This window comes from Stenotrophomonas sp. (assembly GCF_050737575.1).
Classification (GTDB): Bacteria; Pseudomonadota; Gammaproteobacteria; order Xanthomonadales; family Xanthomonadaceae; genus Stenotrophomonas.
On the sequence record NZ_JBOHXW010000001.1, the window covers coordinates 285,083 to 399,887 of the forward strand.

The 114,805-nt window shown below is 63.0% G+C and carries 103 protein-coding genes and 5 tRNA genes (1 of these 108 only partly in view); 43 read left to right on the forward strand and 65 right to left on the reverse strand.

Annotation, left to right across the window (positions count from 1 at the left end; all coding sequences use genetic code 11):
- Nucleotides 1-195: 195 nt before the first annotated feature.
- The 12 genes from ACREP4_RS01330 (at nt 196) to ACREP4_RS01385 (ending at nt 9,585) form a co-directional block, all read left to right on the forward strand.
- Nucleotides 196-1,998, forward strand: a complete 1,803-nt coding sequence (locus tag ACREP4_RS01330; RefSeq protein ID WP_431594409.1) for a DUF885 domain-containing protein — start codon at nt 196-198, stop codon at nt 1,996-1,998.
- A gap of 321 nt (nt 1,999-2,319) precedes the next feature.
- Nucleotides 2,320-2,763, forward strand: a complete 444-nt coding sequence (locus ACREP4_RS01335) for a hypothetical protein (protein WP_431594410.1) — start codon at nt 2,320-2,322, stop codon at nt 2,761-2,763.
- A gap of 26 nt (nt 2,764-2,789) precedes the next feature.
- On the forward strand, nt 2,790-3,152 hold the full coding sequence (locus tag ACREP4_RS01340; RefSeq protein ID WP_431594411.1) for an excalibur calcium-binding domain-containing protein: 363 nt from the start codon (nt 2,790-2,792) through the stop codon (nt 3,150-3,152).
- 173 nt (nt 3,153-3,325) lie between these two features.
- The gene (locus ACREP4_RS01345) at nt 3,326-3,625 is read left to right on the forward strand and encodes a hypothetical protein (protein ID WP_431594412.1); all 300 of its coding nucleotides are present in this window, start codon (nt 3,326-3,328) and stop codon (nt 3,623-3,625) included.
- A gap of 179 nt (nt 3,626-3,804) precedes the next feature.
- Nucleotides 3,805-4,203, forward strand: a complete 399-nt coding sequence (locus tag ACREP4_RS01350; RefSeq protein ID WP_431594413.1) for a nuclear transport factor 2 family protein — start codon at nt 3,805-3,807, stop codon at nt 4,201-4,203.
- A 59-nt stretch (nt 4,204-4,262) separates the two neighbouring features.
- The gene (locus tag ACREP4_RS01355) at nt 4,263-4,685 is read left to right on the forward strand and encodes a GNAT family N-acetyltransferase (protein ID WP_431594414.1); all 423 of its coding nucleotides are present in this window, start codon (nt 4,263-4,265) and stop codon (nt 4,683-4,685) included.
- Between the two features lie 148 nt (nt 4,686-4,833).
- The gene (locus ACREP4_RS01360; protein WP_431594415.1) at nt 4,834-5,229 is read left to right on the forward strand and encodes a GFA family protein; all 396 of its coding nucleotides are present in this window, start codon (nt 4,834-4,836) and stop codon (nt 5,227-5,229) included.
- 56 nt (nt 5,230-5,285) lie between these two features.
- The gene (locus ACREP4_RS01365; protein ID WP_431594416.1) at nt 5,286-7,514 is read left to right on the forward strand and encodes a CocE/NonD family hydrolase; all 2,229 of its coding nucleotides are present in this window, start codon (nt 5,286-5,288) and stop codon (nt 7,512-7,514) included.
- A 61-nt stretch (nt 7,515-7,575) separates the two neighbouring features.
- Complete coding sequence (locus ACREP4_RS01370; RefSeq protein ID WP_431594417.1) at nt 7,576-7,959, forward strand: hypothetical protein; 384 nt, start codon at nt 7,576-7,578, stop codon at nt 7,957-7,959.
- A gap of 47 nt (nt 7,960-8,006) precedes the next feature.
- Nucleotides 8,007-8,345 (forward strand): tRNA-binding protein, encoded by a 339-nt coding sequence (locus ACREP4_RS01375; protein ID WP_431594418.1) that lies wholly within the window; start codon nt 8,007-8,009, stop codon nt 8,343-8,345.
- 94 nt (nt 8,346-8,439) lie between these two features.
- Entirely contained in the window at nt 8,440-8,871 is a 432-nt protein-coding gene (locus tag ACREP4_RS01380) for an iron chaperone (protein WP_431594419.1), read from the forward strand.
- Nucleotides 8,872-9,072: 201 nt separating this feature from the next.
- On the forward strand, nt 9,073-9,585 hold the full coding sequence (locus ACREP4_RS01385; RefSeq protein WP_431594420.1) for a DUF1993 domain-containing protein: 513 nt from the start codon (nt 9,073-9,075) through the stop codon (nt 9,583-9,585).
- A gap of 92 nt (nt 9,586-9,677) precedes the next feature.
- Here ACREP4_RS01385 and ACREP4_RS01390 read toward each other — a convergent pair whose 3' ends face one another.
- Both ACREP4_RS01390 and ACREP4_RS01395 read right to left on the reverse strand, forming a co-directional pair.
- Complete coding sequence (locus ACREP4_RS01390; RefSeq protein WP_431594421.1) at nt 9,678-11,510, reverse strand: ABC transporter ATP-binding protein; 1,833 nt, start codon at nt 11,508-11,510, stop codon at nt 9,678-9,680.
- Between the two features lie 104 nt (nt 11,511-11,614).
- Nucleotides 11,615-13,192: a serine hydrolase gene (locus ACREP4_RS01395; protein ID WP_431594422.1), complete on the reverse strand. Its 1,578-nt coding sequence runs from the start codon at nt 13,190-13,192 to the stop codon at nt 11,615-11,617.
- Nucleotides 13,193-13,300: 108 nt separating this feature from the next.
- Between ACREP4_RS01395 and ACREP4_RS01400 the strand changes: the two genes are divergently transcribed.
- From ACREP4_RS01400 to ACREP4_RS01410, 3 genes are all read left to right on the forward strand, one after another.
- Complete coding sequence (locus ACREP4_RS01400; RefSeq protein ID WP_431594423.1) at nt 13,301-13,732, forward strand: VOC family protein; 432 nt, start codon at nt 13,301-13,303, stop codon at nt 13,730-13,732.
- Between the two features lie 168 nt (nt 13,733-13,900).
- A complete protein-coding gene (locus ACREP4_RS01405) occupies nt 13,901-14,728 on the forward strand; it encodes a DUF72 domain-containing protein (protein ID WP_431594763.1) in 828 nt (275 codons plus the stop codon).
- A 46-nt stretch (nt 14,729-14,774) separates the two neighbouring features.
- Nucleotides 14,775-15,701 (forward strand): DMT family transporter, encoded by a 927-nt coding sequence (locus tag ACREP4_RS01410; RefSeq protein ID WP_431594424.1) that lies wholly within the window; start codon nt 14,775-14,777, stop codon nt 15,699-15,701.
- On the opposite strand, the gene ACREP4_RS01415 is transcribed toward ACREP4_RS01410, so the two are convergent.
- From ACREP4_RS01415 to ACREP4_RS01435, 5 genes are all read right to left on the reverse strand, one after another.
- Entirely contained in the window at nt 15,702-16,862 is a 1,161-nt protein-coding gene (locus ACREP4_RS01415) for an AAA family ATPase (RefSeq protein WP_431594425.1), read from the reverse strand.
- 79 nt (nt 16,863-16,941) lie between these two features.
- Nucleotides 16,942-18,006 carry a sensor domain-containing diguanylate cyclase gene (locus ACREP4_RS01420; RefSeq protein ID WP_431594426.1) on the reverse strand — a complete coding sequence of 355 codons (1,065 nt, stop codon included), beginning with the start codon at nt 18,004-18,006 and terminating at the stop codon, nt 16,942-16,944.
- A gap of 90 nt (nt 18,007-18,096) precedes the next feature.
- Nucleotides 18,097-18,819 carry a pseudouridine synthase gene (locus ACREP4_RS01425; RefSeq protein WP_431594427.1) on the reverse strand — a complete coding sequence of 241 codons (723 nt, stop codon included), beginning with the start codon at nt 18,817-18,819 and terminating at the stop codon, nt 18,097-18,099.
- Between the two features lie 53 nt (nt 18,820-18,872).
- Nucleotides 18,873-20,483, reverse strand: a complete 1,611-nt coding sequence (locus tag ACREP4_RS01430) for a GGDEF domain-containing protein (protein WP_431594428.1) — start codon at nt 20,481-20,483, stop codon at nt 18,873-18,875.
- Nucleotides 20,484-20,875: 392 nt separating this feature from the next.
- A complete protein-coding gene (locus ACREP4_RS01435; RefSeq protein WP_431594429.1) occupies nt 20,876-22,831 on the reverse strand; it encodes a DEAD/DEAH box helicase in 1,956 nt (651 codons plus the stop codon).
- A 187-nt stretch (nt 22,832-23,018) separates the two neighbouring features.
- Here ACREP4_RS01435 and ACREP4_RS01440 point away from each other — a divergent pair, with 187 nt between their 5' ends.
- Nucleotides 23,019-23,294 carry an RNA-binding S4 domain-containing protein gene (locus ACREP4_RS01440; protein WP_431594430.1) on the forward strand — a complete coding sequence of 92 codons (276 nt, stop codon included), beginning with the start codon at nt 23,019-23,021 and terminating at the stop codon, nt 23,292-23,294.
- 140 nt (nt 23,295-23,434) lie between these two features.
- Here the strand turns inward: ACREP4_RS01440 and ubiM are convergent, their stop codons facing one another.
- The 3 genes from ubiM to ACREP4_RS01455 form a co-directional block, all read right to left on the reverse strand.
- A complete protein-coding gene (gene ubiM / locus ACREP4_RS01445; RefSeq protein ID WP_431594431.1) occupies nt 23,435-24,613 on the reverse strand; it encodes a 5-demethoxyubiquinol-8 5-hydroxylase UbiM in 1,179 nt (392 codons plus the stop codon).
- A gap of 385 nt (nt 24,614-24,998) precedes the next feature.
- Nucleotides 24,999-25,544, reverse strand: coding sequence for a DUF4019 domain-containing protein (locus ACREP4_RS01450; protein ID WP_431594432.1), 546 nt, complete (start codon nt 25,542-25,544; stop codon nt 24,999-25,001).
- 79 nt (nt 25,545-25,623) lie between these two features.
- Nucleotides 25,624-26,757: a hypothetical protein gene (locus ACREP4_RS01455; RefSeq protein ID WP_431594433.1), complete on the reverse strand. Its 1,134-nt coding sequence runs from the start codon at nt 26,755-26,757 to the stop codon at nt 25,624-25,626.
- Nucleotides 26,758-26,922: 165 nt separating this feature from the next.
- On the opposite strand from ACREP4_RS01455, the gene ACREP4_RS01460 reads away from it, so the two are divergent.
- The 3 genes from ACREP4_RS01460 (at nt 26,923) to ACREP4_RS01470 (ending at nt 30,375) form a co-directional block, all read left to right on the forward strand.
- Entirely contained in the window at nt 26,923-28,386 is a 1,464-nt protein-coding gene (locus tag ACREP4_RS01460) for an AlkA N-terminal domain-containing protein (RefSeq protein ID WP_431594434.1), read from the forward strand.
- 1 nt (nt 28,387) lies between these two features.
- Nucleotides 28,388-28,894, forward strand: coding sequence for a methylated-DNA--[protein]-cysteine S-methyltransferase (locus ACREP4_RS01465; RefSeq protein WP_431594435.1), 507 nt, complete (start codon nt 28,388-28,390; stop codon nt 28,892-28,894).
- Between the two features lie 230 nt (nt 28,895-29,124).
- A complete protein-coding gene (locus ACREP4_RS01470) occupies nt 29,125-30,375 on the forward strand; it encodes an ectonucleotide pyrophosphatase/phosphodiesterase (protein WP_431594436.1) in 1,251 nt (416 codons plus the stop codon).
- A 150-nt stretch (nt 30,376-30,525) separates the two neighbouring features.
- Here the strand turns inward: ACREP4_RS01470 and ACREP4_RS01475 are convergent, their stop codons facing one another.
- Nucleotides 30,526-31,434 carry a DnaJ C-terminal domain-containing protein gene (locus tag ACREP4_RS01475; RefSeq protein WP_431594437.1) on the reverse strand — a complete coding sequence of 303 codons (909 nt, stop codon included), beginning with the start codon at nt 31,432-31,434 and terminating at the stop codon, nt 30,526-30,528.
- Nucleotides 31,435-31,562: 128 nt separating this feature from the next.
- Entirely contained in the window at nt 31,563-31,994 is a 432-nt protein-coding gene (locus ACREP4_RS01480; RefSeq protein WP_431594438.1) for an Hsp20/alpha crystallin family protein, read from the reverse strand.
- 149 nt (nt 31,995-32,143) lie between these two features.
- Here ACREP4_RS01480 and ACREP4_RS01485 point away from each other — a divergent pair, with 149 nt between their 5' ends.
- Nucleotides 32,144-32,626, forward strand: coding sequence for a peroxiredoxin (locus ACREP4_RS01485; protein WP_431594439.1), 483 nt, complete (start codon nt 32,144-32,146; stop codon nt 32,624-32,626).
- A 220-nt stretch (nt 32,627-32,846) separates the two neighbouring features.
- Here ACREP4_RS01485 and ACREP4_RS01490 read toward each other — a convergent pair whose 3' ends face one another.
- The 10 genes from ACREP4_RS01490 to arsH all read right to left on the reverse strand — a co-directional run bounded on the left by ACREP4_RS01490 (nt 32,847) and on the right by arsH (nt 46,713).
- Nucleotides 32,847-34,937 carry a M13 family metallopeptidase gene (locus ACREP4_RS01490; RefSeq protein ID WP_431594440.1) on the reverse strand — a complete coding sequence of 697 codons (2,091 nt, stop codon included), beginning with the start codon at nt 34,935-34,937 and terminating at the stop codon, nt 32,847-32,849.
- A 313-nt stretch (nt 34,938-35,250) separates the two neighbouring features.
- Nucleotides 35,251-36,207 carry an MBL fold metallo-hydrolase gene (locus tag ACREP4_RS01495; protein ID WP_431594441.1) on the reverse strand — a complete coding sequence of 319 codons (957 nt, stop codon included), beginning with the start codon at nt 36,205-36,207 and terminating at the stop codon, nt 35,251-35,253.
- Between the two features lie 149 nt (nt 36,208-36,356).
- Nucleotides 36,357-37,499, reverse strand: a complete 1,143-nt coding sequence (locus ACREP4_RS01500) for an MFS transporter (protein ID WP_431594442.1) — start codon at nt 37,497-37,499, stop codon at nt 36,357-36,359.
- A 57-nt stretch (nt 37,500-37,556) separates the two neighbouring features.
- Nucleotides 37,557-38,345 carry a DeoR/GlpR family DNA-binding transcription regulator gene (locus tag ACREP4_RS01505; RefSeq protein WP_431594443.1) on the reverse strand — a complete coding sequence of 263 codons (789 nt, stop codon included), beginning with the start codon at nt 38,343-38,345 and terminating at the stop codon, nt 37,557-37,559.
- Between the two features lie 164 nt (nt 38,346-38,509).
- Nucleotides 38,510-38,689, reverse strand: a complete 180-nt coding sequence (locus tag ACREP4_RS01510; protein WP_431594444.1) for a hypothetical protein — start codon at nt 38,687-38,689, stop codon at nt 38,510-38,512.
- Between the two features lie 11 nt (nt 38,690-38,700).
- Nucleotides 38,701-38,970, reverse strand: a complete 270-nt coding sequence (locus ACREP4_RS01515) for a PAAR domain-containing protein (RefSeq protein WP_431594445.1) — start codon at nt 38,968-38,970, stop codon at nt 38,701-38,703.
- Nucleotides 38,967-40,547 (reverse strand): type VI lipase adapter Tla3 domain-containing protein, encoded by a 1,581-nt coding sequence (locus ACREP4_RS01520; protein ID WP_431594446.1) that lies wholly within the window; start codon nt 40,545-40,547, stop codon nt 38,967-38,969. The genes ACREP4_RS01515 and ACREP4_RS01520 overlap by 4 nt, the downstream gene beginning before the upstream one ends.
- Before the next feature lie 89 nt (nt 40,548-40,636).
- Nucleotides 40,637-42,622: a T6SS effector phospholipase Tle3 domain-containing protein gene (locus ACREP4_RS01525; RefSeq protein ID WP_431594447.1), complete on the reverse strand. Its 1,986-nt coding sequence runs from the start codon at nt 42,620-42,622 to the stop codon at nt 40,637-40,639.
- A 169-nt stretch (nt 42,623-42,791) separates the two neighbouring features.
- A complete protein-coding gene (locus ACREP4_RS01530) occupies nt 42,792-45,497 on the reverse strand; it encodes a type VI secretion system Vgr family protein (protein ID WP_431594448.1) in 2,706 nt (901 codons plus the stop codon).
- 475 nt (nt 45,498-45,972) lie between these two features.
- The gene (arsH, locus tag ACREP4_RS01535) at nt 45,973-46,713 is read right to left on the reverse strand and encodes an arsenical resistance protein ArsH (protein ID WP_431594764.1); all 741 of its coding nucleotides are present in this window, start codon (nt 46,711-46,713) and stop codon (nt 45,973-45,975) included.
- Between the two features lie 23 nt (nt 46,714-46,736).
- Between arsH and ACREP4_RS01540 the strand changes: the two genes are divergently transcribed.
- The 4 genes from ACREP4_RS01540 to arsB are packed head-to-tail and all read left to right on the forward strand — an operon-like array spanning nt 46,737 to nt 49,088.
- Nucleotides 46,737-47,057, forward strand: coding sequence for an ArsR/SmtB family transcription factor (locus tag ACREP4_RS01540; RefSeq protein WP_431594449.1), 321 nt, complete (start codon nt 46,737-46,739; stop codon nt 47,055-47,057).
- A gap of 11 nt (nt 47,058-47,068) precedes the next feature.
- Complete coding sequence (gene arsN2 / locus ACREP4_RS01545; RefSeq protein ID WP_431594450.1) at nt 47,069-47,506, forward strand: arsenic resistance N-acetyltransferase ArsN2; 438 nt, start codon at nt 47,069-47,071, stop codon at nt 47,504-47,506.
- Nucleotides 47,507-47,518: 12 nt separating this feature from the next.
- A complete protein-coding gene (locus ACREP4_RS01550) occupies nt 47,519-48,037 on the forward strand; it encodes an arsenate reductase ArsC (RefSeq protein ID WP_431594451.1) in 519 nt (172 codons plus the stop codon).
- A gap of 13 nt (nt 48,038-48,050) precedes the next feature.
- A complete protein-coding gene (gene arsB / locus ACREP4_RS01555; protein ID WP_431594452.1) occupies nt 48,051-49,088 on the forward strand; it encodes an ACR3 family arsenite efflux transporter in 1,038 nt (345 codons plus the stop codon).
- A 50-nt stretch (nt 49,089-49,138) separates the two neighbouring features.
- Here the strand turns inward: arsB and ACREP4_RS01560 are convergent, their stop codons facing one another.
- Nucleotides 49,139-50,356: an MFS transporter gene (locus tag ACREP4_RS01560; RefSeq protein WP_431594453.1), complete on the reverse strand. Its 1,218-nt coding sequence runs from the start codon at nt 50,354-50,356 to the stop codon at nt 49,139-49,141.
- Nucleotides 50,357-50,429: 73 nt separating this feature from the next.
- Between ACREP4_RS01560 and ACREP4_RS01565 the strand changes: the two genes are divergently transcribed.
- Nucleotides 50,430-51,227, forward strand: coding sequence for an AraC family transcriptional regulator (locus tag ACREP4_RS01565; protein ID WP_431594454.1), 798 nt, complete (start codon nt 50,430-50,432; stop codon nt 51,225-51,227).
- Between the two features lie 114 nt (nt 51,228-51,341).
- On the opposite strand, the gene ACREP4_RS01570 is transcribed toward ACREP4_RS01565, so the two are convergent.
- From ACREP4_RS01570 to gpmA, 5 genes are all read right to left on the reverse strand, one after another.
- Nucleotides 51,342-52,874, reverse strand: a complete 1,533-nt coding sequence (locus ACREP4_RS01570; protein WP_431594455.1) for a serine hydrolase domain-containing protein — start codon at nt 52,872-52,874, stop codon at nt 51,342-51,344.
- A gap of 74 nt (nt 52,875-52,948) precedes the next feature.
- Nucleotides 52,949-53,761: a helix-turn-helix domain-containing protein gene (locus ACREP4_RS01575; protein WP_431594456.1), complete on the reverse strand. Its 813-nt coding sequence runs from the start codon at nt 53,759-53,761 to the stop codon at nt 52,949-52,951.
- A gap of 139 nt (nt 53,762-53,900) precedes the next feature.
- Nucleotides 53,901-54,806: an alpha/beta hydrolase gene (locus ACREP4_RS01580; protein ID WP_431594765.1), complete on the reverse strand. Its 906-nt coding sequence runs from the start codon at nt 54,804-54,806 to the stop codon at nt 53,901-53,903.
- A gap of 253 nt (nt 54,807-55,059) precedes the next feature.
- Nucleotides 55,060-55,752 carry an alpha/beta hydrolase gene (locus ACREP4_RS01585; RefSeq protein WP_431594457.1) on the reverse strand — a complete coding sequence of 231 codons (693 nt, stop codon included), beginning with the start codon at nt 55,750-55,752 and terminating at the stop codon, nt 55,060-55,062.
- Nucleotides 55,753-55,935: 183 nt separating this feature from the next.
- Nucleotides 55,936-56,685, reverse strand: coding sequence for a 2,3-diphosphoglycerate-dependent phosphoglycerate mutase (gene gpmA, locus ACREP4_RS01590; RefSeq protein WP_431594458.1), 750 nt, complete (start codon nt 56,683-56,685; stop codon nt 55,936-55,938).
- A gap of 106 nt (nt 56,686-56,791) precedes the next feature.
- Between gpmA and nfi the strand changes: the two genes are divergently transcribed.
- From nfi to ACREP4_RS01610, 4 genes are all read left to right on the forward strand, one after another.
- On the forward strand, nt 56,792-57,442 hold the full coding sequence (gene nfi, locus ACREP4_RS01595; RefSeq protein WP_431594459.1) for a deoxyribonuclease V: 651 nt from the start codon (nt 56,792-56,794) through the stop codon (nt 57,440-57,442).
- A 123-nt stretch (nt 57,443-57,565) separates the two neighbouring features.
- Nucleotides 57,566-58,426, forward strand: a complete 861-nt coding sequence (locus ACREP4_RS01600; RefSeq protein ID WP_431594460.1) for a pirin family protein — start codon at nt 57,566-57,568, stop codon at nt 58,424-58,426.
- A gap of 369 nt (nt 58,427-58,795) precedes the next feature.
- On the forward strand, nt 58,796-59,515 hold the full coding sequence (gene aqpZ, locus ACREP4_RS01605) for an aquaporin Z (protein ID WP_431594461.1): 720 nt from the start codon (nt 58,796-58,798) through the stop codon (nt 59,513-59,515).
- A gap of 235 nt (nt 59,516-59,750) precedes the next feature.
- A complete protein-coding gene (locus ACREP4_RS01610; RefSeq protein WP_431594462.1) occupies nt 59,751-60,218 on the forward strand; it encodes a hypothetical protein in 468 nt (155 codons plus the stop codon).
- A 162-nt stretch (nt 60,219-60,380) separates the two neighbouring features.
- Here the strand turns inward: ACREP4_RS01610 and ACREP4_RS01615 are convergent, their stop codons facing one another.
- Entirely contained in the window at nt 60,381-61,229 is an 849-nt protein-coding gene (locus tag ACREP4_RS01615; protein ID WP_431594463.1) for a pirin family protein, read from the reverse strand.
- A gap of 237 nt (nt 61,230-61,466) precedes the next feature.
- Between ACREP4_RS01615 and ACREP4_RS01620 the strand changes: the two genes are divergently transcribed.
- Nucleotides 61,467-63,533, forward strand: coding sequence for a carbon starvation CstA family protein (locus ACREP4_RS01620; RefSeq protein WP_431594464.1), 2,067 nt, complete (start codon nt 61,467-61,469; stop codon nt 63,531-63,533).
- On the forward strand, nt 63,533-63,757 hold the full coding sequence (locus ACREP4_RS01625) for a YbdD/YjiX family protein (protein WP_431594465.1): 225 nt from the start codon (nt 63,533-63,535) through the stop codon (nt 63,755-63,757). The genes ACREP4_RS01620 and ACREP4_RS01625 overlap by 1 nt, the downstream gene beginning before the upstream one ends.
- A 172-nt stretch (nt 63,758-63,929) precedes the next feature.
- On the opposite strand, the gene guaA is transcribed toward ACREP4_RS01625, so the two are convergent.
- The 12 genes from guaA to ndk form a co-directional block, all read right to left on the reverse strand.
- Complete coding sequence (gene guaA, locus ACREP4_RS01630; protein ID WP_431594466.1) at nt 63,930-65,495, reverse strand: glutamine-hydrolyzing GMP synthase; 1,566 nt, start codon at nt 65,493-65,495, stop codon at nt 63,930-63,932.
- Nucleotides 65,496-65,599: 104 nt separating this feature from the next.
- Entirely contained in the window at nt 65,600-67,057 is a 1,458-nt protein-coding gene (guaB, locus tag ACREP4_RS01635; protein WP_431594467.1) for an IMP dehydrogenase, read from the reverse strand.
- A gap of 262 nt (nt 67,058-67,319) precedes the next feature.
- Complete coding sequence (gene folD / locus ACREP4_RS01640; protein WP_431594468.1) at nt 67,320-68,204, reverse strand: bifunctional methylenetetrahydrofolate dehydrogenase/methenyltetrahydrofolate cyclohydrolase FolD; 885 nt, start codon at nt 68,202-68,204, stop codon at nt 67,320-67,322.
- A 75-nt stretch (nt 68,205-68,279) separates the two neighbouring features.
- Nucleotides 68,280-70,124, reverse strand: a complete 1,845-nt coding sequence (locus tag ACREP4_RS01645) for a monovalent cation:proton antiporter-2 (CPA2) family protein (protein WP_431594469.1) — start codon at nt 70,122-70,124, stop codon at nt 68,280-68,282.
- 104 nt (nt 70,125-70,228) lie between these two features.
- Nucleotides 70,229-71,368, reverse strand: a complete 1,140-nt coding sequence (gene moeB / locus ACREP4_RS01650; RefSeq protein WP_431594470.1) for a molybdopterin-synthase adenylyltransferase MoeB — start codon at nt 71,366-71,368, stop codon at nt 70,229-70,231.
- 205 nt (nt 71,369-71,573) lie between these two features.
- Entirely contained in the window at nt 71,574-72,974 is a 1,401-nt protein-coding gene (gene der, locus ACREP4_RS01655; protein ID WP_431594471.1) for a ribosome biogenesis GTPase Der, read from the reverse strand.
- A 12-nt stretch (nt 72,975-72,986) separates the two neighbouring features.
- On the reverse strand, nt 72,987-74,183 hold the full coding sequence (gene bamB, locus ACREP4_RS01660) for an outer membrane protein assembly factor BamB (protein ID WP_431594472.1): 1,197 nt from the start codon (nt 74,181-74,183) through the stop codon (nt 72,987-72,989).
- Nucleotides 74,183-74,824 carry a YfgM family protein gene (locus ACREP4_RS01665; RefSeq protein WP_431594473.1) on the reverse strand — a complete coding sequence of 214 codons (642 nt, stop codon included), beginning with the start codon at nt 74,822-74,824 and terminating at the stop codon, nt 74,183-74,185. Before ACREP4_RS01665 ends, bamB begins: the two co-directional genes overlap by 1 nt.
- A gap of 55 nt (nt 74,825-74,879) precedes the next feature.
- On the reverse strand, nt 74,880-75,728 hold the full coding sequence (locus tag ACREP4_RS01670) for a helix-turn-helix domain-containing protein (protein ID WP_431594474.1): 849 nt from the start codon (nt 75,726-75,728) through the stop codon (nt 74,880-74,882).
- 6 nt (nt 75,729-75,734) lie between these two features.
- Nucleotides 75,735-76,547 carry a type IV pilus biogenesis/stability protein PilW gene (locus ACREP4_RS01675; RefSeq protein WP_431594475.1) on the reverse strand — a complete coding sequence of 271 codons (813 nt, stop codon included), beginning with the start codon at nt 76,545-76,547 and terminating at the stop codon, nt 75,735-75,737.
- The gene (gene rlmN, locus ACREP4_RS01680; protein ID WP_431594476.1) at nt 76,525-77,730 is read right to left on the reverse strand and encodes a 23S rRNA (adenine(2503)-C(2))-methyltransferase RlmN; all 1,206 of its coding nucleotides are present in this window, start codon (nt 77,728-77,730) and stop codon (nt 76,525-76,527) included. Before rlmN ends, ACREP4_RS01675 begins: the two co-directional genes overlap by 23 nt.
- Before the next feature lie 25 nt (nt 77,731-77,755).
- Entirely contained in the window at nt 77,756-78,181 is a 426-nt protein-coding gene (gene ndk, locus ACREP4_RS01685; RefSeq protein ID WP_057628193.1) for a nucleoside-diphosphate kinase, read from the reverse strand.
- Nucleotides 78,182-78,392: 211 nt separating this feature from the next.
- Here ndk and ACREP4_RS01690 point away from each other — a divergent pair, with 211 nt between their 5' ends.
- The 3 genes from ACREP4_RS01690 to ACREP4_RS01700 all read left to right on the forward strand — a co-directional run bounded on the left by ACREP4_RS01690 (nt 78,393) and on the right by ACREP4_RS01700 (nt 82,741).
- The gene (locus ACREP4_RS01690) at nt 78,393-79,046 is read left to right on the forward strand and encodes a TetR/AcrR family transcriptional regulator (protein ID WP_431594477.1); all 654 of its coding nucleotides are present in this window, start codon (nt 78,393-78,395) and stop codon (nt 79,044-79,046) included.
- A gap of 34 nt (nt 79,047-79,080) precedes the next feature.
- Nucleotides 79,081-81,453 (forward strand): 3-hydroxyacyl-CoA dehydrogenase/enoyl-CoA hydratase family protein, encoded by a 2,373-nt coding sequence (locus tag ACREP4_RS01695; protein ID WP_431594478.1) that lies wholly within the window; start codon nt 79,081-79,083, stop codon nt 81,451-81,453.
- A 79-nt stretch (nt 81,454-81,532) separates the two neighbouring features.
- On the forward strand, nt 81,533-82,741 hold the full coding sequence (locus tag ACREP4_RS01700; RefSeq protein ID WP_431594479.1) for an acetyl-CoA C-acyltransferase: 1,209 nt from the start codon (nt 81,533-81,535) through the stop codon (nt 82,739-82,741).
- A gap of 352 nt (nt 82,742-83,093) precedes the next feature.
- Here the strand turns inward: ACREP4_RS01700 and ACREP4_RS01705 are convergent.
- From ACREP4_RS01705 to ACREP4_RS01720, 4 genes are all read right to left on the reverse strand, one after another.
- Nucleotides 83,094-83,169, reverse strand: a tRNA-Glu gene (locus tag ACREP4_RS01705).
- Nucleotides 83,170-83,220: 51 nt separating this feature from the next.
- Nucleotides 83,221-83,296: transfer RNA gene (locus ACREP4_RS01710), tRNA-Ala, on the reverse strand.
- A 131-nt stretch (nt 83,297-83,427) separates the two neighbouring features.
- Nucleotides 83,428-83,503, reverse strand: a tRNA-Glu gene (locus tag ACREP4_RS01715).
- Nucleotides 83,504-83,557: 54 nt separating this feature from the next.
- Nucleotides 83,558-83,633: transfer RNA gene (locus ACREP4_RS01720), tRNA-Ala, on the reverse strand.
- A gap of 234 nt (nt 83,634-83,867) precedes the next feature.
- On the opposite strand from ACREP4_RS01720, the gene ACREP4_RS01725 reads away from it, so the two are divergent.
- Nucleotides 83,868-84,263, forward strand: a complete 396-nt coding sequence (locus ACREP4_RS01725) for a DUF4124 domain-containing protein (protein WP_431594480.1) — start codon at nt 83,868-83,870, stop codon at nt 84,261-84,263.
- A 93-nt stretch (nt 84,264-84,356) separates the two neighbouring features.
- Nucleotides 84,357-85,364 (forward strand): C13 family peptidase, encoded by a 1,008-nt coding sequence (locus tag ACREP4_RS01730; protein ID WP_431594481.1) that lies wholly within the window; start codon nt 84,357-84,359, stop codon nt 85,362-85,364.
- A 112-nt stretch (nt 85,365-85,476) separates the two neighbouring features.
- Here ACREP4_RS01730 and ACREP4_RS01735 read toward each other — a convergent pair whose 3' ends face one another.
- The 11 genes from ACREP4_RS01735 to hisS all read right to left on the reverse strand — a co-directional run bounded on the left by ACREP4_RS01735 (nt 85,477) and on the right by hisS (nt 96,389).
- The gene (locus ACREP4_RS01735) at nt 85,477-87,003 is read right to left on the reverse strand and encodes a calcineurin-like phosphoesterase C-terminal domain-containing protein (protein ID WP_431594482.1); all 1,527 of its coding nucleotides are present in this window, start codon (nt 87,001-87,003) and stop codon (nt 85,477-85,479) included.
- A gap of 369 nt (nt 87,004-87,372) precedes the next feature.
- Nucleotides 87,373-88,011, reverse strand: coding sequence for a bifunctional phosphoribosyl-AMP cyclohydrolase/phosphoribosyl-ATP diphosphatase HisIE (hisIE, locus tag ACREP4_RS01740; RefSeq protein ID WP_431594483.1), 639 nt, complete (start codon nt 88,009-88,011; stop codon nt 87,373-87,375).
- Nucleotides 88,001-88,777 carry an imidazole glycerol phosphate synthase subunit HisF gene (hisF, locus tag ACREP4_RS01745; RefSeq protein ID WP_431594484.1) on the reverse strand — a complete coding sequence of 259 codons (777 nt, stop codon included), beginning with the start codon at nt 88,775-88,777 and terminating at the stop codon, nt 88,001-88,003. Before hisF ends, hisIE begins: the two co-directional genes overlap by 11 nt.
- The gene (gene hisA / locus ACREP4_RS01750) at nt 88,771-89,505 is read right to left on the reverse strand and encodes a 1-(5-phosphoribosyl)-5-[(5-phosphoribosylamino)methylideneamino]imidazole-4-carboxamide isomerase (protein ID WP_431594485.1); all 735 of its coding nucleotides are present in this window, start codon (nt 89,503-89,505) and stop codon (nt 88,771-88,773) included. The genes hisF and hisA overlap by 7 nt, the downstream gene beginning before the upstream one ends.
- Nucleotides 89,502-90,104 carry an imidazole glycerol phosphate synthase subunit HisH gene (gene hisH / locus ACREP4_RS01755; protein ID WP_431594486.1) on the reverse strand — a complete coding sequence of 201 codons (603 nt, stop codon included), beginning with the start codon at nt 90,102-90,104 and terminating at the stop codon, nt 89,502-89,504. The genes hisA and hisH overlap by 4 nt, the downstream gene beginning before the upstream one ends.
- Nucleotides 90,101-91,174: a bifunctional histidinol-phosphatase/imidazoleglycerol-phosphate dehydratase HisB gene (gene hisB, locus ACREP4_RS01760; protein WP_431594487.1), complete on the reverse strand. Its 1,074-nt coding sequence runs from the start codon at nt 91,172-91,174 to the stop codon at nt 90,101-90,103. Before hisB ends, hisH begins: the two co-directional genes overlap by 4 nt.
- Nucleotides 91,171-92,253 (reverse strand): histidinol-phosphate transaminase, encoded by a 1,083-nt coding sequence (gene hisC, locus ACREP4_RS01765; protein WP_431594488.1) that lies wholly within the window; start codon nt 92,251-92,253, stop codon nt 91,171-91,173. Before hisC ends, hisB begins: the two co-directional genes overlap by 4 nt.
- Entirely contained in the window at nt 92,250-93,545 is a 1,296-nt protein-coding gene (gene hisD / locus ACREP4_RS01770) for a histidinol dehydrogenase (protein ID WP_431594489.1), read from the reverse strand. The genes hisC and hisD overlap by 4 nt, the downstream gene beginning before the upstream one ends.
- On the reverse strand, nt 93,542-94,453 hold the full coding sequence (hisG, locus tag ACREP4_RS01775; RefSeq protein WP_431594490.1) for an ATP phosphoribosyltransferase: 912 nt from the start codon (nt 94,451-94,453) through the stop codon (nt 93,542-93,544). Before hisG ends, hisD begins: the two co-directional genes overlap by 4 nt.
- Before the next feature lie 9 nt (nt 94,454-94,462).
- Nucleotides 94,463-94,789 (reverse strand): YerC/YecD family TrpR-related protein, encoded by a 327-nt coding sequence (locus ACREP4_RS01780; RefSeq protein ID WP_431594491.1) that lies wholly within the window; start codon nt 94,787-94,789, stop codon nt 94,463-94,465.
- 193 nt (nt 94,790-94,982) lie between these two features.
- Complete coding sequence (gene hisS / locus ACREP4_RS01785; protein ID WP_431594492.1) at nt 94,983-96,389, reverse strand: histidine--tRNA ligase; 1,407 nt, start codon at nt 96,387-96,389, stop codon at nt 94,983-94,985.
- A 110-nt stretch (nt 96,390-96,499) separates the two neighbouring features.
- On the opposite strand from hisS, the gene ACREP4_RS01790 reads away from it, so the two are divergent.
- Complete coding sequence (locus ACREP4_RS01790; protein WP_431594493.1) at nt 96,500-97,258, forward strand: Crp/Fnr family transcriptional regulator; 759 nt, start codon at nt 96,500-96,502, stop codon at nt 97,256-97,258.
- Between the two features lie 421 nt (nt 97,259-97,679).
- Here the strand turns inward: ACREP4_RS01790 and ACREP4_RS01795 are convergent, their stop codons facing one another.
- The 3 genes from ACREP4_RS01795 to ACREP4_RS01805 form a co-directional block, all read right to left on the reverse strand.
- Nucleotides 97,680-98,582 carry a DUF2971 domain-containing protein gene (locus tag ACREP4_RS01795; RefSeq protein WP_431594494.1) on the reverse strand — a complete coding sequence of 301 codons (903 nt, stop codon included), beginning with the start codon at nt 98,580-98,582 and terminating at the stop codon, nt 97,680-97,682.
- A 70-nt stretch (nt 98,583-98,652) separates the two neighbouring features.
- Nucleotides 98,653-99,606, reverse strand: a complete 954-nt coding sequence (locus ACREP4_RS01800; RefSeq protein ID WP_431594495.1) for a hypothetical protein — start codon at nt 99,604-99,606, stop codon at nt 98,653-98,655.
- Nucleotides 99,607-99,850: 244 nt separating this feature from the next.
- The gene (locus tag ACREP4_RS01805) at nt 99,851-101,044 is read right to left on the reverse strand and encodes a hypothetical protein (RefSeq protein ID WP_431594496.1); all 1,194 of its coding nucleotides are present in this window, start codon (nt 101,042-101,044) and stop codon (nt 99,851-99,853) included.
- 490 nt (nt 101,045-101,534) lie between these two features.
- On the opposite strand from ACREP4_RS01805, the gene istA reads away from it, so the two are divergent.
- The 4 genes from istA (at nt 101,535) to ACREP4_RS01825 (ending at nt 105,463) form a co-directional block, all read left to right on the forward strand.
- Nucleotides 101,535-103,070, forward strand: coding sequence for an IS21 family transposase (gene istA / locus ACREP4_RS01810; RefSeq protein ID WP_431594497.1), 1,536 nt, complete (start codon nt 101,535-101,537; stop codon nt 103,068-103,070).
- Between the two features lie 14 nt (nt 103,071-103,084).
- A complete protein-coding gene (istB, locus tag ACREP4_RS01815) occupies nt 103,085-103,828 on the forward strand; it encodes an IS21-like element helper ATPase IstB (protein ID WP_431594498.1) in 744 nt (247 codons plus the stop codon).
- 261 nt (nt 103,829-104,089) lie between these two features.
- Complete coding sequence (locus tag ACREP4_RS01820) at nt 104,090-104,584, forward strand: hypothetical protein (RefSeq protein ID WP_431594499.1); 495 nt, start codon at nt 104,090-104,092, stop codon at nt 104,582-104,584.
- 93 nt (nt 104,585-104,677) lie between these two features.
- Nucleotides 104,678-105,463 carry a hypothetical protein gene (locus ACREP4_RS01825; protein ID WP_431594500.1) on the forward strand — a complete coding sequence of 262 codons (786 nt, stop codon included), beginning with the start codon at nt 104,678-104,680 and terminating at the stop codon, nt 105,461-105,463.
- A gap of 520 nt (nt 105,464-105,983) precedes the next feature.
- Here the strand turns inward: ACREP4_RS01825 and thrC are convergent.
- From thrC to ACREP4_RS01855, 6 genes are all read right to left on the reverse strand, one after another.
- The gene (gene thrC / locus ACREP4_RS01830; protein WP_431594501.1) at nt 105,984-107,285 is read right to left on the reverse strand and encodes a threonine synthase; all 1,302 of its coding nucleotides are present in this window, start codon (nt 107,283-107,285) and stop codon (nt 105,984-105,986) included.
- Nucleotides 107,286-107,357: 72 nt separating this feature from the next.
- Entirely contained in the window at nt 107,358-108,293 is a 936-nt protein-coding gene (locus tag ACREP4_RS01835) for a homoserine kinase (RefSeq protein ID WP_431594766.1), read from the reverse strand.
- Nucleotides 108,294-108,298: 5 nt separating this feature from the next.
- Complete coding sequence (gene thrA / locus ACREP4_RS01840) at nt 108,299-110,794, reverse strand: bifunctional aspartate kinase/homoserine dehydrogenase I (RefSeq protein WP_431594502.1); 2,496 nt, start codon at nt 110,792-110,794, stop codon at nt 108,299-108,301.
- A 487-nt stretch (nt 110,795-111,281) separates the two neighbouring features.
- Nucleotides 111,282-112,226: a DMT family transporter gene (locus ACREP4_RS01845; protein ID WP_431594503.1), complete on the reverse strand. Its 945-nt coding sequence runs from the start codon at nt 112,224-112,226 to the stop codon at nt 111,282-111,284.
- A 32-nt stretch (nt 112,227-112,258) separates the two neighbouring features.
- On the reverse strand, nt 112,259-112,990 hold the full coding sequence (locus ACREP4_RS01850) for an AraC family transcriptional regulator (protein ID WP_431594504.1): 732 nt from the start codon (nt 112,988-112,990) through the stop codon (nt 112,259-112,261).
- 144 nt (nt 112,991-113,134) lie between these two features.
- A tRNA-Arg gene (locus ACREP4_RS01855) sits at nt 113,135-113,211 on the reverse strand.
- 337 nt (nt 113,212-113,548) lie between these two features.
- Between ACREP4_RS01855 and ACREP4_RS01860 the strand changes: the two genes are divergently transcribed.
- Nucleotides 113,549-114,130, forward strand: coding sequence for a hypothetical protein (locus ACREP4_RS01860; protein ID WP_431594505.1), 582 nt, complete (start codon nt 113,549-113,551; stop codon nt 114,128-114,130).
- 90 nt (nt 114,131-114,220) lie between these two features.
- A protein-coding gene (locus ACREP4_RS01865) for a polysaccharide biosynthesis/export family protein (protein WP_431594506.1) crosses the window boundary here: on the forward strand, nt 114,221-114,805 show its 5' portion. The gene runs 522 nt beyond the window's last position; only the first 585 of its 1,107 coding nucleotides appear in the window; the start codon lies at nt 114,221-114,223; its stop codon lies off the right edge, out of view.

Consider the following 114,805-nt stretch of genomic DNA (forward strand, 5'->3'; position numbering starts at 1 on the left):
GCCAGCATAGCGACAAGCCTGAATACGAACGCTAAGAAAGCGTGGATGGTGTCGTTGCCAGCCGGGCGACAGGCGCACCGGCTGTTGCAGGAGCGCCAACCGCCCGCTTCGGCAAGGTGTGCCCAACCAACGGCATGTGCGACGGCGGCGCGCTCCGCCTATGCTCGGGGATTACCCAAGATCCCAGGATTACCGATGCGCAAGCACCTGCTCGCCGCCGCCCTGCTGGCCAGCCTTGCCGGCTGCCAGAGTGGCGAAGCTCCCAACGCCCCCACCGCTGCTGCCGAACAGGCCGGCCAGGGCCAGGCCGATGCACAGTTCGCCGAACTGTCGAAGAAGGCGCTGGATACGTGGATGCAGCTGTCCCCGGTCGGCGCCACGCAGATTGGTGACCACCGTTTCGACAGCCAGCTCGACGACCTGAGCGCGGCCGGTCAGCAGAAGAGCCTGGACGCAAGCAAGGCGCTGTTGGCCGATCTGGAAAAGATCGACATCAGCAAGCTCGGCCGCGAGAACCAGGTGGATGCCGCCATCCTGCGCAACCAGCTGCAATCGGATATCTGGAACAACGAAACCCTGCAGTCCTGGAAGTGGGACCCACAGACCTATAACGGCCTGGCCGGCAGTGCCATCTATGGCCTGATGGCGCGCGAGTTCGCACCGCTGCCCGAGCGCCTGAAGTCGGCGACGGCGCGTATCGAGCAGATTCCGCAGATCTTCGCCGCCGCACGCACCAACCTGGACCCGGCACGCGTGCCGAAGATCCACGCCGAAACCGTGTCCAAGCAGAACCGCGGCATCCTCAGCCTGGTGGACACCTTCATCGTGCCCAACATCGGCCAGCTTGAGGCCGCCGACCAGGAGCGCCTGAAGACCGCCATCGGCAATCTGACCAAGGCCGTCGAAGAACAGCAGACGTGGCTGGACAACACCCTGGTGCCGAACGCCAAGGGCGAGTTCCGCATCGGCGCGGAAAAATACGACCAGAAGCTGAAGTTCTCGCTCAACTCCTCGCTGTCGCGCGCCGAGATCGGCGAGCGCGCGCGTGCCGAGCTGAGCCGCGTGCGCACCGACATGTACGGCATCGCCCAGGTGGTGTTGAAGGACAAGCCGGGCGCTCCGGAAATGCCGGCCAACCCGACCGATGCGCAGCAGCAGAAGGCCATCGAAGCCGCGCTTGAACTGGCCTATGCCGACAAGCCGGCCCGCGACAAGGTCGTCGAAGATGCCAAGACCGCGCTGGACCAGTCCACCGAGTTCGTCCGCAAGCATGACCTGATGACGCTGCCGGATGCACCGGTGGACATCATCCTGATGCCGGAATTCCAGCGCGGCGTGGCCGTGGCCTATTGCGATTCGCCGGGCCCGCTGGACAAGAACCTGAAGACCTTCTACGCGGTCTCGCCGATTCCGGACGACTGGAACGACAAGCAGGTCGATTCGTTCCTGCGCGAATACAACAGCCGCATGATCCACCTGCTTTCCATCCACGAAGGCACGCCGGGTCATTACCTGGAAGGCTGGCATTCGGGCAAGTTCCCGTCGACGCTGCGCGCCGTGCTGCGTTCGGGTCTGTTTGCCGAAGGCTGGGCCGTGTACACCGAGCGCATGATGCAGGAACAGGGTTACCTGGATAACGACCCGCTGTTCCACCTGGTGCAGCTGAAGTTCTACCTGCGCACGATTGCCAATGCCATCCTCGACCAGGGTGTGCACGTGGACAACTGGAGCCGCGAGCAGGCCATGCACCTGATGACCCACGACGCCTTCCAGCAGGAAAGCGAAGCCTCGGGCAAGTGGATCCGCGCCCAGCTCACCTCGGCGCAGCTGCCGACCTACTTCGTCGGTGCGCAGGAGCACTTCGACAGCCGCAAGGCCGTGGAAGAAAAGCAGGGCGCCAACTTCAACCTGAAGGCGTACCACGACCAGATGCTGTCCTACGGCGCACCGCCGGTGCGTTTCGCACGCCAGCTGATGTTGGATCAGCCGATCGAATGATTGATCGCTTGCTGACGTTTGAGTGATGCAGAAGCCCGGGATTTCCCGGGCTTTTGTTTTATCAGCGGGCGCGGACTGCGATATCGGGCTGTGGTTGCTCGCAGGCGCTTGGGATGCACTCAACCCGGTAAAAGCCCAACCTCTCCCACCACGTTCGCGGTTCTTGTACGCTGGGCGCCGCGCGGGGAGCGCAAGCGCGGCACGCTGGGGAGCGGGTCAGATAGTTCGACACGGCAAGCCGCGCTCTTCAGGCAAGCAGTCGGCACAACGCAACACTCAGCTCGAATTGAATCGACGTACCGAACACACAAGGAGACGACGATGCGTTTATGGATGATCCTGCTGCTCGCCCTGGGCTTGCTGGGCGGCTACAACTGGTGGAGCAAGCGCGAGCCCGCCCACTCGACCGCAATCGCAACCGCATCCGGCAACGTCAGCAGCATCGACGGTTTTATCCCGGTGGAAATGCCTGGCAACACGCCGCGCAATACCGTGCTGGTCTTGGCACCGGCCAACTGCCCTTCCGAGCAGGCGCAACGGGCTGAAGCGCTGATCCAGGCATTACAGGGCCAAGGCATCCCCGTGACACGCGGCAATTCCATCGACTTCAACATAACCAACCCCAGCGCTGAGCAGCGGGCCGCCGTGGATCGCACCGTTGAAGTTTTCAAACAAGGCGCACCGGCGGTATTCATCAACGGCATGGGAATGTCCAACCCCAGCTTCGCGCAGGTGTCTTCGGTGTACGAAAAGACCCGGCAGTAATCCTGTTCGAGCAGAAGGAACGCCGCGTGCGGAATACACCGTTCGTACCCATGATTCTGCTTGTCTGCAGCCTGTTCCCTGTCACCGGGCATACGCATCCCGGCGGACTGAATAAAGACGGTTGCCACACCAATCGCAGCACCGGCGACTACCACTGCCACCGTGGCAGCGCTTCGCCGGCACCACGCAGCAACTTCAATGCAGCGCCAACACAGGCACCCGCCCCCGCACGCATCGCACCGGCAGGATCGGCCGGCGGACATCGCGTGTTCGCCAACTGCACGGAAGCCCGCGCGGCCGGTGCTGCGCCCGTGCGTCGCGGCGATCCCGGCTACGGATCGCACCTTGATCGCGATAACGACGGCATCGGCTGCGAGCCGTACCGTTGATGCCATAGGCTGAAATTTCACTCCGACAACATTGATCGGTAGCGACGCCTCGAAGGCCGGTGCGCGCCGCAAAGCTGTGCCATCATCAACCCGCTGTGCGCAGTACGAACCGAGCGGCTTCGGCAGAAGATCGGTAATACCGCCAAAGGTCGCCCATACCTTCCTCCAGGCCGATGGCGCTCGCGCTGCCGGCTTTGTCCGGGCGTCAGGCACTCATGCAATGGATCGATGATCTGGAGAAGGACGCCTGGAACGACGTGATCGAGGAGCTGGTCTGGCACCTTAGAAACGGGCGCATGCCGACCATCATCCGCCAACAGCGCGCACCGGATAACGGCATAGAGTTCCGCTTCAAAGATCTGCCCGCGGTGATCCTGCCTGTAACGCATCCTGGGCATTGGGACGAAGCGCTCAACATCATCGAACGGTTTCCCCAGCTCAATGCCACCCGCCTCCATCGGAATGGCACATAAGCAGTTCAAGCACGCCTGCCGTCGCGATACTCGCTGACGATCCCAGCCCTGCGACGTCCACATATCACCGGCAAGCGAGAGACTGTGCGCGACGGTGACCGCGCTGACCATCCGCGATAGTCTCCACGCTGCAGCATGTCGAACATTCCCGGCTTGCAACCTGCTCGCGAATCCTACGAATGACAAACAATCACCCTCACTATCTTCAGCTCGCACACGCCGTACTCGACTGGAACAGGAAACACCTCAACAGGGATTCCTCGCTGACCGAAGCGGTGATCGGCCAGTGTTTCGCCGAGCAGTTCATTGTCGAACCCAACGGCCGCCGTTACGAAGCCACGCGTGCGAACTATCTGGAATTCCTCAACGGCATGAAGGCCGACATGGCGGGCATCGACTACGAGATCGATCACACGCTCGTTGATGACGCGGCCGTGGTGTTCTCGATGCGTGCGCGGATTGCCTACTGCGATGGGCGCACCGAACGGTTCCGCGCAATGCTGCTGATGCGTTTCGACAACGCCGGCAAGGTCACGCTATGGCATGAAGTTTATGTTCCACTGGCGATGCCCGCCTGAGCTGCTGCACCGCTGACCACGCATCAATCACACGATCCGATTCGATCCCGCGAATTCCAATGACTGAATCCATCTACACCATCACCCACGACGTCCCCTCCATCGAAACCTACCGGCATCTGCGTCAGTCCGCCGGGCTCAGCCCGAAGACACTGGAAGCGGCGGCGCGCGGATTGCCGAATTCGCTGTTCGCGGTGCAGGTGCTGTGCGCAGGCGAAACGGTGGCGATGGGCCGCGTCATCGGCGACGGCGGTACGTTCTATCAAGTGGTGGATATCGCCGTGCTGCCCGCGCATCAAGGGCAAGGCCTGGGCAAGACAGTCATGCGCGAGATCAGCGCGTACATCGAACGGGAAGTGCTGCCATCGGCCTATATCAGCCTGCTGGCGGATGGCGAGGCGTACCGGCTCTATCAGCAGTTCGGCTTTGCGCTCACCGCGCCGGCCAGTGTCGGCATGGCGCTCAAGAAGCCCGCAGCGTAGCCCCTCCTTTCCCGCCCCACCCGCGCACCACATGCGTTCCCAGCCCGAGTACAGCTGACCTGGCGCGCACGGCGCGGTATCGTTGCCCGGCCCTCGCCTGCCAGAACACCGCCAGCGCTGACCTCGCCGGTATCACTGGAGAGTCACCATGCAAACGCATAACGGTTCCTGCCACTGCGGCACTGTGGTCTTCGAGTTTGATGCACCGGTCACCGGCATCCTGGAGTGCAACTGCTCCATCTGTCACCGCAAGGGCGCGCTCTGGCACGCGGTGAGCAAGGCGCAGTTCCGCATCGTGTCCGGCGAAGCACGTCTGACCCACTATCAATTCGGCACCCGCACCGCCAAGCACTTCTTCTGCAGCCAATGCGGCACCAGCACCTTCAGCAATCCGCGCATCGCCCCGCATATGTGGGTGGTCAACCTGCGCTGCGTGGACGGAATCGACCTGACGGCATTGCCGCGTCAATCATTCGATGGCCGCAACTGGGAAGAAGCCGCGCGCCAGTTGATGATGGCGCGGAACTCAGCAGCGACGACCTGAGCCGCCGACTGAGGTCACGAGCATCCCTTGAATCCATCCACTCTGATTGGCTGCCAATGAAAAGCCTCCTGCTGATGCTGTTGCTTGCATTCTCGGTTCCTGCAGGTGCTGAGGCCCTGCATCTTCCTGCACCGATACGTGCTGACACCACCGACAAGGCACTACCTGCACTTGCCCGTCAATTGATCGTCGAGTTCCGTGACGCGGACAGGCCGCGCTATCTGGGCACGCTGTTCCGTCTGCAGATGGCCGCCGGCCACTATCGTCAGGCGGTGGAAAGCATCCACGCACTGCGGGCACTGCGCGATGACGATCCATCCCAACCGCCCCTGTTCCTTCAGTACGAAATTTACGCCTTGGCGATGGCACGCGCGGCCGAGCAGAAGCAGCCTTTCAGCCAAGCATGGCCGGCGACGTTTGCCGAGCGCTTCGCCACGCTGGAGGACAGGATTGCCCAGCAAGCCGAATTCTCCTTCGGTAGTCCGCTGCCTCGTTTGATGGGTGATTTCAACAATGCCATGGCCAAGGCTGCCGGCAAGCGCACGTTGTCGCAGCAGGAAGCCATCGAGCTGATCCGCACCTGGCAGGTAGCTTCGGCATACGGCGCATTCCAGCCATTGTTCAACGATGCGCTGGGCAAGGACGATGCCCGTCGCTACGTGATTGATCGTGATGCGTGGGTGCATACCGCCGACGGCGCACGCATCGCTGCGCTGGTGGTTCGCCCCCGTGCCGCTGCTCGGTTGCCGGCGCTGCTCACCTTCACCATCTACGCCAATGACGACTGGGCATGGGTCGATGCCAAGAAGGTCGCCGCCCATGGCTATGCCGGCGTTGTGGCCTACAGCCGCGGCAAGGGCCGTAGCCCCGATGCCATCGAGCCCTTCGTGCATGACGGTGCCGACGCGGCAACCGTGGTCGACTGGATCGCGGCGCAACCCTGGAACGATGGGCGGGTTGGCATGTACGGCGGCAGCTACAGCGGCTTCACCCAGTGGGCGGCGCTGAAGCACAAGCCAGCGGCGCTGAAGGCCATCGCCACCTCGGCCACGGCCGCACCCGGCATCGACGTGCCGATGGAGGGCAATGTATTCCTGAACTTCATGTACGCCTGGCCGGCCTATACGGCGAGCAACCGCGCGCTCGACGATGCCAACTACGGCGACCGCGAACGCTGGAACGCACTCGACCGCAACAGCTATGCCAGCGGCCGCGCCTACCGTGACCTGCCCGCCATCGACGGCACGCCGAACCCCCTCTTCAGCCGCTGGTTGCAGCACCCAGCCTACGACGACTACTGGCAGGCCATGATTCCACAAGGGGATGAGTTCGCTGCGGTCGATATCCCGGTACTCGCCACCACCGGCTACTTCGACGGTGCACAGATCGGCGCCCTGCATTACTTCCGCGAACACCTGCGCCACCGCCCCGATGCGAAACACACGCTGCTGGTCGGGCCGTTCGAGCATTTTTCGATGCAGACCGGCGTGCCGGCAGTGGTACAGGGCTACACCACCGATCCATCCGCGCGTATTGATCTGCAGGCACTGCGGCTGGCCTGGTTCGATCACATATTCAAGGGCGCAACGAACCCTCCACTGCTGGCCGACCGTGTGAACTGGCAGGTGATGGGTGCCGACCAGTGGCGGCACGCTCCCAGTCTGGATGCCATGGCCACGAGGACCCTGAAGCTGCATCTGCTGCCCGGCACGGAACCCACCCGGCATCTGCTGGCTGAGCAGCCCATTCCGCACGCCTCGGTGCTACAGCGGGTGGACTTCCATGATCGCAGCGATGCCGAGGCCCCCATGCCCAGCGAATCGTTGAACCCCCAATTGGATCCGCGCCTCGGCTTGGTGTTCGCCAGCGCACCGATGACGCAGGACACCGAACTTGCGGGCGCATTCCGCGGCACGCTGGACTTCACCATCAACAAACGCGATGTCGATCTCGTCATCGGCATCTACGAGCTCAATGACAAAGGCGAGTACCTCGACCTCGGCTGGTGGCTGCAACGTGCCAGCTATGCCAAAGATCGGCGCCATCGCCAATTGTTGCAGCCCGGCGTACCGCAACGCGTCGAGGTAAAAGACACCCGCGTGCTCGGCCGCAAACTCGCCACCGGTAGCCGGCTGGTGGTATCACTGGGCGTGGTCAAGCAGGCAGACCAGCAACTCAACCTGGGCAGTGGCAAGGAGCCCGCCGATGAAACCCTGGCCGATGCCGGCGCGCCGATGGAGATCCACTGGCAGAGCAGCAGCCACCTCGAATTCGGTGTGCGCTGATCCATGTGATGGAGCGCCCCATGCAAGCTCACGCGTCAACCACGCCTTCAATGGATTACGAATGCGCAAGCAATATCACTTCCGACAATCCGCAGACGGCCTGCTCGCCTGGGACGTGCACCGCCTAATTGCGCGCACTGCAGGGCTTCCGGTTGAGCAGATTGCCGTGCACACCATCGCCGAACTGGACGAGCCCTATTGGTACGACAACGAAGGCGATACGCCCAGTGGTCGATCCATCGCAATGCATATGCAGTTGGTGAATGCGGCCGACCTGGCCTACCCGATCATTCTGTGCCCGCAGGGACGGCTGATGGATGGCATGCACCGCGCGGTCAAGGCGGTGGTGCTTGGCATCGACAGCATTCACGCCTATCGGCTGCCCGTGCTTCCTGCGCCTGATTTCGTCGGCGTTGATCCCGATGACCTTCCTTACGACGATTGACCTGCACCCCAGCAGCCACAACAAAGACCTCAAACGAAAGATCCTTCATGCAAACCATCGATTGGAATGACTTCAGCAAAGTGGAACTGCGCGTCGGCCGCATCATCGCGGCCGAACCGTTCCCCAAAGCCCGAAAGCCGGCCTATATCCTGCAGGTGGATTTCGGTCCGGAGCTTGGCATACGCAAATCCAGCGCGCAGATCACCGCGCTGTACACGCCCGAACAATTGCTGGGAAAGCTGGTGATGGCGGTGGTGAATTTCCCGCCGAAGCAGATCGGCCCGATCATGTCCGAATGCCTGGTCACCGGCTTCCACAACAGTGAGGGTCACGTCACCTTGTGCGTGCCTGAACACGACGTTCCACTGGGAACGCGGCTGCTATGACCACGCCTGTTCGGCGGGACGAAATCCCCTTTATTCCGCGCCGCAAAGCGGTATAAAGGCGGCTCTCCCCCTTGCCAGCTGCAGCGGAGCCGCCATGCCAAAGTCCGATGGATTCACCGCCGACGAACGCGCTGCCATGAAGGAGCGCGCCCGCGAGCTGAAGGCCGAAGCCAAAGCCGGCAAGCTCAAGGTCGAGGGCGAAGCCGACATCATGGACAAGATCGGCCAGATGCCGCCAGCCGAAGGCAAGATGGCCCGGCGTCTGCACGAAATCATCACCACCACGGCGCCGGCGCTGTCGCCCAAGACCTGGTACGGCATGCCGGCATATGCCAATGCGGACGGCAAGGTGGTGGTGTTCTTTCAGGGCGCCAGCAAGTTCGGTGCGCGCTACTCCACGCTCGGTTTCAACGATACCGCCACGCTGGATGAAGGCGATATGTGGCCCACCGTGTTCGCACTGGTCACGCTGACACCGGAGGTGGAGAAGAAGGTCACGGCGCTGGTGAAAAAGGCCATTCGCTGACGCCGCACTGCCCTGCGCAAGCACGGGCTGGCGCATCCATGCGGCCTTGGTCACCGCCAACAACGGCACCGCCCGCGCGGCAATGCGCGGCGGCGCAACACATATGACCCACAGCAGCAACGATAGACCGCCTATGCTATCGGCGCTTCAGCATCCGCGTGGCAGCTGCCGCGCACGTCATCACTCATACGGAATTCCATCATGTCCCTCTCCATGTACAGCGCCTCGGTTCCCGTTCTCAAGCAGATGCTTTCCGCCCTGTCCGACGTGCTGAACAAAGCCGAGGCTCACGCCACCGAGAAGAAGATCGACCCGGCGGTGCTGCTCGGTCTGCGCCTGTTCCCGGATATGTTCCCGCTGGTGCGCCAGGTGCAGATCGCCGCTGACTTCGCCAAAGGCATCAGCTCGCGTCTGTCCAACACCGAAGTGCCGTCGTGGCCGGACAAGCCCGACGCCAGCTTTGCCGAGCTGCAGGAACTGATCGCCAAGGCGCTGGCACATGTGAGCGCCTTCACCCCGGAACAGTTCGACGGCAGCGAATCGCGCGAAGTCGTGCTGCGCGCCGGTACGCCGAAGGAAAAGAAGCTGCAGGGCAATGTCTACCTGCTGCAGTACGGCTTGCCGCAGTTCTTCTTCCACGTGACCACCGTCTACGCCATCCTGCGCCACAACGGCGTCGAGATCGGCAAGCGCGATTACATGGGCAATTACTGAGTTTTCAGCTGCAACGGGACGCCGTTCAACGGCGTCCACCCGAGGCAAACCGGTGCGGCAATCCCGCACCGGTGCCTTCGCATCCAGCCAGGTCAGCCGTCAACCGCCACAAACCCACCGGTCTGCCGCGCCCACAGGCGCGCGTACAAGCCACCGCTGGCGATCAACTCGGCGTGCGTGCCGGTCTCGACGATGCGGCCCTTGTCCATCACCACCAAACGGTCCATCCGCGCGATGGTGGACAACCGATGCGCAATGGCGATCACCGTCTTGTTGCCCATCAGCTCGTCCAGGCTGTCCTGAATCGCCGCTTCCACTTCCGAATCCAATGCGGACGTCGCTTCGTCCAGAATCAGGATCGGCGCATCCTTCAGCAGCACACGCGCAATGGCGATGCGCTGACGCTGTCCACCGGACAACTTCACGCCACGCTCGCCCACATGCGCGTCGTAGCCCTGCCTGCCCTGCCCGTCCACCAGCGTCTCAATGAAGCCGTCCGCGCGGGCCTTGGCGACCGCAGCGCACAGCTGTTCGTCGGTGGCATTCGGCCGGCCGTACAGCAGGTTGTCGCGGATCGAGCGGTGCAGCAGCGAAGTGTCCTGTGTCACCACGCCAATCTGCGCGCGTAGGCTTTCCTGGGTGACGCGGGCGATGTCCTGGCCATCGATCAGAATGTGCCCGCTTTCCAGGTCATACAGCCGCAGCAGCACGTTCACCAAGGTGGACTTGCCGGCACCCGACGGGCCAACCAACCCGATCTTCTCACCCGGCTTCACCGCCAGATCCAGCCCGGCCATCACGCCACCGCGCTTGCCGTAATGAAAGTGCACGTTCTGGAACTGCACCGCGCCGGCGGTCACGTTCAACGGTGCGGCCTCAACACTGTCCTGCACGGTAAGCGGCTGGGCGATGGTTTCCATGCCGTCCTGCACGGTGCCGATGTCCTCGAAGATGCCGTTCACCGTCCACATGATCCAACCGGACATGTTGTGAATGCGGATCACCAGACCGGTCGCCAGGGTAATGGCGCCGACGCTGATCAGGCTGTCGCTCCACAGCCACAACGCCAGGCCGCAGGTGCCCACGATCAGGAAGCCGTTGAGCACCGCGATCACCATCTCCAAACCGGTGGTGATGCGGGTTTGCCCACGATGCTTTTCAGCAAGCTCCTGGATAGCGTCGGCCACATAGCGCTGCTCGTGCCCGCTGTGTGCGAACAGCTTGAGCGTGGCGATATTGGTGTAGCCGTCAACGATGCGACCCATCGCCTTGGACCGTGCTTCAGATGCAATCCAGGCCCGGTGTTTCATGCGCGGCACGAAGTACACGCCAATCGCGACATACGCCACCATCCAGATCGCCAACGGCAACATCAACCGCCAGTCCACCTGCGCGAACAGATACAGCGCCGTGCCGGTGTAGACGACGATGTACCACAGCGAATCCACCATCTGCACGGCGGACTCCCGCAGCGACGTGCCGGTCTGCATCACCCGGTTGGCGATGCTGCCGGCAAAGTCGTTGTGGAAGAAGCTCAGGCTCTGCCGCACCACATAGTTGTGCATCTGCCAGCGCGAGCGGTTGCTCAGGCCCGGCACGATGGACTGGTTGACCAGCAGGTTGTGCAAGGCCACCAGCAGCGGGCGCGCCAGCAGCGTGATGCCGGCCATCCACAGCAGTTCATTGGCGTGCCGCTGGAAGAAGCCGGGGCCGGGTGCGTCGGACAGCATGTCGACGATGCGCCCGAGGAAGTCGAACATCGCCACTTCCACCAAGGCCAACAACAAGCCAGCCACCAATGTGGCCAGCAGCACCGGCCATACCGGAGTGAGGTAATGCAGATAGAAACGCACCACACCGCGCGGCGGCTGGCGCGTATCGACCGGTGGGAACACGGGAATCAGAGATTCAAACCAACGCAACATCACCACGGCCTGCAAAAACAGAACAGGCCGCGATTGTCCCATCGCGGCCTGTGTTGTGTCTGTCTACGTGGCAATCGGCTCAGCCTACGGGGTGCCGGTTGGATTCACTCCGCTTTCGGCTTCAACAGCAGATCCTGGAAATCAAAGCTGAAATCGGTCAATGACGACACCGCCTGCATCCGCACGTCGCGCACCTTGCCGTCCGGGTCCAGGCTGAAGTTGACGAAGGCGTCGGCGTTGAGCGAGCGGTTGTCCCAGCGCACGATGAAGGTGTCGTGCTGCCAATGTTCCATCGTGCCGACCAGATCCGCGGTGGCGCCGAAACGCAGCCGCAGCGTGTTGCCCTTCTGTTCGACGAACACATCGCCGTACCACGCATCGCGGTACGCGCCGGCATAGCCGGACAACCGCAGCGACGGCTTGGATTTGGCGTCACGCGCGGCCTGATGCTTGGCCCAACCCTCGTCGGCATTGCCCTGCGCCTTGGCCACACTGGCGGCATAGGCGGCCACCCAATCGTTGCCCTGCGCGCCCAGCATGGCGTCCAGCACGCTCATGGTGATGGCGTTGAAGGCGGCGCCGGATTCCTGATTGGTCAGCACCACCACGCCCAGGTTCTGGCCCGGCACCAGGGTCAGCCGCGACACCTGGCCCGGCCAACCGCCGGTGTGCCACACCAGCTTCTGGCCACGGTAATCACTCAGGCTCCAGCCTTCGGCATAGCCGGCGAAGTTCGGCCGCGCTGGTTCCAGTTCCGGCACCGACGGCTTGGGCACCACCTGCGGGATCTGCATCTGCCACATCTGCTGCTGGGTCTTTTCGGTGAACAGCGGCGTGCCGTCGGCGAGCTTGCCCTCAGCCAACTGCACGTTCATCCACTTGGCCAGATCGTGCACGTTGGAATAGATGCCGCCGGCACCGGCGTTGTTGGACCAGGTCAGCGGCGGCACCGGACGCAGGTCGGTGAAGTCGAACTTGGCGTGACCAACCGCCGCCTTGTCGCCGGGCTTGAGGTGATCGGCGTTGTAGCGCGTGTCAGCCATGCCGACCTTGTCGAAGATGCGCTGCTGCAGGAAGTCGGCAAACGACTGCCCGGAGACTTTCTCGATCACCTGCTGGGCGACGGCGTAGAGAATGTTGTCGTAGGCATAGCGGTCGCGGAAGCCGTTCTTCAACGGCACCTGCGCCAGGCGCGCCACCACGTCGGCATTGCTGTAGGTGGTGGTCGGCCAGAACAACAGATCACCGGCGCCCAGGCTCAGGCCGCTGCGGTGCGAGAGCAGGTCGCGGATGCGCATTTCGCCGGTGACGTAAGGGTCGGACATGCGGAACGATGGCAGGTGGTCGATCACCCGGTCATCCATCTTCAGCTTGCCGTCTTCGGCCAGCAGGTTCAGCGAGGTCGCCGTGAACGCCTTGGTGTTGGAGGCAATGGCGAACAATGTGTCGGCCTGCACCGGCGCGGGCTTGCCCAATTCACGCACGCCCCAACCGCGCTCCAGCACCACCTTGCCGTCCTTGACGATCGCAACGGCCACGCCCGGCACGTCGAACTGCTGACGTACGCGCTCTACCGTGGCATCCAGTTGCTGCAATTCTGTTGGCACGGCAGCCTCCTGTGCGTTGGCCATTGGTGCCACGCCCATCGCGAGCACCAGCCCGCCCCCAAACCACTTGTTCAATGCATTCTCCCGTTGGATCGATGCCCGCCCATCGCCGGGCCGGTCTTCTCGCGATGGTAACGCGGCCGCGCCCACCCTCGCCTCCTGCGTCACTGCCGGAGCAACCGTATGGACCTCGCCGCACGCACCACCGCCACCATCATTCCCTGTCTGCGTTATCGCAATGCGCCGGCCGCCATCGACTGGCTATGCACGGCATTCGGCTTCCAACGGCATGCGGTGTACCAGGACGGCGACACCGTTCACCACGCACAACTGACGTTCGGCAACGGCATGGTGATGCTCAGTTCGGTGCAGCCGGGCGAATGGGGCAACAACATGATCCAGCCCGATGAAGTGGGCGGGCAGGAAACCCAGAGCGCCTGCGTGATCGTCAGTGATGCCGACGCGCATTACGCACAGGCCACGGCGGCCGGAGCCGAGATCATCATGGCTATCGCAGATCAGGATTACGGCGGCCGTGGTTATGCCTGCCGCGATGTTGAAGGCCACCTGTGGTGGTTCGGCACCTACGATCCTTGGGCCCCGGCAACCGTGTAGTGCCGAGCCGTGCCCGGCAACGCCTTCGCCCCTTTGCATGCTACCGACACCCTCTCGAACGCCTCTGCCGAGCATGGCTCGGCACTACGGTTGTTCGGCGTGGCGCGTGCAGTTGGTTACAGTGCCCGCTTCGCGGCCGACGCCGTTCCTATATTTGCAGGCCTTGCCCTGAACGATCTGTTCGCTCCCGCCCCCATCGCTCCGGATATCCACGTCGGCATTGGCGGCTGGGTTTACGCACCGTGGCGCGGCGGCATGTTCTATCCGACCGGGCTGGTGCAGCGTCGCGAGCTGGAGTTCGCCAGCCGCCAGCTGACCAGCATCGAGATCAACGGCACCTACTACGGCACGCAAAAGCCGTCGGTGTACGCCGGCTGGCGTGATGCAACGCCGGAGGGCTTCGTGTTTTCGGCCAAGGCGCCCAAGCGCATCGTCACCGCGCGCAAGCTGGCCAGCACCGGCGGGCAGATCAACGATTTCATCGACGGCATCAGCCACCTCGGTGACCGACTCGGGCCATTGGTGTGGCAGTTCGAGTCCGGGCGCACGCTGGACCGTGACGATGTCGCCGCGTTCCTGGCCCTGCTGCCGACGCAGGTGAACGGCCGCCGCCAGCGACACGCATTGGAAATCCGCGATCCGGCCTTCCTCGACGCGCAAACCGTCGCGCTCGCCCGTCAGCACAACGTGGCCTTGGTCTACACCGATTCACCCGACCATCCCAACGCGGCCGACCTGAGCAGTGACTTCGTCTATGCACGCTTGATGCGCAGCCGCGATGAACACATCACCGGTTATCCGCAGGCCGAACTGACGCAATGGAAGCAACGCGCGCAGGCATGGCGCAATGGCAACGATCCGCAGGATCTGCCGCACGTATCGCCCATCGCAGCGGCCGATACGCCGCGCGAGGTGTTCCTCTACTTCATCAGCGCCGCCAAGCACCGCAACCCCGCCGCCGCACGCGAACTGCTGCAGCTCTGGCAACAAACCTGAAGCAGATTGTGCGGCGCTGAACAGGCACTTCGGCGACAATTCCCGCATGTCGACGCCTGATACCCGCAAAGCCCTGCTGCAAATCCATTTCTGTGTATTGCTGTGGGGCATCACTGCCATTCTCGGCAAACTCATCACCCTGCCCGCACTGCCGCTGGTGTGGTGGCGCATGCTGCTGGTGGTGGTCATGTTGGCCTTGTTGCCGCGTGTCTGGCGCGGGCTGTCCGCGCTCACGCCACGGCTCGCATTGGGCTACGCCGGTGTTGGCGCATTGGTGGCACTGCATTGGCTCACGTTCTATGGCTCGGTGAAGCTGGCCAACGCCTCGGTCGCGGCGACCTGCATCGCGTTGGCACCGGTCTTCACCTCGGTCATCGAACCGTGGATCGCGAGGCGACCGTTCCAGATGAAGGAACTGGCGCTGGCCATCGTGGTGCTGCCGGGCGTGGCGCTGGTGGTCGGCGGTGTGCCCGACGGCATGCGCTTGGGCGTGGCGGTCGGCGCGGCCTCGGCCCTGCTGGTTGCGCTGTTTGGCTCGCTCAACAAGCGTTTGGTCAGCCATGCCGACCCATTGACCGTCACCGCGGTGGAGCTGGGCGCAGGCACGCTCACCCTGACCTTGTTGGCACCGGCCCTGCCGTTCTTGTTGCCGGCCCTGGCCAGTGATCTGTGGGTCCTGCCCAACCTGCATGACGGCATGTTGCTGCTGGTGCTGTCCGGGCTGTGCACGCTGCTGCCGTTTGCCCTGGCGCTGGTCGCGCTGCGTCACCTCAGCGCCTACACGGTGCAGCTGGTGACCAACCTGGAGCCGGTCTACGCCATCGTGCTGGCCGCATTGTTCCTGAGCGAACAACACGAGCTGACACCGCAGTTCTACCTGGGCGTGGCGATCATTCTGGGTGGTGTATTCCTGCACCCGCTGCTCAATCGCCTTCGGCCGGCGGCGGTGCTGCCAAACACGCCGGCCGATTGATCAACGCTGCGGCCAGTACCACGCCGGCGCTTCGAGATTGCCCACGCCCCACACGCGGGTCTGGCTGAATTCCTTGTGCAGGCGGATCGCGTTGCAGGCCGGGTCCTCCTGCAACGCGGCGATCAACCGCGACGCGTGCGACACCACCCACAACTGGCTGCGCGCGGACGCCTTGATGATCAGCCGCGCCAAGGCCGGCAACAGGTCCGGATGCAGGCTGGTTTCCGGTTCGTTGAGCACCATCAGCGGCGGCGGGCGCGGCGTGTACAGGGCAGCGATCAACAGCAGATAACGCAACGTGCCGTCGGAGAGTTCACTGGCTGCCAGCGGACGCAACAGGCCGGGCTGCTGGAACTTCAGCGACAACCGGCCGTCCCAGCCTTCGATCACCACCCGCGCGCCGGGAAACGCATCGTCCAGTGAACTCTGCAGCCCGGCGTCGTCGCCGATCTCGATGATGGTCTGCCAGGCCGCGGCCAGGTCGTGGCCGTCATCGGCGAGCACCGGGGTGCGGATGGCCATGCACGGTTGCCGCGCCGGTGCGGCAGCGTCCGAGCGGAAATGATCATGGAACCGCCAGCGCCGGATGTACTCACGCAGGGCCAGCACCTCGGGCATGTGCTGCGGGTCGGCCAGCTGGCCGAACACACTGTCGAACGACGACAGGTGCTCTTCCACCACTTCCCAGCCGCGCCCGGCACGTCGCTGCACCACGCTGCCACGGCGTTCGACCAGCACATTACTGGCCCGCAGAAACGGCCCCGCCCACAGGCTTTCGCATTTGATCTGCGGATCGCGGTCGAACATCGACTTGCTCGGCACCGGCAGGCCCAGATCAATCGCATAGCCGAACTCCTCGGCGGCAAAGCCCAGCCGCAGCGATATCGGCTCGGTGCGCGCGGTGCCCTGCACCGGCACTTCGCCCGCGATCATGCGCCGGCTGATCCGCTCGGGCCCCGCCCACAAGGCGGACTCCAGTCCACCCTCGCCGGCCAACGCGCTGGCCACGCCATTGCCGGCGGTCTGCGCCAGCAGGCGCAACGCGCGATAGAGATTGGATTTGCCGCTGCCGTTGTCGCCGGTGACCAGATTCAAGCGGGTCATCGGCACGACCAGTTCATGCAACGAGCGATAGTTGGCAACCGCCAGGGTCTGCAGCATCGGAGCTTCTCAACACACCGGGAATCCACGCAGCGTGGCCGAGCGGTGTCGCAGCAACCGCGACACCCTCGTCCGCGCCTCAGTCGGCCACGACCACCCGATCGCGGCCTTGATGTTTGGCTTGATAGAGCGCCGCGTCGGCGCGGCGCAAGGTGTCCTGCGGGGTTTCACCGGGGCGATGCGACGCCAAACCAATGCTCACCGTGATCGGCACGCCCACCGGCAGCAGGCCGACGGACTCGCGCAGGTACTGGCATTGCAGTTCGGCCTGATGCAGCGGGGTTTCCGGCATCAGGATCACGAACTCTTCGCCACCAAACCGGGCGGCCATACCGCGCGCAGCGAATTGTGAACGCAATGCGCTGGCCAGTTCGGTGAGTACGCGGTCGCCTTCATCGTGCCCATGAATGTCGTTGACCATCTTGAAGTGATCGATATCAACGATAGCTACCGCCGGCGTCACCGTGCTGCCGCGTTCAATCGCATCGGACAAGGCAGCCGACAACGCGCGTCGGTTCGGCAGGCCGGTCAGGGGATCGGTGCGGGTCTGTTCGGACAGTTCCAGGTTCTGTTGTTCAAGCTGCTGGTAGTACTCGGCCAGCCGCGCTTCGTACCACTCGTGCTCGGCCCGGTGGTGATCGATCTGCTGCCGCAGCACACGCATTTCCAGCAGCTTGCTCACCTGCCGCGACAATGCATTCAGTGCTTCGGCCTGCGGCCCGTCCAACACCCTCGGGCTTGAATCGAACACGCACAACGAACCCAGCGAATGACCATCACTGCTCAGCAACGGCGCGCCCGCGTAGAAGCGGATGTGCGGCTCGCCCAGCACCGATGGATTGCCTGAAAACCGTGCGTCCTGGCGGGCATCCTCGACCAACGTCAGCTGCGATGGATGCAGGATGGTGTGGGCGCAGAACGCCTCGTCCCGTGGGGTCTGCACGGCCTCCAGCCCCTGCAGCGCCTTGAACCACTGCCGGTCGCGATCAATCAAGGTCACCGCCCCCATCTGCGTCCCGCACAGGGTGCGGGCGATGGTTACCAGGTCATCAAACGCGGGCTCACGGTCGGTATCGAGAATGCGATAGCGCTGCAGCGCAGCCAGGCGCGCAGCTTCGTTGACGGGCTTTGGCGGTTTGATCATGCGCAGCTCCCGGCTCCGGCGAGGAACCTCGCCTTCTGAACGCGGGAGAGTCTAGCCGCACCGCGCGCAGGGCGCGGTGAGGATCACACATCACCAGTTCTGATGTTGCGGCAGCAGGCCGCGCAGTTCCTGCTCGGTGAGGTTGCGCCATTGGCCGGGCTTGAGCGCACCAATCTTGACGTTGTCGATACGTACGCGGCGCAGCTGGTTGACGCGGAAACCAAACTCGCTGGCCATCATGCGGATCTGCCGGTTCAAGCCCTGCTCCAGGATGATGCGGAAGCCGAACTTGGCGATGCGCGAGGTGCGGCACGGCAGCGTCATCTGGTTATGGATGCGCACGCCACGGGCCATGCCACGCAGGAACTCATCGGTGACCGGCTTGTTCACTGCGACCAGGTATTCCTTCTGGTGACCGTTCTCGGCGCGCAGGATCTGGTTGACGATGTCGCCATTGCTGGTCATCAGGATCAGTCCTTCGGACTCCTTGTCCAGGCGGCCAATCGGGAAGATGCGCTGCTCATGGCCGACGAAATCGACGATGTTGCCCTTGACCGCGGTTTCGGTGGTACAGGTAATGCCCACTGGCTTGTTCAGCACGATGTAGACGTGTTTGCGGCCGGTGCTCTTCTGCACCGCGCGGGCGCGCAGCGGCTGGCCGTCCACACGCACTTCATCACCTTCGCCCACCACCGCGCCGGTGCCGGCGGCGATGCCGTTGACGGTGACCCGGCGTTCGCTGATCAAACGGTCGGCCTCGCGGCGCGAACAGAAGCCGGTTTCGGCAATGTGCTTGTTGATTCGAATTGTCATCGGCGGATTATCCGCCATCGCCCGCGGCCCGAACAGCGCGCGGCGCGCCGCGTTCAGTCAGCCAGCGGCGCGTCGCGTGCATCCACCACCCGGTTACGGCCACTGCGCTTGGCCCGGTACATGGCGTTGTCGGCCCGCCGCAGCAACGCGGCGACGTCGTTGTCGTCGGGGTGCAGTTCGGCCAGTCCGATGCTGGAGGTGACGACCAGGCCGTCGTGCGCCAATTCGCTGGCCTGCTGACTCACCCGCTCACGCAGCTGTTCCAGCCGCGGCAGGGCCACATCGGCACCGCTGCCGGGCAGCAGGATCAAGAACTCCTCACCGCCCATCCGGATCACGTCGCTGCGGTTGCGCACGCCCGATTCCAGCGTGCGCGCCACCGACACCAGCACCTGGTCGCCGACATCGTGGCCGTAGCGGTCGTTGATCTGCTTGAACAGGTCGATATCCAGGAAGCCAATCGACAACGGCTGCCCGTTCAAGCGCGTTTCCAGCAGGTAGCGCTCCAACTGGCGCAGGCCGGCGCGGCGGTTGGGCAGGCCGGTCAAGGTGTCGGTATCGGCGAGCTGGCGCATTTCATCGCGCTGCTGACGCATATGGCCAAGGCTGCGGTTGAGCGAATAGGCCGACATCATCAGGAACCAGGTCACCGCCAGCTGCACCGCTTCCACCCGGTATTCAACCAGCAGCGGGTTGCCGGAGACATCGGCCAGCATCAGCAGCAACAGCGGCACCACGGCGACCATGCCGTCCACCGCGTGGTAATGACCACGACGCAGCGACAGAAAGCTCACGCCCAGCGCGATCACACAAGCCAGCGCGAACATGGCGTCCAGAGCGACTGCAGTCATCGCCAGCGTGTGCCAAGCCATGAACGGCGTCATCAGCGCCACCAGCACCAGCACACCGGCCATCCAGAGCATCCAGCGGCGCGAGTTGCGCACCACCCTGCGGCCGCCGCAAAGGCGCCACAGCATCCAGCTCATCACGCCGTAGCTCAGCGCGGAAACAGCCACCATCCACACCGGCGCGGCGCGGCCCACCGGCAACCACGGCTCGGGATAGCCACTGAGTCCGCTGAGAATCGACTGCCACACCACCAGCAGCGCGCACACCACGGTGTAGGTCAGAAAATCGCGGCCACGGGTGGTGACGTAGCCCATCAGCGCCGACAAGGCCAATGCCAGCGCAATGGCAATACACGCCGTTCGCACCAGCAACCGGGCGGTGTCGCTCTGCTGCACCGGGCTGGGCGCGCCGAGGCGCACGGTGGGAATCCAGCGCGATTTGAGCGGCGGTTCCCAGGCAACAAGAATCGGATCGACATTGCCGGCCTTGGGCACCATCACCATGCCGATGCCGGCGCGGAACCGCGAATCACGGGTGCGCGCATCCTGCATGTGGCCGCACACCTGGCGCTCGCCGTGGGAAATCATCACCTCCCCGGCAAACACATTGAATATGTCCAAGGCCTGCGGCGCGCCGGGCCAGCCGTCGGCCGGCGGTTGCACCTGGATGACGTGGGTCAGCCGCGCCAGGATTTCTGGCGTACACGCCCGCACCGGCGCCTGCTGGTCCGTCGCCTCACCCAGCAACAAATAATCCCGATCAACCTGCAGCACCTGCGCCATGCCGACCATCGGCCACAGCAATACCAAAAGCATTACCAGCCGCCGTATGGCCCAAACACGACACCAGCGCCATTCCTTTGCCCCCCCGCCGTCCACCATGACTTCCCTTCTGCGTCCCCCGACGCAATCGCGCGGATTATCGCAACAACACGGTGATGGCGGTATGTGAAAACACACCCGCCGTTCACGATGTCTTCCGGTGTCGTCGTCATGCAAGGCCGAACAAACGGTGATTGCCACCGCACTTCGCACCCGTCGCTGAAGCGGGGCCTCAGTCCGCTGCGGCATTCCCGCTGAAACGCCTGCCGCGCATGGCTCGGCATTACGGCGTCATTCCAACTACTGCCCGGCATTTCGCGACGGACAAAAAAAAGACAACCCTGCAACTGCAGGGTTGTCTTGATCACACGGGGTTGTCGCTACCCTTAGAAGTTGCGCGGGCCACGCGGCTTGAAGCCGTCACGGCGCGGATGCGCTGCCGGCGCACCCGGGCGCAGACCCGGACGACCACCGCCCGGCTTCTTGTCGAAACGTGGCTTGGACGGCGACGACGAACCCGCATCTTCGCCCTCTTCAAGACGACGCATCTGCAATTGCTGGCCCGACACCCACACCTTCTTCAGGTGCTGCAGGACGTCGCTCGGCATGTCTGCCGGCAGATCCAGCACCGAATGGCCGTCATGAATGTCGATGCGGCCGATGTAGCGGCTTTCCAGCCCCGCTTCGTTGGCGATGGCACCGACGATGTTGGCCGGCTTCACGCCGTGGGTGTGACCCACTTCGATCCGGTAGCTTTCCATGCCGGCATCCGGCGCGCCGCGCGGCGTCATTTCACGACGCGGACGCTCGCCAAACTCACCTTCGCCACGCGGCGGACGCGGTGCGCGCTCGCCACCACCGTCATGACGTGGGCCACGCTCGAAACGCGGCTCGAAGCGTGCCGGACGCTCACCGCGCTCGCCACGGTCATCGCGACCACGCGAGAAGCCGCCGTCACGGTCACGCTGCGGACGCTCGGAACGCTCGTTGAACGCCGGCTGGCGATCACGGACCTGCGGGGTCAGCAGGAACGGGGCATCGCCCTGCAGCAGCTTGGCCAGTGCAGCGGCAACGTCCACCGCCGGCACGTTGTTCTCGTTCTCGAAACGCTGCACCAGGTCGCGGTAGAAATCAGTATCGCCACTGGCCAGGGTCTGGCTGATGCGCTCCATGAACTTGGTCACGCGGTGATCGTTGACCGCATCCACGCTCGGCAGCTGCATTTCTTCGATCGGCTGGCGGGTAGCGCGCTCGATCTGGCGCAGCATGCCCTTCTCACGCGGCGTGGCGAACAGGATCGCATCACCGCTGCGGCCGGCACGGCCGGTACGCCCAATGCGGTGCACATAGCTTTCGGTGTCGTACGGGATGTCGTAGTTCAGCACGTGGCTGATGCGCTCCACGTCCAGACCGCGCGCTGCCACGTCGGTGGCGACGAGGATGTCGAGCTTGCCGTCCTTCAGCTGGGCGATGGTGCGCTCACGCTGGGCCTGCTGCATGTCGCCGTTGATGGCGGCAGCGGCCAGGCCACGGGCCTGCAACTTGCCAGCCAGCTCTTCGGTGGCCGCCTTGGTCCGCGCGAAAACGATCATCGCGTCGAAAGGCTCCACTTCCAGGATGCGGGTCAGTGCATCGAGCTTGTGCATGCCGCTCACCCACCAGTAACGCTGGCGGATGTTGGCCGAGGTGGTGGTCTTGGACGCGATGGTCACTTCCACCGGATCACGCAGATAGGTCTGCGCGATGCGACGGATCTGCTGCGGCATGGTGGCCGAGAACAGCGCAACCTGACGGCTTTCCGGCAGCTTCTTGAGCACGGCTTCGACGTCGTCGATGAAGCCCATGCGCAGCATTTCGTCGGCTTCGTCGAGGACCAGGGTCTTCAACTCGGACAGGTCCAGGGTGCCGCGATTGAGGTGATCAATCACGCGGCCCGGGGTACCGACCACGACATGCACGCCGCGGCGCAGGGCCGACAGCTGCTGGCCGTACGGCTGGCCGCCGTAAACCGGCAGCACGCGGAAGTTGGGCATGGCCACCGAGTAGCTCTGGAACGCTTCGGCCACTTGGATGGCCAGCTCACGGGTCGGGGCCAGCACCAGCACTTGCGGCTTGGTGGCGGACAGGTCGATGTTGGACAGCACCGGCAGCGCGAAGGCACCGGTCTTGCCGGTACCGGTCTGCGCCTGGCCGAGCACGTCGCGACCTTGCAGCATTGCGGGAATGGTGGCGGCCTGGATGGGCGACGGCGACTCGTAGCCAACAGCGGCTACGGCTTTCATCACAGGCTCTGAGAGGCCGAGATCTGCGAACAGCAGCGGCGCGGGGGATTCTTGGGTCATGGGAACTCCGGGGGCACCGCCGCGAACGGGCGGGCGAAAAGACGCACATTGTGCGCCCTGAAACCCCTTGCTGTCGCGTGGGGGCCGAGTATCCGTTCAGCTGGCGCCCATAGGCCAGCCGCTGGACCGCCCCATCGGCGGACCATTAGCGCACAATAGCGCCCGTTTTTCCCCCTGTGAAGACCCCATGCAGCGCATTGATTTTGAGCTTGACCGTGAATACGTGGAATTGAAGCAGCTGCTGAAGCTGACCGACCTGGTCTCCAGCGGCGGCGAAGCCAAAACGCTCATTGGCGACGGACAGGTGAGCGTCGATGGCGAGGTCGAGCTGCGCAAAGCCTGCAAAATCCGCGCCGGCCAGGTGGTCGCGCTGGGCGAGGTGCAGATCCATGTACTGGCGGAGACCGAGTCCGACGACGAAGACGAAGACGATTCGGACGACTTCGACGACTCGGACGACTAAGCCGGCCAGCGCCCGCAGGCGCGGAGATAAGCCGCGAGGCCGCCGCCTCGTCAGCAGCCCAGTGTCTTTGAAGGCCACCGCACGGTGACCTTCAGGCTCAACTGCTTCGCGGCTTACTCCGCGCCTGCGGGCGCTCCCGTTCAGGCCATCCGCTGGGTCAGATGGCCGGCGATCAATTTCCTGAACGGAACGACCCCGTGTGCCACCCGCAACGCGGCCCCGCGCACCAACCGGGCCGGCAGGCGGCTGTCGTTGTACAGCGTGGCGATGGCATTGGTGGCCTCGTACAGCGGACGCGTCGCCAACCAGTGGCCACGCTCGTAACGGGCCAACAGCGCCGTCGCGCCAATATCCCCGCCCTGCCCCGCGGCCTCGTTGATCAGTTGCGCCAAGCGCTGCTGGCTTTGCAGGCCGAAGTTGAAACCGTGCGCGGTAACCGGGTGCATGCCAACCGCAGCGTCGCCCACCAGCGCATAGCGATGGCCGACGAAGCGCCGCGCGTACACACCGACCAGCGGATAGACATGCCGCGTTCCCACCGGCTGCATGTCGCCCAGCCGGCGCTCGAAGAAGCCGGTGACGGCGCGGCCGAACTGCGCGTCGTCCATCGCCACCAATTCCTGGATCTGCTGCGGCGGCAGGGTGATCACCGCCGAGGCTTGATTGCGCGGCAGCGGCAACATGGCCAGCGTGCGGCCGTAGCCGAACCACTCCCAGGCTTCATTGCGATGCGGGCGCTCGCACTGCAAGCGGGTCACCATCATCGACTTGCCAAAATCCCGCATCTGCGCGCCGATGCCCATCATCCGCCGCGTCGCGGAGAAGCGGCTGTCGGCGGCCACCACCAGCCGCGCCGTCAGCCGACGACCATCGCTCAGGGTGACGGTGTTGTCCGCGCTGCCGGTTTCGATGGCCGTGACCGAAACGCCGTCCAGCACCTCCAGATCGGCCTGGCCCTGCACCGATTCCCATGCAGCGCGGCGGATCAGGTGATTGGGCACCAGCCAGCCAAGCTGATCGACATTTTCGCGCTCGGCGGCAAACCCCAGCGCAAACGGCGAGGTGCCGTTCATGACCTTGGCGCTGCGCAACGGTGAGATTTCGTCCGGATCAATGCGTTGCCACAGGCCCATGGCCTGCATGACCTGATGCGAGGCGTGGGTAAGTGCGATCTCGCGCCCGTCGAAGGCCGGCTCGGCCAACGCCGCCGCCGATTGCGGTTCGACTACGGCCACCGACAGGCCGCTGCCTGCCAGACTGCGGATCAGGCTCAATCCGGCCGGGCCGGCTCCCACCACCAGTACATCCACCTTGCGCATTTCACACTCCGCCACCGTACTGGGGAGCAAGCCTAAACAGACCGCTGTAAGGAAACATTGATCTGGATCAGGTGCAGGGCAGAAGTGCCTGAGCAAACCTGCGGCAGGCCGAACCGCTGCCGCCGGGTGTGCAGTGATGCTGAATTCCAGGTGCCCTCACCCCAACCCCCGCTCCGCGCCCCGGCCCTTGCGCAAGGGCGTTCGATGGGCAACGAACCAATGGTTCGTAAGCTGCCCCTCTCACCCCGCACGCGGGAGAGGGGCTCAACGGCGCGTTGGCACCTGGCGGGCAGCGCGGGAAACGCCAACCGCCGGCTGCTGCGTAGCCCATCAAAAAAGCAAAACGGGCACCTTTCGGTGCCCGTTCCCAAAATACTTCGCGCGATCAGTTATTGGCGGCGCGGAGGCTGTAACCGGAGGCGCGCCAGACCTTGTCTTCGTCCAGACGGAACGACACCAGCTCGCGTACCGGCTGGGCGTTGTTGGCGAACCGGGTCGGGAAGCTGACGTTGACGTAGATGCCTTCCGGCACTGCAGCGCCGGCCGGGTACTGCACGCGGGTGATCGAGGGTTTGCCGCGCGACACCAGCGCACCGAGCCGGCTGCGGTCGGCGTTGACGTTGTTGGCGAACTGATCGCGCGTCACTGCCTTGCGGGCCACGGCCGAGGCGCCGTCCCAGACCTGGGCGGCCTGATTGCCATCGACCAGTTGCGCCACACGCTGCGCAGCGGTGGTCATCTCGGCATCCTGGCGAGCCAGCTGCGCCTGTTGCGCGGCGTTCAAGGCCGGGCCAGGTCGCGCTGAACCGGCCGCTGCGGGAGCGGGTGCGGCGGCCGCAGGTGCTGGCGCAACGGGTGCGGGCGCCTGCGCCATCAGCGCGCCGGCGGGCAGACACAGGGACAACACCATCAGCACACAACTAGGACGCATAGCTCTCTCCACGACGCTGTCAGTTGAACGGAACCGCCATCCAATCACGAAATGAGACTTGCCGCACAACCCGTCGTTTTCAGTGTGCCTGCGGGGGTACAGCCAGCTGCGCGCTGGCCGGGGCCGAAACGGCGGTTTCCGATGACGGTGTCACCACCGGCTCGGGCACCAGCAAGGCAGTGTCGATCTCCGACAACGGGCTTTCGTCCGGGCAACGTTCGTCCGGGAAACCGAAGCGCTCCTTCAAGGTCTGCCCGCAATGGGTGACGGTTTCCAGGTCCACGCCTTCCACCTTGCACTCGCGGTCGAAAGCAACCAGAAACGCATCCTTGCGGCGCACGAAATCATCGCCGCATTTGCGCATCTGCTTGATCCGCTCCAGGTCGTCCTGCACCGCATTGGTGCCGTCCAGGCCGAACTGCTTGAGCTCGTCGTTGGTCAGCAGACGCAGGCTACGATTGGGCACGGTCATCATCAGATCCGCCACGCCCACCGCCACGCCGTTGCGCTGCAGGTAATCCTTCACGTTGTCGTAGACCTCGTGCAGTTCCTTGTTCAATTCCGCACGCGAAGTCGCCGTGGAACTGATGCGCATCATGCGGTGGATGCCCACCTTGCCGGAGATCAGCCGGTTGTCGCCGGCCGCCAGCACGAACACGCAGGCGCTGTGACAGATGGAACCTTCGCGCACCCAGATGGTCCACGCCGATTCACCGATGTTGTCACCGGCGACGATGGCTGCTTCCACCTGGCCGCCGCTGGAATCCAGATCCAGGATGCGCCGGCTGATCTTCATTGCATCGGCCACCACCGCCAGGCGCGACACCAGCGCGGTGAATGACGGGTTGATCTTGCCGGCGTAGCGCACGCGCACCAGTCCGCGTTCCTGGCAGGGCGCCAGCGCCGCATCCACCGAGGCGCGATCCAGGGCTTCCAGCGCGATGCCATCGCCGGCCTCGCCCGCGTAATCGGTATCGCAGCTGACCCAGGCCTTGCCGTTTTCCAATGCCACCTCGGGCCACTCGCGGCCCTTGGCCGGCAGCACCGGCGCGACCGGCGCGGGCGCATCGGCCGCATTGATCGAGACCATGTGATCGCCATCGGCGGCCAAGGCCACGGACGGATCCGCCGCCGGCTTGGCGACCGGCTCCTGACGATTGCAGGCCACCAGCCCGAGACACAACAACGAGGACCACCAGAATCTGGGCAACATGGCGAGCAAAGCGCTTCCCTGTAGAGGCGCAACCGGCGCCGGAAAGCACACAGTCTAGTGCGGGTAGGCGCTCCCACTGCAATCCCTGCTAAACAACGGATCGTCATGTGCATTGATGTCCGGAATTGACCAGTGCAGCGCTGGCAACGGGCCTAGACTGGCCGCATGCACACGCCGTCCATGCCCTCCCACGACCAATGCGAACAAGCCCGGCTGGCCCGCGATGCCCGCTTCGACGGGCTGTTCTTCACCGCCGTGCGCTCCACCGGCATCTATTGCCGGCCGGTATGCCCGGCGCCGCCGCCGCGCCCGCGCAATGTCAGCTATTACCCCAGCGCTGCCGCCGCTACGGCCGCAGGCTATCGGCCCTGCCTGCGGTGTCGGCCGGAGTTGTCGCCCGACGACGCCAACCTGCTGCAGGACCACACCCTGCACCGCGCCCTGACCTTGCTCAACGAAGGCATCCTGCAGGACCAATCCGCCGCCGCATTGGCCACGGAGATGGGCTTGAGCGCGCGTCAGCTACAGCGCCTGTTCGTCGCCCGCCTCGGCGCGACGCCCGCGCAGCTGCATTCCACCCGGCGCCTGTTGTTGGCCAAGCAGCTGCTGACCGAAACCGCCTTGCCGGTCACGCAGATTGCGTTGGCCGCCGGTTTCAACAGCCTGCGCCGCTTCAACAGCGCCTTTCTGCAAGGCTGCGGCATGCCGCCCAGCGCGCTGCGTCGCCAACGCGGCGCCGTGAACGGAGGGGAGCCGGTGCTGCGCCTGGCCTACCGGCCGCCGCTGGATTTCAACGCGATGCTGGCCTTTCTGCGCAGGCGTTCGCTACCGGGCATCGAGTGCATCAACGAAGACAGCTACCAGCGGGTGATCGTCGCCAACGGCAGCGCCAGCCTGATCCGCGTCACCGCCGATCCCAAGCGTCCCGAACTTCGGCTGCAACTGGGCACGACCGATCCCCGCGCCATTCCCGCCATCGTCGCGCGCGTGCGCCGCGTGTTTGACCTGGATGCCGACCTGCGCACCGTGCATGCCAGTCTCGAACATGAGCCGCTGCTGGCACGCGGTATCGCCGAGCGCCCGGGCCTGCGTATTCCCGGTGGCTGGGACGGCTTTGAAGTGGCCGCACGCGCGGTACTCGGGCAACAGGTCAGCGTGGCCGCGGCAACGACGCTGGCGCGGCGGCTGGTGGACCGGTTCGGCGAACACCTGCCGGGCATGCCGGAAGACTTGGACCGGCAATTCCCGGCACCGGCCACGTTGGTCGAAGCGCCACTGGAATTGATCGGCCTGCCCCGCACCCGCGCTGCGACCTTGCGTGCCGTGGCGCGTGCCTGCGCCGAAGGCCGGCTGGATTTCAGCCGCGCGCAGACGCTGGAGCACTTCGTCCAGCAAGCCACCGCCCTGCCCGGCATTGGCCCGTGGACCGCGCATTACATGGCGCTGCGGGCAATGGGCATGCCCGATGCCTTCCCCGCGGGTGATCTGGTGCTGCAACAGGTGCTGGGCGAAGGCACCCGCCTCAGCGAAAAACAAACCGAAGCCCGCTCGCAGGCCTGGCGGCCCTGGCGTGCCTACGCCGTGCTGCACTTGTGGCATCTGTCCGCAGAACCGACCAAGGAGTCCTGACATGACCCTCTATTACGACCGCTTCGACACCCCCATCGGCCCACTCACCGTCGCCGCCGATGAAAACGGCGTACGCCACATCCTGTTCGCCGAAAACCGCCACGACGCCAAAGGCCGCGAGCAGTGGCAGCACGACGCCGATTTCGTTGCCGAACCGCGCCGGCAATTGTTGGAATACCTGCAGGGCAAGCGCCGCCAGTTCGACCTGATCCTGGCGCCGGCCGGCACCGACTTTCAATTGGATGTCTGGCAGATGCTGGCGCGCATTCCGTTCGGCGCTACCTGGAGTTATCGCGAGCTTGCCGAACGCATCGGCAAACCCACCGCCACCCGCGCGGTGGGTGCTGCCAACGGTCGCAATCCGCTGCCCATCGTGCTGCCCTGCCATCGCGTGATCGGCAACAACGGCGCATTGACCGGCTTCGGCGGCGGCTTGCCGACCAAGGCGGCACTGTTGCGGCTGGAAGGTATTGGTGTGAAAGAACCGGTGGCGGATTTGTTTGCTTGAGTTGCGGGCTTGGAATTCGTGGTTAGGCGCTGAGCCGGCAAGCGCAGAGACAGAAGCTCCCCCTCCCCAGCCCTCCCCTTCGCGGCGCAAAAGGGAGGGGACTGATCGCGGTTGCCTGCTGGATTGCATGTTCTCTTGCTCGCGCAGGTGCGATGCATGTGCGTTCAAACTCCACACCCCAACACCAACCAAAGCGCCAAAGCGTCACACGCCCGATTTATCATGGCGCGATGATTTCCATACGCTTTCCCGTTGCGGCGCTGACCTGCGCCCTGCTCGCCGCGTGCGCAACTTCGCCCACGCCATCCTCTCCACCTCCGGCGCCACCGACCGTGCTGCTGTTGTCCATCGACGGCCTGCGTGCGGACATGCTCGACAGCGGCAACAGCCCCAATCTGTCGCGCTTGGCGCACGAAGGCGTGCGGTCGGTCGGCATGCGGCCTTCCTATCCGTCGCTGACCTTCCCCAATCACTACACGCTGGTCACCGGCCTGCGCCCGGATCACCACGGCGTGGTCCACAACAGCATGAATGCCGACGCGCTGGGTGACTTCCGCGTTGGAGATCGCGAGGCCGTGCGCAACCCCGCCTGGTGGGAAGGCGGCGAACCGCTCTGGGTCAGCGTCGAGAAGGCCGGCTACAAAAGCGCCACCTGGTCCTGGCCTGGCAGTGAAGCACCGATCCACGGCTTGCAGGCGCAGCAGCGCCACCCGTATGACGACAGCGTGCCGCTGCCCGAGCGCATGGAGCTGGTGTTGTCATGGCTGCAGGGCGCGCCGGACGGAATCAAGCCGCGCTTCGTCGCTGCCTATATGGAGCATGTGGACAAAGCCGGCCACAAATACGGCCCGGATTCCCCCGAATACGCAGCGGCGCTGCGCCAGGTGGATGCGGCGATTGGCCTGTTGATCGACGGCATGGCGCGCGACGGCTCGCTGGATCGCACCAACATCGTCGTCGTCTCCGACCACGGCATGGCCACGGTCAAGCAGGATCAAGTAATCACGCCCGATGACATGGTCGCGCCGGACATCGCGCGCGCCGTTTCCATTGGGCAGTCGGTTGGTTTCGCACCGCAACCCGGCAAGCAGGCAGAAGCCGAGAAAGCACTGCTCGGTCGCCATGCCCACTACGAATGCTGGAACAAGGCGCAGTTGCCGACGCGCTGGCATTACGGCCAAAACCCGCGTGTGCCGGCCATCATCTGCCAGATGGATGAAGGTTGGGATGCAGTGACCGCGGAAATGCTCGCCAAGCGTGCACCCGGTAATAGTGGCTCACACGGCTACGACCCGGCGTTGCCATCGATGCAGGCGGTATTCGTCGCGCGCGGCCCGGCATTTGCCCAAAGCAAGCAGCTGACCGCGTTCGACAACGTGGATGTATATCCGTTGTTGACCCGACTGATCGGCATCACCGCGCAGCCCAATGACGGCGACCCGAAAGCGTTGGAGCAGGCGCTGCGCATGCCGGGCAAGTGAGCCCAGAAGCGCGCTATGCTTAAAGCCCCTCTCCCGTCTTTACGGGAGAGGGGTTGGGGTGAGGGGGCTCCTAAAAGCACGTAGAGCAAAAGCTCGCCTCATCCGCCCCTTCGGGGCACCTTCTCCCGCAAGCGGGAGAAGGGGAGGTCGTCAAACACTGTCCCCAAACGCCTTGGCCAGTTCGCGATACGCCGCATGCTGGGCGTCGTTTTCCGGCACCGGTGCGATGACTTCCAGTTCGACGATCTGATCGCCATCGGCCGGCTTGCCCGGCAAACCACGGCCGCGCAGGCGCAGCTTGCGGCCGCTGTCCGAATCGGCTGGCACCTTCAGTTCCACCGAGCCACCGAGCGTGGGCACGCTGATACTGGTGCCCAATGCGGCCTGCCACGGGGTGACCTGCAGCGTGTACAGAATGTTGCGGCCGTCCACCTCGAACTGCGGGTGCGCGGCGTATTCCACTTCCAGCATCAGGTTGCCGCCACCGCTGCCCTGCCCGCTCAGACGGATCACCTGCCCCGGGCGGATGCCCTTGGGCACGCGCACATCGAGCTGGCGACCGTCCACGGTGATGCGCAGGCTGTCGCCGTTGTAGGCGGCCTCCAAGGGCACCGAGAGCTTGGCGCGGGTGTCACGCATCGGTTGCGGGCCAGCGCTGCCGCCGAAGCCATTGCGGCCACGCGCACCGCCTGCACCACCGCCGCCACGCTGGCGGGCGAACAGGCTTTCAAAGAAATCACTGAAGCCGCCGCCCGCACCTGCGCCGCCAAACACTTCTTCGTAATCAAAGCCCTGACCGCCACCGAAACCCGGCGGTGCCTGGAACTCTTCGCCGGGACGATAGCCCTGCGCGCGCAGCTGATCGTAGGCCTTGCGTTTGGCCGGATCGCGCAGCGCTTCATAGGCCTCGTTCACGGCCTTGAACTTGTCTTCGGCGCCGGCTTCTTTGCTGACGTCCGGGTGATACTTGCGCGCCAAGCGCCGGTAAGCCGTCTTGATCTCCGCATCGCCGGCGGTGGGCTCCACGCCCAGCGTTGCGTAGTAATCCTTGAATTCCATCCTTACACCTCTGCAAAAAAGTCAGGCCCGCCACCTTTCGGCAACGGGCCGTCATGCAACCGGCAACCGCCGTGGCGCCATTCTAACGGGCCACGGCGGTCCTGCTGGTGGAAAGATGCTCACACCGCTCAGGCAGCGGTCGCCGATTCCACCTGGATACGCCGGGGCGCGGCCTCGTTGCGCTTGGGAATGCGGATTTCCAGCACCCCGTTGTGGCTGCGGGCGACGATGCCCTCCGCGTCGGCGGTGTCGGGCAGCGTGAAACGCCGGTTGAAGGCGCCGTGGGCACGCTCACTGCGCGAGAACCGCTCTGCTTCAGCGGCAACCGTCGCGGTGCGTTCTCCCTTGATCGACAACACGCCCTTGTCCATCTGCACCTCGATGCTGGACGGCTCCACGCCGGGAAGATCGGCCAGCAACACAAACTGCGCGGTTTCTTCGCGGATATCCACGGCAGGCACCCAGCCTTCGCGTGCCGTGGCGGGCGTTTCCAGCAACGGGGCCAGCAAGTGGCGGATGTCGGACTGCGTCGGCCACTGCCGGTAACGTACGATGCTCATCATGTCCTCCTGCTAAGTAGCGGCTGGCAGACCACAACGGCGCTGCCGTTCCATGCCCACGAGGTGTTGTGTGAAAACGGTCTTTTCAAGCCGTTGACGCTGCGCTTCCCCTCCCTCACTAAACTTCAATTCAGATTCAGGAGTCCGCAATGTCCATCCAAGTTGGCGATCGTGTTCCGGAAGTCACCCTCAAGCGTCTGCGCGAAGGGCTGGAGACGGTTGACACCTACACGCTGTTCGACGACCGCAAGGTGGTGTTGTTTGCCGTCCCCGGCGCGTTCACCCCGACCTGCTCTGCCCGTCACCTGCCCGGCTATGTCGAGCACTTCAACGACTTCCGCAGCCGCGGCATCGAAGTGTTCTGCATGGCAGTCAACGACCCGTTCGTGATGCAGGCCTGGGCCAAGTCGCAATCGGTGCCGGACGGCCTGCAGATGCTGTCCGACGGCAACGGCGACTTCACCCGCGCATTGGGCCTGGAGATGGACGCCAGCAGTTCCGGCATGGGCATCCGTTCGCGCCGCTTCGCGCTGTATGTGGAAGACGGCATCGTGCGTGGCTGCTTCGTGGAAGAGCCCGGCAAGTTCGAGGTGTCCTCGGCCGAGTATGTGCTGGAACATCTGCCCCGGTAATTTGCCCTTGATCATCTCCTCGGCGACAAGGAGACCAGCAGGCACATCTGTGCGCATGGAAATGACACGCGCAATCCACTTGAAAATAGCGCCCCTCTCCCGTTGACGGCAGAGGGGTTGGCGTGAGCGCCACCCTTCCCGTTTCACCCAGACACCCAGATAAAAGAAGGCCCGGCAATGCCGGGCCTTCTCACATCACATCTTCAAACAACTGCCGCAATCACCAGATCACGACACGCTTGTCGTCGGCGCGCACCATCGCATCGCCGGCCTTGCACTGGAACGCTGCGGCGTACGACGGCATGTTCGACGGCGCACCATTGGCACGGAAGTTGGCCGGTGCGTGCGGATCGGTGTTCAGGCGCACGCGCAGCTCGCCATCGGTGAAATTACGGCGCCACACGGTGGACCAATTCATGAAGAAGCGCTGGTCCTGGGTGTAACCGTCCACCGGCACATTGGCTTTTTCGTCTTCCTTCAACGCCATCTGCAGCGCGTCGTACGACACAGTCAAACCGCCCAGGTCGCCGATGTTTTCACCCAAGGTCAGCTTGCCCTTGACGTTGATGCCCGGCAGCGACTCGTAGCCGTCGAACTGCGCGACGAGCTGGTCGGTGCGGCTGTTGAATGCACTGCGATCGGCGTCGGTCCACCAGTTGTCGAAGTTGCCATTGGCGGCGAACTGGCTGCCCGAGTCGTCATAGCCGTGCATCATTTCGTGGCCGATCACCGCGCCGATGCCACCGTAGTTCAGGGCCGGATCGGCCTTGGCGTCGAAGAACGGCGGCTGCAGGATCGCGGCCGGGAACACGATCTCGTTCTTGGTCGCGTTGTAGTACGCGTTCACCGTCTGCGGGGTCATGCCCCACTCGGTCTTGTCCACCGGCTTGCCGATCTTGCCCAGCATGTAGCGGTAGTTGAACGCGCGTGCGGCCTGCATGTTGCCCAGGTAGCTGTCGCCATTGGTGGTCAGGCCCGACCAGTCACGCCACTTGTCCGGGTAGCCGATCTTCGGGGTGAAACTGGCCCACTTTTCCAGCGCCTTCTTCTTGGTGTCATCGCCCATCCACGGCAGCGATTCCAGGCGCGCCTTCAGTGCGACCGACAGGTTCTGCACCAGGTGCTCCATCGCCACCTTGGACTCGGCCGGGAACACCGCATCCACATACAGCTGGCCGAGCGCCTCACCCATTGAGCCGTTCACCGAGTCCAGCACACGCTTCCAGCGCGGCTGCATTTCCTGCTGGCCGCGCAGGGTCTTGTTGAAGAACTCGAAGTTGGCCTGCTCGAAATTCTTGCTCAGGTACGGCGCCGCGTTGTCCACGGTGTGGAAGCGCAGGTAGGCCTGCCAAGTGGTTGCCGGTACGTCGGCCAGCATCTTGTCCAGCTCGGCGAAGAAGGCCGGCTGTGCCAGCGAGAACTTGTCCTTGGCCGGAATCTGCAGCGTGTCGAACAATGCGGTCCAGCTGAAGTTCGGTGTCTGCTTGTCGGCATCGGCGGCGCTGAGCGGGTTGTAGCGCTTGGACGGGTCACGCAATTCGATACGCGACAGCGAGGCCTTGGCCAGGCGGGTCTCGAAATCCATCACGGCCTTGGCTTGTTCCTTGGCCTGCGCAGCGTCCACGCCGGACAGGGCCAGCAGTTGCTCGATGTAAGCCACATACGCGTCGCGGATCTTGGCCTGCGATTCGTCGAAGTAATAGCCCTTCTCCGGCAGACCCAGACCGCCCTGGCCGACATAGGCGATGACGTTGGACGAATCCTTGAAATCCGGGCTGCCATACAGCCCGAACAGGAAACCATTGCCCTGCGCGTAGCTGTCACGCAGGTAGCCACCGAGCGCGGCGGTGTCGTTCAGTGCCGCAATCTTGTCCAGCTCCGGCTGCAGCGGGGTGATGCCGGCGGCTTCGATGCTCGCTTCGTCCGAACCGGTGTTCCAGATGTCACCGATCTTGGCTTCCACCGAACCGGCCTCCGCCTTGGCGGCGGCGGCCTGCTGCACCAGCGCGTGCTGCACTTCCAGCGAGCGCTCACGCAGGATCTCGAAGCTGCCCCAGGTGGTCTGGTCGCCCGGCACCGGGTTGGCGGCGAGCCACTTGCTGTTGACGAAACCGTTGAGGTCCGTACACGCCGAGATGGACGGATCCAGATCGGCCGCGTTGAGGGAAATCAGCTGCGTCTTGATCTGCGACTGATCAAACGCCGGCTTGGCAGCAGCAGCGGCAGCAGGTGCTTCGGTCTTGCCGCAGGCGGCCAGCGAAGCAACGATGGCGACCGTCAGGGACAACGGGGCGAGCTTGGAAAACGACATGGACATCTCCGACCAAACAGGGAAAGGCCGCGCGAGCACGCGCGGCACCGCCTGAGAGCCTAGTGGATTCCGGGGCTGCCCGGGATCGGCCGAAGGTAACGGTGTTTCTGACGCGGATTCGGGCCAGCGCGCCATTTCCCGCATTGGAATGCGATATCAGCACGCTGTGCTGATTGCGTTATGGAGTCACCGACAAGGTTCGCAACCGCCCCCCCATTCGGCACCGCCACGCGAAAACCAGGGTGCTTCTCCCGAATTCAGACTCCAGCGTGAGCCGCGCAACGCGCACGCTCACGCCTCCAGCCACGCTCCGTCACCATTCACCGCGACGGTGGTTTGAGACCCAGCGGTACATGCCCATGATGTTCAGCTTGTTCATCGTGTCGAAGCCGATCCAGGCCCTGGTTTCGGCGCTGAACGTCACTTTGCGGTACAGCTCATCCCATGACTGTCCCGCGCGGACCAATTCAAGCACCTGCTGGTGCAGGTCAACCATATACGCGCGCAACGCGATCTGATTTTCGCGGGTGGCCGGCGAGTAATGACCGACGTCGATGAAGTCCACGTCCTGCGCGATCACCCAGTCCAGCGTCTCGATCCATCCCGGATAGTAGAAGTCGAGGAAATCGTTGTAGGGCATGGTTCCGCTCTGGCAGACATCCGTGCACTGCAGCGCTTTATAGCCGGGAAACAACACCATGATCATGCTGTCCGAATGGCTCGCCGCCACGCGATGCAGCAGTACGGTTTCACCGCCCAGCGTGATGCTCATGTCCTTGTCGAACACGCGATCGGGCACGGCGGTGGGAAGCTTCTCGCCGACGATTGGCTCCACTGCACGCTGGTTGGCGACCACGATGGTGCCGTCCTGCTGGAACACCTGGCCGCCGCTGATGTGATCGGCATGCCCGTGCGTGTAAACCACATAACTTACCGGCACGCCGAAGCGCGTGCGGATCTCGTCACGCAACCAGCCGGAGGTACAGGTCGCCGCTGGATCAATCACCAACGCGCCGTCCTTGGTGATCAGGACCAAGCCACTGTGCACCGACAGCCCAGCACCGCTGGTATGCCGATACAGGTTGCCCTTCACCTGCTCCAGCCCGCGTGGCATGTCCGGGCAGTCCGCGCCGGTGAAGTCCGGCAGCAAAGGTCGGTTTGCGTAGTGCGTGTGATCAACGGCAATGCCGTTGTCGGCGGCGTGCGCCTGTAGCGGTGCGAGCAAGGCGGCGGTAAACAACAGCGACAGCGTGCGAAGGAAAGCAGCCATGAGAATCTCCCGGGGGGCTCGTCATGAGTCGTGTGCGGCGAACCATAGGCCCGGCCACCGCAAATGTCAGCCTTTCCGCTTGAATCCGCCGCTCAGCGCAACCACCGCACAACGCTTATCATCGGGAAACCTGCGCCCGGACGACGCCGTTAATTTGACCGGGCAATCAACGCGCCGATTACCGCCACGCAGGCCAGTGCGAAGGCGGCCAGCAAGAACGCGAATGGCAGTGACCAGTGCTGGGCGATGAAGCCAATCGATGCCGGCCCAAGCAACACACCGGCATATCCCAAGGTAGTGACCGCCGGGATTGCGACGCTCTCCGGCATCCGCGTTTGTCGCCCAGCCAGAGTGAACATCACCGGCACGATGTTGGCGCAGCCAATGCCGACAAGTGCATAGCCCAACAGTGCGATGGAAAAGCTCGGCACCAATGTCGCCAGTGCAAAGCCCGCGCTCGCAAGCAAGCCCCCCAGCAACACCGCGCGAGATGCACCCAGCCGGCTGACCAGTCGATCACCCAACAAGCGCGTCACCATCATTGCCACGTTGAAAGCAACAAAACCCCAGCCCGCCTGTTCCAGGTCGATGGCGCGCACCTCGTGCAGAAACACCGCACTCCAGTCCAGCATCGAGCCTTCCGTCAGGAAGGTGACAAAGCACACCAGGCCGATCAGGACCACCACGCCACGCGGCAACGCGAACGTTGCCCCGCCCTGCGCAGCGCGCTCCGTGCGCCAATGCCGCAATGACAAGGCGGTGACCAGCGCCGCGCCGAAGGCGACGACCCACGTCGCCACCTGTTCGCTTGCACCGGCGGACAACAGCAGCGTCACCAGCACCGCGCCAGTGAGCGCACCAATGCTGTAGAAGGCGTGGAAGCCGGACATCATCGGCCGCCCCGATTCGCGCTCGACAACCACCGCCTGGAGGTTCATCACGCAATCCATCGCGCCGATGGCCGCGCCGAACACCAGCAGCACCACGCCGATCGTCAGCGGCGTCGGCGCCAGCGCCAACAACGGCAAAGTGATCGCCATTATCACGACCGTCACCAGCATCACCGGACGGCAACCGTGTCGCGCCGCCAACATGCCGGCAATCGGCATCGCCAACAGCGAGCCCAGGCCGAGACACAGCAACACCACGCCGAGCATGGCGTCATCCAGACCGGCGCGTTGCTTGGCGAAAGGCACCAATGGCGCCCAGCAGGCAATGGCAAACCCCGGCACGAAGAAAGCGGCGCGTGTGGCAGCCTGTTGATGGCGTTGAAGCGTTGCGAGGTCGGTCATGAGTGGAGTCGAACAAAGACGCAGGCGCAGGACGGCCAACATCGGGATGGAAAGAATTCAAGCCGCACCGACGGCGACTGTGTGCACGCGCAGGGAATCGGTAGCGAACCGCTCGCGTAGTTCGGCTGAAATGCTGTCAGCGATGACCAAGTGATCCACCTGATCGATGCCTGCGATACGGAAACTTGCACGCGCGCCGATCTTCTCGTGCGTGGCAACGATGAGGGTCATGCCACTCACGCGGATCATCGCCTGCTTGAACGCACACTCTTCGACGTTGATGCCCCACACGCCGGTTTCCGGATCCACCGCGCATGCGCCCGGAATGCACACATCGGCCTGCACCTGCATCAGCTGTTGCAGCGCGATGGCGCCGATGGCGCCGCCGCTTTGCGGGTCGATCTTGCCACCGATCATCAGCACGTCCGTCGCCGATTCACCGGCCAGCGCGTCCGCAACGGCCGGCGCGTTGGTCACGACTGTCACCTTTTTGTCGCGCAACAGCTGCGCAATCACAACGTTGGTTGAACCGGCGTCAAGCAGGATCACCTGCCCCGGCTGGATCAGCGATGCCGCATACGCGGCCAAGGCACTGCGGCCATCGTCAGTGCGCTGAATACGCGCGGGCAGCGCGTCGAACTGCGGCGTCGGCAACAACGCGCCGCCATAGACACGTCGGCACAAGCCCCGGCTTGCGAGATCACGCAGATCGCGGCGGATGGAATCCTCGGAAACCCCAAACGCGATGGCCAAGTCATTAGCAACCACGCGGCCCGTGGCCTGGAGCTGGTTGAGGATGCGCTGCTGGCGCTCCTGCGGGAGTGCGTCTGATTCGGGGCTGCTCATATGGATGGGCCTGGATGCGGGGCGTTGCTGACTTGTGGCGGCAGCTGCACGGGGCAGCCCCCACTTCACGAAGCGGGCGCAAATAATGCATCACCGAATACAATCATGCAATTTCGTGCATATATTCCAGGAATATCACCCAACCTCATGCAGCAACCGGCAGATCAGCTATCTGTACCCACCACTATCCGGGTACACATCGCCAACCACTGCTGCAGCGCTGGGTTGTCCTGCTCAGGCCGCAGGCAGCACTGCAGTTCAAACGCGGCATCGGCGAGGTGGATCTGCTGGTAATGGACACGCGTTGATGCGATCAACCATAAACACATCACCGCCAAGCGCATGGTGGGGTTCTTCAGGCCACCCGAATAGCATCTGCGGTTCCAGCAATAGCGTGGCAACCGCAGGCAAGCTTGTGCCCCTCAAGCACCACGGGCTTTCCCTGCATCAAGCGCGTTGGGTGACCCTCAATAAATTGGAAGCTCCCGCGATGCATGGGGCACGACGCACTGTCACCAAGCACGGCGATGGGCTTTCCCTTCACCGCGTGACTACCCGCGAGCTGGCACTCAGTGACCATGCCGCCGCTGCTAGTGGCATCCCCCAGGCAAATGGGCGATGTCATCCGCCGCGCACCCGTCGCTTGAAGGGATCGAGGTTGACACCGGGCGGGTTATTTTTGGCCTTATCTTCGGCGCTGGGCGGACGCACCATCTGGATGGTGGCGCTGCCATCGTCGCCGGCATATACCACCGCGCTGACCCCGCCTTCGTGATAGCTGGCAACGGCACCCAGCCCGATCTGCACTAACGGGCTGGTCACCCCGACATTGGCGATGCGGCGGCCAATGTCGTAGCCCTCATCGACATTGCCCAGCTCCAGTCCATGACCATCGGTGTTCAATGCATGCAGCGCGTTGTTCAGAGCCACGTTCAACGCAGTGCCGTCATGACTGTCGTAGAACACGCGGCTCGGCACGCTTCCCTCCGGCAGTGTGGCCAGCGCCCGCTGCCAGCCTTCAAGCATCGCCTGGGTCTGCAATGCCGGCTTCAGCGGCTTGCCCTCTGCATCACGCAGCATGACCTTGATCGGCCGATGCAGGTGCCCGAGGTGAGGCGCCCGATCGAACTCTTCGACTTGATGTTTGGCCCAGCGGATCGGCAGCCATGGTGTGGGCTTGAACTCACCGGGGCCACGGTTGTCAGTTGTTGCCCATAGTGCAGGCAATGCGGCCTGCCAGTAGGACGTTGGCGTGGTGCCGGGTGCGATAGGATCTGTGGCGCCAGCTTTCCGAGCTTCCTCCTCGTAATGATCCATTGCCTTGGTTTTGTTCTCAAAGAAAAAAGACCAGAGCTTGCCCAAATCCGTGCGATTGTCCTGATTGTCCTCAGCGTAATTCGGAGCAAAGGGCCGCAGGTAGCGATCCACGCGGTCAGTACGCGCAACCAACAGCGTTGCGGTGGTGTCTTCCACCACAGGCACGAAGTGCTCGTCTGATAGTGGGGGAGTACCGGGAGGCGCATAGGGTTGCCGCGTCACATCACCGTCGCGGCTTGCGATCATGGCCAAGGGCAATTCTGTCTGAGTGTCGAAGAGCTCAAAGAGCTGCTCAATCATGGGCTGTGCATGGGCAACGTTGGCATCTTGCTGCCACAGAAACAATGTGACGCCAAGGGAACCCTTGAATCTCCCGGTGTCGATCAAGTCTGCGGCACGCATGTAGTCCCGTTTTGCAAGATTCGGCGGTTCTATTGCGAAGGTTGGAATGGGCCAATATGCCACTGCGTCGCCGGCCGCATACCGAAATGCCGACCCAGTTCTTGTGCCGGCATAGACTTGCCGACTCTGCGCCGAGTCTGGGTAGTCATTCGGATCCTGCGAATAGATCGATGCGAAGTTATCGCGTTTCTCTTGGATCTTTTTCCAGACCGACACCTGATGATGGGGGCCTGGTGCAAACCCTACGCCGCGCAGTTCAAGTGACCAGGTGCTTTCATCCTGTTGCTCGTGAAGAGGGGTATTTCCAGCCACCGCGCTGGGCGCCTCACCTGACTGGCGAGATAGTGCTTTTAGACCCCAGTGGCCACCAAAGACCAGCGCGACCAGCACGCTGATTCCGCCAATACCCCAGCCGATCGCGGTACGCATGTAGCCCTTCTCCAGTTCGTTAAGTGTGGTATCGGAATCTGGGGGCGTGCCCATCAATAATATCCAGAGGGTCCATGCCAGGCAGAGTGCAACTGCGGTCCAGCCGTACGGTGCAACGCGGGGGCGCAATCTTCCTACGGTGTTCACAGGTTGCTCCCCCCGAAAATTATGCCGGTCACTAGCTGGGGAAGGGTCTTGAGATCGACAAGATCGGCCGCCGGGAATTCACCGCGTCTGTAGTACCTGGCCGATGCAACAATGAGCTTTCGTGTGGACTCACTTAATTCCTGCCACTTTGGATTATTTTGCATGGCTTTAAGTTGCTCTCGTCCCATCTTCCAATCCGCCATCAGTGTCAGCAGCTGCCTCCAATCACGATCGTCCAGGCTGAAGCCTTGCCCGATTGCCACGTCCATCGCGGTTACCCAGCGATGGTTTTCCGGATCGCGCAGGATGGCAGAGTGATAGCTGTTGTCCTCCCACTTGCTCTTCGTATTCCACATCCACTCGCGAGCCTCTTCCGGGGTCATCTCCCGTTCCATCGTTCGGTGGATCAAACTAGTAAGTCGAACGCTTGCGGTGTGCTTGTTCTCGTCCGGTGACGCGCTGTTGAACTTCGCACGTGCGGCATCTGAATTCATGCCGGCATACGTGTCTGGCAATGGAATCCAGGGAAAATTCGCACTCTCCTTGCCCAGCGCAATGTTCTGTGTGACGTCATCAGGCCGGTCCTTACCCAGGGTGGTCGGGCTACCTTTGACGGCTTCGCCGCCAAACATCTGCGGCACATGGCTTGGTACCAACGCTTCGCCATTGGTCCAAAGGGATTCGGTTTTGCTCATGGGTTCAGCGGCGGTGCTTTTCAACGACCAACCGGCGGCATGACGTGGTTCGCCTTCGGCGCGCAGCAGTTGCCGACAGGGTTCAGCACCAACCAACACAGGCTTTCCTCCGCGATGTCGCTTCGTCCAAAGCCTTTGAAAGAAGCGCATTTCGCGCAGCTTCTCCATCGCCGGAGAGCCGTTGGCCGTATCGGGAACGCCGAAGGTGCCAATGCCTACGACCGTATCAAGCCCAACCGTTGAGTCGTCGGGGCTGAAGTACAGATACACTTTGCCGCGATTGTCGCGCTCGGGAAAAACAATGGTTTCCGAGCCCTTGCCAATGCGGTGTCCCTGCCGCGGGTTCCACCGTGCCCCCGCACGGCCGCCCGCATTCGGCTGACCTTCTGAAATATCGCCGAGTGCGGGCATGGCATACGGGTTTTTTGTAACGTGCTCGACGATTCGGAGCAGGGTCGAGAGTGTATTGTGCCCACTTGGAGTAGGGCCGGTCAGAATCGAATAAGGGCTGGCCACCATGATTACGCAGTCTGCACACCGCTGTGATCGGTCTGCTAAAAGTGCCTGTGCCAGCAGGGTGATCAACGTGCCCTGGCTGTGCCCAATGATTGTGATGGTCTCAGACGGATAGAGACCTCGGATTGTGCTTACAAGCGTCGCCAAACGTTCGGCCGCGAGCACGAAGTAGCGACGGTGAGGGCCTGTGGCCATGTGCTGGCTGTTGGGCAACGTAGGGTTGGCCACATGACGTATGAACTTGTCGAAGCCCTCGCCATACATTTCCACCAAATTATTGGTGGCGTTGGCGAAGAATCCGCCTGCCTTACCGAAATGCCGATCAAGGCGATTTCCGCGCTTGTCCTGGTACTGGGTGCGGATTTTAGTCGGGTCGCCATTAGGCTCCCGCTTGATCTCGTTGTCTGCGGCTCGATATCCCCAATAGAAAGGAATCATCACGCTTTTGGCGTATTTATCCTTCCGCATGTAGAGGTGCGTGTCCGGGTCATCCAGAGCATCGATGTCGTCTTGCGTTCGCTCGCTTTCTGGCTTTCTAGCCGACGCCCTGTAGTCCACGCCATAGCGTCCCGGCCTCAGATCCGCGCGGTCCAACCGTTCGTTCAAGCCCTGGCATAACCCATCTTCGACCGAAGCGTAGCTGGCACCGGGATCGTTGACGCCGTGCAGGAAAATGACCACGCCCGGACGCTGACGGCGTACCGGTGTGTTGTTCGGCACCGTGGAATTTGGGGTAAGCCGGCTCTGGCCCACCGCTTCGTAGTTACTCACTTGCACACTCCTGTTTTCACGCTGGCTTCCTTGCCATCAATGGCCTGCACTCGCTTCGATCCGCCACTCGTTTCGGGACAGCATGCAAAGGGAGGACCGGCGTGCCGCCGAAACTTCTTGATATGAGCGCAGTCACGCAACGAACCTGAAATATGAACGTTTGCGCGCCTCATTGACCTGCATCTTCGGCGGGAGTGGATATTTCAACCGTTACCTTCTGCATGGTCTCGCGCTCTACACGCTCTCCCTGCCCGTCGGCTCCCGCAGTTCCTTCCACCACATCGCCATCTTCCATGACAAGGCGATACGCCAAATTGTTGACCACAGCGGTTACGTCACCCTCGTAATGAAACCGATGCTGTCGCGCCGCTGGATCACGCCCGAATGCGGGAATGGCGACGCTTTCCGTCTTCGGCCCCACCCAATCGTGTTTTGCGGCATGCACTTTCACGTCGCCTTGCGTACCAATCTCGATGCCGCTGCCGATGCGGATGTAGCTGCCGTCATCAGCAACCAGACGAATGGTGGGCGCAGTAATCAGCACTTCCCCTTCGCTGGCCGAGGCATGCAGAAACTTCTGCGCATTGAGTGCGATGTCTGCGTCCTGCGCTTGTATCAGCACGTTGTCGCGGTTGGCGATGGCTTGGATGCCACCATCCTGAGCGTAGAGAGACATCCCTCCCCCTGCCTGCAGAAGCGTGACGCCGCCGCTGACCGACTGCACATGGTCAGTTGCAACAACGTCGTGGTTTCGACCGGCGTAATGCAACTGCGATTGCGGAGTGGCGCTGATGATTCCTGCGTCGCCCGCGATGGCGACGACCGGCTCACCCGCTTGATCGCCTGCTTCCGGCCACTCCGTCAGGGCGCCCTGCAACTGCGTCAAGCCCTCATCGCTACTTTGCTTCGCACCGCGATTGGTCGCGGTCTGCCCCAATCCGCGAAAGAGTTCGCCGCAGTCATCCAGCAACGTCAACAGTTCTTGTCGATCCAGTTGCCCGCCGCGTGCCAGCTCACGCGCATAGCTGGTAATCAGGATTCCGTGGGCCGCGCGCAACGCCAGTGCAGCATCGGTTCGCAATTCGGCACCATCGCCACGCAGCTGCGCTTGGCCGTCCACGCGGGGCGTAGTCAACTTGCCAAGGTTGAGTTCGCTGGCAAACGGCGTGGTCGCCAACCGGGCGCGGACTTGCCCAGGCGTGTCATCCATCAGCAATTCGCTGTGGCCCTGCCCACGGTGCTCACGCGACTGGATACCGGACAGTGCGCTGTTCCCCGGCAGCCCACGCCGCCCACTGAAGGCAGGCGTTGCATGCTGGCCGTTATACAGCGTGGCAACAACGACCGGCCGATCGATATCGTTATGCAGAAACGCGACCAACACTTCCTGACCGATACGCGGCACGAATTGATGGCCAAAGCTATCGCCAGCGCTGGGCATGGCTACGCGCACCCAGGTTGAAGAACGTTCATTGCTCGCGGCCGTGCCAGCGGGATGTTCATCAGGACGCTGCCAATGGAACTGGATGCGGATTCGCCCCAGTGCGTCGGTGAACACCTCTTCGCCTGCAGGACCGACAACGGTGGCTGTCTGCGGCCCGTTCGCGGTCGGGCGATCAAACGTTCCTGCGTAACGTGGCACCAACGGAACATCCCGGTGGACTGCACTGAAACGCAGTTGGACGTCGTTCGTTGATGCCGCAGAAGGCCGTTCGCTTCCTTCCTCAACGTCGCCAAAGCCGGCCTGTTCCAGCAGCGATGAAGGCAGTTGCCACGCTTCAGGCGTGTTGTTGCGCAGTTGCAGATCAATGCCGGTGATAACAAAGGTGCGCTGCTGCTCGCTTTGCCCGGCATGGGCAGGATGATCTTCGAGAAGGATGCTCTCACCGGTAGCCAGACTGCGCAGGCGACCGCGCCCTTGGAACGTTTTTGCCTGCTGCTCTTCAGCCTGCATCCGAAGCCGCGCGTAGCGACCCAATTCACGCTCGTGGTCGGCGTAGTACGGCGCCAGTGCCTGGTAGTCGGTCAGGCTGGTGGCGGCTTGTCGGCCGTACTCACCATGTTCCTGAGCGTTTTCATCCTGGCCCTGCAGCCGCTGAGCCGGCCGATAGTCATGACTGGAAAGGCTGACTCGGCTCCCGCCAATGCGGCGCTGCGCTTCCCAACGGGTAAGCCATTGCTCCTGCGTACCGACAGCATCGGCCTGCGTTCGGAAGTGCAATGCGCGCGGCGGCTGATCCGCGTGAGGCGCCGTTTCCGTGAGCACCAGTTGGTGCGACACAACGTCCTGTTGCCGATCAAAAGTGAAGTAATACGTGATGCCTTCTTCGGCCAGCAGGCGATCAATGAACGCTTGGTCACTTTCATTGAACTGAATGCAGTACGAGCGTGGCGGATAGTCACGCTGCAGAACATTGGTATGGGAGAACGAGGCCGCGATAGTGGGATTGCGCTGGCGATGTTCATCCAGTACGGTCGCGACAATCTGCGGCACGCTCTGGTCCTGGAAGATTCTGCAGGTGCGGCGCCGATCCAGCAGCGAAAACGCAGATTCCACCTGTAGATCGATCACCGAGAAACTGCCAGCGCCCTCGCGCTTTGCGGCCTCGGTGATGATTCCGGAGAGCCAGCGTCGCTTTCCAGCACCGATATCCACACCAAAAGCCACAGGCCTACCCAGCAGCTGCTTGATCTCTATGCCCTCTTCACTGCAAAAGCAGGTCGCTTCGAGTCGAAAGGGGCGATTGAGTTCATCGCGGTAGCGGATGCTACTTGGCCATAGGGCCGGGAGCTCCCCCATGCCTGGCCATTCAACATCAATCAGTCGATGCTTCGATTCCGGGCCATCCCAGGCCGGGTGCTGTAACCACTGCATGTGCTCACTCCTTGATCACGCCCTGCCAAAAGGCTTTGGGATGATGGACGAGCAAAGTGCTTGGTAGATATGAGAAATGACTCAAAAAGTAGCGGCTGCGCGGTTATCGTTGCGCATTCTCTTTCGATTGGCCTCGACAAGGGCTTCCATCAGGAGCACCCCTACCTTGACATCTCTGGGTCTGTTCGTGACTTCGCTGGCTATAGCGCTGCTACTGAGCCTTTGCACAATGACCGTGAAGATCACTGCAAAGTGTCATCCAGACAGTTCAATTCCTATCGCGCCGCTGGCGAGCTTTACTAGGGGCGATGAGTGCTTCATTGGGCGGCACCGTCAAGATGTCTGGCTGTATTCAACATGCGCACCGAAGCGTCCGCCTCCCCAGCCCTTCCCTCCCCTATGCGAAAGGAAGGGGATGGTTTTGCGCTACTGTTGGATCACGGGCGCTGTTGCGCCATAGGCGCAAAGACGCGCTTTACTGCGCCGCTTCCTCGATGACGCCCGCCGCCTGCGCCAGCGCAGTAGCCTCCGCCGCGCCTTTTCGTTCGCTGTAACGGTCCACCAGATAGTCACTGCGGCCGCGCACCAGCAAGGTGAACTTCATCAACTCCTCCATCACGTCTACTACGCGGTCGTAGTACGGCGAGGGACGCATGCGGCCGTTGGCATCGAACTCCTGCCACGCCTTCGCCACCGACGATTGATTGGGGATGGTGACCATGCGCATCCAACGGCCCAGCACGCGCAATGCGTTGACCACGTTGAACGACTGCGAGCCGCCGCTGACCTGCATCACCGCCAATGTGCGGCCCTGTGTCGGGCGAACGCTGCCCTCTTCCAGCGGCAGCCAGTCGATCTGATTCTTCAGCACGCCGGTCACCGTGCCGTGCCGCTCGGGCGATACCCACACTTGCCCCTCGGACCACTGCGACCACTCGCGCAGTTGCTGCACCTTGGGATGGTCCTTGCCGCAGCTGTCGAGCATTGGCAGTTCATGGGGATCGAACACACGCGTGTCTGCGCCCAGCTGGCGCAGGATGCGCTCGGCTTCCAGGGTCAGCTTTCGGCTATAGGATTCCGGCCGCAAGGAGCCGTACAACAACAGGATGCGCGGCCGATGCGGTAGCGCGCCGCTGTCCAGCCGTTCGGCAAGCGGCGCAGGCAGCAGGCGGAGATCAAGCGCAGGTAGATCGGTAAGGTCGGGTTGTTCTGTCATATTCATTCGACTATTCTAGAACTATGGAAACGAATCAAGCCATCTCCGCCCTGAATGCACTCGGCCATGCCACCCGCCTGGCGGCCTTCCGCCTGCTGGTCGAAGCCGGCCCGGACGGTCGTATGGCCGGCGACATCGCCCAGGCGCTGTCGGTGCCCAACGCCACGCTGTCGTTCCACCTGAAGGAACTGGTGCATGCCGGTCTGGTACAGAGCGAAAACGCGGGCCGCAACGTCTGCTACCGCGCCGACTACCCGGCCATGAACGCGCTGCTCGCCTACCTCACGCACAACTGCTGTGCCGGCGCGCCGTGTGATTCGCCCGCCCCCAACGACTGCCGCTGAGCCTATCGACGATGACGCTCCACATCCGACCCGCCACCGAGGCCGACCTGCCTGCGATCCAGGCATTGCTGTCATCGGCTTCCCTGCCCTGTGCTGATCTGACATCCAGTCGCATCGACTTCCTGGCGGCCGACAACGGCGCGGGAATCGTCGGCGTCATCGGTGTGGAACCGATGCAGCCTGCAGGTCTACTGCGCTCGTTGGCCGTGTCGCCCGACCTGCGCGGATCCGGTCTTGGAAAGCAGTTGGTCGCTGCACTGGAGGCACATGCCGCGTTGCAGGGCATCACCGGATTGACGCTGCTGACCGAAACCGCTGCGCCGTTCTTCATGCAACTGGGTTATGCGCCGCTGGCGCGCGACCACGTCGTCGCAGCCATCGCAGCCACCGCCGAGTTCCGCAGTCTCTGCCCGGCTTCGGCAACCTGCCTGCACAAGTACATTTCCTGAACTGAGCACGTCATGACCACGAATGTCCTTTTCCTGTGCACCGGCAACAGCGCGCGCAGCGTGTTGGCCGAAGCCACCTTGCGTGCGTGGGGTGGTCACCGCTTTGCTGCCTTCAGTGCAGGCAGCCAGCCCACCGGCACGGTCAATCCCTTCGCGCTCACCCAACTGACGGCCGATGGCATCAGCAGCGCGGGTTTGCGCAGCAAATCCTGGGACGAATTCACCGCTCCCGATGCACCGCGCATGGATCTGGTCATCACTGTCTGCGACTCCGCTGCCGCCGAAACCTGCCCGGTGGTGTTCGGCGACTTCCTGCGTGCGCATTGGGGACTGCCCGATCCGGCGGCAGTGGAAGGCAGCGACGCGGACAAACAGCGAGCGTTCCTGCAGGCGCACGGCATCGTCAAGGCACGCCTGAGGGCGTTGCTGGCGCTGCCTGCCGATATCTGGGTGGATCGCACGCAACTGAAGAACGCGCTCGATCACATCGGCCTGCTGCAGCCGCAGGACGAGTCCAACCGTAATGACTGATGCAGCACCTCGCATGAGTGGTTTCGAGCGCTACCTGACGTTATGGGTCGCGTTGTGCATCGTCGTCGGCACCACGCTGGGCCACACCTTCCCTACCCTCTTCGCGCGTCTGGGCGGAATGGAAGTGGCGCGGGTGAATCTACCGGTCGCGGTGCTGATCTGGTTGATGATCATCCCCATGCTGCTGAAGGTGGACTTCAGCGCGATGCGCCTGGTGGGCCAACACTGGCGCGGCATCGGTGTCACGCTCTTCATCAACTGGGCGGTCAAACCGTTCTCGATGGCGTTGCTGGGCTGGTTGTTTCTGCGCCACGTGTTTGCGCCGTGGCTGCCGGCCGCGCAGATCGACGCCTACATGGCCGGTCTGATTTTATTGGCCGCCGCACCGTGTACCGCCATGGTGTTTGTGTGGAGCAATCTGTGCCGCGGCGATGCCAACTTCACCCTGAGCCAGGTGGCGCTCAACGACGCGATCATGGTGCTGGCGTTCGCACCGCTGGTGGCGTTGCTGCTGGGCATCTCCGCCATCAGCGTGCCGTGGGCAACGCTGATGTTGTCGGTGACGCTGTACATCCTGATTCCGATTGCGCTGGCCGCCCTGTTGCGCCGTTGGCTATTGGCGCGCGGCGGCCCCGCTCGGCTGCAGTCGGTGCTGCACCGACTGGGGCCGATATCGCTGTCCGCGCTGCTGCTGACGCTGGTATTGCTCTTCGGTTTTCAGGGCAAACAGATCATCCAACAGCCGCTGGTCATCGCCATCCTCGCCGTGCCGATTCTGCTGCAGGTGTACTTCAATGCCGGGTTGGCCTATTGGCTTAACCGACGGCTCGGCGTGGCGCATTGCGTGGCCGGGCCCTCCGCCTTGATCGGTGCCAGTAATTTCTTTGAGCTGGCGGTCGCCGCAGCGATCAGCCTGTTCGGCGTGCATTCCGGCGCGGCGTTGGCCACGGTGGTCGGTGTGTTGATCGAGGTGCCGGTGATGTTGTCGGTCGTCGCCATCGTCAACCGCTCACGCGGTTGGTACGACGCCGGCGCAAACACCCGCCACTGAACAACGAAGCCCGGCACTGCCGGGCTTCGTCATGCAGGCAAACTACTACTTCAGTGAGCGCGGCGATTGGGCAGGAACGCTGCCACCATGCCCAGCAACGGCAGGAACGAAATCACTTTGTAGACCCACAGAATACTGGTGTGGTCGGCCAGCACGCCCAGCACGGCGGCGCCCAAACCGCCCATGCCGAATGCAAAGCCGAAGAACATTCCCGACACCGTGCCGATGCGGTGCGGCATCAGTTCCTGTGCGTACACCAGGATGGCCGAGAACGCCGACGACAACACAAAGCCAATGATCAAGGTCAGTACCGTGGTCCATTGCAGGTTGGCGTACGGCAGGATCAAGGCGAACGGTGCCACACCCAGAATCGACGCCCAGATCACCGGCTTGCGACCGATGCGATCACCCAACGGACCGCCGAGCAACGTGCCTGCCGCCGACGCGGCCAGGAAGCCGAACAGGTGCAGCTGCGCGCTCTGCACGCTGACGCTGAACTTCTGCATCAGATAGAACGTGTAGAAACTGCTCAGGCCCGCAATGTAGAAATACTTGCTGAAAATAAGCACCAACAGAATTGCGATCACCCACGCCACGGTGCGCGGCGGCAGCAACGGTTCGGCGCTCGCCGTCACCACTTTCGGCTTGGCCGCACTCATCACAAGATGTTGTTGATACCAACGGCTCACATACATCAGCAGGCCAATGCCGATCAGCGCCGCGCCACTGAACCACGCCACGCTGCGCTGGCCGTTGGGTGCAATCACCGCCGCAGCCAACAACGGGCCGATGGCCGTGCCAGCATTGCCGCCCAACTGGAACACCGATTGCGACAGGCCATGACGTCCGCCAGATGCCAGACGTGCGATACGCGAGGATTCCGGGTGGAACACGGCCGAGCCGATGCCCACCAGCATCGCCGCCACCAACACCATGCTGAAGTTGGGTGCGTAGGCCAGCAACAACAAGCCGCACAGGGTTGAGGTCATGCCCATCGGCAACGAATACGGCGCCGGTCGCTTGTCGGTACGCAGGCCAATCAACGGCTGGAACAACGACGCCGTGAGCTGGTACGTCAACGTAATCATGCCGATCTGGGTGAAGCTCAGATTGAACTGCAGCTTGAAGATCGGATACAGCGCAAGAATCAGCGACTGCATCATGTCGTTGACCAGATGCGAACTGCTGATCGCAGCGAGCACGCCCACCGCAACCGGACGGCGCGGCGCGGTGGTCGATGCAGTAACGGGTGGAGCAGTAGAGGACATGGCAAGACCACGAGAAGGGGGAACCGGCTGCATGGTAGAGTCGCCGCGAACGCCCTTCTTGCGCGATATGGTCATGCACCCTCTCGAAAAGGACATCCCACTGCGGGCCGGCAAGCGCCGGCCGCTACCGGCCGGGCCGGAAACCGCGGTGTTCTGCAAAGCCCGCGACTACCGCGCGGACACACTCATTCCCCTGCATCACCATCCCGACCGCCATCAGCTGGTGTATGCCGAATCCGGCGTACTGGTGGTGCGCGCCGGCATGGGGCGCTGGGTGGTGCCCAGCACCCGGGCCATCTGGATGCCAGCCGGCACCGGTCACCAGGTGCACTGCATTGGTCTGGTGCAGATGCGCAGCCTGTACATCGCGCCTGCGGCGATGACACAAACCCCGGCCGGCGCCTCGGCGGTGTCGATCACGCCGTTGCTGGCCGCGTTGATCCGCGCTGCGGTCACGGTGCAACAACCCTATCGCGAAGACTCACGTGACGGCCGCTTGATGCGTTTGATCCTGGATGAAATGCAGACCTTGCCGGAACTTCCACTGCATCTACCCGAGCCCAGCGACAAACGCCTGCGCGTGATCGCACGGCAACTGGAGCGTCGCCCGGAGGATGCGTCCACGCTGCAGGATTGGGCCGAACGCCTGAAGGTGGACGTGAAAACCATCCAGCGCCTATGTGCGCGCGAACTCGGTATGACCTTCGGCCAGTGGCGGCAACAAGCGCGCCTGCTGCGTGCATTGGAACGCTTGGCCGTCGGTGAAAAAGTCATCGACGTGGCCTTGGCACTGGGCTACGAAAGCCCCAGCGCATTCACCACCATGTTCAAGCGCCGCTTCGGGCTGACGCCGAGCCAGTTCTTCCGGTGATGCAGCGGCAGGAACGGCTTCGTGCCGCGAAGTTTGCGACCTTCCCGTGGTCGGAATGCATGCACCTGTGGACTGTGTGTTCGGGCGTCATCAGCTTCGCGACTGAAGTCGCTCCTACGGGGGCGGTGGTTGGCTCAGGTAGCGCTCACCATCGAATTCAAACCCCATCAGGCGTCCCTGCGCATTACGCAGAAACCGCAGCGGTTCCACCGAATCCAAAGGGCCGCCCTGCGCACCGAATAAATCCACCACCGCCGGCTGCAGACTGCGTGACAACACACCCAACTGCAGCTGTAGGCTGCCGTTCTTCTCATTGATGACGGCTTCAACTGGCAAGCGTTCGCCACGGAATCGTCCCGCGTAAGCCGCGCGAACGTCGGCCTGCGGCTGCCAGGCCCATCCCTGCCAACTCGGATTCGCATGCGCCTTCGCCTGCCGCGCGCGCATACCAGCCAACTGCTCGGCCACCCGTCGCGGATAGACCTCCTGCCGCGTCTGGGCCCATGTCGCAGCATCCGGGTGATCCACCAGGTACTGGAAGAACTGCACCACGGTGCGCGAGGTCAACCAACCGGTGGCGTTGTCGGAATTGGAAAACACGCCAATGCCCACGCCAAGCTCCGGCGAGAACGCCATCATGCTGCGCGCGCCGCTGTAGCTGCCGCCGTGGATGTACAGCGTGCGCCCCTCGAAATCGCAGATGTTCCAACCGAAGGCATAGCCGCGACACGGCAGTTCATAGGCATTGCGCGCCTTGGTATCCACCTGCGCGCCGATGCGCTGTGCCGCTGTCAGCGCACTGCCATTGATGCCTACCGCCGCCACGCCACCGAGTTGCAACCGCAGCCAGCGGCCCATGTCGCGCGGCGAGGTCATCATTCCACCCGCCGAATGCATGATGGCGTCCGGCTTCGGCGGCACCACCTGCCAGCCCTGCTCCTGACCCAGCCATTGGTGGTTGAACGCAGGCTGCGCCGGGTCGAAGCCCGACGTCCGCGTCGAGGTCTCATGCAACTGAAGCGGGGTGAACAGCAACTGCTGCAACCAGTCGCGCCACGACCGACCGGTGTGTTGCTGCAGGATCGCGGCATAGATGTTGTAGCCGAGGTTGTCGTAGTCGAAGCCATCGGCCCGCTTGCTGGCAAACCGCTGCAACAACTGCGGGTACAGCGCCGGATCGGGACTGCCGATATAGGCCTCCAGCGTGGTGATGGCGTCGGCGCTCAACGGCACGCGGTGGTTGAGTAGATCGGCCAGGGTCCACGCCGCCGGGTCCACGCCATCGGGCAACTGCAGCTGCGGCCAGTGATCGGCCAGGGTACTGTCCAGCGGCAACACGCCCTGTTGATCCAGCAACTGCGCCAGCAGCCCCATGTACGACTTGGTCTGCGAAGCGATGTACATCGGCGTGGCCATCGTCAGTGGCGCGCCGCTGGCCGCGTTGCGCGTGCCGTGCACATAGCCGAGCACTTGCCGTTCGCGATCCACGACCACCACCGCATAGCCCGGCCCCAGTTCGGGAACGCCGTCCAAGAAGGTACGCAACTGCTGCGCGGCGTGCTCCGGCGTTGCAGCCGGTACGGCCATCACGCAGCCCAGCCATGCGGACAGCAGCAATAGTGGGGACAACATGGCGCGCAGGTGCATGACGTGATTCCGTGGCTGACAGCGGCCACGATGCGTTACCGCGTCAGCAGGCGTCTTGAACGGATTGAACCTGCTCATGCCCGCAACAATGCACGCAGCCGGGCCGGTGTCAGCCCACTGTGCGCACGGGCAATGCGGCTGAAGTGGGATTGATCGGCAAACCCAGCGTCGTGCGCGACATCGGCCAAGGCTTGGCCCTTGGCCAGCAAGGGCAAGGCGCGTTGCAACTGCGCACGTGCGCGGAACACCGAAGGTGCACAGCCCATCCAGCGCGCGAAGGCGCGGGCGAAGTACACCGGGTGCAATCCGACCTCGCGCGCCAACTCGGTGAGCGGGAGGGTTTCGTCCTGCAGCCGTTGGCAACAGCGTGCCAACCAGCGCGGCGGCGTTCCCGCCGAACGCTCGCCGGTGGCCGCCATGCTGGCCAGCAGTTCCCACAACCGGCTATCGACCTCGTCACCGGCAAGCTCACCGGCCAGCAGCGCCGAGAGCATTCCCCGCCCCTGCAGCAGCACGGGCTGCAACTCACGCCCACGCCATTGCCAGGCTCGCGTGATGCCCAGGTGTTCCTGCAGATCAAACGCGGCTGGCAGATCGATGCCCAGCATCAAGGCACCGGACGGACCGTAATCGTTGGCATGCATTACCCCGGCCTGCTTCACCCCCAGCGCCGGCTGCGCCAGCCGCTCCTCGCCCTGCGGCGTCTGTTCGGCGAGGGTGCCCAACAGCAACAACGAAAGCTGGTGACAGTCATGCGCGTGAGGCCGCATACGTTCACCGGGCGCATACCAGCTGACGCGTGCGGCCAGGCGCTCGCCACTGAAGATCCGCCGCCGGTTGGGTGCCTGCGCTGCATTGATCCGGTGTTTGCTTGTCAGCGTGGCCATGACGTACCGCATGCGGTAAGGAATTGAACGAAGTCTAGTCAGGCCGCGCCGCAGCACATCTGCCGTTGGTCGTGGTGCCGTCGGAGGGGGAACCGGCCGCTGATTGCGTTCCGGCTCCCGCCAGCCCTGCGGATGCCGCTCAGCCCTGCGGCGCGGCCAGCACGTACTTCAGGCCATGCATGAAACCGCGTGGTGCAACGCTGAGGTGGTCCTCGTCGTTGAGCACATCCAGTTTCAGCTGCAATGCATCGCCGCCACGGGCACGCAACAGACCGCTCATGCGCTGCGCATCAACCACCATGTCGGCATCGCCGCCATGCTGCACCGACTCGTATTCGCCGACGTACATGTAGGCCCGCACCGGCACCGCACCGGCTTTGCCCGCGGCGGCCAGGCGGCGTTCCATCACCTGCTTGTCGAACCAGTACGACGGGCTGCCCAGAATGTAGGCACTGAACAGCTGCGGCCGCTCCAGCAGCAACTGCGTGCCCAGCAACGCGCCGTAGGAATGGCCGAGGAAGATGCGCCGGCTTTCGTCACTGCGATAGCGCTGCGCCACGAACGGCAGCGCCTGCGTTTCCAGATAGGTGATGTAGTCGCCGGCGCCGCCATGCACGGCATCGGCCGGTGAACTGCTCGGGCCATTGACCGTGGGCGTGTAATCACGCCGGCGGCTCTGCATGCCGCCCTCGCCCTTGGCATAGGACAAGCCAACCAGGATGAAGTCATCAATCTTGCGGCCTTCGACATTCAGGCGACGCGCCATCTGCCAGACCAGCGGAAACGCATAGTCGGCATCGGAGACATACAACACCGGATAGCGTTTATCGGGGTTGTCGGCATAACCGGCCGGCAGGGCCACGAACACCTGGTAGTCGCGACCGCTGACCGGATCCGGCACATCCCACACTTCACTGCCAAGCGCTTCATACGGATTGCCTTGGCCGCGCTGGGCGGTTGCCGCTGCGGGCTTTGCGGCCGCCGCTGGTTCCGATTTCTTCGCTGCCGGCTCTTGAGCGCCACTGCAGGCGCTCAACGCCACCATTGCCACTACCGACATCATCCATTTGCTCAAGCAGACTCTCCAGCGACCGTGATCAGTGCCCGATGATGGCATGACGCCGCGCGGCCGAATGCCGGTCAGGACACCCGGCACCGCGATTGCCGCACAGCAAGTCGGTTGGAAGCGAGGGAGGTGAGATGGCGACCTGCGGCGATGCCTGCCCGCAGTCTGCTCAACGCAAAACCCGCCGCACCCGCCGTTGGTCCTGGTGCGGCGTTGAACAATGGCCAGCAGATCAGCCTGCGGTTGCTTTTGCAGCCTCGTCGATCAGCGCAGCCACTTCATCCGCATGCGAGGCCAGCGATGCGTGGCTTGCATCCAGGGTCAGCACGCGACGCGCGTTCATGCGATCGGACATCGCCTTCTGGTTTGCCGGGTGGATCATCCGGTCCTGGCTGGACAGCTGGTACCAGCTCGGTTTGTGCTTCCACGCCGGGTCGGTGACGTTGTCGCCGAAGGTGCTGGCCAGTGGCGCCTTCTGCGTCACCGCCATCACGAAGGCCTGGTCGGCCGGCAAGTCCTGGCAAAAACTCTCGTGGAACTTGGCCGGATTCAGCCACAGGTAGCCATCGCTGTCCGGGGCCAGATTGGGCGCGGCTTCCGGCAGGTGCTGTTGGGTGATGCCACCAGGGCTTTCGCCGGCATCCGGCGCGAAGGCGGCGATGAACACCAGCGCTTTGACGTTGTCCTGGTTGCCGGCCTGGCTGATCACCGCACCGCCATAGGAATGCCCCACCAGCACCACCGGGCCCTGCACCTGCGCCACCATCTTGCGCGTGCGCTCGGCATCGTCGGCCAGTGAGGTCAGCGGGTTCTCCACCGCTCGGATGTCGGTGTAGCCCAACGCACGCAACTCAAGAATCACCTTGGCCCAGTGCGCGGCACCGCCCCAGAACCCATGTACCAATACGACGGCTGGCTTGCTCATGACTTTGATTCCTTCAACAGGAAAGAGGCCTTGTTGGTCGCTGGCGGCTCGCATTGGCGGCGTGCGCAACAGGGGGGAGAGCGCAATGTTTCAGTTGTGCCGTAAATGGGCCGTGAGGTTTTTACGACGCAAATGGAAAACCCGGCGTTCGCCGGGTTTTCTTGAGACTGCAACGCGCGCGTTTTACTTCGCCTTGGCCTGGTTGGCCACCGCTTCGGCGGCCTTCTTGGCCGCTTCCGGGTCGCCCAGGTAGCGGAACGACTGCACGGTGAGGTCGTCGTTCAATTCAAACAACAACGGGATGCCGGTCGGAATGTTGAGCTCCAGGATGGCTTCCTTGCTGACGTTGTTGAGGTACTTGTACAGCGCGCGCAGCGAGTTGCCGTGGGCGGTGACCAGCACGGTCTTGCCGTCCTTCAACTGCGGGGCGATGGCGTCGTGCCAATACGGCAGCACGCGGTCCAGCGTGGTCGCCAGCGATTCGGTGCCCGGCAGCGCGTTGCGGTCCAGCCCGGCGTAACGACGGTCGTGGATCGGGTGGCCCGGGTCTTCCAGGTCCATCGGCGGCGGCGGGATGTCGTAGGAACGGCGCCAGATCTTGACCTGCTCCTCACCGTGCTTGGCCGCGGTTTCGGCCTTGTCCAGGCCCTGCAGGCCACCGTAGTGACGCTCATTCAGGCGCCAGGACTTGGCGACCGGCAGCCAGTCCTGATTGAGTTCGGCCAACGCGCCCTGCAGCGTGTGGATGGCGCGCTTGAGCACCGAGGTGTGGGCGACATCGAACTGCAGCCCTTCGTCCTTCATCAGCCGGCCGGCGGCAGCGGCTTCGCGGCGGCCCTGCTCGGTGAGCTCCACGTCCACCCAACCGGTGAAGCGATTGTCGAGGTTCCACTGGCTCTGGCCATGGCGCAACAGCACGAGTTTGCGGGTCACTGCGGATATCTCCGGGTCGGGGGAAGGAAAGACGCCGATTGTAGCCGGTCACCACAGCCCTCGCCCCGCACAATGCGATGACCTTGGAACAGGCAGGCTTGGACGCATGAATTCGACTTCCAACCGCTACGCGCAACTGCGCCAGCAACAAGTGGCGCTGGCCGCACAGGTTGATCTGAGCGATGCGCTGAGCGGCCTGCCCGCACGGATTGCCGGCATCGACAGTGGGTTCGAGGACGCTGGCCGCACCACGCTTTCTGCGGCGGTGCTGCTGGACAGCGCCAGCCTGACACCACTGGAGTCAACCTTGGCCCGCCTGCCTACCGCGCTGCCGTACATCCCCGGCCTGCTCAGCTTCCGCGAGTTGCCCGCCGCGCTGCAGGCGCTGGCGCAGCTTTCGCATGCGCCACAGCTGGTGCTGGTCGATGGCCACGGCATCGCGCACCCGCGCGGGCTCGGTATTGCCGCACATCTTGGCGTGCTTACCGCGCTGCCGTGTATTGGCGTCGCCAAAAGCCGGCTGGTCGGCGACTACGACGAGCCCGGCCCGCTGCAGGGCGATCATTCGCCACTGATGCTCAAGGGCCGGCAAGTGGGTTGGGTGCTGCGCAGCAAGCCGCGCTGCAAGCCTTTGTTTGTGTCACCGGGGCATCGCGTTTCGCTGGAAGCCTGCCTGCCGTTGGTGCGGGAGTGCCTGCGCGGCTACCGGTTGCCGGAACCAACGCGATTGGCGGATCGGCTGGCGTCGCGGCGATAGGTTTTCAGCGCGTTACCCCTCCCCAGCCCTCCCCCTCAACAAAACAATCCGTTGCCGCACTGGTCACGACACGCTCTCACCGCCCATGCCATCCTGCCGCCTGGTTCCAACCACGGAGAAACCATGACCACCATCATCAGTCCACGCGTGCATGACCTTGGCGGCTTCCAGGTGCGCCGCGCGGTGCCGTCGCTGCAGGCACGCAGCGTTGGGCCGTTCGTGTTCGTGGACCACATGGGGCCGGCCATTTTCAGCCCCGGTCAGGGCATCGACGTGCGCCCGCATCCACATATCGGTCTGGCGACAGTGACGTTTCTGTGGGCCGGGCAGATTGGTCACCGCGATACGCTCGGCTCCGAGCAGGTAATTCGCGCAGGTGATGTGAACTGGATGACCGCCGGCCGCGGCATTGCCCATTCCGAACGCACGCCCGCCGATGTCCGTGCACATGAGCAGGCGCTGCACGGCATGCAGACCTGGGTGGCATTACCGAAGTCGCACGAGGAAACCGATCCCGCGTTTTTCCACTTCGCCGCCGACCAACTGCCGCAGCAGCGCCGCGATGGCGCCTTGCTGCGTGTGATCGCTGGCCGCGCCTACGGCGAGGAATCGCCGGTAAAGGTGTTTGCCGACACCCTGAATGTCGCCATCGATCTCGACCCGGACGCCGAGGTCGACCTGGACACCTCGCATGTGCAGCGCGCGCTCTACATTCTGGAAGGCGACGCGCAGTTGGATGGCATCGACATTCCCGCCCAACACCTGGTCATTCCCGAGCCCGGTGCGCGTGGCCGGTTGCGTGCCAAAACACCGGTCAAGGCGATGTTGATGGGCGGCGAACCGCTGGATGGCCCGCGCCACTTGTGGTGGAACTTCGTGTCCAGTTCCAAGGAGCGCATCGAGCAGGCCAAGGATGATTGGCAGAACGGGCGCTTCGGCACCATTCCCGGCGACGACAAGGAGTTCATCCCGCTGCCGGGGTGAACTGGACCTTGGGAGGCGGCAAACAGCACCGGGAACTTCATCAACGTGCATTGTCAGGAGCAGCGTCAATCACGATGTTGGCGCTGCGTGGAATGCGGCATTCAACGCCCTCCGCTGCGTATGCGGGTTTGTGGTTGGCATCGCTCGGACAATGCGCCACGCCGGCGTTTCGCGGCGCACCTGCAAATTCCAGGTGCGCTTTACTTAGCTGAGCTACCGGGCGGATACGGCGCGACGGCCCGGCAATCAATACCCTCGCGGAAGGGCTGTCGCGACAGATCCAATTGCATTTAACGTTTTCAAAACGCACCGGCGCCGCGTATTCCGCTATTTTCCCTACGCCCGTTCTGGGTTAACTGGGGAAACACAATGAGTATGGGAAAGCGACTGGCGGCCGAATTTCTCGGCACCTTCTGGTTGGTGCTGGGCGGCTGCGGCAGCGCGGTGCTGGCGGCAAACTTCGGTGGTGATGGCAACCCGCTGGGTATTGGCTTCGTCGGCGTGGCACTGGCCTTTGGCCTGACCGTGCTGACCGGTGCCTACGCCTTTGGCCATATCTCCGGCGCGCACTTCAATCCGGCGGTGAGCATCGGCCTGTGGGCAGGCGGCCGTTTCGCCACCAAGGATCTGCTGCCGTATATCGTGGCGCAGGTGCTGGGCGGCATCGTGGCCGGCTTCATCCTGCTGCAGATTGCCCAAGGCAACCCCAACTTCCTGATTGACGGCAGCCAGGCCGGCGCCTTCGCCAGCAATGGCTACGGCGCACTGTCGCCCGGCGGCTACACTGTTGCAGCCGCCTTCCTGTGCGAAGTGGTGCTGACCGCAGTGTTCCTGGTGGTGATCATGGGCGCCACCCACGGCCGCGCTCCGGCTGGCTTCGCGCCCATCGCCATTGGCCTGGCGCTGACCCTGATCCACCTGATCAGCATCCCGGTGACCAACACCTCGGTGAACCCGGCCCGCTCCACCGCCGTGGCGGTGTTTGCCGGCTCCGGCGCGCTGAGCCAGCTGTGGCTGTTCTGGGTGGCACCGATCCTGGGCGCAATGATCGGCGGCATCGCCTACAAGTGGATCGGCAACGACAAGTAAGCCCCCACCTGCGACAACCGGCAAACGGCCCCCTCAGCGGGGCCGTTTGCATATCCGGCAGCATCTCTTTGCCAGCGAGGTGGATTCTGTAATAACGTCGGTGCTGGCCGGATACGCATGGGGATGCGCTGACGGGGCAAGGGGAACACTGCCTACCGGCCAACGCTGCTGCCTTCAGAACCATCCACGACTGTCGTCGTGCCGCCTCCGGCCGATGTTTTATGGGGAATGTGAAGTGAAGACTGTCCGTATTGTTTCCGCCGCACTGTTGCTTGCCGCCTGTGGCTCCGCCTGGGCCCAGCAGGCCGACCAGTGCCCCACTCTGCCGTCTGACAGTGGCCTGCACTGGGAACAACAGACGCAGAGCGCGTTCATCGTCTGCAAGGCCACCACCGGAGATGGCCGCGCCGTGCTCAACATGATGCTGACCACGCGCGACCCGGACCTGGCGCTGAGCCGTGCGTTGCGCGCGGAAAAAGGCGCGTTCGCTGGCGAATCGCTGCATTGGTACAAGCTCGACATGGGCGGCCGCGACCTGCCGGGGCTGGAGTCGCGCCGCATCACCACGGTCAAGCTCGACAAGAACCGTTTCGCGCAGATCTGGATTGACGCTGCCGATACCGGCGAGTTGGGCAGCCTGCAGGCCCTGACGCAGACGCTCAACCTCAGCCCGTCCACCTTGGCCGGTGCAAATCAGGAGTGAGTGGCGCTGAGTGAAGCGGTGAACCAGGGCAGTGAATGCCCGCCCCTTCACCCCGCAGCTCCACCCGCACGTCAAGCCGAGCACGCGCTCGGCTTTTGTCGTGCTTTTGGCTTTGGCTTCCGCCTCAGCGGTCATCAACGCCGCTTGACGCTCACCTGCGCGTCAGAACTTCCCTTCCTGATAATCCACGAAAGCCTGCATCAGTTCTTCGCGGGTATTCATCACGAACGGGCCATGTCGGGCGACCGGCTCGCGCAGCGGTCGGCCGCCGACCAGAATCAAGCGCGCGCCACCTGTGCCAGCCACCATTTCCAGGCGTCCTTCACCCAGCACCGCCAGCTCGTGCTGCACCACCGGGCGTGCCTCGGCGCCTTCGCCCAGCGTCGCTTCGCCTTCAAATACATAGGCGAACGCACTGTGCCCTTCCGGCAGCGGGTACACCCAGCGGCTGCCGGCTGTCAGGGCGATATCCAGGTACAGCGGATCGGTCGCGGGCTGCACGATCGGCCCGTTGACCTCACCCACCTGCCCGGCAATCACCTTCACCGTGACCCCGTCGGCCGGGGTGGTCTGCGGAATCTGATCCGGCGCGAACTCCTGATAGCGCGGCGCGGTCATCTTGTCGCGCGCCGGCAGATTCACCCACAACTGGAAGCCACGCATGCGCCCGGATTCCTGCTCGGGCATCTCCGAATGCACCAGCCCGCGACCAGCGGTCATCCATTGGACACTGCCTGGGGTCAGCAACCCCTCGTTGCCGTGGTTGTCCTTGTGCCGCATGCGGCCATCGAGCATGTAGGTGACGGTCTCAAAGCCTCGATGCGGATGGCTGGGAAAACCAGCGATGTAATCCTCGGCACGGTCGGTGCCGAACTCGTCCAGCATCAAAAAGGGATCCAGCTCCGGCAACGCCGGTGTGCCGATAACGCGGGTCAGCCGCACCCCGGCGCCGTCGGAGGTGGGCATGCCACGGAGGGTACGCAGCACGCGCGCGGACGGTTCACTGCTCATGGCCGGATCTCCTTCTGGGGTCAACCGACAATGGCGACTGCAGCTGCCCGCGCCAACCATTACCGATGCAACCGATCGTTCCAGACACGCCATCGCGGGCACGTGAGCGAAGTCCGCAGTCAGGCTGGCAACGGCCACGTCCTACGACCAAAGTCTCATCCGCTTCACCTGCCGTACACGTTGACCCCCGCCTTGCATGGGTAGAACCTTGCTGGCATCCCCCTGCGAGGCGACTCGATGAAAGGTTTTTCCAAAGCCGGCTGGGCGCTCCTGTCCCTGATCGGCGCTTTCTGTCTAGGTGTTGTGGCCTTGCGCCGCGGCGAACATATCAACGCGCTCTGGATCGTGGTGGCAGCGGTATCGCTGTACCTGGTCGCCTTCCGTTACTACGGGCTGTTCATCGCCAACAAGGTGCTGGGGGTTGATCCCACCCGTGCCACGCCCGCCATCATCAACAACGATGGCCTGGACTACGTGCCCACCAACAAGCACGTCCTGTTCGGCCACCACTTCGCCGCCATCGCCGGCGCAGGTCCGCTGGTCGGCCCGGTGCTGGCCGCGCAGATGGGTTACCTGCCCGGCACGCTCTGGCTGATTGCCGGCGTGGTGTTGGCCGGTGCCGTGCAGGATTTCATGATCCTGTTCATCTCTACCCGACGTAACGGCCGCTCGCTGGGCGATCTGGTGCGCGAGGAAATGGGCCCCGTGCCCGGGACCATCGCGTTGTTCGGTGTTTTCATGATCATGATCATCATCCTGGCGGTGCTGGCGATGATTGTGGTGAAGGCGCTGGAGGGCAGCCCGTGGGGCATGTTCACCGTCATCGCGACAATGCCCATCGCCATCCTGATGGGCGTGTACATGCGCTACATCCGGCCGGGCAAGATCGGCGAGATCTCGGTCGTCGGCCTGGTGCTGCTGATTGCCGCCATCTGGTACGGCGGCAAGGTCGCCGCAGACCCGGTGCTGGGCCCGATGTTCACCTTCACCGGTGTGCAGATCACCTGGATGCTGATCGGCTACGGCTTCGTCGCCGCCGTGTTGCCGGTGTGGCTGCTGCTGGCACCGCGTGACTACCTGTCCACCTTCCTCAAGATCGGCACCATCGTTGGCCTGGCCATCGGCATCCTGATCGTGATGCCGGAGCTGAAAATGCCGGCGCTGACCCAGTTCACCGACGGCACCGGCCCGGTGTGGAAGGGCAGCATGTTCCCGTTCCTGTTCATCACCATCGCCTGTGGCGCGGTGTCCGGCTTCCATGCGCTGATCAGCTCCGGCACCACGCCCAAGCTGCTGGCCAATGAAGCCCACACGGCGTACATCGGTTACGGCGGCATGCTGATGGAATCGTTCGTGGCGATCATGGCCATGGTGGCGGCCTCGATCATCGAGCCGGGCATCTACTTCGCCATGAACAGCCCCGCTGCAATCATCGGCACCGACGTGGTCCACGCCGCGCAGGTGGTCACCAACTGGGGCTTTGCCATCAGCCCGGAACAGCTGACCGCAACCGCGGCTGAAATCGGCGAGAACACCATCCTGTCACGCGCCGGTGGCGCACCCACCTTGGCCGTGGGTATCGCGCAGATCCTGCACGCGGTGCTGCCGGGCGACGGCATGATGGCGTTCTGGTATCACTTCGCCATCCTGTTTGAAGCCCTGTTCATCCTCACTGCGGTGGATGCCGGCACCCGCTCGGGCCGCTTCATGCTGCAGGACCTGCTGGGCAACTTCGTGCCGGCGCTGCGCCGCACCGATTCGTGGGTGGCCAGCTTCATCGCCACCGGTGGCTGCGTCGCACTGTGGGGTTACTTCCTGTACCAGGGCGTGACCGATCCGCTGGGCGGCATCAACATGCTGTGGCCGCTGTTCGGCATCGCCAACCAGATGCTGGCCGGCGTGGCACTGCTGCTGTGCACCGTGGTGCTGTTCAAGATGAAGAAGGACAAGTACGCCTGGGTGCCGTTGCTCCCGGCGATCTGGCTGCTGATCTGCACCACCGCAGCCGGCTTCATCAAGATCTTCTCCAACGAACCGGGTGTGGGTTTCCTCGCACAGGCACACAAGTACCGTGATGCCATCGCCAACGGCAACCTGCTGGCACCGTCCAAGAATTTCGACCAGATGCAGCAGGTGATGGTGAACAACTACATCAACACCGCACTCACTGCGCTGTTCCTGTTCGTGGTGTTTGCGGTGCTGGTGTACTCGATCAAGACGATTGCCGCGGCCCGTCGCTCGCCAGTGCGTACCGACAAGGAAACGGCGTACGTCGCCCTCAAGCCGCACGAGATCGATCTGTAATGGGCACCCAACTGGTCCCTGTGGGTCAGTACCAGACGTTCCGCCGTACCTGGCGGCGTCTGGTGCAGACCGCGCGCTTGTGCTGCGGGGTACCGGACTACGACAACTACGTCCGGCACGTGCAGGAGAAGCATCCCGGCCGCGAGGTCATGGATTACAAGACCTTCTTCCGCGAACGTCAGGAAGCCCGCTTCGGCGGCAAGAGCGGCTTCCGCTGCTGTTGAGTTGCAAAGCTTGAAACACGAAAAAGGCGAGGCCATTGGCCCCGCCTTTTTTGTTGCTGGTGACCGTCCAGAAATGTACTGACTTCTTCCTCACCAGGAAGAAGTGTCAACGCATTTCAGGACCGGTCACTCCATAAAACAAAGGCGCCTTTCGGCGCCTTTGTCATTCAACTCATTCCCACTCGATCGTTGCCGGCGGCTTGCCAGAGATGTCGTAGACCACGCGCGAGACGCCGCGCAGTTCGTTGATGATGCGGTTGGACACGCGGCCGAGGAAGTCGTACGGCAGGTGCGCCCAATGCGCGGTCATGAAGTCGATGGTTTCCACTGCACGCAGTGCGATCACCCACTCGTATGCACGCGCATCGCCGACCACGCCCACCGACTTCACCGGCAGGAACACAGCGAACGCCTGGCTGGTTTTGTCGTACAGGTCGGCAGCACGCAGCTCTTCGATGAAGATCGCATCAGCCTTGCCCAGCAGCTCGGCATACTCACGCTTCACTTCGCCAAGGATGCGCACGCCCAGACCCGGGCCCGGGAACGGATGGCGATAAACCATCGCGCGCGGCAGGCCCAGTTCGACGCCGAGGCGACGCACTTCGTCCTTGAACAATTCACGCAACGGTTCGACCAGCTTGAGCTTCATGTTTTCCGGCAAGCCACCCACGTTGTGGTGGCTCTTGATGACGTGCGCCTTGCCGGTCTTGCTGCCGGCAGACTCGATCACGTCCGGATAGATCGTGCCCTGCGCCAGCCACTTGGCATTGCTCAGCTTGTTCGACTCTTCATCGAAGATCTCGACGAACAGGTTGCCGATGACCTTGCGCTTGGCTTCCGGATCACTGACGCCTTCCAACGCCTTGAAGTAACGGTCGGCGGCATTCACGCGCACGACCTTGACGCCCATGTTCTCGGCCATCATCTGCATGACCTGGTCGCCTTCCTGGAAGCGCAACAGGCCGGTATCGACGAACACGCAGGTCAGCTGCGTGCCGATGGCCTTGTGCAGCAGCGCTGCAACCACCGACGAATCAACGCCACCGGACAGGCCCAGGATCACGTCATCGCTGCCAACCTGCTCGCGCACGCGGGCGATCTGGTCGTCGATGATGTTGGCCGCGGTCCACAGCGTGGCGCAGCCGCAGATGTCGGTGACAAAACGCTTCAGCAGCGCCGAGCCCTGCTTGGTGTGGGTCACTTCCGGGTGGAACTGCACGCCGTACCAACGCTTCTCTTCGTTGGCCATCGCGGCCACCGGAATACGATCGGTCACGGCGGTGATGGCGAAGCCCGGCGGCACGTGGGTGACGTGGTCGCCATGGCTCATCCAGACATCCAGACGTGGCTCGCCATTGTGATCGGACAGCCCGCCCAACAGTGCGTCGTTGCCCTGCAACTTCACTTCGGCGTGACCGAACTCGCGCTGGTCAGCGGCTTCGGTGCCGCCGCCCAACTGCTTGGCCATGGTCTGCAGGCCATAGCAGATGCCCAGCAGCGGCAGGCCGCTGTCGAACACTTGCTGCGGCGCAGCCGGTGCGCCCGGCAATGTCGTGGTTTCCGGGCCGCCGGACAGAATGATGCCCTTGGCACCAAAAGCGGCGATCTCGGCCGGATCGTGGTCCCACGCCCAGATTTCGCAGTACACACCGAACTCGCGGATGCGGCGCGCGATCAGCTGCGTGTACTGAGCGCCGAAATCGAGGATGAGGATCTTGTCGTTATGGATGTTGGTCATAAAGCCCGGCAAGTGATCAATGAAAACGGGAGGCGATGCAAAACGGATGGCGGATAGAGAAAGAGGAACGGGACCAAGTCCACGTTCCTCTTCTGCTTACCGCATCACGCGCGGTAGTTCGGCGGCTCTTTGGTGATCTGCACGTCGTGGACGTGACTCTCACGTTGGCCGGCGCCGCTGATCTTCACGAACTTCGGCTGCGTGCGCATTTCTTCGATGGTGCCGCAACCGACATAGCCCATGGTTGCGCGCAGACCGCCGATCAGCTGGTGGATGATGCCACCCACCTGGCCACGGTACGGCACGCGGCCTTCGATGCCTTCCGGCACCAGCTTGTCGGCCGTGGCAGCGTCCTGGAAGTAGCGGTCCTTGGACCCCTTCTCCATCGCGGCCAGCGAGCCCATGCCACGGTAGCTCTTGTACGAACGACCTTGGAACAACTCACTTTCGCCCGGCGATTCCTCGGTGCCGGCCAGCAGGCCGCCGATCATCACCGTCGATGCGCCAGCAGCCAGTGCCTTGCCGATGTCACCGGAGTAACGAATGCCACCGTCGGCGATCAGCGGGATGCGATCCTGCAGCGCTTCGGCAACCAGATCGATGGCGGTGATCTGCGGCACGCCGACACCGGCGACAACGCGCGTGGTGCAGATCGAGCCCGGGCCGATACCCACCTTGACCGCATCGGCGCCGCAATCAAGCAGTGCCAGTGCCGCTTCGCCGGTGCAGATATTGCCGCCGATGACCTGCACATGCGGGAAGTTCTTCTTGACCCAACGCACGCGGTCCAGCACGCCCTGCGAATGGCCGTGCGCGGTGTCGACCACCAGCACGTCAACGCCGGCAGCAACCAGTGCTTCGACGCGGCGATCGGTGTCACCACCAACGCCGACCGCAGCGCCCACCAGCAGACGCGTTGCGGCATCCTTGGCAGCGTTCGGGTTGTCGGTTTTCTTCTGGATGTCCTTGACGGTGATCAGGCCGCGCAGTTCAAACGCGTCGTTCACCACCAGCACCTTTTCGATGCGGTTACGGTGCAGCAGCGACAACACTTCGTCAGACGCCGCGCCCTCCTTCACCGTGATCAGGCGATCCTTCTTGGTCATGATGTGACGGACCGGATCGTCCAGCTCGGTCTCAAAGCGCATGTCACGGTGCGTGACGATGCCAGCCAGCAAACCGTCACTGCCCACCACTGGAACACCGGAAATGTTGTGCGCTTGAGTCAGCGCCAGCACGTCGCGGATGGTGGTTTCCGGCCCAACCGTGATCGGGTCGCGGATGACACCGGACTCGAACTTTTTGACCTTGGCCACTTCGGCAGCTTGCTGCTCGACGGTCAGGTTTTTATGGACGATACCGATGCCGCCCAGCTGTGCCATTGCAATGGCCAAACGGGCTTCGGTAACGGTATCCATGGCGGCCGAGACAATCGGCAACCTCAACCGCAGGTCACGCGTCAGGCGCGTTCCGAGGTCGACGTCCTTGGGCAGGATCGTGGAATGTGCGGGGACGAGAGAAACGTCGTCGTACGTCAGTGCTTCAGCCTGGATGCGCAGCATCGGCATACCCGAGATGTGGGGAAGCGCGACATTTTACCCTTATTTCTGCGCTGATGGCAGGGGGCAAGTGCGATGCAGTGTCGCGCTGGGAAACGCAATTCAGCTACGGTGAGGTGAAGCGCCCCCACCCTCCTCCGGCTCCCCTTGGCTTCGCCAAAGGGAGGAAGTGGTTCACGCAAATGTCCAGCGATACAGGCAGCTGCCTGTTTTTGCCCCTCCCTTTGGCGCAGCCAAGGGGAGGGCTGGGGAGGGGTAAAGCTTTTCAGCCAGCCGCTTCTGCCGCCTCAATCGTGTTCTGCATCAGCGTGGCCACCGTCATCGGGCCAACGCCACCCGGCACCGGCGTGATCCAGCTGGCGCGCTGGGCAGCGGCTTCAAAGCCGACGTCACCCACCAGGCGGCCGTCATCCAGGCGATTGATACCCACGTCGATCACCACAGCGCCCGGTTTCACCCACTCGCCCGGGATCAGCTGCGGAATGCCCACCGCCACCACCAGGATGTCGGCATTACGCACCGCACGCTCAAGCTCGGCGCGCGGGGTGAATTTGTGGCAGCTGGTGACCGTGCAGCCTGCAATCAGCAGCTCCAGCCCCATCGGGCGACCGACGTGGTTGCTGACGCCAACGATGGTCGCGTTGCGACCGCGCACCGGTTGGTCGGTATGGCCTAGCAGCGTGGTGATGCCGCGCGGGGTGCAGGGGCGCAGGCCGAATTCACGCAGCACCAGGTGGCCGACATTCTCCGGATGGAAGCCGTCCACATCCTTGCGCGGGTTGATGCGCTGGATCAGCCGGTTCGCATCCGGAATGCCCGGCAGCGGCAGCTGGATCAGGATGCCGTGAATCTTCGGGTCCGCGTTGAGCTGGTCGATCAGCTCCAGCAGTTGCTCCTCGCTGGTGCCGGCCGGCAGGTCGTAATCGAACGCCTCGATGCCGACCTTTTCCGCCGCACGGCGCTTGTTGCGCACATACACGGCCGACGCCGGGTCACCCCCCACGAGCACCACTGCCAGGCCCGGGCGCGAGCGACCGGCCGCCAGGCGCGCGTCCACGCGCACCTTCAGGTCATCGAGGAGCTCTTCGGCAATACGGCGGCCATCGAGGATGCGGGAGGTCTGCGCGGCGGAGTCGGCTGGGACAGTCATTGGGCGTGAGGCGAATGCGGGGGCGGCTATTGTCCCTGATTACGCCTGCTGCCGCTGAAACCACGCCTTGTCGACTTACTGCGCCTCGGTATCCGGCGCCGCCCCGGCCAAGGCATCCGGGTTCAGCGTCCGCGATTCGCGACGCGGCGGCGTGAACGGCGTCGGCGTCGGTTTCGCCTCTACCGGCGCATTGCCGTACAGCAGACCGACACCCGCCTTGAGCCCGCCACCTGCCATTTCCAGCTCGAAGCGCTCGGCGTCACGGCGTCGGATTTCACGCGCCACCAGGTCAGCCTCGTCTTCTTCAGCGCCCAGTTGCAGCAGCGCTGCACGCCCGAATTCCACCGCCGACTCAAAGGTCTCGCGGATCTGGAAATCCACGCCCGCATGAATCAGCGACAGCGAATGCGCGCGGTCATACGAACGCACCAGCAACTTGGCCTGCGGGAATTCATGCGCGACCAGCTCGACGATACGGTCGGCAGCGGCGCGGTCGTTCACGCATACCGCAATGGCGCGCGCGGTTTCCGCGCCCGACGCACGCAGCACATCCAAGCGCGTGCCGTCGCCGTAATAGATCTTGAAACCGAAATCTGCAGCGCTGCGGATCATCGCAATGTCGTTGTCGATGATGGTCACATCCACATCGCGCGCCAGCAGCGATTGGCTGGACACCTGCCCGAAGCGACCAAAGCCGATCACCAGCACGCTGCCACTCAGGCCGTCTGCAGCTTCCACGTCGTCCATGGAAACCAGGCCTTCCTTCACCAGCCGGCGATACACCAGCATGCACAGCGGCGTCAGCGCCATCGACAACACCACGACGGCGGTGAGGTTGGCATTGACCTTGGCGTCGATCACACCGGCAGTGGCTGCGGCCGCAAACAGGACAAAGGCAAATTCGCCGCCCTGCGCCATCAGCACGCCGCGATCCAGCGCCTGACGGTGATCGCTACCCATCACCCGCGCCACACCGTAAATGCACAGTGCCTTGGCCAGCATCATCGCAGGCACCAGCAGCGCGATGACCTTCCAGTTCGCGGCGACCACGGACAGGTCCAGCGCCATGCCCACGCTGAGGAAGAACAGGCCCAGCAGGATGCCGCGAAACGGCTCGATGTCGGCTTCGATCTGGTGACGGAAAGTGGATTCAGACAACAACACACCAGCCAGGAAGGCCCCCATTGCCATCGACAATCCACCCAACTGCATCAGCAACGCCGCGCCCAATACCACCAGCAGCGCGGCGGCGGTCATCACCTCGCGCGCCTTGGATTCGGCCAGGATGCGGAACAAGGGATTGAGCAGATAGCGGCCGACCATGACCAGGCCGACAATCGCGCCGGCGCCGATGGCAATACTCACCCAACGCGAGCCTTCCTGCGCACCGATATGCACCGGCGCCATCCACGCCACAAGCGCCAGCAGCGGCACGATCAGCAAGTCCTCGAACAACAGGATGGAGACGATTTTCTGCCCCGACGGCAGCGCCACGTCGCCGCGCTCGGCCAGCAACTGCATGACCACGGCGGTGGACGTCAGCACGAAACCGGCGGCGGCAATGAAGGCCACCTGCGGGCGGTAGCCGAACAGCATCGCGACGCCGGTCAGCACTACCGCACAGGTGAATATCTGCGCGGTGCCGAGGCCGAAAATCTCGTTGCGCAGGCTCCATAAATGCGACGGGCGCATCTCCAGCCCGATCACAAACAGGAACATCACCACACCCAGTTCGGCGACATGCAGGATGGCCTGCGGCTCTGCGAACCAGCCGAAGCCGAACGGCCCGATCGCCAAACCGGCGACGAAGTATCCCAGCACCGAGCCCAAGCCCAGCCGCCGGAACAACGGCACCGCCACCACGGCCGCGCCGAGCAGCGCCACTACTTTCACCAGTTCCGTCGAAGATTCCGCTGACATGTGCGCGCCCTGCTCCATTCCAATATGCGCACGATAAAGCACAACGTGTGCACTCCGGATGCGGCAGCCGCATTCAACCGGCGTCAGCGCCGGAGCAGCTCAATTCATCCGTGCTGCGAGCAGAACGCGGCGTAGTCGATATAGCCCGGGAAGGGTACGCCCGGCGCGCACAGCGGGCATGCCGGGTCGGCGGTGATCCGGGTTTCACGGAAGCGCATCTGCAGGGCGTCGAAACGCAGCAACCGGCCGGTCAGTGGCTCACCGATGTCCAGCAGCAGCTTCAGCACTTCGGTGGCCTGCATCACCCCGGCCAAACCCGGCAGCACGCCCAGCACACCCGCCTCTGAACAGTTCGGCGCGAACTCCGGTGGCGGCGGCTCCGGGAACAGACAGCGGTAACACGGCGCCTCGCCGCGATGACGGCCGGCATCGAACACACTCACCTGCCCGTCGAAGCGCTCGATGGCCGCGTACACCAGCGGCTTGGCGTGCTTGATGCAGGCATCGTTGAGCAGGTAGCGCAGCGGGAAGTTGTCCGAGCCATCCAGCACCACATCCACGCCCTGCATCAGCGCGTCGATGTTGTCGGAGGTCACCCGCTCACGAATGGCTTCCACCTCGATCTGCGGATTCAGCGCCCGCAGCCGCTCACGTGCCGAATCGACCTTGGCCATGCCAACGCCGGCCTCGGTGTGGACGATCTGCCGATGCAGGTTGCTGCGCTCCACCACATCGTCATCGACGATGCGCAGATGCCCCACGCCGGCCGCGGCGAGATAAAAGCCCGACGGCGCTCCCAGTCCGCCCGCTCCCAACACCAGCACCCGCGACTGCTGCAGCCGGCGCTGACCGGCCTCGCCCACCTGCGGCAACAGCAAGTGGCGCGAATAGCGGTCGTAGAAATCGCGATCTTCCGCATCCAGCAGCGGCTGCACCAACGGCAGCCCATCCACCCGCCAAGCCACCGTGCCGCCGGTCACTGAGGCCAATTGCGAATAGCCCGCTCCAGCCAGCGCCACCGCCGCATCGGCAGAGCGCTTGCCGCTCTGGCAGATCAACATCACCTCACGATCAACAGCGGAAAGATGCCGCGCCGGATCAGCCAGCAGCGCTGCCTTGGCGATACCCACCGCGCCTTCCGCCATGCCGCCAGCGCGCTCATGCGCCTCGCGCACGTCGATCAACAACACGCCATCCAGCTGCTTGGCGCGGGCTTGCCCGGGGGTCAGTTCACGAATGCTCATGCGCCGATTATCGGCCAACATCGCCCCGCAGGAACGGCTTCGGTCGCGAAGCTGGTGCTGCATCACTCGCTGACGATGCAGGCGACTGCCGGCGCCCTCGCAGCGGTCCGCTCAACGGCTTCACGGCCAAGGCCGCTCCTACCGATGACCCGATGACCAAATGCCCGGAACGCAGAAGGCGACCTTCCGGTCGCCTTCTGCTGCATCACTTCTTGCCCTTCACGTGCTTCATCAAGCGCCGCTTGGCCTTGACCTGCCGATCCGTCAGCGGGTTCTTCTTGCCCTCATAAGGGTTGACACCCTCGCGGAACAGGAAGCTCACCGGCGTACCGACCAGCTTGAAGCGCTTGCGGAAGAAGTTCTCCAGATACCGCTTGTACGAATCCGGCAGCTCCTTCAGGCGCGTACCGTGGACGATGAACGTCGGCGGATTGGTGCCGCCCGGATGCACGTAACGCAGCTTTGAAACGTGGCCACGAATGCTCGGCGGCGGATTCGTTTCGTACGCGACTTCCAGCGCCTTGTTCACCTCGCTGGTGCTGAACTCATGCGTCGCCGAGTCATGCGCCCGGTGTACCGCACGGAACAGCTCTTTCAGGCCCGAACCATGCTTGGCCGAAATACGCACCACTTCCGCCCACGGCACGAAGCTCAGCTTGCGCGACACCAGGGCTTCCGCCTGCTCGCGCTGATAGTCGGTCAGGCCATCCCACTTGTTGATGGCAATCACCAACGCACGACCGGCATCCAGCACCGCACCCAGCACGCTCGCATCCTGATCGGTCACGCCTTCGGTTGCGTCCAGCATCAACACCGCAACCTGGGCCTGCTCGATCGCACGCAGCGTCTTGACCACGCTGAACTTCTCGACCACTTCCTCCACCCGCGCCTTGCGGCGCAGGCCGGCGGTGTCGATCAGCCGATACAGCCGATCATCACGCTCCATGTCCACCGAAATGGAATCGCGCGTGGTGCCCGGCACTTCGGACGCAATCATCCGCTCCTCGCCCAGCACGCGATTGACCAGCGTTGACTTGCCCACATTCGGGCGGCCAACAAAAGCAATGCGTACACGCGAAGGATCGTCGTCCAGCGTCTCGGTCGTACCTTCTTCCGGCAAGCGCTCAATGATCTCGTCCACCAGATCATCCAGCCCCTGCCGATGCGCGGCCGACACCATCAGCATTTCATTGAAGCCATAGCGTGCGAACTCCGCACGTACGGCATTCTCGTCCGTACCGTCGATCTTGTTGATCAACAGCAACGTTGGCCGCGCAAGTTTGCGCAGCCACGACAGGATCTCGTCATCCAGCGCCGACGTGCCATCACGCGCGTCAACCACAAATACGATCAGATCCGCCTCACCGGCGGCGGCTCGGGCCTGGCGCGCCGTGGCGCCAGCCAGCCCTTCCTCTTGACCGGCAATACCGCCGGTATCAACGAGCAGGAAAGGATTGTCCTCGTTCAGACGGCAAACACCGTAGTTGCGATCACGGGTAACCCCGGGCTGGTCGTGGACCAGCGCATCGCGCGTACGGGTAAGCGCATTGAAAATCGTGGACTTGCCGACGTTCGGCCGTCCAACCAGGGCGACCAAAGGCAGCATCGCGTTAACTCCTTATTGGGCCAACCGGAATGCGGTCAGTTTCCCATCTACGTTCTGCACCAGCGCAATGCCGTCGGCAACCACCGGCGCGGCCAGAACGGCGTCACCGCCACTCTTTGCTCGCGCAGCCAGCTGCCCATCGCTCAACCGCAGCCAATGCAGATAACCCTTGTAATCCCCCACCACGGCGTAGTCGCCCTGGACAGCGGCACCTGTAACCGAACGACGGGCCAGCGCTTGCTGGGACCACATCGCCGAACCGGACGTCTTGTCCAACCCGTAAACCGTACCCTTGCCGTCGGTCACGACCACGTTGCCGGATGACACCGCAACGCCACCGCCACCACCATGATCGCGCGACCACAACGGACGACCGGTCGGCCCTTCAATGGCCATCGTCTCGTTCTTGAAGCTGCTCACGTACAGCGTATTACCTTCCAGCACCGGCGCGCCGTCAATGTCGGCCATGCGCTCCAGCTCGGTACGGCCTTCCGGCGTACCTACCGATTGTTCCCACAGCGGGCGGCCGTCCTGCATGGCCAGCGCGCTCAGCGTGCCGTCGTCGTTGCCGATGAACAGCGCACCCGGGCCAGCCACCACCGGCGCGTTACCGCGCACCGTCAGCGACGGCAGTTCCTGGGCGTTGAACCAACGCTGCTCGCCGGTCGTCGCATCCAGTGCGGTGGTGCGCCCATCATTGCTGCGCACGAACACCAGGCCCTGGGCAATTGCCGGCGCAGCGATCACTTCGCCCGGCACCTTCGCCTTCCACTTTTCGGTGCCGTTGCTGGCATCCAGGGCGATCACCTGCCCGTCCAGCGTGCCAATCACGACCAGGCCGTCACCCACACCCGGGCCACCGGAAAGACGCAGCTTGGGCTTCTTCTTTTCCTTGGCCGGCTTGTATTCCCACACTTCCTTGCCGGTCTGCAGGTCCAGCGCATGCACGCCGCCTTCCACCGCTGCCGCATAAACGCGGCCATCCGCCACCATCGGCGCCTGACGCAGGCCAATGCGGCCCTCGCCCTTGCCAACGTTGGCCGACCAGATCTTGCTGACATTGAGGGTCTGCTCAAACTTCACCAGCTCTGCCGGCTCCAACGCCTTCTTGGCTTCGGCGTCTTTACCTGCGAACCAGCCTTTGACCGTGGAGCAGCCGGTCAGCGTCATCGCTACCAGCGCCAGACCTGCAACATGCTTGAGCTTCATCAAATCTTCTCCGCTGCAGGATCGGCCACGGTACCGCCGGCATCCATCAATTTGGTTTCGAGCAGACGGCGCTGCGGCGCGGCCACATCGAGCTTGGCCAGCGCCTGCGTATACAGCTCACGGGCCTCGTCGCGCTTGTTCTGCGCAATCAGGGCATCACCGCGGATTTCCAGGCTGGCGCTGTCATCGGCGGAGCCGATCAGCTTGACGGCTTCATCCGCCTTGCCGGTTTCAATCAGCAGCCGTGCCACACGCTGGTCAATCAGTGCCTTGAACTCGCCTTCGGTCTTCAGCGCGCGCAGGGTCTTGATGGCGTCTTCGTACTTGCCCGCCTCGACCTGCGCCTTGGCCAACTCCAACGAAGCCAGGTCGGCATAAATGCCGGCCTTGCCGCTTTCCAGGGCAGCAACTTCCTTGGCAGCGTCGTCCAGATTCTTGGACTGCAGGCTGCGCGACACCGCTTCATAGCGGACATTGGCCTCGGCCAACTTGCCTACCTGCTCTTTCTGCCACCACTGCCAACCGGCAATGGCGCCAACGCCAAGAATTACTCCGCTGAGGATTCCGGCGCCATTTTTGCGCAGCCAAGTGCGGACGCGTTCACTTTGTTCGTGCTCGTCGAGCAGGTCGTCAATCGCCATGCGTACTCTCGCTCACCCTGACGGGGAGCCTTGTTGTATTGATCAACGCCTTGTTTCAGTGCGAAACCGGCGCCACGAAGCCGTCAGAGGATACCGTAAAGCGGGCCACATTACCGCGCTTGTACGGCGTCAGATCGACGTTACCGGAGGCCTGCTGAACCTCCACATCCGCTGCATTCCCCAGCACCATCCGGCCTACCTGGCCAGCGCTGAAGTTACGCGACTCGCCTGCACGGATCAGGGCCTTTTCGACCGTTGAACCGTCTGGCGCGGAAATTTCCACCCAACTGTCACCCTTGAAACGCAGTGCCAGGGCCGCTGCCGGAGCCGCGACCGCAGGACGGGCAATCGGCGCCATGGAAGCGATATAGGGGTCGTTCTGCTGGGCGGCAACCGGCTTGACGGCAGCAGCCGTCGACGGCGCGGCCGTCCCACCCGGAAGTGCAGCCTCGGCGGGCGGCATCACATCCAGCGAGGCCGTACTTGGCGGCGCCTTGCTGGGCGTTCCGCTGATCACGTACCACACCGGCACGGCCAGCACGGCAGTGATCACCACGTACATTGCGCGACGGCCAAGATTTTCGGCCATCCGCCGCATTGGCGGGGTGTGCGTGTGACTGACCAGTGTCGGCGGCACCACCGGCGCGATCTGCGCCTGCTGCAGCAAGCCTTGCAGGTCAACCTTGAGCAAACGCGCGTAGCTGCGCAGCTGGCCGCGCACAAACACCGGCGCTCCAAGGCGGTCCCAGCGCTCAGCTTCCAGCGAAGCAACCACCTGGACCGGCATGTGCAGTTGGCCGGCAACGTCTTCCAGCGACAACCCTGCGGCCTCACGGGCCTTGCGAAGCTGCTCGCCACACCCCACCACACCATCTAGCGCGTTCACACCCGGATCATTGATCACAATGCATCAGCCTTGGGGATTCGAGGCCGCGTCCGAAGGAAACTCTTCGCGCAACCGCTGTTGAAACCGACCGGCAGCCGTCCTGTCGCCAAGTCGCTCTTCTACCTGAATGGCAAGTTGTAACACGGAAAGCGTGGCTGGCGCAGCCGCAAGACGCCGCTGGTAGAAGGCTCGCGCCTCAAAGTATCGACCGTGTAGCACTTCGTTGCGGGCCATCGACTCCAGTGCGTAGGGGTTGTCCGGCGCCAGCGCCAGTGCCTGCCGAAGCTCATTCTGGGCTCGCTCGGACTGGCCGGCGTCCAGCGCGCATCCACCAGCGTTGGCCAAGGTTTCCGCACGCGCCGTGTAATCGGGATCGGCCAGTGCGCGATCAAACCAGACCAGCGCCTCGGCCGGATGGCCGCTGCCACACAGCCACGCACCGTAGTTACTCAACACGTCCCCTCGCCGCGGCGCCAGCTCTGCCGCCTTGCGGTAAGCCGCACCGGCAGCGGTCACATCGCCGCGCCGGGCTTGGACAACCGCTTCCGCGGTGAAGGCATCGGGCGCTTTGGGATCGAGCTTCTGCGCGGAGCGGGCAAACTTCGCCGCCTCATCCAGTTCGCCGCGCTTGAAACGATCCCCGACCACGGTCAGCAGCTCTTCGTACTTCACACGCTTGCGCGCTTTGCGATCATCGCGAACGTCATATTCGGGCGCACTCAACTGCTCGCCCTTTATCTTGCCGATCTTCATGCCGTGATTGCGCCCGCAGCCAACGAGCAGCAGCGAGGCGACCAACAGCAGGAGCAGACGATCAGGCAAGTGGATCCCCTGCATCCAGCAACTGCAGAGTCTTGTTGAACTCAGCCTGGCGACGGGTGCGATCCATCACCTGCCCCTTGAGCTGGCCGCAGGCGGCATCAATGTCGTCGCCGCGAGTACGGCGCACCATCGTCAGCACCTGCGAGTCGAGCAGGATCTTCTGGAAAGCACGGATCTGCTCTTCGCCCGAGCGCTCGTAGCGCGTGCCGGGGAACGGGTTGAACGGAATCAGATTGACCTTGCCCGAGTCCTTGGCCTGCACCGCGTTGTCGAACTGGCGCATCAGCCGCGCCAGCTGACGGGCATGCTCGGGCTGGTCATTGATGCCCTTCATCAGGGTGTATTCAAAGGTCACCGAATCGCGCTTCTTGTTGCCGCGCAGGTAACGCGCGCAGGAAGCCATCAGTTCGGCAATCGGGTATTTCTTGTTGAGCGGCACCAGCGTTTCGCGCAGCTCGTCGTTGGGCGCATGCAGCGACACGGCCAGCGACACATCGCTCTCGACCGACAAGCGATCGATCTGCGGCACCAGGCCCGAAGTGGACAAGGTCACGCGCTTGTTGGCCAGGCCGTAGCCCAGGTCATCGCGCATGATGCTCATCGCGCGGATGACGTTGTCGAAATTCATCAACGGCTCGCCCATGCCCATCATCACCACGTTGGTGAGGCGGCGCATCTGGTGCGGCACATTGCCCAGGTGACGCGCGGCAATCCACACCTGGCCGATGATTTCGGCGGTGCTGAGGTTGCGGTTGAAACCCTGGGTCGCGGTCGAGCAGAACGTGCAGTTCAACGCACAACCCACCTGCGAAGACACGCACAACGTGCCGCGGGTTTTGTCGGGGATGTACACGGTCTCGATGGCGTTCTTGCCATCCACGCCCATTGCCAGCAGCCACTTGTGGGTGCCGTCAGTGGACGGTTTGTCGAACACGATATTGGGGACGATGACCTCGGCATGCGCATGCAGCTTGGCGCGCAACGCCTTGCCGAGGTCCGTCATCAGGTCGAAATCGGTGACATAGCGATGGTGAATCCACTTCATCACTTGATGGGCACGGAACTTCTGCTCGCCGAGGGTTTCGACAAAGAATTTTTCCAGGCCCGCGCGATCGAGGTCGAGCAGGTTCTGCTTGCCAGCAGTCGGCACCATTTTCGGCAGCGGCTGGATGGCGGGTGTCTGTACGACCTCGTTCACGGCTTCAACCTTCAATACTTATTGCTTAGCGCGAAACCACTTCGGTAGCGGCGAAGAAATAAGCCACTTCATTGGCTGCATTCTCGACCGAATCCGAACCGTGGGCGGCATTGGCGTCGATGGAATCGGCGAAGTCAGCGCGGATGGTGCCCGGCGCTGCGTCCTTCGGATTGGTGGCGCCCAGCAGGTCGCGGTGGGCCAGCACGGCGTTCTCGCCTTCCAGCGCCTGGATCATCACCGGGCCGGAGATCATGAACTCGACCAGTGCGTTGAAGAACGGACGCTCGCGGTGCACGGCGTAGAAGCCTTCAGCTTCACGACGCGACAGCTGCTTGTACTTGGCAGCCACAACCTTCAGGCCGGCCTTCTCGAAGCGGGCGTAGATTTCGCCGATCACGTTCTTGGCGACGGCGTCCGGCTTGATGATGGAAAGAGTGCGCTCGAGCGCCATGGGAATTCTCCGGGTTCTGGGCCGGCTGGCCCGAGGGTATATGAAAAAAACCCGCGTGCGGACGCGGGCTTAGCCTGAATTGCGGTGGCTGATTCTACCGGGTGCCTTACGCCTTTGCACAGCGGCAGATGAATGATGCTGCATCGCAGCATGACCGAGAGCCCGAGCCGGGCGTAGGATCCAAACAATCGTTTGATTGATTTATTTGACCATGGGCAAATCCGCCAGCTTCTCCACCAAGGACCGCATCCTCGGCGCGGCCGAGGAATTGTTCGCCCAGCATGGCTTTGCCGGCACCTCGCTGCGCCAGGTGACCAGTCATGCCGATGTCAACATTGCAGCGGTCAATTACCACTTCGGGTCCAAGGAAAACCTGGTCAATGAAGTGTTCCGCCGCCGCATGGACGAAATGACCGGTGCCCGCCTGAGCCAGCTGGAACAGGCTCGCAGCGCCCATCCGGGCGATCTGCGCGCGGTATTGGCTGCCTTTGTCGAGCCGGCCTTGGCCATGGCCCAGGACCGCCAGAGCGGCGGCGCCTTCGTGCGGGTCATCGCCCGCGCCTATGCCGAGAAGAACGACAACCTGCGCAAGTTCTTGTCCGACCACTACGGCCACGTGCTGCGCGAGTTCGGCAAGGCCATCGGCGCCTGCGTGCCGGGGCTCAGCAAGGAAGACCTGTACTGGCGTCTGGACTTCCTGGCCGGCGCGCTGACCTACGCCATGGCCGATTTCGGGCTGATCAAGCGCCCGCACAACATCAGCGAAGCCGCGCACCGCAGCAAGGCCGCGCAGGAACTGATTCATTTCGCCGAAGCCGGTTTCCGCGCCAGTGCGCGCACGCCGGATTCAACCTCCTCCACCTGATCCACCCGTCATCGCAGACCAAAGGTTTATCGATATGTCCAATTCCCTGATTGTCCGCCGCGTCGCCGTTCTTGGCGCAGGCGTCATGGGTGCGCAGATCGCCGCCCACCTGACCAATGCTGGCGTCGACACCGTGCTGTTCGACCTTGCCGCCAAGGAAGGCCCGGCCGATGGCATCGTACTCAAGGCCATTGCCAACCTCGGCAAGCTGAGCCCGGCGCCGCTGGCCAGCAAGTCGCTTGCCGAAGCCATCACCCCGGCCAATTACGACTCCGGCCTGGAACAGCTGCGCGACTGCGACCTGATCATCGAAGCCATCGCTGAACGGATGGACTGGAAGCAGGACCTGTACAAGAAGATCGCGCCGTTCGTGAACGAGCACGCGATCCTGGCCTCCAATACCTCGGGCCTGGGCATCAACAAGCTGGCCGACGTGCTGCCGGAAGAACTGCGCCACCGCTTCACCGGCGTGCATTTCTTCAACCCGCCGCGTTACATGCACCTGGCCGAGCTGATCCCGGCCAAGGCCACCGACAAGTCGGTGCTGGAAGGCCTGGAAACCTTCCTGACCACCAACCTGGGCAAGGGCGTGGTCTACGCCAAGGACACCCCGAACTTCATCGGCAACCGCATCGGCGTGTTCTCGATCCTGTCGACCATCCATCACACCCAGCAGTTCGGCCTGGGCTTTGACGAAGTGGACGGCCTGACCGGCCCGCTGGTCGGCCGCCCGAAATCGGCGACCTACCGCACCTCCGACGTGGTCGGCCTGGACACCATGGCCCACGTCATCAAGACCATGGGCGACACCCTGCCGGATGACCCGTGGCACCAGTACTTCACCTCGCCGGCATGGCTCGGCGCGCTGATCGGAAAGGGCGCGCTGGGCCAGAAGACCGGCGCTGGCATCTTCCGCAAGGTCGGCAAGGACATCATGGTCATCGACCTTGAGAAGCAGGACTACCGTCCGGCCGACCGCACCGCCGCGCCGGAAGTGGTCGAGATCCTGAAGATCAAAAACCCGGCCGAGAAGTTCGCCAAGCTGCGCGAAAGCCAGCATCCGCACGCGCAGTTCCTGTGGGCGACCTTCCGCGACCTGTTCCATTACAGCGCCTACCACCTGGCTGACATCGCTGAAACCGCGCGCGACGTGGACCTGGCCATCCGCTGGGGTTACGGCTGGTCGCTCGGCCCGTTCGAGACCTGGCAGGCTGCCGGCTGGAAGCAGGTGGCACAGTGGATCGCCGACGACATCGCCGCCGGCAAGAGCATGAGCAATGCCCCGCTGCCCGCATGGGTGCTGGACGGCCGTGACGGCGTGCATGCCGCCGAAGGCAGCTACAGCCCGTCGCAGAATGCACTGGTGCCGCGCTCGTCGCTGCCGGTCTACCAGCGCCAGCGCTTCCCCGATGCACTGCTGGGCGAGAAGTTCGCACCGGGCGAAACCGTGTTCGAGAACGACGGCATCCGCCTGTGGACCGACGGTGACGGCATCGGCGTCATCAGCTTCAAGACCAAGATGAACACCGTGTCCGACCAGGTATTGGACGGCATCCAGCACGCCATCGGCCTGTCGGAAAAGCAGTTCAAGGGCGTGGTGATCTGGCAGAACAAGGAGCCCTTCTCCGCCGGCGCGGATCTATCTGGCGCATTGGCTGCTTTGCAGGCCGGCAAGATCGCCGAGTTCGAGGCGATGGTCGCCAACTTCCAGCGCACCAGCCAGCGCATCAAGTACGCGACCGTGCCGGTGGTAACCGCCGTGCGCGGCTTGGCGCTGGGTGGCGGCTGCGAGTTCCAGATGCATGCGGCCAAGTCGGTCGCGTCGCTGGAAAGCTACATCGGTCTGGTCGAGGCTGGCGTTGGCCTGCTGCCGGCCGGCGGCGGCCTGAAGGAACTGGCGGTGCGCGCTTCGCAGGCGGCCGGCTCGGACGGCGATGTGTTCGCCGAGCTGAAGAAGACCTTTGAAACCGTCGCCATGGCCAAGGTTTCCAACTCGGCGGTCAACGCCAAGGAACTGGGCTTGATGCGCGGCACCGACAAGGTCGTGTTCAACAGTTTCGAGCTGCTGCACATCGCCAAGGCAGAAGTCACCGCACTGGCCGAAGGTGGCTACCGCCCACCGATGCCCGCACGCCGCATCCGCGTGGCCGGTGACGTTGGCATCGCCACCTTCAAGATGATGCTGGTCAACATGCTGGAAGGCCGCTTCATCAGCCCGTACGACTACGAAATCGCCGAGCGCATCGCCACCGTGCTGTGCGGCGGCAAGGTCGATCGCAATACGCTGGTCGATGAAGAGTGGCTGCTGACGCTGGAGCGCAAGCACTTCGTCGAACTGGCCCAGCAGGAAAAGACCCAGGCCCGCATCGCGCACATGCTCAAGACCGGCAAGCCGCTGCGGAACTGAGTGAGCGTGCTTCCAGGGCGATGCCACGTCATCGCCCTCGCCCGCCCTCACGCTCACACCTATTGAAGAGATCACTGCAATGACCAAGCAAATCCAGGACGCCTACATCGTCGCCGCCACCCGCACCCCGGTTGGCAAGGCGCCCAAGGGCATGTTCCGCAACACCCGTCCGGACGACATGCTCGCCCACGTACTCCGCACCGTGGTCGCCCAGGCCCCGGGCGTGGACGTCAACCGCATCGACGACGCCATCATCGGCTGCGCCATGCCCGAAGCCGAGCAAGGCATGAACGTGGCGCGCATCGGCGTGCTGCTGGCGGGCCTGCCGAACACCATCGCCGCGCAGACGGTGAACCGCTTCTGCTCATCCGGCCTGCAGGCCGTGGCGATGGCGGCCGACCAGATCCGTCTGGGCAACAGCGACCTGATGCTGGCCGGCGGCACCGAATCGATGTCGATGGTGCCGATGATGGGCAACAAGATCGCCATGGCGCCGAGCGTGTTCGACAACGACCACGTCGCCATTGCCTACGGCATGGGCATCACCGCCGAGAAGGTCGCCGAGGAATGGAAAGTCTCGCGCGAAGAACAGGACGCATTCGCCCTGACCTCGCACCAGAAAGCCATCGCCGCGATCCAAAATGGCGAATTCAAGGACGAAATCAGCCCTTATGAAATCGTCTCGCACCAGCCCGACCTGGCCGACGGCAAGCGCATCATCGTCCGCAACAAGCTGGCCGACACCGACGAAGGCCCGCGCCTGGATTCCTCCGCCGAAGGCCTGGCCAAGCTGCGCCCGGTGTTCCGCAACGGCCAGTTCGGCGGCTCGGTCACCGCAGGCAATTCCTCGCAGATGAGCGACGGCGCCGGTGCAGTGCTGCTGGCCTCGGAGCAGGCGATCAAGGATTACGGCCTGACCCCGCTGGCCCGCTTCGTCAGCTTCTCGGTCGCCGGCGTGCGCCCGGAAGTGATGGGCATCGGCCCGATTGCCGCGATTCCGAAGGCACTGAAGCAGGCCGGCCTGAGCCAGGATCAGCTGGATTGGATCGAACTCAACGAAGCCTTCGCTGCACAGTCGTTGGCGGTCATCCGCGATTGCGGCCTGGATCCGTCCAAGGTCAACCCGCTGGGCGGCGCCATCGCGCTCGGCCATCCGCTGGGCGCAACCGGTGCGATCCGTACCGCCACCCTGCTGCACGGCCTGCGCCGCCGCCAGCAGAAGTACGGCATGGTCACCATGTGCATCGGCACCGGCATGGGCGCCGCCGGCATCTTTGAATCGCTGTAAGCGAACGCGGATCGCGCAACACAAAAGGGCAGCCGCAAGGCTGCCCTTTTTCTTTGCTTCGCGCTTGATCATCACGGACTCGGGAGTGGCGCACGCAGAAACGCTACAGATGTTTCTGCGATCAACACCGCAAAGAATCCTGCATCGACTGCATCACACAGAAAAGCAAAACGCCGCAGGCTGGGATGGAATCCCGGCAGAACGCCACGCCGGACGCCCACCCCACTAGATCGCTCGCCTCCCGCCGCAACGCAAGCACGCAGCCAGAAGCCTGGAAATCACTTCCCCGCAGGCAATCCCGCCAAATCGCGCGCAAGAAAAAAGCCCCGGTTTCCCGGAGCTTCTTATGAAATGGCGTCCCCACGGGGATTCGAACCCCGGTCGCCACCGTGAAAGGGTGATGTCCTAGGCCTCTAGACGATGGGGACGCGTATTCTTCAAAACTCAAATTGTGATTCGGATGGCCTAATATCCGAATTTGGTGGAGCCAAGCGGGATCGAACCGCTGACCTCCTGCATGCCATGCAGGCGCTCTCCCAGCTGAGCTATGGCCCCACGTCTTGTTGCTAGCCCGCCATTATGACAGGCTTCGTTGGAAATGGAAGCTTTTTCTTCCGTGGCGCCGTGGCACTTGGCTCCGTTCCAACAAAGCTCCAAAATCTGGAACCCGGTACAACTTTGATGAATGGCGTCCCCACGGGGATTCGAACCCCGGTCGCCACCGTGAAAGGGTGATGTCCTAGGCCTCTAGACGATGGGGACGCGTAAACTTCATCAGATTTTATTCGACAATCCAGACGGCCTAATGTCCGGATTTGGTGGAGCCAAGCGGGATCGAACCGCTGACCTCCTGCATGCCATGCAGGCGCTCTCCCAGCTGAGCTATGGCCCCGACGTGTTGCCGAGAACGAAATAATAGCGGGCCTTTTTTAGGCCCGCAAGACATTTGTGAAATTTTTTCTTCACATGTTGCCGCGCGCCCAGCTTCTTGACGACGAAGATGACAACAAAACGAAGCTCCAAGCATCTGCTGTGGAAGACCTACGGCGCGATAAGTTGAACTCCCGATGCCTGCGCGCACCGGACGCGACAAGGTAGTGCACCCTGATCGCACACGGGCGTCGCGATGCACACTCTCAGCACCTTCATCATTGCCTTCCTGCTTGCCTGCCTTTTCGCCGCGACAGCGCACGCCCAGCACGTGTTCAAGTGCAGCGATGGTGGCAATGTGTCGTACCAATCGCTGCCTTGCGACGGAGCAACGTTGCGCAGCTGGGAAGCCACACCGGATGTGGTCGATCCGTCTGCACAGGCGCGCATCGAATCGTTGCGCCGTGAATTGCGGCCCGAACGACGTGCCAGTGGCCGCTATCGCTCCAGCCGCTCAAGCAAGGCATCGCCTGCAGCTGCATGTGAACGGGCAAGAAGCGGTCGCGCCACCGCTTATGCAAAGGCCGGCTTGAAGCGGGACTTCACTCTTTCCAGTCATTGGGACAACCGCGTCCACGATGCCTGCTGGTAGAGCGCCGCTCACCAAGCCGGCGTTTTGGTCGGCTCGCCCGCTGTACCCACGCCTTGATCATCACGCCGAATGGATAGAATCGCGCAACCACCCATGCGCGCTCCTGCCATGCACAACCGCCCTGCCCGTCCATTGCTCAATCGCCTATGCATGATCTGCCTCAGTGGTGCGCTGCTCACCGGCATCGTGCCGGCCATCGCCACTACGGCGCCCGCTGATACACGGGAAGCCACGACGCCGACATTGGAAGGCACGCAACGGGCGCTGGTTGATGCGGCGTTGGCCAAGCTGGCTCCGCAGCGCCCTAGCGTCACCGACATGTATGTCCTGGGCGTCGCCGGTGACAGCGACGAAGATGTGTTCCGCAACGAGGTCACCTACCTGCAGCAGTTGTCGGCGCAGCGCTGGGATTCGGCCGGGCGAATGATCAGCCTGATCAATCACCCGCAGACACGCACCGGCGACGGCGCGATGCCGCAAGCGACGTACGAGAGCCTGGGCTACGCGCTGGAAGCACTGGGCAAAATCCTCGATCCCGAAGAAGACGTGCTGTTTCTGTACCTCAGCAGCCACGGGTTGGCCGACAACAGCTTCTATCTGCATACGGGCAGGAATGAAGAACACTACCTGGCGCCCAGCGATCTAGCCCAACTGCTCGCAGAGGCAAAGATCGGCAATGCGGTGATCGTGGTTTCTGCCTGCTATTCCGGCGGCTTCATTCCCGCGTTGCAGGCGCCCAACCGCATGATCATTTCTGCGGCACGCAAAGACCGCCCTTCATTCGGCTGCGGCAACACGGACAGCGCGACGTGGTTTGGCCGTGCGTTCCTAGTGGAAGCGATGAATGCCACCAATGACTTCACTGCCGCCTATTCGCAGACCAAGATGACAGTGCGGCGACGGGAGAAGGAAGAAGGTGAACGCCCCTCCGAGCCGCAGTTTCAGGCCGGCCCGGCGATCACTGCGGTATTGACCAAGTGGCGCGATGGCTTACCGGTGACCGCTGCAGTGCCCTACCCGTTTGTACATCAGCCCCGCCCTACGATTCCGATCCGCAAGGACAAAGCCGCATTGGAAGCGAACAACCGAAAGGGGCCGTAAGCGGCGCGCTGTCAGCGCCGATCAATGCAAGCGACACTGCATTCGTGCGCAGTCCGAGTCATTGCATTGACTCGGACGACCCGCCAAACCAACACAGCTTCCGTCACCACACTCAGGGCGTCGCGGATTGCAGGCGATAGCGCGTGTGACTGCTGTATTGCTTGCCGTTCAACGTGGTGCGCACTTCGACCGTGTGCTCGCCTTCGCCCAGCCTGGTCGGCAAGGCGGCGCGCCACAGATGCGTGGATGGCACGGCTTCCGGTGAGCGGTCGTACCCGCGCAGGCTGTCGGCCAGGTCGTCGGCGATGTTTTCCACCAGCAAGCGCGGATCAGGCTGCTTGACCTGTTTCATCGGCTGCCACTCACCGCCATCCACGCGAAACTCGACCGGCAAGCCGTCGTAGCCCATGAACACATTCGCGTACACGCCCCATGCCGGATAGGCGCCCTGCCGCAGCACCTTGGGGGCATGCAATGCGATCTGCATGTCATCTGCAGCTCGCGCGACGCGGTATTCGACGCTGTAACGGCCCTGCGGCTGCACGTTGAGCAGGCCGTAACCGTTGGGCGTGCCGTCGGCCATGGTCGTGTCGGGGATGCCCTGCGCATCCTTCTGGCCGGACCAGAACGCGCCGCAGGCCGCACCTACGTTGTACTCGTGCAATGGCCGGGCGCCGCGCCAGCCCTGCTCCGCCGCCCAGAACACCTGACTCTGGTTGTGGGTGTGCCCACTGAGGATCAACGGGTGCTGCACCTTCTCCAGCAATGCGAACAGACGCGCGCGATCTTCAGCGCGATAAACGTGGTCGAACAACGGAATGTGGAAGCCCAGCACCACCAGCTTGTCCTTGGCGATGGTCGGCAGGTAGCGCTCCAGGAAGGCGAACTGATCTTCACGCAGACCGCCAACGTAGGCCGGCTTCTGGCCCGGCTGGGCGATGATGTCGTCCATGCCAATGAACACCATCGACGGCTCTTCCCAGGCGTAGGTATCCGGGCCGAGCGAGCGGTGATAGCTGGCCAGCGAGGCGGCGTCACTCTGCGCACCTACATCCATGTCGTGATTACCCGGCACGTGCAGCCATGGCACGCCGAGCGAGGTCACCGCCTTGGTCAAGGCCGGATACAGCGACGGGTCGTCGTTGGTGATGTCGCCGAGCGTCATTCCCAGCCGCGCCTGATGCTTGCCGCGCAGCGGCGCGATGATGTCGCGCTCGAAGTAGTTCACGTCCAGCGTGCTGCCGGTTTGGCTGTCAGCCATTACCAATGCCTGGAAGCTGCCTGGTGCGTCGGGTTGTGGCACCAGCGCAAAAGGGCGGCACCGGACGACATTGTCTTCACCCGCATTCGGCCGCCAGATATCGGGCAAGCCGTCACTGCGGGAAGCGGCGCTGTAGCCGGCCGGCTTGATGACGAAGATCGTGGGTTGAGCCGAGGCTGGCAGTTGGTAACGGCCGTCATTGCCGGTGATGACGATATGTTCGCCATCAGACACTTTGATGCCGGCCAGTGGCTTCTCACCCGCATCCTGCATGCTATTGCCGTTGGCATCATTGAACACAACACCTTCCAGGCACGAGGCCGTGGCCGCGAACGGGGCACAGGCCAGCAGCAGGCCAGTCAGCATGGTTTGGCGCATGGAATCCTCGGCAAGCGAATGAGCAGACGCGCATTATCGCTCTGCCTTGCGACAGGTGCGTGGCGGCTGGCTTTGCCGGGAGTGGTGGTGTTGTTGCCGAGCGTATTGGCGAGGAGCAGAAGCTGCCCTCACCCCAACCCCTCTCCCGCTAGCGGGAGAGGGGCTTTAAGCGGGCTGCGTGGCGGTTGACTTTGCCGGGAGTGGCGGGAGTGAATGAGATCGCGCGCGACGGGGGCTGCGGCTCTCTGGTTAGGAGCAAAAGCTTGCCCTCACCCCAACCCCTCTCCCGCTTGCGGGAGAGGGGCTTCAAGCACGTTACTGGTTTCGCTCCCGATTGCGGGCGATCACCTTCAACTGCGGAACTGAAAGTCAGCTCGCCGCTTTCTCCGCAGCCTTTGCATGTCGGTCTTCAAGCACTGCAACCGCATCATCGAGCGACAGGCCGCGCGAACGCAGCAGCACGATCAGGTGGAACAGCAGGTCAGCCGATTCGCCAAGCAGGTCTTCGTCACGCTGGACCACGCCGGCCAGTGCGGTTTCCACGCCTTCCTCGCCCACTTTCTGCGCGATATGCCGCGCGCCTTTCTCAAACAACTTGGTGGTGTAACTGTTGAGCGGGCGGTCGTGCTCACGCTGCTTGATCAGCGCATCCAGTGCGCCGAGGAAATTGCCCGGCGCGGCGCCGAAGCAGCTGGCCTCGCCGGTATGGCAAGTGGGGCCGTGCGGCTGCGCAGTGACCAGCACGGTATCGGCATCGCAATCGACGCGGATATCCACCACATCAAGATGATTGCCGGAGGTTTCACCCTTGGTCCACAAGCGCTTTTTGGTACGACTGAAAAAGGTGACCTTGCCGCTGTCGTGGGTCTTTTCCAGCGCTTCGCGGTCCATGTAACCGAGCATCAGCACGCGCAGCGTGGCCGCGTCCTGCACGATGACCGGCATCAGCCCATCGACCTTGGCCCAGTCCAGCGCGGTCGGATCCAGCGCTTTGAATTCAGTAGACATCCCTCACCTCGATCTGTTGTTCGCGCAGGAACTGCTTGAGTTCCGGAATGGCGATGGCGCCCGAGTGGAACACACTGGCCGCCAATGCCCCGTCAACGTCAGCCTGTTCAAACACATCGGCAAAATGCTGCGGCGTGCCTGCGCCGCCAGAGGCGATCAGCGGGACCGTGCACAGCGCCCGGGCGTGGCGCAACTGGGCAATATCGTACCCCTTGCGGACACCATCGCTGTCCATGCAATTCAGCACAATTTCACCTGCGCCGCGTTGCTGCACTTCACGTACCCAGTCCAGGGTGAGTCGCGCTTCGGCGCGGGTCTTGCTTGGATCACCGGTGTAGGAGCGCACCCGCCATTGCCCGTCAGGCTCACGAATGGAGTCGATACCCACCACCACGCATTGCTGACCGAAGGCGTCTGCAAGCTCTGCGATCAACTCGGGACGTTCCAACGCTGGCGTGTTGATCGAAATTTTGTCGGCACCGGCATTGAGCACCGCGCGCGCCGTTCCGACATCGCGAATGCCACCAGCCACACAGAACGGAATGTCGATCAGCCGTGCAACCCGCTCGATCCACGCGCGGTCCACCGAGCGACCTTCGGGGCTGGCGGAGATGTCGTAGAACACCAGTTCGTCGGCGCCCTGATCGCGATAACGCAACGCCAGCTCGCTGATGTCGCCCATGTCGACGTGATCGCGAAATTTGACGCCCTTGACCACGCGCCCTTCACGCACGTCCAGGCACGGAATGATGCGGCGGCTCAACATGCCAATGCCTCGTCAAGTTTCAGGTGGCCTTCCAGCAACGCTTTGCCGAGTACCGCACCGCCACAGCCCGCAGCTTTCGACGCGCGGATATCGACCACGTCACGCACGCCGCCGGACGCCTGCACTGCGACGCCGGGCAACAGCTGCGACAGATGCGCATAGAGATCGATATTGGGGCCGGACAACATGCCGTCGCGCGAAATATCGGTGCACAGCAAATGCTTCATGCCGGCCTGCGCATAGCGAAGAGCGAGGGCGTCAAGCGTGACATCGGCGGTCTCGGTCCAGCCATGTACCGGCAGGCGCCAGACGCCGTCTTCGCCCTGGCGAGTATCGAGCGCGATGGTCAGGTGTTGCGCACCAAATTCCTGCAGCCAGCGCTGCACGCTGTCGGGCTCGCGCACCGCCAAGGAGCCGATCACCACGCGACTGGCACCGGCATCAAGGATGCGCGCGACGTCGTCGCGGCCGCGCACGCCGCCGCCGGTCTGCACCTTCAGCGCGGTGCTGGAGGCAATCTGCGCCAGCAGCGGCGCGAGCGTGTAACCGCCAGCCTTGGCGGCATCCAGATCGACCAGATGCATCCAGCTGGCGCCGATGGCGGCGAAGGCCTGCGCGCGCGGCAACGGGTCGTCGCCGTAAGTGGTCTGCTTGGCGTAATCGCCTTGCAGCAGGCGCACGACACGGCCTTCGCGGATGTCCAGCGCGGGATAGACGGTGAAACTCATTGCGTTGCGATCTCAAGGAAGTTGCGCAGGATGCGCGCGCCGGGACCGGCGGAACGTTCGGGATGGAACTGCGCGCCGCACAAACGGTCGCGTTGTACGACCGCAGTGAACAAGCCACCGTGATGACAGGCCGCGACCGTATCGGAGGTCACTGGCGCGGCGTAGCTGTGAACGAAATAGGCGCTGGAGCCGACGGGAACGCCATCCAGCAACGGTGATTCGCGCAGCGCCAGCAGCTTGTTCCACCCCATGTGCGGCACACGCACGCCCACGCCCGGATGCAGCCGGCGGACGATGCCCGGCAGCAACCCAAGACATTCGACATTGCCTTCTTCGGAACGCTCAAACAGCAACTGCATGCCCAGACAGATACCCATCAATGGCACCTGCAACTGCCGCAACGGCTCAACCAAGCCTTGCGCATGCAGCCGCTTCATTCCTTCAGCAGCGGCGCCGACGCCAGGCAGAATCACACGTTCCAAGCTCTCCAGATCGCGTGCTTCGCGAACCATGCGCACGTCCACCTGCAAACGCTCCAACGCATAGCGCACCGAGCCGAGGTTGGCGCCACCGGCATCAACCAAGCCGACCGTGCTCACAACGCACCTTTGGTCGAAGGCAACTCCGTGCCTTCGCGACGAATGGCTTGCCGCAACGCGCGCGCCAGCGCCTTGAAGCAGGCTTCAACCTTGTGATGGTCGTTGTCGCCTTCCACTTTCAGGTTGAGATTCAACCCCGCCGAATCGCACAGAGAGCGGAAGAAATGCGGCACCAGCTCGGTCGGCATGTCGCCTACCCGCTCACGCTTGAACTCCCCTTCAAACACGAAGTACGGGCGGCCACTGAAGTCCAGTGCAGCACTGGCCAGCGTCTCGTCCATCGGCAAGGTGAAGCCGTAGCGGCCGATGCCACGCTTGTCGCCCAGCGCTTCCCGCAGCGCTTGGCCCAAGGCGAGTCCGGTGTCTTCGATGGTGTGGTGCTCATCGATATGCAGATCGCCCTTGGCCACGATTTCCAGCGCGAAACCGCCGTGGCGACCAATCTGGTCGAGCATGTGATCGAAGAACGGCAGCCCGGTATTGATCCTGGCGCCGGCCACTTTGTCCAGGTCAACGAACACCCGGATCTGCGTTTCCTTGGTGTCGCGCTGCACGGTGGCGCGACGCGGCGCGTCGGCCAGTTCGTGAGCGATGCCGTCCCAGTCCCACTCGCCGCCGAACTGTTCGGTACGCAGCTGGAAACCACGAATCTTCATGTTGTCGGCGAATGCAATGTCGGTGGGACGATCACCGACCATGCCCGAGCGCGCCCAGTCGATGGAGCGATCCTGCAGGTAGGAAACCATCATGCCGATGCCCGGCTTGCGATTGGGGCTGTTGTCCTGCGGCCAACTCGGGTCCACCAATACGTCGCGGAAGACGATGCCCTGGCTGGCAAAGATCTGCAGCATCAGGTCATTGGGACCGTCAAAGCTTTCCTGCGGATAGCCTTCGCTGCCCAGTCCGTCCTGATTGGAAACAATGACGAACTCGTAGCCGGCATCACGCAGCTTGAGCATGGCGGGAATGACGTTCTTCACCAGGCGCAGCTTTTCGTAAGCATCGATCTGGAAGTCCGCCGGCTCCTCGATCAAGGTGCCGTCACGATCGACGAACAAGATGGGGGTCATGCAACTGGCTCCAGCGTGGTGAGCGCGTCAAGGACACGATCGTTCTGTTCAGGGGTTCCGAGGGTGATGCGCAAAGCGTCCTGCAGCTGCGGTGCGGCGCGTTGGTCGCGGACGACCACGCCGGCTGCCAACAACGCTTGGAATGCGGCTTCCGCATCAACAAAGCGCACCAGCAGGAAATTGGCATTCGATGCGTAGACATGGCGCACACACGCACGACTGGACAAGGCAATGCGCAGCCGCTCGCGTTCACTGCGCACGGTGGCGATGCGGCCGCGTGTCAGTTCCAGCGCGGCATCACTCAACCCGTCCAGCGCCAACGTCGAGCACGGCGTCGGAATTGGATACGGCGCCTGGCAACGGCGCAGTACCGCGATCAGATCCGTATTGGCGATGACGGCGCCGATGCGTGCCGCCGCCAACGCGTGCGCTTTGGACAAGGTTCGCAACACCGCGATGTTGTCGTAGCGATCTAGCAAGCCGACTGCAGAGGGCTCATCGGCAAACTCGGCATACGCTTCATCCACCACTACCAACGCTTGCCCGCGTAACGCGGAGGCAACCGCTTCAACCTGCTGCAGCGGGATGCTCAAGCCGGCCGGATTGGACGGCGAGCACAGGAACACCAGTTTGGCGTTGCGTTGCGTTGCCGTGGCGACGATGGCGTCGATGTCTGGCATGAAGCCGGCGCCGGTATCGCGCAGCGGCACTTCCAGCGCTGGCGCGTTCTGCAGACGCGCGCTCACGGCATACATGCCAAATACCGGCGGCGTATACAGCACCGCGTCTTGCCCCGGCACGCACAATGCGCGGACCAGCAGATCGATGGCTTCATCGCTGCCACGACCGATCAGCAGTTGCTCGGCTGAACACCCGTACAAACCCGCCAGACGTTCGCGAAGTGCCTGCGGTTGCGGTTCCGGGTAACGCCGGCAGCTGGCCTGCGCGTCACCTGGATTCGCCCACGCCGATTCATTGGCATTGAGCCATATTTCACCCTCCAGCTTGGCGCTGCGTGCCGAGGAGTAGCCCGCAAACCCGCGCAGATCACTGCGCACAAGCTCCAACACGCCGCTCATAGCTCGATCCCCAAGCGCAGGGCAACGGCGTTGGCATGTGCACCCAAACCCTCGGCACGCGCCAACGTCAGCGCACACCAACCGATGTTGGCAATGCCTTCACGGGTAGCGGCCTGCACGCTGATCTGGTTCTGAAAGCTGGCCACGCTGACGCCGCTGTATGCGCGTGCAGCACCGGCTGTCGGCAGCACATGGTTGGTGCCGGAACAGTAGTCGCCCAGCGCTTCCGGCGTGTAATCACCGAGGAACACCGAGCCTGCGGCCTCAACCTGCGGCAGCCAATCTCGCGGTTCGCGCAATGCAAGAATCAAGTGCTCAGGCGCATAGCGGTTGGAAATGGCGAATGCCTGCTCGATCGACTCCATCTTGATCAGCAGCGAGGCATCCAGCGCCTTGCGCGCAATGTCTTCACGCGCCAGCTGCGCCACCTGCTTCTCCACTTCGTCCTGCACTGCGGCGATCAGCGCATTGTCGTCGCTGAGCAACAGCACCTGTGAGTCCGGACCGTGCTCAGCCTGCGACAGCAGGTCGGCGGCGACGAACGCCGGATTGGCACCGGCATCGGCAATCACCAGCACTTCCGACGGACCGGCCGGCATGTCGATCGCCGCCGCACCGGCCTGCGCCACTTGCTGCTTGGCTTCGGTGACAAAGCTGTTGCCCGGCCCGAACAACTTGTCGCAAGACGGCACCGACGCCGTGCCATACGCCATCGCCGCGATCGCCTGGGCGCCACCGATCTTGAACACGCGGTGCACGCCGGTCAGCCGCGCGGCAACCAACACGGCGGGATCAGCGCTGCCGTCCTTGCGTGGCGGCGTGCACAGCACTACTTCACGGCAACCCGCCAGTCGCGCGGGCACGCCCAGCATCAACGCGGTCGACGGCAACGGTGCACTGCCTGCTGGCACATACAGACCCACGCGGCCAATCGAGCGAATCATCTTTTCGCAGACCACGCCCGGCGCGGTTTCCACCGAGTACGGCTGCGCCATACCGGCGCGGTGATACGCGTCAATGCGATCTGCCGCCTGCTGCATGGCGATGCGCAGCTCAGCCGGCACCGCCAGTTCGGCGGCGGCGAACTCAGCCTCGCTGACTTCAAAACGTTCCGGTGCAATACCGTCAAAGCGGGCACTGATTTCGCGCAGCGCCTGGTCACCATTTGCGCGCACCTGCGCGATCAAGCCAGCAACCGAGTCGCGCGTCTGCGCCGCGACCGTCTGCACCGGGCGAGTCAGCGCACGCGCCTGGCCGTCTGCATCCAACGCATTCCAATCCAGGATGTTCATACCAGCGACTTCTCCACCGCCAACACCATCAACCCCTGTGCACCAGCGCGCTCCAGCTCTTCCAGACGCTGCCAGCTCAGCGCGCCGTTGCACATGGTCTGCAGGCGAACCGCCCCGCCCTCGCCCGGCAGCCGCAGCAACGGCTCGGCATCGGGCAGCAGGCGCGTGAGTGCATCCACACGTTCTTCGGCGGCGCTGAACATCAACAGCTTCCGGTCCTGGGTCTTGCTCAAGCCATCGAGACGACGCAACAGCATCGCCATCAGGCCAGCGCGCGCGTCATCCAGTTCGTTCACCGGACCAGCCAGGACAGCCTCGCTCTCCAGCAGCGTCTCCACCGGCTTGAGCTGGTTGGCGGTCAACGTGGCGCCGCTGGAGACCAGATCGCAGATCACTTCCGCGGTGCCAAGCTTGGGTGCGATTTCCACCGAGCCGGACAACTCCACCACCTGCGCGTCCACACCTTTCTCCTTCAGCCACGCGGCGAGGATGGCCGGATAGCTGGTGGCAATGCGTTTGCCCTGCAGCATCTGCACGCCCTGCCAATCCCACTCTTCAGGCACGGCAATCATCAAGCGGCAGGAGCCGAAACCCAGGCCACGCAGCGGCTGGTAGGCATCGGGCAGGCCAATCTGGCGCCGCGCCTTACCTTGCTCGTCCAGCTCATTGAGGCCGACCACCCCCAGGTCGCAGACACCATCGGCAATCAAGCCCGGAATGTCGTCATCGCGTACGAGCAGCAGGTCCACCGGCAACGATTCGCCGAAGCAGAACAACTTGTCGCGGCTTTGACGCCAGCTCAGGCCACAAGCGGCCAGCAGGCTGCGTGCGGGGTCGGCCAGGCGGCCACTCTTCTGGATGGCGATACGCAGCCGGTCACGCGCCGGGGCCGTGGTTGAAGCACTCATGTTCGGTTCTCAGTTGGATTCGGTTTTGCGCGCGGCAAGCCGCTCGATGGCGGCGGCATACCCCCCGGCGCCATGTTCGAGCGAGCGCGCGACCCGGCCGATGGTGGTGACGCTCACCCCGGTCAAGTCATAGATCTCGCGGTAAGGCACGCCCTTGCGCAGCAGCGGCACCACACGCCAGCGGTCGGCCATGGCTTCCAGCTCGGCAGGGGTACAGAGATCGCGCAGGAATGACTGCACGTCCTGCGGCTTGTCCAGCGCGGCAAGTGCGCGCGCCAGCGCCTTCAATGGGGCGTCAGAAGCCTTTTCACGTTCGGAATCGATGCGCGGTTTCATGTGTATCAACGTATTAGCGTGCTAGTACGTTAGTACGAAATATCCGAATGGTCAAACTCGGGTTGAGGCGCCGTAACGGGGCTCCCGCCCTCTTTTCAGGGGGGCGCGGCGGATCCCGGCTGCGCGCCGCCCTGAATGTCGGCCATAAAAAAGCCCCGCATCGCGGGGCCTTCTGTTCAGCTTGGCGACTGACTCAGCGCGCCATCGCGCGGGTCTGCTCCAGCTCCACCTGCAACGTGGATGCCAGTTCGTCACGGGCGACTTCAAACTGCTGCTCGCGCAACAGGTCTTTGACCGCCACCACGCCACGCGCCAGTTCATCCTCACCGGCCAGCACCACGAAGCGGATGCCCGCCTTTGCGGCGTACTGGAACTGCTTGCCGATCTTCTTCGGCTCCATCTGCACTTCGGTATTGATGCCGCCGGCACGCAGACGACGGGCGATGTCCAGCGATTGCGGCATCGAGGCATCGTCCATCAACGCAACCATCGCGTGCACGCTGCTCTCGGCGATGCCGTCGATCAGGTTCGCCTCGCGCAGCTGCCAGAACAAGCGGGTCAGGCCGATGGAAATGCCCACGCCCGGCAAGCGCGACTTGGTGTAGTGGCTGGCCAGGTCTTCGTAGCGGCCGCCGGAGCAGATCGAGCCGATCTGCGGGTGGTCACTGAGCGTGGTCTCGTAGACGGTGCCGGTGTAGTAATCCAGGCCACGGGCGATGGAGAAGTTCAGGCAATACGCCGTTTCCGGCACGCCCAGGCCCTTGACCAGCTCCAGCACCTCACGCAGCTCGGCCGCGCCGGCGCGCAACGAGTCACTGGCCGACTCGCCGGCAGCAACGAGCACCGCATCAATCTGCGCCAGGGCATCGGCATGCGAGCTTGAACGCACTTCGACGAAGGCCAGAATGCGCTCGACGGCATCAACCGGCAGGTTGAACTCCGGGCCGACCAGCGTTTCACGCACGTAATCGGCACCGCGCTTGTCGAGCTTGTCGACCTCGCGCAACACCAGCGCCTGCTGCTGCGGATCAGCCACACCCTGCGCCTCGAAGAAACCACGCATCAGCTTGCGGTTGTTCAGCTGCACAGCGAACTTGCCGATGCGTAGCTCGGAGAACACCGCGTGGATGACCGCCAGCACTTCAGCGTCATAACGAATGCTCAGCGTGTCCTTGCCGATCACGTCCACGTCGCATTGATAGAACTCACGGAAGCGGCCGCGCTGGGCGCGTTCACCGCGATACACGCGCTGCATCTGATAGCGGCGGAACGGGAAGGTCAGGTCGTGCTCGTGCTCGGCCACATAACGGGCCAGCGGCACCGTCAGGTCGAAACGCAGCGCCATTTCCGGCAGGCTGGTGTCGCCCGATTCGGCGGCATTGGCCAGCGCACCGGTGGACTGCACGAAATACACCTGGCGCTCGGTCTCGCCGCCAGACTTGGTCAACAGCACATCGGACAGCTCGAAGACCGGGGTTTCTACGGGCAGGAACCCGAAACGCTCGTAGTTGCGCCGAATGACGTCCAGCATGCGCTGGAACGCGATCTGCTCGCGCGGCAGCAATTCCATGATGCCAGGCGGGGTACGGGGCTTGATCACGGGCGAAACTCCTGCAACTCAGTGGGGTGGACAGCCTCCAATTCTAGCGCCAGGCCGCCCCGCTGGCCGCATGAAGTATCATTTACCTCTTCTCTCCCCGTATCGAAGCCATGTCCCGGCCCGCCTCTGGCCCCGACCAATCCCTTGCATCGCCCGCTGCTGCGGACGGCAATAGCGCGCGTGAATGCCTGCATTGCTCGGTGCGGCACCTGTCGGTGTGCTCTGCGCTGTCCTGTGACGAAGTCCAGGCGCTGGAGCAGATAACCACCTCGATGCCCGTCGCGATGGGCGCCACGCTTGCCCGTACCGGCGAGCCGCGCGCTTATGTCTATACAGTGACGGAAGGTGCGCTGCGGCTGGTACGGACGCTGGCCGATGGCCGCCGCCAGGTGAATGGCTTCGTGCTGCCCGGCGATTACATGGGCCTCAGCGGCGCCGACCAGCACCGCTATGACATTGAAGCCATCGCCGAGAGCCGTGTCTGCCGGGTGCCGATGTCGCAGATGCGCGACCTCCGCCAGCGCTACCCGCACCTGGAGCGCAAGTTGCTGCAACGCGCTTGCCAGGAGCTGGATGCCGCACAGGACAACGCGCTGGCGCTGGCGCGCCTGCAGCCGCCGGAACGGCTGGCTGACTTCCTGCTGCGGCTCGCCGCCCGCGAAGCCGCCCTGCTCGGCCGCAGCATCAACCGCGTTTCGCTGCCGATGGGCCGTGGCGACATTGCCGACCATCTCGGCCTGACCATGGAAACGGTGAGCCGCACGTTCACCAAGCTGCGCCAGCAAGGCCTGATCGCCCTGCCGCATCTGAATGTGGTTGAGATTCTGGATGCCGTCGCGCTGCAGAAGCTGGCCAACGACGAGCTTTGAGTTTGCGGTAGCGGGTTGAGGTGCGCGTCGACGTCGGGCTTCTTCTGGCGTGTGCGGAAGACGGCCGTTTCGGCTACGTTCTTAAGCCTCAGCCTGCGCTGCACTACCTGCGCAACACATAACTGGTCACCCGCCTACTCGGGACCAACTGCAGGCCGATCCGTTCTTGTATGCGGCGGCGCCTCCTTCCTGCGAAGCTACGAGACGCCAATCAACTGGACACCCAGCGCCAAACAAACTGGACACTAACGCCAATTAACTTGGACGCTGCCGCCAACTAAGCTGGACACCGGTGGCAGACTGGACACCTGTCACGGTCACTGAGCGGCATGGTCGGCAGATTGCGGCCATTCGGTGCCTACAGAAGGCTAGGCAGTTCGCCCCTGAGGAAAGTTGGCACCAGATATCGGCGGTATGCTTGCTACGACACCCGTTTGGTTCTCATGCCATAAGAGCCCCGCAGAGGCTCGATCCGATACACCGGTGTATCAACGGAATGCAGCCTATTCCGCTCCTCAACCAAGCCTTCGATGTACTGCCTGTGCTCATCGGATATACGAACCCCAAGAACAACCGAAGCTAAAGCATTTGGCCTGAAGCGAACTACCTCAGCTCTCTTGATCAACCGCCACTCCTTCTCATACTTCCAGAGGCTAGCCTTCTGAAGCAGGGGAGCCACCAGGTCCCTCGTGTCCTTACTAAAGTAGTCCTTCTCCTTGGGATAGTGATCGCTGTAGTTGACCTGAAAGGCTTGGAAGGCCAATGGATCCATGAAGGGGCGAAATTGAATCGCCAGTCCTTTGTGCTCGTAACCGTAGTGAGCCCAAAGCACTGAATTCTCCCATTCAGCGGACAGTGCGCAGACCCGAAGCTGGCGTCGCAGTTTGGCGTGTCCTTCTCGTAGAGATCCCTCGATGACTGAAGGACCGTCCATCCCTGACTCTTGAGCCAGAGCGCTAGCTAGGCCTGCATCAGCCCCATTGGAGATAAAGAAACTTTTCAATTCGTCGATAAGCTCTTCACTGTCCTTTTCAACCAGATAGTCTGCAGTGCAATCAAACGGATCGTTCAGAGATTCTGCGTGTGCCGCATGAAGCTCGTTTCGAAGAAGAATCGCCTTCAGGCGATCCTTTGACTCATCGTCTTTGAGATCCGGTGGGAATCGAAATTTATAAAGGTGTCGTGGGATGCCGAAGCGCCCCATTGCTATCCGCCTGCGGAAAATTGGAAGCTCGTTCCACACGCCCGCAAGCACCTCCATATGAGACAACGCCGTCAGATCACGGGGGCTCTGCTGCCAAAGGTGCGAAATAGGAATTGCCACACTAGCTCTCACTGATTGGTTTGGCGCGACTATGTGCGATCAATTCTGATAGTCCCTAAAGTCAACCAGGCTAGTAATCCACGTCATAGCGGGGATCGTTCTCATCAGCATGCTCCGCCTCTATCTTCTTGACCACTCTCCCGAAGACTATCCACGCCATCGGATACTCATCGCGTAGAGCGTCCCGCGAGTCATTCCACAGCGCAATGATTTCGTCGTCCTCAACATGTCTCCGCAAAGACTGCAAAGCGACGGCGTCACCTGTGCCCTGGCTGCTAGTGCCCAGCGTTTTGGCCATCTTATTGGTACTTTGAGCAACGCTATTGAAATGCGCACCATCTGACCGTGACGTCCATACATTTCTGTTGTGCAATACATAGCCGCGAGCTTCTAGCGACTCAGTGGCATGGTCACGTCTCGCGCAAACAAGGCCATCAGGATCGCCATCGTCGTAGCAGGCGTTCTGTGCCACCCACCACTTTTCAATTAGCTCGGCTTCCCTGACCGCATCGCCGGCGCCTCCGGGGGCGTTTGCGTTTGCCGATACTGATTCAGTTGCTTCACGCGCGTGCGGATCCAGTTCCCCCTGTAACGGCATGCGGATAACATAAGACTCTGCCGTATTCACTGGCGCGGGACGTTCAGGGTCATTGGGCAGGAATCCCCTCCTATTTTGCCTCACCTGATCAAGACAATGCTCCCGTGATTGCTGTCTAACGTCTGTCACCCACGGTGCCGTCGTGAGACTTACACCAAGGCCTGGTAGGAGCAGATATGCTTGCGGGTCTCCCGTTACTGACTGGCGAAACCGATTGATTGCGACCGGATCGCCACTTCGATCAACATCAAGTGCTTTTTGCATCACTTCGGCATAGCGCTCGCAAAATGTCTTGTCCGCCTTGGTAGGTTCGCGCGCTTGCACCGCTCCAGCCGACATAGCGGAGAATGCAATCGCCAACAAGCCGAAAGACGGCCCAACTAACTCCAATACGGATTTGGTCCGCACCTCTTTATCACGCGCCATGCTTTTCATCTTCCTGATTTTCTTCCCTGTTATGCATCATCTAGTAAATTTGTTGTGCGAACCAGCTCAATAGCCTTGCACAATGCATGCATCCTCCGGTGTCGCCTTGGAATCTTCAGCACCTTGCCATATGTATTTTGCGCAAATCTTTCCCAAAAAAAATGAGTTCCTTTGAGCGCCCTCTAATACTCGCTGGGCATTCTCACAGTGCGACTGTCGGCAGCCATCCGCAGCCTGGGTGGGATCACGCCTTGGCTGCCGCCATGCGATTGACAACATCGTCGGGAATCAAACGTTCACGCCTGCCGGCGTGGAGCACCGATGCCGCCCATTCCCAGGCCACGTTGTTGGAGCCAACCCAGCGTCGTGCGTCGTCACTGGCTTGATCACTGGGCAAGATGAGCTTCAGGCGCGGCCCCAATCCAAACAGAAGATCGAACCCAAAGTTGACCTGCAGCAATCGACGCAACTGGCGTGTTGACCCACCCGGGACGTAGCCTGTCCAGCCGGCGTCTTCCAGTTGCATGACTGCATGATTGAGCCAGTCGGCCTGCGCATGGAGCACTTGATGGTCCAGGTCCAGGGCGATCTCCTTATCGGCTGCCATCGGGAAGATGCAGCGAATGAAGAATTCGAACAACTCCGGCCCAATACCTCTCAGATCAGTTCCGATCACGGCCATCAGCAAGGTGCTGTGCAGTGAGCGTCCTATGCCGAAGGACCGTGAGTGATTGCCGGCCTCAAATGCCTCCCGCAACAGAATTACCGTGGCCGCCACCGCTTGCAGGTCTGCTTGCCCCTCCAAGCGATGCAACGGCTGAGTGGGCGCGCGACGCCGGACATAGCGCCCCATGATTAAGGAGCGTTCGTCGAAGATCGCATTTTGGATGGTTGGGCGTAGCCGTTTCAACAGCGTGTCCCCCTGCGAGCCCAATGGCCTACTCACGTCCAGCAAGTCCCAGGCAGGATCTTCAAGGAGATCGCTCGATCTCGGAAGTGCCTGTTTGCAGACACGCACTGTTTCGGCGCCGGGTAAGTGTTTTCCGCTGGCGTACTTAGCCCACAGGTTGTGGTGGTGAAGGCCGTTTTGATAGGTGTGAGGCTGTAACCGCTGCCCTAGCCCGTAGGCTGTCGATTGCCCGAGCCGCATACGCAAACCCTCGAACCAAGCACCTACCTTCAGGGCATTCAGCGCCTTCTTCAGCGCCTTGGGATCTTCGGATTCCACAAAACGCACTACCATTTTGAGCCGGGCGCTGTGATACGACTTTATGTACTTCAATGACTTAGTAGTCATTTTCCCCGAAAAATAGAGTAACGATTCGGCCCAAGTTTCCTTCTGGGCATGAATGCGTGCAATAGCTACGCTAGTGGCATGACGAACCGTGACACGCCCATTGACCCGTTGAGCCAGATGCTGGAGCAGGACCTTCTGCATCGTTATGGGCCGGTAATCGGCCAAGATGACCTACGACAGGCATTGGGCTACACCTCCGCCGACGCTTTCCGACAGGCGCTATCGCGCGGGGTGCTACCGGTACCGGTGTTCGTCATTGCCCATCGAAGGGGCAAGTTCGCTCTAGCCAAGGATATTGCACAGTGGTTGGCCAACTTGCGCCAACAGGCACTCGACGTCAGGACGCCCGAATGAAGCCCGGTATCGCAGCTTTCCATCAGGAGGGAGGGCAACCATGACCTAGTGCCATCGTCTTCCAGACAATATCCGCACTTGGAAATGCAAAAAGCCCCCAAGCGTTAGAGCGCCGGGGGGCCTAGGAATGCATCCACACATACCGCTTGCATTCTCGGCATCTCCACTTCCTTCGTCAATCCCCATCGGCTGAATCACTGGCCGGTGCGGTGACCTGTTGCCGCTGCCGAGCCCGGGATCCTCCCAAGGTGTCTTCTGGCGCGCGGCAAGGAATGCCATGACCGTACTCAAAGAACTCTGTCGGTGCTTGCTGCGCACTGATCTGTCCCATCGCCAGATCGCACAGAAGGTCGATCGATCCCCTTCCACTGTGGCGCGTTACAGCAAGCGCCTACGCACCCTTAATGCTCAATGGGAGCAGGTCCAGCCGCTGGATGAAGTGGCTTTGGACCGTTGGCTAAACCCCGCCAAGACCGGCTTGAAAAAGCTGTTCGTGGAGCCGGATTGGGCCTACACCCATGCCGAGCTACAGCGACGTGGCGTTACCTTGGCCCTGCTGCATGAGGAATATGCTCTAAGTGCAGAAGCCGGGGTGATGTCTGATACCGAGTTTCGGCGGCGCTACCACCGTTATGCCCGCTCCCGTGGCCTGGTTATGCGCCAGGTCCGGATGCCTGGTCACGACCTGTTCCTGGATTTCTCTGGCGTCCGCCCCTCACTGGCCGACCCGCAAACTGGGCAGAGAACACCGGTCGAACTTTTCGTTGCGGTGATGGGGGCCAGCCGCAAGACCTTCGCCTATGCCGTGGCCAGCCAAAAGTCCGTGGACTGGATCGCTTGCAATGCCAAGGCCATGACCTTCTTTGGCGGCGTACCGACGTATCTGATTCCTGACAATCTCAAGGCGGCCGTTACCTCGATCTCCCGCCAGGATGGCCCTTTGCTGAACATGACCTACGCGGAGTTTGCTGCGCACTACGAAACGACCGTGCTGCCGGCACGTCCCCGCAAGCCCAAAGACAAGGCGCCGGTGGAGATTGGCGTGCTGTTGGTGCAGCGTTGGGTCTTGGCCCGCCTGCGCAACCGGGTGTTCTTCTCGCTGGAGGAACTGAACCAAGCCATTGCTGAATTGGTTGACCGGCTGAACCAACGGCCGATGCGGAGTTGTGGCGGTAAATCGCGCCAGCAGTTGTTCGAGGAACTGGATGCCCCCGCGCTGTCGCCCCTGCCGAGCACCCACTACGAGTATGCGGAGTGGAAACTGAAAGTGTCGGTGGGACAGGACTACCACGTCGCCTGGGAGGAGCACTTCTACTCCGTCCCGCATCGGCTGGTCGGAAGCAAGGTCAACGTCAAGGCTACCCGGGACGCAGTGTATGTATTTCACCGCGACAAACGGGTTGCTAGCCATGTTCGAAGCCGGGTGGTTGGTGGCTGCAGCACGCTTCCCGAGCACCAGCCGCCAGCCCACCGTGCCTACTCCCAAGACACGGCGGAGCATCTGATGGAGTGGGCCAGACAACAAGCAGGTGCACTGCTGGCCTTCGTCCAGCGGCACGGCGAGGTTCACCGCCGACCGGTGCTGACGTTGCAGGCGTGCCGCGGGCTCCAGCGCCTAGCTCGCGAACATGGCATGGACCGACTGCAGGCGGCGTGCGATCGCGCTCTGCGTGCTCACGCCAACAGCGTTAGTTCGGTGAAATCCATCCTGATGAGGCAATTGGACCGTGTCAGCCCTACCGAGGCAGAAGCGGCCAACGAAGACACGCTGCCAGCGCACGAGAACGTGCGCGGCGCCCACTACTACTCCTGACTGGCGGAGCCATCATGTCCCTGGAACACACCATCGAACACCTGCGTTGCCTGAAGCTCACCGGCATGATCACAGGCTTGGAGCATCAACGCTCCCAGTCCAGCTACGGCGCACTGGGTTTTGACCAACGACTGGGCCACCTGGTCGACGCCGAGGTCAGCCAACGCGAGAGCCAGCGTTTCAAGCGACTGATCGCCAATGGGCGGTTGAAGGTCTTCGCCGAGCCGGAAGCCATCGACCACCACAACGGCCGCGGCCTGGACCGCTCCGTCGTGGCCGACTTGCTGACCTGCGGCTGGATCGAGCGGCAGCAAAATGTACTGATCACCGGGCACACCGGTACCGGCAAAACATGGCTGGCCTGCGCCTTTGCTGTTCAGGCCGCGCGCAACGGCATCTCGATCGGCTACCGACGCGTGGGCCGGTTGCTGGAGGAAATGGAGATTGCACATGCGGACGGCTCGTTGCCCAAGCTGCGTGGTCAGTTGGCAAAGACCAAGTTGCTCATTCTGGATGACTTTGGCCTGACCCCGCTGAACGGGCGCGGGCGTGCCGATCTGCTGGAACTACTTGATGATCGGGTTGGATCCGGCGCCACAATTGTGGCCGGGCAGATGCCGGTCAAGGACTGGCACGCGTTCATTCACGACCCTGCATTGGCCGATGCCATCATGGATCGGCTCATCCATAGCAGTCATAAGTTGGCGTTGAAGGGAGACTCCCTGCGCAAGGCCAGATCCACCAAGGCACGAGAGTAGGCACTGCTTCCCCGAGGCTGGGGCTGGCGGCCTTGGGGACCTGAATCAACGTCTTCAGGCATAGGAGCGCATCGAATGCATTACACCACTCACTAAAGGTGACTAGGCTGTCGGGCAACTTGAACATTTGCGGGGTAGTCGCGCGTGATCCCAAGGCGCTATGCGCCCCAGAGCAGGCATCTGACTAGTTGTTGCATAGCCAGTCTGGGTTAGGATTCGTAGTCGCTAGTTACCGCGGTACACGCCGCCAAAGATTCCCGTATGGACAGCGAAGAGCTATTGAATGCTATTGCAACCGCACTGACTTCGATCACTGACCCGCACTACTACGAGGACGAGCGGGGGTTCCAAGGGGAATTTTATGCACAACTGCGCCTGCGGCTGCAGGATCTTGTGCTGCCTGAGGACGCGCTGCTTCGGGAGGAGTACCAGAAGAGGATGGGGCAGCATTATCTGCGGATCCGTCCAGACATCATTCTCCACGAACCGTTCGATCCTGGTCGGCACCGTGGTCCAGATCAAGGCAACCATGCAGTGATGGAACTTAAGAGACGTGCGACGCCCCGCACCACCTCTGACGCGCTCAGTAACCTAATTGCCATGATCGAAACTCTGAATTATCCACTCGGTGTTTTCATCAACATCGGCTCGTCGAAGACCTGGGTAGAGTTGGTGCCTGACTCCCATCGCGCTCGCATCGCCTGCCTAGCGGTCTATCTCGCTGAGAACGGCGAACCTCAGGTTGTTCGGGGCTGAGTCTAGGCCAAGTGCTGTTCGTCGGAAAACCCAAGCTGCGCTGCGCTGTAGCTTGGGGAATCCGCGCAGCTATATCAGGTACGGACAACGATAATGAGTATCGAAATGGACGATGTCGAAACTGGTAAGGCTGGCAGTACTTACTCTGAGATGACAACAACTTTTCAAGAGGTTCTGAAGGTGGTGGGCCAGGTTGGGGAGGCCTTTAGGAGCATATGTGAGAATCTGGCTCCGTTCATTAGCATGGTTGACAAAATCGTTCGCCAGTTTCCGCCTGCATACCAGAAGGCCCTGATGGAGCTAGCAAACGAGGGTTGGTACGTGGATCCTGAATGGTTGCTTGGCGATGTATTTTCCCTGCTTAGCCAAGTCTGTGGTGACGGCAAAGAACAGGCTAGAGAATGGATAGTTCAATACTATTCCGAAAACCTGGATGCCGTCGAAAAAAGGCTGTGTGATCGCTTCCCTAATCATGCCAAAGTGCTTTCCCGAGCATTCCAGGCGCATATAAACGGTCATTACGAGTTATCCGTTCCAGTATTCTTGATTCAAGCCGAGTCAATTTGTAGGTCCGAACGAGGGTGCGAACTTTTTGGGCAGCGGGCGCGAGAGGAGTTAAAGAAGACAGATTTGGCCAGTCGTATGTCGGCTGCTCCCCTCCTTAATTCCACTCCGATGAATGCAAACTCATCGGAGCGAGATCCCACGTCCAAGGCTTTGAATCGACATCGCGTGATTCATGGTGAGGATCTGGATTACGGGACACTTGAGAACAGCTTCAAGGCCATCTCGTTGTTGGCCTTTGCATCATCGGTTCTTGTCCAACAAAGGGTGGACTTTGAAGGTGACGATTCATTCGTTGTCGCTTCCTCCCCATAGCAGAGTGGCCCGGTGTCTTTTGCACAACGAACGTCGCTGATTCTGATCGGCGACCTGACACTGATCGAAATTCCGATGTGTTGATCATGATCGGGTGGTGGTACTGATCAACCCCGTCGATGTACGCACCAATTGTGCTCCATCAGCTTTTCCGTTCCGTTGCGTTTCAACCTTAGCCGAATTGGTTAGTCTCGCTGCGAGGCCGAGCTTGACCAGCGATAAGGCAGCGATGTGTCCAATCTGGCACCGCTGTCCAGTTCATTTGGCAGCCGTGTCCAATTCGCTTGGCGGCAGTGTCCAGTTCGCTTGGCGGTGCTGTCCATGTGCTTGGCTGTATGTACGAAGCGAAAGAGCATCACAGCGATAGCTGCAGATGCCACTCGCAAAGATCCCCCTCTCCCCAACCCCTCTCCCGCGAGGGGAGAGGGGCTTTTGGCTGCTGCAGCGCTTCTGATCTCGACTGCCCGATGCCGATACATCAAATGGGTAGCAATGCAGTTGCGCGCTCGCTGAAGCGAACTCAATCCTCGAGCAAGACATCACGCAGTGCCGCGTATTCCGGCGCGCAGGGCTCGGCGTGGGCCGGGCGCGTTAGCAGCTCGGCCAGCGCGGCAGGCACGGCGACTTCACGACCGATCAATGGTTCGACCACCGACTCGAACTTGGCCGGATGCGCGGTCGCGGCGACGGCCCAATGTTCGTCCGCCGCAGCATCGCCACTGGCACGCAATTGCTCCAACACCTGCACAGCCGTAGCCGTATGCGGGCAGAACACTTCACCATGCTGGCGATAACGGCGTTCAATGGTTTCGCGAATGCTCGCATCGTCCACTGCACGAGAAACAAATGCTGCGCGCAGGGCGGCGTCATCGCCTTTGTACAACCAGCGCAGCCGCTCGAAGTTGCTTGGCGCACCCACGTCCATGGCGTTGGCCAACGTGGCCAAGCTGGCGGTCGGCGTGTAGTCGCCACCGTTGAAATAGTCCGGTAGCACCCGGTTGGCATTGGTCGCCAACACGATGCGTCCCAACGGCACCCCCAGCGCGCGCGCCATCACCGCAGCCATCGCATTACCGAGGTTGCCAGTCGGAATGACGAAATTCAGCGGCCTGCCGTGCGCGGCCTGATGGCTCAGTGCAGCGTGCGCGTAGTAGCTCATCTGCGGCAGCAGGCGGCCGAGGCTGATGCTGTTGGCAGAACTTAATGGCACCTGTGCCTGCAGTGCGGCGTCATTCAGCGCCTGCTTGGCCATGGCCTGGCAATCGTCAAACGAACCGGCCACGCGCAGCGCACGGATGTTGCCGCCCAAGCATCCCAGCTGATGCGCCTGACGCGGCGAAACGCGGCCATCCGGGTACAGCACCACGACGTTGAGGTTTGGTTGATTGTGGAACGCTGCCGCAACCGCCGCACCGGTATCGCCCGACGTGGCTACCACGATGGTCAGTGGACGTTCCTGCTCCGCTCGCAGGCGCGACAAACTCGCCGCAAGGAAGCGCGCGCCAAAATCCTTGAAAGCGGCGGTGGGGCCGTGAAACAGCTCCAGCACGTGGTCATTGCGCGTCGCCAACGGCAGCAACGGTGCGGGAAAGTCGAACGCCTGCTGGCAGATGCCGGGCAACTCGGCCTCAAGCCCGTCGTCGACGAAGAACGGCTGCAGCAGATCGGTGGCGGTGGCTGCCAGCGAATCACCGGCCTGCAGCGCGCGCGCTTCCGGCATCTGCTGCGGCACGTACAGACCACCATCCGGTGCCAGACCGGCGGCAATGGCCTGACTGAGATTTACGGCGGGGGAAGCGTTACGGGTGGAAATGAAGTTCATTGCGGTTTCCGGAATGTAAGTGTGGCGTTGCGACTGCCCTCGCCCGCTTCCCTGCGGAAGCGGCTTGCGGGGCTAGAGCAACGTTGCGCCGGGGCTGTTCAATGGCGTCACCCAGGCCTGACTGCCGAAGCCTGCGGTGGCGAATGCGACCTGCACGTTCTGCGCGGCGGCTTCTGCGGCTTCGCGCGTCTCGAACCACGCAAAAATGCTGGGGCCGGCGCCTGAAATGCTGGCGCCCATCGCGCCGGCATCCAATGCCGCCTGCTTGGCGGCATCAAAGCCGATGATCAACGACGCACGACGCGGCTCGATCAGCACGTCCGCCAGACCCGCCCGCACCAGCCCCGCATCGCCGGCATGACAACCGGCCAGAACCAGCGCCAGGTTGGTGCTTTGAGCGACGAATTCCTTGAGTTCGTAAGTGCCCTGCAAGGCAGCGCGCGCGCGTCGTGTTTCCAGCAACGCATCCGGATGCACCAGCAGGCTGTGCCAGGTTGCGGGAACCGGTACCGGCACCAGACGCTCCAGCGTGGACAGCACCAATCCACCGAGGAACATCGGCCCGAGGTTGTCGCCGTGGCGACTGCCACTGGCGACCGCTTCGCCGTCCAGCGAATACACATACAGCTGTTCGCGACTCAGCGGCGCATCCAGCAGTGCATTGGCAGCCACCAGCGCCGCCACACAGGAAGCCGCCGAACCGCCCATGCCGGAACTGAGCGGAATGCCCTTGTCGATTTCAATCTCGAAACCAAACGACAGGCCCAAACCTTCGCGCAATGCGATCAAGGCAGCGCCCGCCGTGTTGCTGGCAGCTTCACGCGGCAGTTCTACGGCCGCGCCACGAATGGCGGCGATGCGGACTTCAGGCACATCAATACGCCGCACCGTCACGGTGTCGCCGACGCCGGCCACGGCGTAGCCGAGCAGGTCGAAGCCCACCGCGACGTTTGCGACCGATGCCGGTGCGAATGCGCGCGCTTCGCGCAAACCGGAACCTTTCAACACCTCACTCACAAGCGCGCTCCTTCGCCCGCTGCAACACGTAGCACATCGGCAAACACGCCCGCAGCGGTCACTTCCGGGCCAGCGCCCGGCCCCTGCACCACCAACGGATTGTCGCAATATCGACCGGTAGTGAACTGCACCACGTTGTCGGTGAGGCGCAGATTGGCGAATGCGTGATCGGCCGGCAGCTCAACCAGACCGACACTCGGCTGCTGGCCCGGTTTGAACTGAGCGACATAGCGCAGCACATTGCCGCGTTCGCGCGCGTCGCTCAGGCGCTGTGCGAATGCGCCATCCACTTCCGACAGGCGCGCCATGAAATCTTCCACGCTCGCACCCTGCAACGATTCGGGCACCAGGCTTTCCACGGCCACATCTTCAAGGCTGATGTCGTTACCGGCTTCGCGCGCCAGAATCACCAGCTTGCGCGCGACATCGACGCCGGACAGATCGTCACGCGGATCCGGTTCGGTATAGCCCATGCCGCGCGCCTGCATGACCAGTTCGGAGAACGGCACGCTGCCGTCGTACTTGTTGAACAACCAAGCCAACGTGCCGGAGAAAATGCCGGCAATCGCGGTGACTTCGTCGCCGGTATCCACCAGATCACGCAGCGTGGTGATCACCGGCAAGCCTGCGCCCACCGTGGCCTCGTAGCGGAAACGCGCGCCGCTGGTTTCGGCAGCAGCGCGGATGGCGTGATAGCGCACCAGCGGGCCGGCGCCGGCCTGTTTGTTTGGCGTGACCACATGGATGCCAGCGGCCAACCAGCCGGCATAACGCTCGGCTACTTCCGGGCTGCCGCTGCAGTCGACGATCAAGGTGTGCGGCAGACGCGCGGACAGCAGGTGTTCGGTGAACTGATCCAGATCGGCCGGCAAACGCGCCGCCTCGAAAGCGGCCTTCCATTCGCCATGCAGGCCGCGCTGGTCCAGCAACATTTTGTTGCGCGAAGTGATCGCACGCAGGCGCAGATCGAGCTTGGCCTTGGCCAGCAATTGTGGTTGGGCGGTATTGAGCTGGTCCAACAATGCTGCACCGACATTGCCCGGGCCGATCACGCCGACCGAGAACGTCTGCGGCGACAACCAGAAGCCCGCATGCGCCGCACGCAGCGCCTTGGTCGCATCGCAGCTCTCGATCGCGACCGAGATATTGCGCTCGGACGAGCCCTGCGCGATGGCCAGAATATTGACCTGCGCGCGCCCCAGCGACTCGAACAGGCGCGCAGCCACACCCGGCTGCCCGGCCATGCCGTCACCCACCGCCGCCAGCACGCTCACGCCGGTGGTCAGCTGCACACGCTGCACTTGGCCGGCCGCCAGTTCGTGCGAAAAACCCTGCAGCAAGGCATCACGCGCACGTTCGGATTCAGCCTGTTTCACCACGCAGCAGATCGAGTGCTCCGATGAACCCTGCGAAATCATCACCACCGAAACATGTGCATTGCGCAGCGCCGCGAATACACGCTCGGCGGTGCCGGGCACGCCAATCAAGCCAGTGCCTTCCAGGTTCAACACGGCCAGATCTGCGCTGAGCGTCAGCCCCTTGATCGGGCCACGGCTGGAGCTTTCTGCGCTGATGCGGGTGCCCGGATGATCGGGCTGGAAGGTGTTGCGGATGATGATCGGCAAGCCGCGCTCGATGGCGGGCGACATCGTCTGCGGATGCACCACTTTTGCGCCGAAATAGGCCAATTCGCAGGCTTCGTCGTAGCTGAGCGCATCCAGCTGCACGGCCTCGGGCACCACGCGCGGATCGGCGGAAAGCACGCCGTCCACGTCGGTCCAGATATGCAGCTCATCGGCGGCAAACAGCGCTGCAAAAATGGCGCCGGAGAAATCACTGCCGTTGCGGCCCAACGTGGTGATATTGCCCTTGCGATCACGCGCGACAAACCCCGTCACGACCACGCGCTTGGCCGGATGCGACTGCCGCCACAACGCCAGCTTGGCCGCGCTCGACTTCCAGTCCACATCCACACCAAGCTCGCCGTGGTTGACCACCAGTACGTCGCGCGCATCCAACACATCGCATTCTTCGCCCAATGCCTGCAGGTGATGGCCCAGCAAGTGCGCCGAGAACACTTCGCCCAGGCCCTGCACGCGGTCCAGCACTTCCTGCGGCAGTTCGCCGATCACCGCCAACGCGGCCAGCACCTCGCGCAAGCGCTCGAAGCGCGCATCAAACCATTCAATCGTTGGGCCGGAATGCTCACCCAGCAGCGACACCGCTGCGGCACGATGACGTGCGCGCAGTTCGTGCCAACGGTCGTCCCAAAGGCCATCGCCGGCCGCAGACAGTCGCGCCAGGTCGATCAACGCATCGGTGACGCCCTTCATCGCCGACACCACCGTCACCTGGGTTTGCTCATCGCGCGCCAACAGCAACTGCGCCACATGGCGGTAACGATCAGCATCGGCCACCGAGGTGCCGCCGAATTTATGGACGACGGTACGGACGGCGGCGGGATCGGCGAGTGAAGCGGCAACTGACGACATCGGATGAACCTCGGCTGGAGGCCCCGACACGCATCTGGATGGAGTTCCCCCGCATCCTGATCCGGGTGCGGGGCCGTGGTTTTCGGAAATTACGCGAAGACGACGGACCGCACCAGGCGAGTGGTGGCGGTAATAGTGGTAATGGAGGTGGCCGAACCGGATGCACACCCCTGCTCGCCCGGAAGGGGCTGCAGGTAATTGGCGCTGAGTGGGTTGGCAGGCATGCGATCAAGAGGACTACAGCAGGGATCAGCCTGTCAAGTGCTGCAGTGCAAAATGCCAATAAAGCAGAACGTCGCCGAAGCTGCCTTTAAAAGTTGCAATTGTCATCAAACGCGAACGTCGCGCATTTAACTAACAAGCATCGGCAATTAGCGCGAACGACCCGCTGACCGCCCGTTTGCGGGCAGCCTGACCAGCAACGTGTTTTCGACAGCCCGAAAGAAGCCAGCGCAGACACCTTTCGCTATCGACTGCGCGGATCCGCTCAGGCAGAACCGGCCACCGGCGCCGTTGAACGATGCGCCGCCGCACTCCAGACAACCCCGGCCACCAGGCAAATGGCAGCCAGCATCTCTGCCGGCACCGGCCAACGCTGCTGCCAGAGAAAGCCATAGACCAAGCCGAACAAGGTCTCGAACACGATCATCTGCCCGCCGAGGGTCAGCGGCAGCGCACGGCTGGCGCGGTTCCAACAGGCATTGCCCAGAATCGAAGCAAACACCGCCACCGCCGCAGCCATCGCCCAGAAGCCGGCCCATTCGCTACTTGAATGCACCTTGCTGTCGCCAAAGAAAGCCACCGGCGCCAGCAACAAGGCCAAGCCGCCAGTCGCCACACCCGTCAGCAACGACCAATCATGCCCGGACACCGTCGGCACCCGCGCCAACCAGCGCGTATTGCCCACCGAATACGCCGTCCACGACACCAGTGCGCCAACGCCGCACAACAAGCCAATCAAACGTTGTGTGGCGTTAGTCTGTACATGCGCCGAATTCATCGCCTCGTGGCCCATCAACACGACACCGGCCACACATAAAGCCAATGCGGGCGCCAGCCGCGACAACGGCAATGCACCGGGCTCCCGCGAGCCGACCACTGCCACCAACACCGGCACCATGCCCACGATCAACGCCGCCGACGCCCCGCCGCTCCATTGCACCGAGATCGACAACAGCACGAAGTAGACGAGATTACCGAGCAGGCTCAGCCAGGTGAGCGCTGTCCATTCGACCTTGCCGATGGTCGCGCGCAGCGCCGGCCAACGCGGCACCAGCAGCACCACCGCAACAAGCCCATAAACAAGGTAACGGGCAGCGGCAAGCTGCAACGGCGAGAAGCCGGACAACACCGCCGGCGCCAGGAACACCAACCCCCAGAGCGCACCGGAAGCCACGCCATTGGCGATACCGACGCCCATTGAACGATTCATTTCTCGCCACACATCTGATTGGGTCGCGCAGTTTAGGACGCGGCCTGCGGCATGTCTTGACCGAAGCTACTGCCCGACGCGCGCCATTGACGCGGAGTCAGCCCGCTCTCCCGTCGCAATGCACGGGTCAACGCACTTTGTTCGGAATAGCCGGCACGCTGGGCAATGTCGCTGATCGCAGCGCGGCTGTTCAACAGCTGCTGCTTGGCCCAACGCAGACGGGCCGCGCTTACCCAGGCTTGCGGGGACAGCGCAAATTCCCGGGCAAACAACGCATGCAACCGGCTTGCACTGACGCCGACCTCAGCCGACATCCGCGCCACCGACCAATCACTGCCGGGCGATCTCGCGATACACATACATAAGGCCTGCAGGCGCGCACCACTGCCGTCTGGCGCGAAATAGCGCAACAGCTGCGGCAGCGGATCACTCTCCACGCCCTCTTCCTGGATACGCTGCAACTGCTGGCGAATGCCGCTGGGCAGCGCCAGCCAGCGCTGTCGGTACAGGTGTTCAAGCGTGTCATCGTCGAGCACACCGGCATGGCAATCGATGATCAGACAGCAGTTCTCGCCCAGCGCTTCCATGTCATGCGTCTCGCCAGGCGCAACAAATGCCCCTTGCAGCAGATCCACACGCCCGCCGACACCACCCACTTCCAACTGCAGATCGCCGCGTATCGGCAGCACCCACTGCGCATAGTCATGACACTCCAGGCCCGTGGCCTGGAGATAACGACGCAGGTGGCGATCAGTGAGCGGCATGGGCGCAGTCTGCACGGGCGGCGGCTCGCCTCGCAACGTCACAGAGATAACAAATCAGAAGGTCGCCGGACCGTTCACGACGCTCAATAACTGCGGCGCTGTCATCGGCAACGGCATTTCGTTTCGGCCACCTGCCAGCAAACGTGGTGACCCCGGCCCGATTCGAACGGGCGACCTGTCCCTTAGGAGGGGACCGCTCTATCCAGCTGAGCTACGGGGCCTAAATGCGGTGGCAAGAGTACAGGCAACCGCATGATCGAGCCAGCGCCGTTCACGCTACAACGCGCACAGAGCGCTTGATACATGCGGGCAACCACTCGCTCACGAAGCAAACCGTGCCACCGAACTCCGCACTCATGCCGGTACTTGCGGCATGGCGTCGACGCACGCACGGCCACCTGCACTTCCCCACATATGCAAGCCGCTGGATCGCTTCAGGCTTTACTCATTGCCCCATGCAACCTCACACAAAGACGTCCCTTGGTCCGATTGACACAAATTGAGATGAATCGACACAATGTGCGAGTTTTCAAATCTAACGGAATAGGAGCCCCATCAATGAAAAAGATGTCCGCTGTCCTGGTACTCATGGGGCTTTCCCTCCCCGTCGTCGCTCAGGAAGTAACACCCTCCATCGCCCCTGAAGTCGCACCGACTGAAGTTGTCGCCCCTGCAGCTGAGCCTGCCCCCGTGGTGGACGCGGTTGCTGTTGAACCCGCCGCCCCTGAAGCGCCCGCACCGGATGCCAGCGCCCAGAACCAGTGGGTCGATGCCTCGGCCGAACAACCGACCGTCGCTCAGGAATCCGTCATTCCTGACAGCATCACTCAAGATGTCGTCTCGACGGAATCGGCCGTAGCCGAAAATGCTGCCGTCGACGCGGCGAGTGAAGTGGCCAACGCTGCAGCTGAAGCAGCAGGTGAAGTGGCCAGCGCCGCAGCAGAAGCCGCCGGCGAAGTGGCCAGTAACGCCATGGCAGCAGGTGCACAGGCCGCACAGGCCGTCGCGACCGGCACACTGACCACCGCCGCTACGGTTGGTATTGGTCTTGCCGCCGCTGCAGCGGTCTACAGCGTGGCCGCTGACCACAGCGACAGCAGCAGCTCGCCGTCCCCGGGCGGCACTACCGGTACCTACTGATCAACTGATCAGTCGCCACGCCGATGCCCATGCCGGACACCTTGTCGGCATGGGCTTTGTTTTTGCCCTGAGGGGCGAGGAAAAACTCCGATGCATTGCAAACGCCTCGCCATTCTCCTGGCGTCCGCACTCCTCCTGCCCGGTTGCATCTGGGCGCCCGGGCAGCACATGCGCCACGGCGTGTTGCTGCGCGACGATCACGCGCTGGGGCAGGATCAGATCGAACTGATCCCGATCACGCCGAAGCTGATCGCAATGGAGCGTGCCGAGCGCGAAGCGTTCACTTTCCCGGCAGCACTTTCGAGCTATCAGCCTTCGCCCTATCGCATCGGTGCGGGCGACGTTCTGTACATCACCGTTTGGGATCACCCCGAACTGACCGTGCCGGCGGGCGCGCAGCAGCAGCTCAACGCGGCCGGCCGCCTGGTTCAATCCGACGGCACGTTGTTCTATCCGTACATCGGCAAAATTCCCGCCGCCGACAAAACACCGGGACAGCTGCGCGAAGACATCACCGCCAAGCTGGCGCGCTACATCGAAGCACCGCAGGTCGATGTTTCCGTCCTCACCTATGCGAGTCAGCGGGTCTGGGTCACCGGTGCATCGCGCCAGCCGGCTGCAGTCGCACTGACCGTTACGCCGTTAACGCTGGCAGACGCGATCAGCCAATCCGGG

Bases quoted from the DNA above. Each gene is read 5' to 3' on its own strand.
- ACREP4_RS01330 (WP_431594409.1), top strand. From the start codon at position 196: ATGCGCAAGCACCTGCTCGCCGCCGCCCTGCTGGCCAGCCTTGCCGGC.
- ACREP4_RS01335 (WP_431594410.1), top strand. From the start codon at position 2,320: ATGCGTTTATGGATGATCCTGCTGCTCGCCCTGGGCTTGCTGGGCGGC.
- ACREP4_RS01345 (WP_431594412.1), top strand. From the start codon at position 3,326: ATGGCGCTCGCGCTGCCGGCTTTGTCCGGGCGTCAGGCACTCATGCAA.
- ACREP4_RS01350 (WP_431594413.1), top strand. From the start codon at position 3,805: ATGACAAACAATCACCCTCACTATCTTCAGCTCGCACACGCCGTACTC.
- ACREP4_RS01355 (WP_431594414.1), top strand. From the start codon at position 4,263: ATGACTGAATCCATCTACACCATCACCCACGACGTCCCCTCCATCGAA.
- ACREP4_RS01360 (WP_431594415.1), top strand. From the start codon at position 4,834: ATGCAAACGCATAACGGTTCCTGCCACTGCGGCACTGTGGTCTTCGAG.
- ACREP4_RS01365 (WP_431594416.1), top strand. From the start codon at position 5,286: ATGAAAAGCCTCCTGCTGATGCTGTTGCTTGCATTCTCGGTTCCTGCA.
- ACREP4_RS01370 (WP_431594417.1), top strand. From the start codon at position 7,576: ATGCGCAAGCAATATCACTTCCGACAATCCGCAGACGGCCTGCTCGCC.
- ACREP4_RS01375 (WP_431594418.1), top strand. From the start codon at position 8,007: ATGCAAACCATCGATTGGAATGACTTCAGCAAAGTGGAACTGCGCGTC.
- ACREP4_RS01380 (WP_431594419.1), top strand. From the start codon at position 8,440: ATGCCAAAGTCCGATGGATTCACCGCCGACGAACGCGCTGCCATGAAG.
- ACREP4_RS01385 (WP_431594420.1), top strand. From the start codon at position 9,073: ATGTCCCTCTCCATGTACAGCGCCTCGGTTCCCGTTCTCAAGCAGATG.
- ACREP4_RS01390 (WP_431594421.1), bottom strand. From the start codon at position 11,510: ATGTTGCGTTGGTTTGAATCTCTGATTCCCGTGTTCCCACCGGTCGAT.
- ACREP4_RS01400 (WP_431594423.1), top strand. From the start codon at position 13,301: ATGGACCTCGCCGCACGCACCACCGCCACCATCATTCCCTGTCTGCGT.
- ACREP4_RS01410 (WP_431594424.1), top strand. From the start codon at position 14,775: ATGTCGACGCCTGATACCCGCAAAGCCCTGCTGCAAATCCATTTCTGT.
- ACREP4_RS01415 (WP_431594425.1), bottom strand. From the start codon at position 16,862: ATGCTGCAGACCCTGGCGGTTGCCAACTATCGCTCGTTGCATGAACTG.
- ACREP4_RS01420 (WP_431594426.1), bottom strand. From the start codon at position 18,006: ATGATCAAACCGCCAAAGCCCGTCAACGAAGCTGCGCGCCTGGCTGCG.
- ACREP4_RS01425 (WP_431594427.1), bottom strand. From the start codon at position 18,819: ATGACAATTCGAATCAACAAGCACATTGCCGAAACCGGCTTCTGTTCG.
- ACREP4_RS01430 (WP_431594428.1), bottom strand. From the start codon at position 20,483: ATGCTTTTGGTATTGCTGTGGCCGATGGTCGGCATGGCGCAGGTGCTG.
- ACREP4_RS01435 (WP_431594429.1), bottom strand. From the start codon at position 22,831: ATGACCCAAGAATCCCCCGCGCCGCTGCTGTTCGCAGATCTCGGCCTC.
- ACREP4_RS01440 (WP_431594430.1), top strand. From the start codon at position 23,019: ATGCAGCGCATTGATTTTGAGCTTGACCGTGAATACGTGGAATTGAAG.
- ubiM (WP_431594431.1), bottom strand. From the start codon at position 24,613: ATGCGCAAGGTGGATGTACTGGTGGTGGGAGCCGGCCCGGCCGGATTG.
- ACREP4_RS01450 (WP_431594432.1), bottom strand. From the start codon at position 25,544: ATGCGTCCTAGTTGTGTGCTGATGGTGTTGTCCCTGTGTCTGCCCGCC.
- ACREP4_RS01455 (WP_431594433.1), bottom strand. From the start codon at position 26,757: ATGTTGCCCAGATTCTGGTGGTCCTCGTTGTTGTGTCTCGGGCTGGTG.
- ACREP4_RS01460 (WP_431594434.1), top strand. From the start codon at position 26,923: ATGCACACGCCGTCCATGCCCTCCCACGACCAATGCGAACAAGCCCGG.
- ACREP4_RS01465 (WP_431594435.1), top strand. From the start codon at position 28,388: ATGACCCTCTATTACGACCGCTTCGACACCCCCATCGGCCCACTCACC.
- ACREP4_RS01470 (WP_431594436.1), top strand. From the start codon at position 29,125: ATGATTTCCATACGCTTTCCCGTTGCGGCGCTGACCTGCGCCCTGCTC.
- ACREP4_RS01475 (WP_431594437.1), bottom strand. From the start codon at position 31,434: ATGGAATTCAAGGATTACTACGCAACGCTGGGCGTGGAGCCCACCGCC.
- ACREP4_RS01480 (WP_431594438.1), bottom strand. From the start codon at position 31,994: ATGAGCATCGTACGTTACCGGCAGTGGCCGACGCAGTCCGACATCCGC.
- ACREP4_RS01485 (WP_431594439.1), top strand. From the start codon at position 32,144: ATGTCCATCCAAGTTGGCGATCGTGTTCCGGAAGTCACCCTCAAGCGT.
- ACREP4_RS01490 (WP_431594440.1), bottom strand. From the start codon at position 34,937: ATGTCGTTTTCCAAGCTCGCCCCGTTGTCCCTGACGGTCGCCATCGTT.
- ACREP4_RS01495 (WP_431594441.1), bottom strand. From the start codon at position 36,207: ATGGCTGCTTTCCTTCGCACGCTGTCGCTGTTGTTTACCGCCGCCTTG.
- ACREP4_RS01500 (WP_431594442.1), bottom strand. From the start codon at position 37,499: ATGACCGACCTCGCAACGCTTCAACGCCATCAACAGGCTGCCACACGC.
- ACREP4_RS01505 (WP_431594443.1), bottom strand. From the start codon at position 38,345: ATGAGCAGCCCCGAATCAGACGCACTCCCGCAGGAGCGCCAGCAGCGC.
- ACREP4_RS01510 (WP_431594444.1), bottom strand. From the start codon at position 38,689: ATGCGCTTGGCGGTGATGTGTTTATGGTTGATCGCATCAACGCGTGTC.
- ACREP4_RS01515 (WP_431594445.1), bottom strand. From the start codon at position 38,970: ATGACATCGCCCATTTGCCTGGGGGATGCCACTAGCAGCGGCGGCATG.
- ACREP4_RS01520 (WP_431594446.1), bottom strand. From the start codon at position 40,547: ATGGGCACGCCCCCAGATTCCGATACCACACTTAACGAACTGGAGAAG.
- ACREP4_RS01530 (WP_431594448.1), bottom strand. From the start codon at position 45,497: ATGCAGTGGTTACAGCACCCGGCCTGGGATGGCCCGGAATCGAAGCAT.
- arsH (WP_431594764.1), bottom strand. From the start codon at position 46,713: ATGACAGAACAACCCGACCTTACCGATCTACCTGCGCTTGATCTCCGC.
- ACREP4_RS01540 (WP_431594449.1), top strand. From the start codon at position 46,737: ATGGAAACGAATCAAGCCATCTCCGCCCTGAATGCACTCGGCCATGCC.
- arsN2 (WP_431594450.1), top strand. From the start codon at position 47,069: ATGACGCTCCACATCCGACCCGCCACCGAGGCCGACCTGCCTGCGATC.
- ACREP4_RS01550 (WP_431594451.1), top strand. From the start codon at position 47,519: ATGACCACGAATGTCCTTTTCCTGTGCACCGGCAACAGCGCGCGCAGC.
- arsB (WP_431594452.1), top strand. From the start codon at position 48,051: ATGAGTGGTTTCGAGCGCTACCTGACGTTATGGGTCGCGTTGTGCATC.
- ACREP4_RS01560 (WP_431594453.1), bottom strand. From the start codon at position 50,356: ATGTCCTCTACTGCTCCACCCGTTACTGCATCGACCACCGCGCCGCGC.
- ACREP4_RS01565 (WP_431594454.1), top strand. From the start codon at position 50,430: ATGCACCCTCTCGAAAAGGACATCCCACTGCGGGCCGGCAAGCGCCGG.
- ACREP4_RS01570 (WP_431594455.1), bottom strand. From the start codon at position 52,874: ATGCACCTGCGCGCCATGTTGTCCCCACTATTGCTGCTGTCCGCATGG.
- ACREP4_RS01575 (WP_431594456.1), bottom strand. From the start codon at position 53,761: ATGGCCACGCTGACAAGCAAACACCGGATCAATGCAGCGCAGGCACCC.
- ACREP4_RS01580 (WP_431594765.1), bottom strand. From the start codon at position 54,806: ATGGTGGCGTTGAGCGCCTGCAGTGGCGCTCAAGAGCCGGCAGCGAAG.
- ACREP4_RS01585 (WP_431594457.1), bottom strand. From the start codon at position 55,752: ATGAGCAAGCCAGCCGTCGTATTGGTACATGGGTTCTGGGGCGGTGCC.
- nfi (WP_431594459.1), top strand. From the start codon at position 56,792: ATGAATTCGACTTCCAACCGCTACGCGCAACTGCGCCAGCAACAAGTG.
- ACREP4_RS01600 (WP_431594460.1), top strand. From the start codon at position 57,566: ATGACCACCATCATCAGTCCACGCGTGCATGACCTTGGCGGCTTCCAG.
- aqpZ (WP_431594461.1), top strand. From the start codon at position 58,796: ATGAGTATGGGAAAGCGACTGGCGGCCGAATTTCTCGGCACCTTCTGG.
- ACREP4_RS01615 (WP_431594463.1), bottom strand. From the start codon at position 61,229: ATGAGCAGTGAACCGTCCGCGCGCGTGCTGCGTACCCTCCGTGGCATG.
- ACREP4_RS01620 (WP_431594464.1), top strand. From the start codon at position 61,467: ATGAAAGGTTTTTCCAAAGCCGGCTGGGCGCTCCTGTCCCTGATCGGC.
- ACREP4_RS01625 (WP_431594465.1), top strand. From the start codon at position 63,533: ATGGGCACCCAACTGGTCCCTGTGGGTCAGTACCAGACGTTCCGCCGT.
- guaA (WP_431594466.1), bottom strand. From the start codon at position 65,495: ATGACCAACATCCATAACGACAAGATCCTCATCCTCGATTTCGGCGCT.
- guaB (WP_431594467.1), bottom strand. From the start codon at position 67,057: ATGCTGCGCATCCAGGCTGAAGCACTGACGTACGACGACGTTTCTCTC.
- folD (WP_431594468.1), bottom strand. From the start codon at position 68,204: ATGACTGTCCCAGCCGACTCCGCCGCGCAGACCTCCCGCATCCTCGAT.
- ACREP4_RS01645 (WP_431594469.1), bottom strand. From the start codon at position 70,124: ATGTCAGCGGAATCTTCGACGGAACTGGTGAAAGTAGTGGCGCTGCTC.
- moeB (WP_431594470.1), bottom strand. From the start codon at position 71,368: ATGAGCATTCGTGAACTGACCCCCGGGCAAGCCCGCGCCAAGCAGCTG.
- der (WP_431594471.1), bottom strand. From the start codon at position 72,974: ATGCTGCCTTTGGTCGCCCTGGTTGGACGGCCGAACGTCGGCAAGTCC.
- bamB (WP_431594472.1), bottom strand. From the start codon at position 74,183: ATGAAGCTCAAGCATGTTGCAGGTCTGGCGCTGGTAGCGATGACGCTG.
- ACREP4_RS01665 (WP_431594473.1), bottom strand. From the start codon at position 74,824: ATGGCGATTGACGACCTGCTCGACGAGCACGAACAAAGTGAACGCGTC.
- ACREP4_RS01675 (WP_431594475.1), bottom strand. From the start codon at position 76,547: ATGCAGGGGATCCACTTGCCTGATCGTCTGCTCCTGCTGTTGGTCGCC.
- ndk (WP_057628193.1), bottom strand. From the start codon at position 78,181: ATGGCGCTCGAGCGCACTCTTTCCATCATCAAGCCGGACGCCGTCGCC.
- ACREP4_RS01690 (WP_431594477.1), top strand. From the start codon at position 78,393: ATGGGCAAATCCGCCAGCTTCTCCACCAAGGACCGCATCCTCGGCGCG.
- ACREP4_RS01695 (WP_431594478.1), top strand. From the start codon at position 79,081: ATGTCCAATTCCCTGATTGTCCGCCGCGTCGCCGTTCTTGGCGCAGGC.
- ACREP4_RS01700 (WP_431594479.1), top strand. From the start codon at position 81,533: ATGACCAAGCAAATCCAGGACGCCTACATCGTCGCCGCCACCCGCACC.
- ACREP4_RS01725 (WP_431594480.1), top strand. From the start codon at position 83,868: ATGCACACTCTCAGCACCTTCATCATTGCCTTCCTGCTTGCCTGCCTT.
- ACREP4_RS01730 (WP_431594481.1), top strand. From the start codon at position 84,357: ATGCGCGCTCCTGCCATGCACAACCGCCCTGCCCGTCCATTGCTCAAT.
- ACREP4_RS01735 (WP_431594482.1), bottom strand. From the start codon at position 87,003: ATGCGCCAAACCATGCTGACTGGCCTGCTGCTGGCCTGTGCCCCGTTC.
- hisIE (WP_431594483.1), bottom strand. From the start codon at position 88,011: ATGTCTACTGAATTCAAAGCGCTGGATCCGACCGCGCTGGACTGGGCC.
- hisF (WP_431594484.1), bottom strand. From the start codon at position 88,777: ATGTTGAGCCGCCGCATCATTCCGTGCCTGGACGTGCGTGAAGGGCGC.
- hisA (WP_431594485.1), bottom strand. From the start codon at position 89,505: ATGAGTTTCACCGTCTATCCCGCGCTGGACATCCGCGAAGGCCGTGTC.
- hisB (WP_431594487.1), bottom strand. From the start codon at position 91,174: ATGACCCCCATCTTGTTCGTCGATCGTGACGGCACCTTGATCGAGGAG.
- hisC (WP_431594488.1), bottom strand. From the start codon at position 92,253: ATGAGCGGCGTGTTGGAGCTTGTGCGCAGTGATCTGCGCGGGTTTGCG.
- hisD (WP_431594489.1), bottom strand. From the start codon at position 93,545: ATGAACATCCTGGATTGGAATGCGTTGGATGCAGACGGCCAGGCGCGT.
- hisG (WP_431594490.1), bottom strand. From the start codon at position 94,453: ATGAGTGCTTCAACCACGGCCCCGGCGCGTGACCGGCTGCGTATCGCC.
- ACREP4_RS01780 (WP_431594491.1), bottom strand. From the start codon at position 94,789: ATGAAACCGCGCATCGATTCCGAACGTGAAAAGGCTTCTGACGCCCCA.
- ACREP4_RS01790 (WP_431594493.1), top strand. From the start codon at position 96,500: ATGTCCCGGCCCGCCTCTGGCCCCGACCAATCCCTTGCATCGCCCGCT.
- ACREP4_RS01800 (WP_431594495.1), bottom strand. From the start codon at position 99,606: ATGGCGCGTGATAAAGAGGTGCGGACCAAATCCGTATTGGAGTTAGTT.
- ACREP4_RS01805 (WP_431594496.1), bottom strand. From the start codon at position 101,044: ATGCAGAAGGTCCTGCTCCAGCATCTGGCTCAACGGGTCAATGGGCGT.
- istA (WP_431594497.1), top strand. From the start codon at position 101,535: ATGACCGTACTCAAAGAACTCTGTCGGTGCTTGCTGCGCACTGATCTG.
- istB (WP_431594498.1), top strand. From the start codon at position 103,085: ATGTCCCTGGAACACACCATCGAACACCTGCGTTGCCTGAAGCTCACC.
- ACREP4_RS01820 (WP_431594499.1), top strand. From the start codon at position 104,090: ATGGACAGCGAAGAGCTATTGAATGCTATTGCAACCGCACTGACTTCG.
- ACREP4_RS01825 (WP_431594500.1), top strand. From the start codon at position 104,678: ATGAGTATCGAAATGGACGATGTCGAAACTGGTAAGGCTGGCAGTACT.
- thrC (WP_431594501.1), bottom strand. From the start codon at position 107,285: ATGAACTTCATTTCCACCCGTAACGCTTCCCCCGCCGTAAATCTCAGT.
- thrA (WP_431594502.1), bottom strand. From the start codon at position 110,794: ATGTCGTCAGTTGCCGCTTCACTCGCCGATCCCGCCGCCGTCCGTACC.
- ACREP4_RS01845 (WP_431594503.1), bottom strand. From the start codon at position 112,226: ATGAATCGTTCAATGGGCGTCGGTATCGCCAATGGCGTGGCTTCCGGT.
- ACREP4_RS01850 (WP_431594504.1), bottom strand. From the start codon at position 112,990: ATGCCGCTCACTGATCGCCACCTGCGTCGTTATCTCCAGGCCACGGGC.
- ACREP4_RS01860 (WP_431594505.1), top strand. From the start codon at position 113,549: ATGAAAAAGATGTCCGCTGTCCTGGTACTCATGGGGCTTTCCCTCCCC.